Genomic DNA, 114388 nt, shown 5'->3' on the forward strand with positions numbered 1-114388 from the left:
TCCAGCGACTGCGCGTACACGCCATTGCTCTGAACCGGGGTCAGGATGTCATCGTTGGTCATGCCGTAACGCTTGCACGTCACGAAGTCGTCTTCGCCGTACGCCGGAGCGGAGTGGACCACGCCCGTGCCCGCGCCCAGCTCGACGTAGTCAGCCAGGTAAACCGGAGACAGACGGTCATAGAACGGATGACGGAAGTTGATCAGCTCCAGCGCCGCGCCCGGCGCAGTGGCCAGCACTGTGCCTTCGAGGTTCCAGCGTTTGAGGCTGGCTTCAACCAACTCTTCGGCCAGCACGAGCAGACGCTCGCCGGTGTCGACCAGCGAGTAAGTGAATTCAGGGTGAACGTTGAGCGCCTGGTTCGCCGGAATGGTCCACGGGGTGGTGGTCCAGATCACGATAGCGGCAGGTTTGCTCAGGCTCGACAGGCCGAAGGCGGCAGCGAGCTTGTCAGCATCGGCGGCCGGAAAGGCCACGTCGATGGTCGACGACTTTTTGTCCTGGTATTCAACTTCCGCTTCAGCCAGCGCCGAACCGCAATCGAAGCACCAGTTCACGGGCTTGAGCCCCTTGAACACGAAACCGTTCTTGACCATTTCAGCCAGCGCACGGATTTCTCCGGCTTCGTTGGCGAAGTCCATGGTGCGATAAGGGTTGGCCCAATCGCCCAGCACGCCCAGACGAATGAACTCGGCTTTCTGGCCTTCGATCTGCTCGGCAGCGTAGGCACGGCACAGTTCGCGGGTCTTGTCTGCGGGCAGGTTCTTGCCGTGGGTGACTTCGACCTTGTGTTCGATCGGCAGGCCGTGGCAGTCCCAGCCCGGAACGTAAGGCGCGTCAAAGCCCGAGAGCGTCTTCGAACGGACGATCATGTCCTTGAGAATCTTGTTGACCGCATGACCGATGTGAATATTGCCGTTGGCATACGGAGGACCGTCGTGCAGTACGAACTTTGGACGATCCTTGCCAATTTCACGCAGCTTCTGGTACAGGCCAATGCTGTCCCAGCGCTGCAGAGTTTGCGGCTCGCGCTGGGGCAGGCCGGCCTTCATCGGGAAGGCGGTGTCCGGAAGATTAAGCGTGGCTTTGTAATCGGTCATTTCAGGCTCTAGGTTAGCGGTTGACCATGCCCCAATGGGCACGGGCGGCAGCGACGTCCGCATTGATCGCCGTCTTAAGCGCCTCAAGCGAGGCGAAACGCTGCTCATCACGCAGCTTTTGGTGGAAGACCACCGTCAGGCGCCGGCCATAGATATCACCGGCAAAATCCAGAAGATGTATTTCAAGGTGAGGGCGTCCATCCCCCGCCACGGTTGGCCGCACGCCAATATTGGCAACACCCGGCCAGACCTTGCCGTCGATGTGCGCACTGACCAGGTAAACCCCGGTCAACGGCACGCGGCGGCGTTTGAGCTGCACGTTGGCAGTGGGCGTACCCAACTGACGCGCCAGCTTCTGGCCATGCAGGACACGGCCGGTGATCTCGAATGGACGACCAAGCAAACGTTCGGCAAGGGCAAAGTCGCCGACAGCCAGGGCATTACGCACCTTGGTGCTGCTGACGCGTTCGCCTTCGATCTCTACCGTCTGCGCCGCTTCGACCGTGAAGCCTTTTTCGGCACCGACCTTTTGCAGGAACGCGAAATCGCCTACCCGGTCGCAGCCAAACCGGAAATCGTCACCGACCTCCAGATGCTTGACGTTCAGACCGCCGATCAACACGGTGTCGACAAACTCGGCAGCGCTCAATTTGCTCAGCCGCTGGTTGAATGGCAGACAAAGCACCAGGTCAACGCCCTCGGCTGCCAGCAGATCAAGCTTGTCTCGTAGACGAGCCAGGCGCGCGGGGGCCGTCTCCGGCGCGAAGAACTCACGCGGCTGCGGCTCGAAAATCACGACGCAACTGGGCAGGCTCAATTCCACGGCGCGCTCGCGCAGTCGCGCCAGGATAGCCTGGTGACCACGATGAACGCCGTCGAAATTGCCAATGGTGGCGACGCAGCCCCGATGCTGGGGGCGCAAGTTGTGAAGGCCTCGAACCAGCTGCATAACGCGCTTCTTGCTCATAAAGTGGCCGATTATAACCACACACTGCCGTCAACGACAGGCGACACATTCAGCCAAACAGCAACAATCGGCGTTAACCGGCAAAAACCGACGATTGATCCTACATGATCGCCTTGCGGGCGAAATCCTTGAGGCGAAAACCCAACAGCAGCAACATCCCGAAATAAGCGACGACACCGGCTGCAACCAGCCCGCCCAACCGGATGAAACGTTCGAGCATCTGCCCGTCGGACCACGACGGCATGACCTGCATCAGGCCCAGCAGGACCGCAGACATCACGGAAACCGCCACGGCTAGCTTGACCAGAAACACCGGCCAGCCTGGCTGCGGCTGATACAAATCCTGTTTGCGCAGCTGCCAATAAAGAAGCAGCGCGTTCAGACACGCTCCCATGCTGATCGCCAGCGCCAGTCCCGCATGGGCCAAGTGCACGCCGTAGACGAACAAAACGTTGAACGCCTGAGTCACTATGAGGGTGAAGACAGCGATTTTCACCGGCGTGCGAATATTTTGTTGAGCGTAGAAGCCGGGGGCCAGCACTTTGATCACGATGATGCCAAGCAGCCCGACGGCGTAACCGATCAGCGCACGCTGAGTCATTGCGGCATCGTGGCCATCGAATTTGCCGTACTGGAACAACGAGATGGTCAACGGCTCGGACAGCAGCCCCAGCGCCAGGGTGCAAGGCAGTACCAGCACGAAACACAGGCGCAGGCCCCAGTCCAGAATGCGCGAATACTCTTGACGGTCCCGGCTGGCGTACGTCTTGGAAAGAATCGGCAGCAGGATCGTCCCCAACGCCACACCCAACACGCCCGAGGGCAACTCCATCAGGCGGTCGGCGTAGTACATCCACGAGACCGAACCGGCGGCCAGAAACGACGCGAAAATAGTGTTGATGATCAGGGAAATCTGACTGACCGACACACCCAGCATCGCCGGCAGCATCTGTTTCATCACGCGCCAGACGCCTGCGTCCTTCAGGTTCAGTCTTGGCAGTACCAGCATGCCGATCTTCTTGAGGTGCGGCAGTTGATACAGCAGCTGCAGCAAGCCGCCCGCCAGCACGGCCCATCCTAAGGCCATGACCGGCGGATGAAAATACGGGGTCAGGAACAGTGCGAAGAAGATCATCGCCAGGTTAAGCAGCGTCGGCACGAAGGCCGGAACGGAGAACCGGTTCCAGGTGTTGAGGATGGCCCCCGCCAGCGACGACAGCGAGATCAGCAATATATAAGGAAAGGTCACCCGCAGCAGATCGGAGGTCAGCTGGAATTTTTCCGGCGTGTCGGCAAAGCCCGGCGCAGTCGCCCAGATCACCCAAGGTGCGAATAGGATGCCCAGCACCGTTACCAAAGCCAGTGCCAGGGTCAGCAATCCCGTGACATAAGCGACAAATGTGCGGGTCGCCTCCTCTCCCTGCTGACTTTTATATTCCGCAAGGATCGGGACGAACGCTTGAGAGAACGCACCCTCGGCGAAAATCCGGCGCAGAAGGTTGGGCAACTTGAAGGCGATGAAGAAGGCATCTGTTGCCATTCCTGCCCCAAAAGCTCGGGCAATAATGGTGTCGCGGATAAAACCCAGAACCCGCGAAAGCATTGTGATAGAGCTTACGGCGGCGAGTGACTTGAGTAGATTCATCGAAAGGTTGTGCGCCCGACCAAAGGAAGCGCCATAGCGCGTTCCATTTATGCGATACTCCGCGCCGCAAAACAGCACTGAGCCAAAACCCGCGAGTTTACAGGTCGCACGCCGGAAAGAAATCACCTCGGCATCACACGGCGACCACTCAGCGGAACGCATCAACTGCCCTTGACAAGCATCAAACTCATCGGCATGATTCGCGGCCTATTTTGTTAGCTATTTCCCAAGTCTTTCGAGGAGCTCGACGGTGGCCAACACACCTTCCGCCAAAAAACGTGCAAAACAGGCTGAGAAGCGTCGCAGCCACAACGCCAGCCTGCGTTCAATGGTTCGTACCTACATCAAGAACGTAGTGAAAGCCATCGACGCCAAAGACGCTGCTAAAGCGCAAGCTGCTTATGTTCTGGCCGTGCCAGTTATCGACCGTATGGCCGATAAAGGCATCATCCACAAGAACAAAGCTGCTCGCCATAAGAGCCGCCTGAACGGTCACGTCAAGGCTCTGAACCAAGCTGCAGCCTAAGCGACTGTTTGTTAAAAAACCGACCTCAGGGTCGGTTTTTTATTGCCTGCGATTTGACAGCACGCCCTCTCCAAAACCACGGTAGGCGCAATCCCCTCAGGGTGCAGGCGCGGGCGCCCAGGGCAGGATCGGAATCGCGGTCACCGCATTCTGGGGGCTGCCCTCAATCACACGATCGCTATAGACCAGATACACCAGCGTATTCCGCTTCTTGTCGAGGAAACGCACGACTTGCATGGTCTTGAACACCAGCGATGTGCGCTCCTTGAACACCTCATCGCCATCCTTGAGCTCACCCTTGAAGTGGATAGGCCCAACCTGGCGACAGGCAATCGACGCTTCCGCGCGGTCCTCTGCCAACCCTAACCCACCCTTCAGCCCACCCGTCTTGGCGCGCGACAGATAGCAGGTCACGCCATCGACCTTGGGATCGTCAAACGCCTCGACCACAATCCGGTCATTGGGGCCGACGAATTTGAACACCGTCGAAACCTGACCAATCTCTTCAGCCGACGCCAGCACGGGCAACATCAGCAGCGCACCCAGCATTCCTTTTACGAATCCCATTGCAGCTTCCTGTTCAGAGAGCCTGACTCACACCAGAATCAGGTTGTCGCGATGAACCAACTCAGGCTCAGCTATATAACCCAACTCCTTCACGATGGAGTCGGAGGACAGACCGATAATCTTCTGCGCTTCAAGCGCGCTGTAGTTGCTCAGCCCGCGAGCGACTTCGCGACCGTCCGCCGCAACACACACGACCATCTCGCCACGGCGGAAACTGCCCTGCACCACCTTCACCCCTACAGGCAGCAGGCTCTTGTGGCTTTCAGTGAGGGCCTTGACCGCTCCATCATCCAGCACCAGCGTGCCGCGAGTCTGCAAATGCCCCGCCAGCCACTGCTTGCGCGCCGCCAACATCTCCCGCTCGGGCGACAGCAGCGTACCCAACCGCTCGCCCGCCTTGAGGCGTGCCAGCACGCGCTCGATGCGGCCACCGACGATCACCGTGTGCGCACCCGAACGCGCCGCCAGACGCGCCGCACGCAGCTTCGTCTGCATGCCACCGCGCCCCAGCGCCCCGCCCGTACCGCCCGCTACGGCATCCAGCGCCGGATCATCGGCACGGGCTTCGTAGATCAATTGGGCTTCAGGGTTATTGCGCGGGTCGGCGTCGAACATGCCGTCACGATCCGTGAGAATGACCAGCAGATCGGCTTCGACGAGGTTGGCCACCAGCGCCGCCAGCGTGTCGTTGTCACCGAAGCGGATTTCGTCGGTCACGACCGTGTCGTTTTCGTTGATGACCGGCACAACACCCAGTTCGACCAGCGTGCGCAGGGTGCTCCGCGCATTAAGGTAGCGCTTGCGGTCGGACAGGTCGTCATGGGTCAGCAGAATTTGCGCGGTATGACGGTCATGCTCAGCGAAGCTCGATTCCCAGGCCTGTACCAGACCCATCTGACCAATCGCCGCCGCCGCTTGAAGCTCATGCATGGCACTCGGTCGCGCAGCCCAGCCCAGTCGACTCATCCCGGCCGCTACCGCGCCAGACGAAACCAGAACCAGCTCGACGCCCGCTTCATGCAGCGCCACCATCTGCTCGACCCAAACACCCATCGCGTTGCGATCAAGACCCTTGCCGTCCGCCGTCAGCAGCGCACTTCCGATCTTCACAACCCAACGCTGGGCACCTGTCACCTTGCTCCGCATGATCTTTCAACCTTAAGCCAGAGAGTACAAATCCAAGATACTAAAACGCCGCTGATTTCAGCGGCGTTGTAGTTTACTTCAGTCGATCACTCACGGACGTAAATGATTTCCGGACCGTCTTCATCGTCCTCGAAATCTTCATCCCAATCATCATCGCCCATATCATGCACGCTTTTGACGCCACTGCGGCGCAGTGCACGCTTGTCGTCCAGCGCCTGCAACTGTGCGCGGGCCTCGTCTTCAATGCGCTGATCCAGCTCTGCCAGCTCTTCGGCATAGGCCGGGTCATTGGCCAGACGATCAGCGCGATCCTCCAGATAACGCATGATGTCGTGACTCAGACGCTCGGTACCCTGCTTGGCAATCGCCGCGATCATGTACACCGGGCCGGTCCAGTTCAGACGCTCGACGATCTGCGCCTTGACCGCTTCATGCTGATCTTCCGACAGCATGTCGCACTTGTTCAGCACCAGCCAGCGATCGCGATCCGACAGCGCCGGGCTGAACTTGACCAGTTCGTTGACGATCACTTCCGCCGCATCGGCAGGATCACTTTCATCCAGCGGCGCCATGTCGACGAGGTGCAGCAGCAGGCGAGTACGCGCCAAGTGCTTGAGGAAGCGAATGCCAAGACCCGCGCCATCGGATGCGCCTTCGATCAGGCCCGGGATGTCGGCGACGACGAAGCTCTTCCAGCGGTCAACACTGACCACGCCCAGGTTCGGCACCAGCGTGGTGAAGGGGTAGTCGGCGACTTTCGGCTTGGCAGCCGATACCGAACGAATGAAGGTGCTCTTGCCCGCGTTCGGCAAGCCCAGCAGACCGACGTCCGCCAGCACTTTCATTTCCAGCTTCAGGTCACGCTGCTCACCCGGCTTGCCCGGCGTCGTTTGACGCGGTGCACGGTTGGTACTGGATTTGAAGCGGGTGTTGCCCAGACCGTGCCAGCCGCCATGAGCCACCAACAGGCGCTGACCGGCTTTGGTCAAGTCACCGATGATTTCCTGGGTGCTGGCGTCGATCACAGTGGTGCCGACCGGAACGCGCAGGACCAGATCTTCACCCTTGCGGCCGGTGCAATCCGTGCTGCCGCCGTTCGAACCACGCTCGGCATCAAAATGACGGGTATAGCGATAGTCGACCAGGGTGTTGAGGTTTTCGTCGGCGATCATGTAGATCGAGCCGCCATCACCGCCATCACCACCGTTGGGACCACCGTTTTCGATGAATTTTTCGCGACGGAAGCTCATGCAACCGTTGCCGCCGTCACCGGCCTTCACCCGAATGGATACTTCATCAACAAATTTCATAACGCACGCCTCCCGTCACAAAGACGAGCAAACAACATAAATTCATAAGGCTCTTGCAAAGATGAGCGTTGCGATACCGATCAAAAACCAGCGACTTCACACCACAACGGCCCACACAAACAGCTTTGCAAGAGACTCACCAAAAACCAAAGCTTCTACAAACGAAAAAGCCCTGTCATCGACAGGGCTTTTTTGCTCGGATAGCGTGAGCGCGAGAACGCACCCGAACCACCCGAGACTGCAAGATTATGCCGCGGCTTGAGCCTTAGGCACGATGCTTACATAGCGACGACCGAAGGCGCCTTTGACTTCGAACTTGATCACGCCTTCGACTTTAGCGAACAGAGTGTGATCTTTGCCCATGCCAACGCCGTAACCAGCGTGGAATTGGGTGCCGCGCTGACGCACGATGATGTTGCCCGGAATGATTACCTGGCCACCGTACATCTTGACGCCAAGACGTTTGGCTTCTGAGTCGCGACCGTTACGGGTACTACCACCAGCTTTTTTGTGTGCCATGAGTTCAATACTCCTATTAGGGTATCAGGCTGAAATTCAGGCCTGGATACCGGTGATTTTGATCTCGGTGAACCACTGGCGGTGGCCCATACGCTTCATGTGGTGCTTACGGCGACGGAACTTGATGATGCGGACTTTATCGTGACGACCTTGGGAGATCACTTCAGCCACAACGGTAGCACCGGCAACAACTGGAGCACCGATATTGACGTCGTCACCGTTGGCAACCAGCAGAACGCGGTCGAAGGTCACGGTTTCGCCAGTAGCGACTTCCAGCTTTTCAATTTTCAGGTATTCACCTGGGGCGACTTTGTACTGCTTGCCACCGGTAACGATTACTGCGTACGACATGGTATTTCTCCGAAAATCCTGCTCACCCAGCGCTTTATAAGAAGAGTATCGGCTGGCATGGCTGCATGGGGCTGGAAAGGCTCGTCATGCAATTGCGTAAGGCAGGTGCTGCCCAGGAAAGTTAGGGTGCGCGATTGTACGCAAGCCGCGAACGCCTTGCAAGCGGCGTTACGTCACGCCTTGACAGGGTGGGGCCTGCGACCTAGCATGCCGCGCAACCCTTCTGGAGCACGTCTCGCTGATGCAACCCCAAGCCTTCTACCGCGCTGTGGCGGACGACTTTACAGCCGTCGACCACATTATCAAGAAGCAGCTGACATCGCGCGTGCCGCTGGTCTCGAAAATCGGCGACTACATTACCTCAGCTGGCGGCAAACGTCTGCGTCCGTTGTTGGTGCTCCTGTGCGGCAAGGCGCTCGGCAGCGGTGGCGACAACCTGCGCCTGCTGGCGGCGACCATCGAATTCCTGCACACCGCGACCCTGTTGCACGACGACGTCGTTGACATGTCCGGCATGCGCCGTGGCCGTTCGACCGCCAACGCCATGTGGGGCAACGCACCCAGCGTTCTGGTCGGCGACTTCCTTTATTCCCGCTCGTTCGAAATGATGGTCGAGCTGGGTTCGATGCCGGTCATGAAGATCCTTTCGAAAGCCACTCGCGTCATTGCGGAAGGCGAAGTGTTGCAACTGTCCAAGGTTCGGGACGCCAGCACCACCGAAGAAACCTACATGGAAGTGATTCGCGGCAAGACGGCCATGTTGTTCGAAGCCTCGACCCACAGCGCCGCCGCCCTGGCCAATGCAAACCATGACCAGAGTGAAGCGTTGCGCACATTCGGTGATCATCTGGGCATCGCGTTCCAGTTGGTCGACGACCTGCTCGACTACCGCGGCGACGCCGAGACTATGGGCAAGAACATTGGTGACGACCTGGCAGAAGGCAAACCGACCCTGCCCCTGATCTACACCATGCGCGAAGGCACGCCCGAGCAAGCAGCATTGGTGCGCAAGGCGATTCAGAAAGGCGGCCTGGAAGACCTGGACGCCATTCGTGAAGCGGTCGAGAAGTCCGGCTCGCTGGACTACACCGCGCAACTGGCCCGCGATTACGTCGCCCGTGCCATCGCTTGCCTGGACGTGCTGCCTGCCAGCGATTACCGCGATGCGCTGATCGAACTGAGCGAATTCGCCGTCGCCCGCACGCACTGACACGCGCACCGCCTCACCAGAAGCCCGTCCTCGTGACGGGCTTTTTCATGCCCGGTAGAGATCCCTGTAGGAGTGAGCTTGCTCGCGATAGGGAATGCCAATCACGTATTCATCAACGGACTCAGCGCCATCGCGAGCAAGCTCACTCCTACAGATTTCCCGCTCGCCGGAAAGAATGCCCTGAATCCACCCGCCACCAAAATGGGAATTAATCTCAAATAGATCCTTGCTATTCTTCAGATAAGAATTATTCTCATTGAAACATTTCAAGGAGAACGGACATGACCTATCTGATCGACGCATGGCTCGATCGGCCACACCCTTACCTGCGCATCCTGCATCGCGAAACCGGAGAGGTTTGTGCCCTGCTGGAGGAAGACGCGCTGGATGAACTGCGGGATCAAGGGGATCTGGACGTGAACAGCCTCAGCTCATGCGAACCGGGGATTCAAAAGGAGATGGTGCGCAGCCTGTTCCTGTTCTGCTATGCCCGAGCGTTGCGCCCGGCATGCGAACTTCACTGATCAGCTGCAAGTGGCAAGCGACAAGCCGCAAGCTTTTCGTCGTCGACTGTACGATCAGGGCCAGTCAACGACGCACTGCTTTTAACGTGAAGCTCAACACTTGCAGCTTGCCGCTGTTTTAGAGGACGTCGAGCAGTTCGACGTCGAACACCAGCACGCTGTGCGGCGGGATGCTGCCAACGCCTTGAGCGCCGTAAGCCAGTTCGCTCGGCACGTGCAGGCGCCATTTGCTGCCGGCTTTCATCAGTTGCAGGGCTTCGGTCCAGCCAGCGATCACGCCGCCAACCGGGAATTCGGCCGGCTCGCCACGATCGTAGGAGCTGTCGAAGACGGTGCCGTCGATCAGCATGCCGTGGTAATGAGTACGCACGTTGCTTTCGCGGGTTGGCTGAGCGCCATCGCCTTGGGTGATCACTTCGAACTGCAAACCGGAATCCAGCGTAGTGACGCCTTCACGCTTGGCGTTTTCGGCCAGGTATTCCTTGCCAGCGCCTGCAGCGGCTTCGGCTTTTGCGGCGGCTTCAGCTTGCATGATTTCACGAATGACTTTGAAGCTGGCCGCCATTTCTTCCTGGCTGACACGGCTTGGCTGACCAGCGAACGCATCGGTCAGACCGGCCAGGATGGCGTCCAGATTGACGCCCGGTGGCGGGTTGTCACGCAGTTGGTCGCCCAGTTGGCGGCCAATGCCGTAGCTGACGCGGGTTTCGTCGGTGGACAGATTGACTTCGGACATGCTGCTGCTCCGCTTGATGAACGCCCGCAGGCGCCCTGAACTAAAAGGCCGAGCAGCCTAGCACATCTGCCCTCCGCACCCTAGGCAGCCAACCCGCCGCTACCAGGCCGAGCGAATAGAGATGGGAACGCGCACGACCTGTTCCTCGGTGTCGCGGATGCCACACATCTCGTCGTGAACCACGGCGTGCACCAGATTGAATGGCATACGCGAGACCGATTGCAGCACGTCCCTGGCGTGTTCGACCGAGCGCAGGTGCAGGGTTTTTCCCTGGGCATCGTTCAGCGGATGCGCAGCGCCATGCATGCGCGCTTCGAGCAGGTAAATGCCGCCTTCCATGGAGATAAGGTTGAGTTCGTCGATGTGGCCGGCACTGGCGTGAGCCGTGAGTTCCTGAAGATTCATGAGAGAGTCCTCGTTGATTCAGGCGTTGAGTGAGCGAAAAAGAAGTCTTGCCCAGTCTGGCTGAAGTACAAGGAACACAAGGCGCCGCTGGTCATTTTCTGTTCAAAGCGCCCACACCCACTGTAGGAGCCAGCTTGCTGGCGAAGGCGTCGTATCAGACGGCTCGTTCGCCACTGCCCCACCGTCTTCGCCAGCAAGCCGGCTCCTACAAGGATTCACTCAGCCCCACCGCCGGCATGCGGTGCTGCTAGGGCGTAATAAGCTATCCGACCATCAATGCTTGGTCAGCTTGTCCAGATAGCCCATCGCAAACGCCGATACCACGAAGGTCATGTGAATGATCACGTACCACATCAGGTATTGGGTTTCGATGTTTTTGGCGTCCATGAAAACCCGCAGCAGATGAATGGAAGAGATCGCGACGATGGACGCGGCGACTTTCATCTTCAGGGAAGACGAGTCCATTTTGCCGAGCCAGTTGAGCTTTTCCTTGTCTTCGTCGATGTCGAGCTGGGACACGAAGTTCTCGTAACCCGAGATCATCACCATGACCAGCAGACCGCCCACCAGCGCCATGTCGATCAGCGACAGCAGCACCAGAATCAGGTCGGACTCCGCCAGGGAAAACACATTGGGGATAACGTGAAAGATTTCCTGAAAGAACTTGAGCGCCAGCGCCAAAAGTCCCAGAGACAGGCCAAAGTAGATCGGCGCCAACAACCAGCGCGACGCGTACATGGCATTTTCGATAAACCGTTCCATTGAAGCTCACAGGTAATTGAAAGCCCGCGAGTATAGGGTCAAGGTTTGTCGACACAAGCGTTGAGGACAAGAAATGAAACAATTAACTGGAGTGACTGTGCGCCAGTAGCCATCGGCGAACTCCACGCTACAACCCTGATGATCAGGCCTACCACGGGGCGTTCGTCGATGTGTCGGAGCGTGTCAGTTAACCGGAGAGGTTCGCTGACCGTGAGCAGTGTCACCGTTGATCCGTCGTAACTCACCCTGCAGATGAAGACTCCAGATCGGTATTTCTTCCGCGGTCTGATAACCATGAAGGGTCAGGCTTTCGGCAATCGCGTCCAATACGGACTCGGCGGCGACCGGGCCATGAAACGGACCCTGAGCCTTTAACGCGGAAGGTTGTTCTCCGGACATCCCGGCGGCGAACAGCAAAGTCCACATACCGTTATCGCCGGACAGAGGGCGAACCACACATTCGATACGGGTCTCAAGACCCAGACATTGGCGAGTAAGACAGAGGCTGCGCGGCATGGCGAGCTCCTCATTGATTGCAGTATTCATTCCCTTGGAACAGCGAAGGAAACGCGTCAGTCCCTTTGACAACTGCTGCAACACGACAATATCGAAGAAATACCCCACAGGAAAAGCGTAAAAACAAAAAGGGCGCCGAATGGTCATTTTGCCATCAAACGCCCTGTTTCATTGACGTCAAACCGTCAACTTTTCAGTTCGGGTTGTAATTGTGGCGCCTCTTTTTCGAGCTCTTTCAGGTCTTCTTCGCTGAGCATATCTGCGATATCGCGCAGACGATCCACCACCCGGCCATTGACCGAATTTTCCGGGAACTGCCCCTCTTCATCCGCCTCGCCCACCTCTTCTCCGACAAGCAGGCTCAGCGCCTCGTCCACCTGACGCACGGCATAGACATGGAACTGCCCCGCACGCACGGCTTGCAGCACACGCTCGTCGAGCATCAGCGTGGCGACGTTGGCCTGCGGGATGATTGCGCCTTGATCGCCTGTCAGACCCCGGGCTTCACAGAGTCGGAAAAAGCCTTCGATCTTCTCGTTGACGCCGCCCACGGCCTGCACTTCACCGAATTGGTTGATGGAGCCGGTAATCGCGAAACATTGCTTGAGCGGCGTTTTCGACAACGCCGAGATCAGCGTGCAGACCTCGCCCAGCGAAGCGCTGTCGCCATCCACGTAACCGTAGGACTGTTCGAGGGCGATGCTCGCGGAAATCGCCAGCGGGAATTCCTGCGCATAACGGCTGCCCAGATACCCGGTGAGAATCATCACACCCTTGGAGTGAATCGGCTGACCGAGGTTGACCTCACGCTCGATGTCGACGATGCCGCTGCCGCCCGGATAGACCGTCGCGGAAATACGCGCTGGCACACCGAAGGCCGAGTCGCCGACTTCCAGTACGGTCAACCCGTTGCATTTGCCGACCGCTGCGCCTGTGGTGTCGATCAGGATGATCCCGGCAAGCATGTCGTCGAGAATCCGTGCCGAGACGCGACCGGTGCGTGTGGCTTTGGCCTTGAGTGCGCGCTCGATATGGCCCGCATCCGTGCGCTCGTCGTTGGCCAGGCTGCGAATGAAATCCGCCTCGCTGACCAACTGAAACAGATCACCGATACGCGCCGACAAACGCCCCTGATGCTCCGCCAGCCGAGCGCTGTAGGTCGCCAGACGGGCGACGGCATCGGCGGTCAACGGCGCCATACCCTCTTCCGAGGTGCGCGTTTTCAGCAACTGCGCGAACTGCTCCAGACTCTCGTCGACCATCGGGATGTCTTCGTCGAAATCCACCAGCACCCGGAACATCTCCTGGAAGTCCGGATCGAGGTCTTGCAGCGTGTAATACAGTGAGCGGGCGCCAATGATGATGACTTTGACCTGCAATGGAATGGTCTGCGGCGTCAGGGTCACGGTCGCGATACGGCCCAGCTCGCCCAGCGGCGATTCCATCTTGAGCTTGCGCGATTGCAGCGAGCGTTTGAGGGCGTCCCACACGAACGGCTCGCTGAGCATTTTCTCGGCTTCGAGAATCAGGAAACCGCCGTTGGCCCGGTGAAAAGCCCCCGGACGCAGTTGGCGATACGTGGTGTACAGCGCGCCTTGGTCGGTGCTGTATTCGATACGCCCGAACAGGTTGTCGTAGGTCGGGTGCGGCTCGAACACCACAGGCGCCCCGCCGCTGGCTGAATGACCGACCACCAGGCTCGGGCAGTATTGCTCTTCCAGCAGCTTGCGCGCCTGAGCGTCGGTCTTGCTGTCGTCGACCAGTTGCTCGACCACCGTTTTCAGCAGGTTGACCTGCACAGCCTGCAGGTACGCGCAAACGGCGGCATTCTCGGCGTACTGCTCCGAGAGCGGCGCCAGCAGCGGTTGCAGGGCCAGAATGATCGTCTCTTCATTTAGCTGACGCATCTGGTTGTTGGACTCGCGCTTCCACTGCGGCAGGCTGGCGAGCTCTTCATTCAAACGTTCTTCCAGCGCCGAAATATCGGTGTGAAAACGCTCGCGCTCGGCTTCCGGCAATTGTGAAAACTCGGCCTCGTCCAACGCCTTGCCTTCCAGCATGGGCGTGAAGGCGATGTTGGTGCTGTCGCGATACAGCGCGATGTCCTTCTCCAGCGCCAAGCGCTCGATCACGTCCAGTGCCTTGTCGTAGCGCTGATTGAAGGCACGGTCGATGGCGCTTTTCTTTTGCTGGTAAGACGGGTGCTCAAAGACTGCAGGAAAAGTCGACAGCAGGTTGTCGATCAGTCCGTTTATGTCGGCGATGAACGAACTGGCGCTGCCCGGTGGCAGTTCCACGGCGCGAGGCTCGCGCGGTTCATCGAAGTTGTTGACGTAGACCCAGTCCGACGGGGTCTGCATGCGCTTGCCCTCGGCCTTGAGGTAGCGCTTGACGAACGAGAAGCGGCCGGTGCCGGGCTCACCCATGACGAATACGTTGTAGCCGGGGCGCGGCATGGCGACCCCGAATTGCAAGGCCTCGACTGCTCGCTCCTGGCCGAGTACGCCGCGAAAGGGTTCCAGATCGTTGGTTGTCGTGAAGCTGAACTGTTCAGCGGAAAAGGGGCGGGTCAGCGCCTCGGGCGCAAGTCGCAGGCTGGCAGCTACAGAATCGGGCATCGGACATCCTTACATCAGGCGGGGCAGATGGGGGCATTCTGGCGCTCGCCGCACCAGACTGGCAAGGCAAGAACTCGCGCAATCGTTTTCTTGTTGAGGAAGCGACCTACAAGCCCCAAAGGCCGGGGGCTACAGACAACAAACTGCAATAAACCACGGAACGTTCATATCGTGCCTAAACTCCAAGCTGCGCGGTCGGTAACAAATCGAATAGCCGGCCCGACCTGACGCCCGTATCGGTCAGGACTCCGACCCTTGGTTGAAACAACAGAGACTAACGCTATGAAACGGATTCTTCTTGGTACTCTCCTCGCCGCTGCATCCCTGAACGCCATGGCTCAAGCCCCGGGTGGCCCAGATTGCGGCTGGGGCAACATGCTGTTCGAAGGTCAACGCGGCACCCCGGCCCACTTCCTGGCTTCCACCACCAACGGCACCTCCGGTAACGCCACCTTCGGCATGACCTCGGGCACCAACGGCTGCTCCACCAACAGCGCGCTGACGTACGGCGGCAAATCCTGGTTTGCCATGAACGGCATGATGGACGAGCTCTCCAAAGACATGGCGATGGGCCAAGGCGAAGCACTGACCACCTACGCGGTCGTGCTGGGCGTTGCACCGGAAGACCGTGCGCATTTCGCCGCCGTCACCCACGAGCACTACACCCAAATCTTCAACAAGGCAGACGCCACCGCTGAAGACGTGCACACCAACACCATCGACGTCCTGAAAAACGATCCGACTCTGGCCAAATACGCAACCCAAGCCTAAAGTCGTGCCACCTGCCTCCCTGTCGGGAGGCAGGCTTTTAATGCCTTCCGCCTCTTTTTGATTAGTTGCCACTCTATGCTCAAACGCCTTGCCTGGCTGGTGCTCTGTGTCTGCGCCCCGCTGTCCGCCGCGCCTCACGTCGATAACGAACGTTTGCAGCAACTGGCCGATTCCCGGTTCTGGATCGCGATCGGCCACTATGAATCCGGCAAGCTGGGTGGCTGGCGCAGTTATGTCGATGACCCCAAATTCTTCCTGGCCACCCATGGTGCCCATGACCCTAAAGCCGAGCTGGCCGCGACCCTCGAAGCGATCTATCGCCCGGTCGTGCAAGGCAAGGAAGACCTGCACCCGCAATGCGTCTATCCCTCGCGCACGCGTTTTCTGCGGGACGAGCTGAAGCTCACTGACCTGCCCGCCGTGGACTGCAAAGAATTCAACAAGTGGTTCTCCGATGTGGCGCCGGACAGCACGGTCATGATCTTCCCCGCCGCATACCTCAATAGCCCGTCGTCGATGTTCGGCCACACGCTGCTGCGTATCGACCAGGCCAATGTGCAGGCAAACAAAACGGCGTTGCTCAGCTATGCGATCAACTTCGGCGCCTACATCGAAGGCTCCGACAACAGCATTCTCTACGCCTGGAAAGGCCTGATGGGCGGCTACCCCGGCCTGTTCGCGCTCGTGCCGTATCAGGAAAAACTCTCCGAGTACCGTAGTCTCGAAAACCGCGACCTGTGGGAATACCGCCTGAACCTGACGCCGGAAGAAACGCGGCGCATGGTCGAGCACGTGTGGGAACTCAAGCAGATTCGCTTCGGCTATTTCTTCTTCGACGAAAACTGTTCGTACCGGCTGCTGGAGCTGTTGCAGGTCGCGCGCCCGAGCCTGAACCTGACACCGCAATTTCAGCTCACGGCCATTCCCACCGACACTGTGCGGGCTGTTAAAGAAGCCGGTTTGGTCGAGAAAATCGACTATCGCCCCTCCAAGGAACGCGAACTGCTGAGCCGCGCCGAACCGTTGAATCACGATGAGAAACAGTGGGTGCTGAAGGTGAGCGCCGACCAGAAGCAAATGCAGACGCCGGAATACCTTGCGGTGCCGAAAGAACGCCGGGCGTTGATTCAGGACGCAGCCTATCGATTGGAGCGTTACCGCGCCAATGGTGAGGAGCGTGACGCTGCAAGGTCGCAACGCAGCTACGACCTGCTGCGGGCGATCAGCACCAACCCGCCGCCTGCGCTTGATATCGAGCGTCCGGGTTTGCCTGAAGACGGCCACGAATCGCGCACCTGGCAGTTGGGCGCAGGCACGCGTGACGATAAGGCCTTCGCGGAATATGGGTTGCGCATGGCTTATCACGACCTGAACGACAACGCTTACGGCTTCCCGCTCGGCGCGCAGATCGAGATTCTTCAGTTAAAGCTGCGCCAGTACGAGAACAACAAGTGGCAGGTGCAGCAACTGGACCTTGCGACCATCCGCTCACTGACGCCACGCAACGAACTCTTGCAGCCTTGGTCGTGGCAGGTCGCAGGCGGTCTGGAGCGCGTGTTGGGTAAGCATGGCGACGAAAATCTGGTGAGCCACGTGAACGGTGGCGCGGGCGGGACATGGAAGCTGGGGGATGACGTGCTGGGCTTTGCGCTGGGCACGGTGCGCATCGAGCACAACAATGATTTCGACGCGCTCGTTTCGCCTGCTGCGGGCTTTGACAGCGGGGTACTGTGGCGCAATCCGCTGGGCAATTTGAGTCTTGAGGGCAAGGGCGATTACTTCACCAACGGCGAAGTGCGACGCACGATCAGTCTGAACCAACAGTGGGAATTGTCGCGAAACCTGGGCTTGCGGTTGAGCGCCCAACGCGAGTTCAGCGAGCTGACGTCGCCGGTGAATGAGGTGATGCTGGAGTTAAAGTGGTATCACTATTGAGGCGAGAGGCCTTACCCATTGCTATCGCAGTGTGTCTGACACGCCTCGGTCGCCCGGTTTTGCTGCCGCTTCGCGCCAGATCGCAGGCAAGCCAGCTCCCACGCCTTGCAGAAGCAAAAGCAAAAGCAAAAGCAAAAGCAAGCAGACAGGCGGGCGGGCGACGCGATTCGGGCTCTTGATTCTGGCCGAAGGCCGTGGGAGTTGGCTTGCCTACGATCTGCTGCGAAGCAGCAGTAGAACCTGACAACGCGATCTACCTGACCCGCCACGCGTGCCGGGTTTGCTATCACTGCGCAATGGATCGCAGGCAAGGTAGAGCCCCACCCCGGCAGCTCTTACGCCTTCGGCAGAAGCAAGAGCAGACTGGCCGCGCACTCACGCCACCTTCGCGGTATACCCCTCCTCCACAATCAACCCGATGATCTGATCGGCCGGCAGTTGGCTTTGCACGACCATCTCACCTTTGGCCAGGTCGATCTGCACGTCGGCACTCGGGTCTTCGCCTTTGATCGCGTTGGTGACGGCGCGCACGCAGTGGCCGCAGGTCATACCTTGAACGTTGAAGGTTTGCATGTCGTGACTCCTCGATTGAGTGAAACCCGCTGAATGTCGGCATGTTCGACCTTCCCATCGGGGCAAGGTCAAGTTTTGATTGAATCTGCCGGGCTGGTATTCGGTCGTGCTCTGAGCCAAAGTGTTTCATCAACGTACATCAGGAGAATCGGCCATGGGCGGGTCTGCCTTTCGCATCGCAGGTTTTATCGGTCTGCTGGCCTCCGCATCCTGGGCTCAGGCGGACGAAGATTATGGCGTGCTCATCATTTCCCGCGAACGGCTGGAAGTCGCCACGTCCTGTGAAATTGGCATTTATATGCAGGATCAACTCGTCGGCCGCCTGTTCCAGGAAGAGTCCCGCTCGTTCAACCTGCCCGCCGGTAACATCTCTGTGCGCCTGCGTGTGCTGCCCGGCCAGATGCCCGGTTGCTCACCCGGCATTGAAGCGCAGAACAACACCGCCCTGCACATCAACGCTGGCGACGTTCTGAAGTACCGTATCGCGTCGGGGCCGAACGGCATGTACCTCAAGCGCGCCGAGTTGAATTACTAAGCCTGAAAAAGCACACCCTCCTTCGCTCAAAAATCGAGACTTGACCTTGCCCACGTGGCAAGGTTGATCCTTGTCGGCAATTGCCTTCAAGGAGTCCTCAGGATGTCCATTCCCGATACGTTCGACCTGCCCATCACCGGCATGACCTGCGCCAGTTGCGCGGGACGTGTCGAGCGGGCGCTGCGCAAAGTCCCTGGCGTGAAGAACGCCACCGTCAACCTCGCCAACGAACGCGCCCACGTCGAAGTCCTCGACAAGATCGACCCTGCGAACCTGATCGCGGCGGTGGATAAAGCCGGTTACGGCGCCAGCCTTGAGCAGAATCCTGGTGTTCAGGAAGCCGAGCAGCTGAAACGTCATGACAGCGAACGTTGGCACCTGATTCTGGCCATCGTGCTCGCTCTGCCGCTGGTGCTTCCGATGCTGCTGCAGCCATTTGGCGTGCATTGGATGCTCCCCGCCTGGGTCCAGCTTCTGCTGGCCACACCTGTGCAATTCTTCCTTGGCGCGCGCTTCTACGTCGCAGCGTTCAAGGCCGTGCGGGCGATGGCGGGGAACATGGACCTGCTGGTCGCACTCGGCACCAGCGCAGGTTACGGGCTGAGCGTTTATCAATGGCTCATCACGCCAACAGGGGCCATGCCGCACCTGTATTTCGAAGCCTCAGCCGTGGTCATCGCCTTAGTGTTGCTGGGCAAATATTTGGAGAGCAGCGCCAAGCGACAGACCTCCAGCGCGATTCGGGCACTGGAAGCCATGCGACCCGAACGGGCGATTCGGGTCGTCGACGGGCAAGAAGCCGAGGTGGCGATCAGCGCATTGAAAGTAGGCGATCTTGTGCGCGTCAAACCCGGCGAGCGTTTTCCGGTAGACGGTGAAGTCGTCGAGGGTCAAAGCCATGCAGACGAAGCGCTGATCAGCGGTGAAAGCCTGCCGGTCGCCAAACAGCCCGGCGACAGGGTCACAGGCGGCGCGATCAATGGCGAAGGCCGCCTGCTGGTCAGCACTCAGGCGCTGGGGGCCGAAACCGTTCTTGCACGCATCATTCGACTGGTGGAAGACGCGCAGTCCGCCAAAGCGCCCATTCAAAAGCTGGTCGACAAAGTGAGCCAGGTGTTCGTGCCTGTCGTCCTACTCTTGGCGTTTGGGACCCTGATTGGCTGGCTGCTGAACGGTGCTTCGGCTGAAACGGCACTGATCAATGCCGTCGCGGTGCTGGTCATCGCTTGCCCCTGTGCGCTGGGCCTCGCGACCCCCACTGCGATCATGGCCGGAACCGGCGTCGCGGCGCGCTTCGGCATTCTGATCAAGGACGCCGAAGCGCTGGAACGCGCCCACGAAGTCACTACCGTCGTGTTCGACAAGACCGGAACGCTAACCTCCGGCACACCGCGCATTGCCCACATGATCGCCGTTGATGGCGACGTGAGCGCATTGCTGCAACAGGCCGGTGCGCTCCAGCAAGGTAGTGAGCATCCGCTGGCCAACGCCGTCCTGGACGCCGCACGCGAACAGGGCCTGGTTCTGGAAGACATCACCCAGAGCCGTTCCCTCGCCGGGCGCGGCATCGCGGGTACCTTGCAAGGTCGTGAGCTGGCGCTGGGCAATCGGCGTCTGCTGGACGAAAGCGATCTCACGCCCGACGCCCTCGCCGAAACCGCGCAAGCCTGGGAAGCGGAGGGTCGAACATTGTCCTGGCTCATCGAACTGAGCCCGCAACGCCGGGTGCTTGGCCTGTTCGCTTTCGGTGACACCCTCAAACCGGGCGCCGCGCACGCCGTTAAGGCGTTGAGTGAACGAAACATCAGCAGCCATTTGTTGACGGGCGACAATCGAGGCAGCGCCAAAGTGGTGGCCGACGCTCTGGGCATCTCGGATGTGCACGCCGAAGTGCTGCCTGCGGACAAAGCCGCCACCGTGATCGAACTCAAAAAGACCGGCGTCGTGGCCATGGTCGGCGACGGCATCAACGACGCCCCGGCCCTCGCCGCCGCAGATATCGGCATCGCCATGGGCGGCGGCACCGATGTCGCCATGCACGCGTCGGGCATCACCTTGATGCGCGGCGATCCTCGGTTGATCCCTGCTGCACTCGACATCAGTCGCAGGACCTACGCGAAGATCCGGCAAAACCTGTTCTGGGCTTTCGTTTACAACCTCATCGGTATTCCACTGGCCGCGTTCGGCCTGCTCAATCCCGTGCTGGCGGGGGCCGCCATGGCGCTGTCCAGCGTCAGCGTCGTAAGCAACGCCCTGCTGTTGAAAACCTGGAACCCCGACGTTGAAGGAGACGCATCATGAACATCGGCCAAGCCGCCAAGAGCAGCGGCCTCAGCGCCAAGATGATTCGCTACTACGAATCCATCGGCCTGCTCCAGGCCGCCCACCGCACCGACAGCGGCTATCGGTTGTACGGCAAGGACGACTTGCACACCCTGGCCTTCATCAAACGCTCGCGGGATCTGGGGTTTTCGCTGGAAGAGGTCGGCAAACTGCTGACACTGTGGCAGGACCGGGGCCGCGCCAGCGCGGATGTCAAAGCCGTCGCGCGGCAGCACATCGCCGAGTTGAACCAGAAGATCGCCGAGTTGGCGGGCTTGCGCGATACGCTGCAGGATCTGGTGGAGCACTGTCAGGGCGATAACCGGCCGGACTGCCCAATTCTCAAGGATCTGGAATCGGGCGGGTGTTGCGGGTCAGGGCAAAGGTTTGACTAACGCACCTCTTCACCACAAGACGCAAGTGGCAGGTCAATAGACCGGATACTCGCCGATGAAAGGCGTCATTGCATCCAGGTAATGCCCCCTACAAGTACTTCATAAGTACTTGTATTATCTTCAACAACAAGGGAGAGACTCGTCACCTGCCCGGGGTAGGCGAACTCTTGGATACCCTCATCTCCTTCCCCTTCAAACTGTTTCGAGTGCACGACCGTTGAACCTTCATAGGCTTTCACAACGAACTTCGCTGGAGGATCAATCAAAACATCCAAAATTCGCATATTAATGTGCGAAACAGTGCGTTCGAATTTAAACTCCACTTTTCTGAAACCTTTAATTATGAGAATGTATCCATAAGCATTCGTGAACCTGCTGTGAATCATCGGAGACGCGATCGGCTCCGACCAATCTACCACAAGCCCACTTGCAGACATCCGATGAGTCCCCTCTTGGAGACTAAAAAACTCTTCAGTCCATGTCTCCTCATTCCGCTCCCACTCTCGCACCATGACCTGCCATGCGCCTGAGATCACAGAGCCGGTTTTAGCTGTCAGTGTGTGAACACCTACACTAAGAGACGGCGGAACAGTAAACGACCAAGCACCATTGTTGACCCTGACGAGCCCTAATGATTTGCCATCATCAAATATCTCAACGGGTGGTTCTTCAGCAGCGTTGAACGCGGGCTGTATTGAAAGTGAATCGACCATTAACCACTCCTCGCATGAATCCACCTGCGCCTCAAACTATCAATAATACAGGGGTCGGATAATTTCAGCAGTGCGCCCACAACAGCACACTCATAACTGTATAGAAGAAGATTTGGAACTTTTCTACCCCGCAGGTGAAGTCATTCAGAATCATTCGAAATAACCAATATTGTTCTAACTTCGAAATCTATCGGTGGATAGAGCAGGGCCGGCACGGACATCAAAACCCTACGCGGCAGCACATCGCGGAGCTGAACCAGAAGATCGCCGAGTTGGCGGGCTTGCGCGATACGCTGCAGGATCTAGTGGAGCACTGTCAGGGCGATGACCGGCCGGACTGCCCGATTCTCAAGGATCTGGAATCGGGCGGGTGTTGCGGGTCAGGGCAGAGGTTTGACTAACGCACCTCTTCGCCATAAGACCGCAAGCGGCAGATCAGTTGACCTGACACTTACCGATGAAAGGCATCACGGCGTCCATGTAATGCCCCCTACTAATACTTGGAAAACACTTGGGTCACCTTCAACAATCAGAGAGAGACTCGTCACCTGCCCGGAGTAGGTGAACTCTTGGATATTATCCTCTCCTTGCCCTTCGAACTGTTTCGAGTGTACGACCGTTGAACCTTCATAGGCTTTCACAACGAATTTCGCTGGAGGATCAATCAAAACATTCAAAATTCGCATATTAATGTGCGAAACAGTGCGCCCGACTTTAAGGTCAACTTTTTTAAAGTCGACAATATTTAGAAAGTAGCCTAGATCATTCGCATATCGGGTATTAACGTAAGAATTTGCTCCGAACGATCCGGAAAAATCTACCACAAGCCCACTTGTAGGCATGGTAGCACTCCCCGGGGAGGTGCGATAAAGCGGTTTCCAATCCTCAAAGCCGTTCGTTTCGCCAGATGCCAGCGGATGGTAATCTTCGATGTACTGCAATCTTTTATCTGAACGATTCATCATATCTTCCCTTTATGATTGGCTTGCATCCCACACTTCCAAAAATGTAGAGGCCGGATAATTTCAGCAGTGCGCCCACAACAGCACACTCATTAATTTATAGAAAAAGCTTTGAATCTTTTCCACCCCGCAAGCGAATTCATTTAGAAGCATTCGAAATAACCAATATTTTTTTAACTTCGAAACTTATGTATGGATAGCGCACCCCACTCCGAGGCCAGCGAAATATTCAATTAATGCAGCCCCACTGCACCCAAAGCACGACATCGTGACGAAGGAGAGACAGATTCAGCGACACTGCCACGGCGATGACCGATTCGACTGTCCGATTCTTAAGTATCTTGAATAGGGCGGGTGTGTATGTGAGGTTTCAACGGGGCCTTCAAATTAATTCGCGATAACGCATAAAGCGAAACGAACCTAGAGAAACTAATCACTTACAAATCATCACGTTGAGCCGCCTATCTATCATCATTAGGTAATAGCGCTGTCAATTGTGACAGTACACAATGCACTGCTGATGGTTGAGTCTGGTATGGCAATGTAACGATTGCACCACTAAATCAAATTGATGAATAGGTGAGTACGATGAGTGAACTCAAACGCACGAGCCAGGCAACCCCAAGGACCGTCGAACTTGTGGTAGACGGACAACCTCGAACAGTGCCTGTGAATGAAGATGGTCACTGGACAACGGCAATAGAAAATCTAGCAGCTTCGAATCATACGATTGTTGCCAAGGCCGGCGCCGTGGAGTCAGGAGTTTTTTCCTTCACGAGAGAAGCCGGGCCGGTTACTGAGAATTTCAATGTTCAAACAACCGTCGACTTAGCTCGAGAAGAAACCTGGACTTCTCCCGAGACCCAATTACTCGTACGGGCTAAAGGAAAATTTCTTCACATTCATAAAAACACATGCTACGTAGCTCAAGGAAATCTAGCCGAATTCGTGCTCCCCAAGCCAAGCAGAAGCGTTCACTTTGTTGTACGAATCGACGGTGGGTGTTCGAGCACAGGTTCCGATTCGCGGGCAGTTTTTTATGAGAAGGAGGGGCAGGTGGGTCAGGTACATGTCGTTTCCTTATACCTCCAAAAAGGAACATACACCGTTAGGTACGATGGCAACACACCGATCACTTCTTTTACAACGTTCGTCAAAGAGTTGAACAATCAGTGCGCCATAGGTCAATGGATAAACTCGATCACATGGGTCCCTGGCTCATAGAAGCCGGAATTAATATCTATCAATGATCAAAAATTAATTTATCACGCGAGGAAGAGCCGAACACCTGAATAGCCTGCGCCCTCCTGAGTATCAATCAGCAAAAACCCGACTTGAGGTCGGGTCTTTAATTCAACGCGTTATTGCATCCAAGGCGGAGGCGGTTCTTCGGCTTTGTTCGGCGGTGCATCATCGGCAGCTCTCGCCGCTTGACGTCGCGCTTCATCACGCTGCGCCGCTTCGATTTCGCGCAGCACACTGCCAACGTCAGCCTCTTCGTCCGGGTCGTCGAACTCGCCGGTCAGCACAGTCGCTGGCGACAAAGTGCCCGCCTGATAGTAGGCCCACATCTCTTTGGCGAATCGGGTTTTCTTCAGCTCCGGTGCGAAGCGTCCGAAGTACGAAGCCATGTTGCCCACGTCGCGTTCGAGCATGCTGAACGCATGGTTATTGCCCGCCGCATCCACCGCCTGGGGCAAGTCGATGATGACCGGGCCGTCCGGTGACAGCAGCACGTTGAACTCGGAGAGGTCACCGTGCACCAGACCGGTACACAACATCAGCACGATCTGTTGGATCAGGAACGCGTGATACTCGCGGGCCTGATCGGGTTCGAGGGTGACGTCGTTCAGACGCGGCGCCGCATCGCCGTATTCGTCCGAGACCATCTCCATCAGCAACACGCCATCGAGGAAGTCGTACGGCTTGGGCACTCTGACGCCCGCGCCAGCCAGACGAAACAGCGCCGCCACTTCGGCGTTCTGCCAGGCGTCCTCGGTTTCCTTGCGCCCGAACTTGGAGCCCTTGGCCATCGCCCGGGCATCCCGGCTGTTGCGGACCTTGCGGCCTTCCTGATATTCCGCCGCCTGACGGAAACTGCGTTTGTTCGCCTCCTTGTAAACCTTCGCGCAGCGCAATTCTTTGCCGCAGCGCACCACATAAACAGCTGCCTCTTTACCGCTCATCAGCGGGCGCAGCACCTCGTCTACCAGACCGTCTTCGATCAGGGGTTCAATGCGTTTTGGAGTCTTCATCAGCTTTTATTGTGGGTCCTTCGTTGCCAAACACGCGATTGTTGCTCGTTATACGGCAATCCTCTGCCAGCGAGTAGGGGCATGTGGATTGAGTCATGGATTCAATTGCCAACCATACGTTCCCTGAATCATGGCAAGCAGCTTTCATGCCGGGTATACGGGAGCACATGGGGGGCAGCGTGAAATCCAATGATGCGATAAACAGGTCATGGATGCCTTGTCACAACGCAGCTCACTGTTTGAAAAGATCTCCGGGGGTGAAGCCAAACAGGCCCTTGAACGCCGCGATGAACGCCGACGTTGAGTCATACCCGCAATTGAGGGCGGTGCTGGTCACGCTGTCGCCCTCTTCCAATGCATTGAGCGAGGCAAGCAACCGCGCTCGTTGTCGCCACCCTCTGAAACTCAAACCGGTCTCGCGCTGGAACAGGCGCATCAGGGTCTTTTCCGACATGTTCAGGCGCGCGGCCCAATCGGTCAGTGTGATGTTCTGGCTGGGGTCTTCGACCAGTTCATTGCACAGCGCCAGCAAGCGAGGATGACGGGGCAAGGGCAGGGAAAAGCCGACCTCGGGCAACTGCGCCAGTTGGTCGAGCAGCACCTGCACCAGCCGGGACTCGTGGCTGTCGCGTTCGGGGTAATCCGGGGGAAACAGGCAGAAGGCTTTGATCAGCTCACGGGCCAAAGGCGTCACTTCCAGCACCCGACAGCGATCCGTCGCCCATAGGGAATCCTGAGTGCGAACGTAGAGGCTACGCATTTCAGCGCGGGTCGAGGTGACTACTTCATGGCCCAATCCCGCCGGAATCCAAACACCCCACTGCGGAGGCGCGAAAAAACTGCCCTGCTCGGTGTGAACGCCGAGAACGCCGCTGATGGCGTAGGAAAACTGCACCCAATCGTGGCGATGTGTCGGCGTCCATGAACCCGCACTCAGGCTCTCGGCGCGGGCATAAACGGGCCGAGGCAGATCGGTCAGGGCGGGGATCTGCCGCAGCGTGTCGGGGCTGCGAGAGGGTGAATGTCCTTTGCTCGGCATGGGCGCGCCTTCTGACGTGAAGCGGGCAGTGTAAAGCCTCTCGATTCAGGCGCCACGTCTGTGAGAGCGAATTCAGTCGCGAAATGGCGGAACGGTCAATGCATCCGAGTTGGCCGATCGATTATTCGCGAATGAATTCGCGCCCACAGTCAGCGCTTTGGTGCCGTGAATCACCGCTCGAGGATCGCCGTTACGCCCTGCCCGCCCGCTGCACAAATCGAGATCAGACCTCGCCCTTGCCCCGCCACGCTGAGCAGTTTCGCGAGGTTGGCAACGATGCGCCCGCCGGTCGCGGCGAAGGGGTGTCCTGCTGCCAGCGAGCTGCCTTTCACGTTGAGCTTGCTACGGTCGATGGAGCCCAACGGCGCATCGAGGTCCAGACGGTTTTTGCAGTATTCCGGGTCTTCCCAGGCCTTGAGCGTGCACAGCACCTGCGCCGCGAACGCTTCGTGGATTTCGTAGTAATCAAAATCCTGCAACGTCAAACCATTGCGGGCCAGCAAGCGGGGCACGGCGTACACCGGCGCCATCAACAAGCCCTCTTCGCCCCGCACGAAATCCACCGCTGCCGCCTCACCATCCCGCCAATAGGCCAACACCGGCAGGCCGCGTTCTTTGGCCCATTCCTCACTGGCCAGCAACACCACCGACGCGCCATCGGTGAGCGGTGTTGAGTTACCAGCCGTCAACGTGCCACGAGGGCTGCGCTCGTAGGCCGGTTTGAGCGATGCCATTTTTTCAAGGCTGGCGTCGGCGCGCAGATTGTTGTCCCGGGTCAGGTTTCGAAACGGTGTCAGCAGGTCATCCTGCCAACCCGATGCATAGGCAGCCGCCATTTTCTGATGGCTCTCCAGCGCCAGTTGATCCTGGGCCTCCCGGGGAATCTGCCAGGTCTGCGCCATCAGCTCGCAGTGCTGCCCCATCGACAGCCCGGTGCGCGGCTCGCCGTTACGGGGCAGTTCGGGCTTGAGGTTGTGCGGCCTCAGTTGGGTCAGCACCTTGAGTTTGTCGCCCGTGCTCTTGGCGCGGTTGACCTGCAACAGGATGCGTCGCAAGTCTTCGTTCACCCCGATCGGCGCATCGGATGCTGTGTCCACGCCGCCCGCGATGCCGCACTCGATCTGTCCCAGCGCGATCTTGTTGGCGACCAGCAGCGCTGCTTCCAGCCCCGTGCCGCAGGCCTGCTGAATGTCGTACGCGGGTGTTTGCGGAGACAGTCGCGAGCCCAGCACACATTCGCGGGTCAGGTTGAAATCCCGTGAGTGCTTGAGAACCGCCCCGGCCACCACTTCCCCCATGCGCAAGCCGTGCAGGTTGAAGCGCTCGATCAAGCCCTCCAGTGCGGCAGTGAGCATCTCCTGATTGTTGGCCGTGGCGTAGGCGCCGTTGGAGCGGGCGAACGGAATGCGATTGCCTCCGACGATGGCGACGCGGCGTATCTGGTTCATTGAAATCTCCCTGTCCTGTGTGCGCTGATCAGCCCGAAAGCGTAGGACTTATTAGCCATTGATGTGGTCCACTTCTTTGAACCCCGACTCAAGGAGAGTGTTCCATGGCATCTGATCGCTACATTGACTTCGCCAACTCGGACATCGGTCGCCGACTGGTCGGAGCCGTGGGCCTTCCCGCGCCAGCGCGACTGGAACGCTGGCAGGCCGGGCGCCTGCGTCCGGTGGAAGGTGCGCTGCTGTTGAGCGGCGGCCCGTTGGCGGAGCGCGTCAGCGAGTTTGCCCCGCGCATGACCGACTTGCTGTTCAGCTTCGCGAGTGACTTCAGCGGCGCGCATCCGTGGACACCCGATCAAGGCTCGAAAATCAAGGCCGTCGTGTTCGACGCCAGCCGCCTTTTACATACCTCCCAACTCTCTGGGCTGCGCGACTTCTTCCAGCCGGTGATCCGCCATCTGGAAAACAGCGCGCACATCGTGATCCTCGCCCGCGCACCCGATGCCCAAATCGACGCACTGGCCGCCAGCACCCAGCAGGCCATTGAAGGTTTCAGCCGCTCGCTGGCGAAAGAAATGCGCAACGGCGGCACGGTTCAGCTGCTGCAAGTCGAAGACGGCGCGGAAGATCAACTGGAAGGCGCCTTGCGTTTTTTCCTGTCGCCAAAGAGCGCGTTCATCTCCGGCCAGGTCATTCGAATCAGCGCCTCCACAGCCCACGTGCAGGACTGGAGTCGCCCACTGGCCGGACGCAAGGCATTGGTGACCGGCGCAGCTCGCGGCATCGGTGCGGCTATCGCGGAAACCCTGGCCCGCGATGGCGCAGACGTTGTGTTACTGGATGTGCCACAAGCCAAGTCCGACCTTGAAGCCTTGGCCGCGCGGCTTGGCGGTCAACCGCTGGTGCTGGATATCTGCGCACCGGATGCCGCCGCCCAGTTGATCGAACACCTGCCCGACGGACTCGACATTCTCGTGCACAACGCGGGCATCACTCGCGATAAAACCCTTGCCAACATGACGGCCGACTTCTGGGATTCGGTGCTCAACGTCAACCTCAATGCGCCCCAAGTGCTAACCCAGGCGCTGATCGACGCGGGCACCCTGCGCGACAATGGCAGCGTGATTCTGATGGCCTCGATCAGCGGGCTTGCCGGCAATCGTGGGCAAACCAACTACACCACCAGTAAAGCCGGGCTGATCGGACTGGCGCGTGCACTGGCGCCTTCGCTGAAAGAGCGCGGCATTAGCATCAACGCCGTGGCACCGGGCTTTATCGAAACCAACATGACCGCGCACATGCCCTTCGCTTTGCGTGAAGCAGGCCGACGCATGAGTTCGCTCGGCCAGGGCGGCTTGCCTCAGGATGTCGCGGAAGCGGTGGCATGGCTGGGCCAGCCGGGTAGCGCTTCAGTCAGCGGGCAGGTGTTGCGTGTGTGCGGACAAAGCGTGATTGGGGCTTAACGAGTACGGGAGAGAATCGATGAGTGCACATTGGCGCTATCTGGACACCCCTCCGTCGCTGCCGGGCTTGTTCTTGCAGGCGGCGTTGCGGCGCAAGATCAGCGGCTCACAGCTGCCGGATCAGGGGCTGCGCTGCTGGGTCTCGGTAGACCCGGACAAGGTCAACGCCTTCTCCAAGGTCTGCGGGTTCATACCCGGCAGCCTGTTGCCGCCCACGTATCCCCACGTACTGGCGTTCCCGCTGCAAATGAAGCTGCTGACAGACAAGGACTTCCCGTTTCCGCTGTTGGGGCTGGTGCATTTGCATAACCGCATCAGCATTCGCCGCCCGCTCGGCAGTGTGATCAAGGCGCAAGTCAGCGTGCGCGTCGCTAACCTCAAACCCCACGCAAAAGGCGCGACGTTCAGCCTGATCACGCAGTTCGAAGACGCGTTGGGGCTGCTGTGGGAAGAAGAGAGCACCATGCTGTGCAAAGGCGCGAAGATCGAAGGTGAAATTGAAGGCGCCTACGAACCGGCACCGCTGCCGATGACCGAATTGGCGACGTGGTACGTCCCCTCCGATATCGGTCGGCAATACGCGAAAGTCAGCGGCGATTACAACCCGATCCACCTGAGCGACAGCAGCGCCAAGCTGTTTGGCTTCCCCACGGCCATCGCCCACGGCCTGTGGATGAAAAGCCGGACGCTGGCGGCGCTTGACGATCATTTGCCTGCATCAAATGTGGATATCTCGGTGGAGTTTCAGAAGCCCGTTCGCCTGCCGAGCGAGGTGACGCTGTCCGCCAGCGCGGCGGGGTCTCATGGTCAATTGAAGGTCGAGGGCAAAGAAGGGATCGTGCACATGATCGGGACGTGGCAGCCTGCGGCGGAGTGACTACAGCTTCAGATTCCACCTCTCACCCTTGTAGGAGTGAGCTTGCTCGCGATGACGGTCTGTCAGTCACCATTTCCGAATCTGGCACGCCGCCATCGCGAGCAAGCTCACTCCTACAGTGACTAACGCACCGAATTCCCATCGGCTTCACTTGATTCCGCCCCGCATCCCCCTGAAGCTACCCACCTTCAGGAGACCCGCCCCATGAACCTCGACGAACTCACCCAACGCCTGCATCGCATCCGCGATACCAATGACTGGCGGCAATTTCACAGCCCTAAAAATCTCGCCATGGCCGCCAGTGTGGAAATGGCCGAGCTGGTGGAGATTTTTCAGTGGAAAACCGAGGACCAGTCACGTCAGCTGCCCGCCGATGAACTCGCCCACGCGGGTCAGGAAGTGGGTGACATCGTGCTGTATCTGCTGCTGATGTGCAGCGAATTGGGGCTGGACATGAACGAAGTGGTGCGCGCCAAGCTGGCCGACAGCGAGCGGCGGTTCAGCAAATGAGCGACCGTCATTTTGACCAGTTGGCCACGCGCTTCGCCGAGAAGATCTACGGCGGCGCCAAGGGCGCGATCCGTCTGGCGGTGTTGCAGGCAGACCTGACAGAAAGCCTGCCGAACCGCCCCCTGCGCGTCCTTGACATCGGCGCCGGGCTGGGCCACATGTCGCTCTGGCTCGCTGAACAGGGGCATGACGTCACTTTGGCCGAGCCTGCTGAACCGATGCTGGAAGGCGCGCGCCAGCGTTTCGCAGACGCCGGACAAACGGGCACCTTCATTCAAGCCCCGTGGCAGGCGCTCCCTGAGCAACTGAGCGAGCCGTACGATCTGGTGATTTGCCACGCCGTGCTTGAATGGCTTGCCGAACCCTTCACCATCCTGCCGGTGTTGCGCCAGCTCACCAAAGCCGATGGCTGGCTGTCATTGGCGTTCTACAACCGTGATGCGTTGATTTATCGCAATCTGCTCAAGGGCCATTTCCGCAAAATGCGTCGAAATACGCTGGCCGGTGAAAAGCAGAGCCTAACCCCGCAAGAACCCCTTGATCCGCGCGAATTAGCGGCGCAACTTGAGGGTCTGTGGCGAGTCGAAACCCAGAGTGGCGTCCGGGTATTCCACGATTACATGCCGGTCGAATTCCAGGCGAAAGCCGAGCTGACCGACCTGCTGGAAATGGAGCTCGCCCACCGTCGCCACCCGAGCTTTGCCGGACTGGGACGTTATCTGCACTGGATGTGCCGACCCGTTTGAGGCTACCTGCGGAGACCATCATGAAACGCCTCGCTTTGCTGCCCCTCTTCCTGACTTTGGCCGCGTGTCAGAGCCCCAACCCGTACACGGCCGTTTCCGCCGCCATTCCGCCTGCTCCGCCCCAGGCGGCCAACGCCATCGACATGAGCGCCTACCCCGCTGCGCCCCGTGATTTCGGGCGTTATCGCAACTGGACGTGGCTCAACGGTCAGTTGCCGCCGGGGACGCAATGGGCGGAGTCGGCGCAGGTCGCAGAAGCGGTGAGCAACGGTCTCGACCAGCGGGGCTTGCGGCCTTCGCAGAACCCGCAGACTGCTGATTTGCGCGTCGCGGCCGACACCCACACGGAAACCCGTATTCGTCAGGTGCGTGACGATTATTACGACCCGTACTACGGCGGTGGTTATTACAACGGGTACCGCAACGGCTATGGCGGCTACGCCACGGTGCCGGTCGTGCGAACCTATCAAGAGCAGGTCGTGGTGGTGCGCATCAGCCTGTTCGACGGTCGCAGCGGTCAGCCCGTTTGGAGCGCCAGCGCCGAAACCGGCAGCGGCGGCGATCAGTCGGCGCGGGCCAAGGCATTGCGTCAGGCCGTGCAACACGCGCTGACCGCTTATCCGCCGTCTTAATCTTTCCATTTGCCTTTCCGGAGAACTGTCATGTTCCGCTGCATCGCTGTCGTGTGTGTTGCCCTGCTGCTCGCCGCGTGCCAGACCGATCGGGTCAATCGTGACTTCGACGCACAGCGGGATTTCGGTGGGTATCGAACTTGGGCCTGGAAGGAGCCGGGCCTGCAATATCAGCCCAATGACCCTCGCATCAAAAGCGACCTGACCGAACAACGCATTCGCCAGTCGGTTGGTGAACAGCTCGACCAGCGCGGCCTGCGCATGGCGGCGCCGGGGGTGAAAGCCGACGTCCAAGTGCAGGCCTGGCTGATCGTCGAAGACCGCCAACAACTGGTCACCACCAACTACGGCGGTGGCGGCTATTGGGGCAACCCGTGGGGCGGTTACTGGGGCGGCCCGATCGGCAGTGAGACGCGCAGCGTCGACTACAAGGTCTCGACCCTGCAAATCGACATGCTCGACGGCAAGGACGGCAAACTGGTCTGGCGCGGCAGCACCGAACAGGTGGTGAACGACAACAACGCCAACCCGGCCGCGCGGGAATTGGCGCTGCGCCAGACCGTGCAGAAAATCCTCCAGCAGTACCCACCAAGGTAAACAGCCACGAGCTGTGAGCTACAAGCTGCAAGCAGTGCGCGGTGTCTGACATCACGCGCTCGGCTTTTAGCTTGCCGCTTGTAGCTCGAAGCTCGCCCCTCGCCCCCTCGCCGCTTGCAACTGCTCCTCCGGCAACTAGACTCCCCCCATCTCGGGTGAGTAGCGACGGCTTTGCCGAAGGAGTGCTGGATGTCTCCCCTGATGTACCCCTACGCACGCCGGGACCGGCAGCGTGGCGCCATAGGATTGATGGCCGCGCTGACCCTGGCTCTGGCCCTGCTGTGCACCCTGGTGGTGGTCGACAGCGGGCGACTCTACATGGAAAAACGCTCGTTGCAGCGCGTGGCGGATGTGGCAGCGCTGGAGGCTGCCAGTCGCGGCGGCGATTGCACCGGCAGCAACACCGCCAGCACGTACGCCACGCAAAGCGCGACCCGCAACGGTTTCACGGTTTCCGACAACACCCGTACCCTGGCCACGCGCTGCGGCATCCTGATCGTCGGCACTGACAGTCGACGCACCTTCGCGGTCGACGCCACCCGTTCTGACGCCATTCAGGTCACGGTCAGCCACAGCGTGCCACGGAGCATCGCGGCCGGTGTCAGTGCGATGTTCGACACCACGCCGTCGCCGCCGGACGTTCAACTGAGTGCGGTGGCGGTGGCTGCCGGGGTGCCGCCCGTGGCAGCCCTGACCATCCGCAACACCACGCTGCAATTGAATACCGCCAACGCGAGCATCCTCAATCCGCTGATCGGCGGTTTTCTGGGCAGCAGTGTCAATCTGGATGTCGCAGGTTGGCAGGGGCTGGCCAACAGCAACATCAGCCTGCTCGGCTACCTGGATCAGTTGAAGAGCGACATCAAACTGTCGGCCCTCGATTACACGCAACTGTTGAGCAGCAACATTGCGGTCAGCCAACTCCTGCAATCGGCAATCAACGTGCTCGACCCCAACGGCACCCTCGGCGCCACTGCAACCGTGCTCGGGTTGAAGGCGCTCAAGGTGGCGGCAGGCTCGACGCAAGTGGTGCTGGGTAATCTCCTTCAGGTTCAGGGCGGGACCGACATCGCCGCGCTCAACACCAAGGTCAATCTGATGGACCTCGTGGAAGGCTTCGCCCAGTTGGCGAACAAACAGAATGGCCTGGTGGCCAACTTTCCGATCAATCTCGCAGGGCTGGCTCAGGTCAACGCTCGCGTACAAGTGATTGAACCTGGCCAGCTGTCGGCCATTGGCAACCCTAAACTCGCGATAAAAGACCCCAATCCCAGAACCGGCCCCAACCGCATTTACGTGCGCACCGCGCAGGTCAAGACACTGCTGAACGTGAAACTGCCGGCGCTGGATGGGATCGCCTCCCTGGCCAATGCCGCCACCAACCTCATCGCCCCACTGACGCCGACGGTCAGCAGCCTGCTGCACCTGGATCTTGTGGGCGTCGTCAACTCAGTGACGTGCCTCTTGGGTGCCGGGTGCCAGACCCTCGATCTTAAATGGCTCTCTGACAGCAGCAACAGCGTCAGCCTCGACATCGCGCTCACCGCCACCAGCGCCGAGAGCTATGTGACCGGGTACACCTGCACCACCAATACCAATAAATCCCTGACCACTCAGACCCAGTCCGCCATCGTGGATTTGAAAGTGGGCAAGATTGACCCGGCTGCGGCATTTCCTGCGAGCACCAATCCGGCCACGATGGTTCCCGGCCCCTTGCCAGTGCTGGATATCGGCATCAAGACCTGCCATCTGGTTCTGGGCATCGGCACGTGCGGCGCGCGAACCGCGTTTGCGGGGGGCGGCATCGGTGTGAGCCTGAATACCTCGCTGGGCGTCACGGGCACGCCGTTTACGTACATCTCACCCAACCTGCCGGAGATCAATCAGGCGGCCTATTTTCCTCCCTCCCCGGTCCTGACGACGCCGACCAGCGCCTTGTTGTCGAATGCGCTGTCGGGGATTCAGGTCAACATGTACAAACCCACCGTCAGCAATGGGCTGGGGGATTTGCTTAGCAATCTGGGAACAGTACTCAGCGGGATAACGACGGCCCTTGACCAGGTGCTGGCCAGCACGCTGACCCCGCTGATCAGCGGCCTGATCGACCCCTTGCTCAAGGGCCTCGGCGTCAACCTCAACGCCGTGGACGTCGGCGCCAACCTCAGCTGCAATCTGGGGCAGGCGAAGTTGGTGATTTGACCGAGCCAGGGATCACCCTATATCAGTCGCCTGACACACCGCTTTCGCGGCCGCCGCACAGCTCCGGCTGCTCCCACAGGGTCAGCGCCAGGCGCGAATCCTCCACACACCGCAACATCTGTGGGAGACGCCGGAGGTTACGACGGCAGCGAACGCGCTGGGTCAGGCGCACATCAGCCGCTAGACATACCGCATTCGCGGCCGTCGCACAGCTCCGGCTGCTCCCACAGGGTCAGCGCCAGGCGCGAATCCTCCACGCACCGCAACATCTGTGGGAGACGCCGGAGGTTACGACGGCAGCGAACGCGCTGGATCAGTCACAGATCATTCGCCTGAAACACCGCTTTCGCGGCCGTCGCACAGCTCCGGCTGCTCCCACAGGGTCAGCGCCAGGCGCGAATCCTCCACGCACCGCAACATCTGTGGGAGACGCCGGAGGTTACGACGGCAGCGAACGCGCTGGATCAGTCACAGATCATTCGTCTGACCCACCGCTTTCGCGGCCGTCGCACAGCTCCGGCTGCTCCCACTGGGTCAGCGCCAGGCGCGAATCCTCCACACACCGCAACATCTGTGGGAGACGCCGGAGGTTACGACGGCAGCGAACGCGCTGGGTCAGGCGCACATCAGCCGCTAGACACCCCGGTTTCGCGCCTCTTGCACAGGTACGCCGCCCCTACTCCCGCACAATCGGCAACGCAATCCGGAAGCACGCGCCCTCGCTAGAGTTGCTGACACTCAGGCGGCCGCCCATCTGCTCGACGATCCCGTAACTCACCGACAGCCCCAGCCCCGTTCCCACGCCCACGGGTTTGGTGGTGAAGAACGGTTCGAAAATCCGCTCCAGCAGACGCGGGTCGATGCCGCCGCCGTTGTCTTCGACGATCAACCAAAGCGTCTGCTCGTCCTGTTCGACATGCAGGGCGATCCAGGGCTCGAAATCGCGGTCTTTTTCGCGTTTGGAAAGCAGCGCATCCCGGGCGTTGACCATTAGATTGATCAGCACTTGCTCCAGTTGATCGACGTGCCCTCGCACTCTCACCCGCGCTCCTGGTTCACCGATGCGCAGGTCGACGCCTTTGCCCTTCATGCCCTCGCTGAGCATATTCAGCGTGCCGTCCACCGCATCGATCGGGTCGAACAGTTGCTGCTCGATTTCCGAGCGCCGGCCGAACACCCGCATGTGGTTGACCACCCGCGCTGCACGTTGCACCTGGGTGTCGATGCGATTGAGCTTGTCGGTCAGGTAATCGATTTCCACTTCGCCGTTGCTCAAGCGCTTGAGGACGTTGACCACGGCCATGCGCATCACATTGAGCGGTTGGTTGATCTCATGCGCGAGCCCCGTGGCCATCTCGCCAAGGGTCGCCATTTTGGCGCTTTGGTTGAGTTGCATTCGGGTGCGACGGATTTCGGTGTTGTCGCGGCCCACCGCCTGAATCTCGATCAGCTTGCCGCTGTCGTCGAACACGCCCCGGTCGGCCCAGACCCACCACGCGTGCTCGCGCCCCGGCAGCTCCAGACAGATTTCCGACGTGCTCATGGGTGATTCCGGGGTCAGCTCTTCGATGCGCTTCACGAACGCTTCTTTCTGCTCGGCCGAAAACCATTCCCCGAGGTTCACACCCGGCAACTGCGCAGGGGTGCATTCGAGGTAATCCGCCAATGGCCGGTTGCCGAAATTCAGCACCAGGTCCGGCGTGTAGCGACAGATCATCGCAGGAGAATCTTCCACCAGAATCCGGTAACGCTCTTCGCTTTCCCGAACGCGTTCGGTGGCCTGTGTCGCTTCCGTGACGTCCAGCCAAAGCCCGACCGCCTCCACCGGCATGCCCAAGTCATCGCGCAGTAACCGCGCCTCATCCAGCAGCCAGTGGTACTCGCCTTTTTTGTCCCGCAGGCGATACCGACAGCTGACCACACCCTCCCGCAGCAACTGGCGTGTGCGCTGAAACCAGACGTCGCGGTCGTCGGGGTGAATGTATTGCGTGAGCAAGCCGTCGCTGCATTCCGCCTGGGTCCAGCCCAACACCGGCGTCAGGCTGGCGCTGAAGAACGTCGGTTCAAGGCTGCCCCGGTCGTAGCTCAGCACGTAGATCACCGCGGGCGAGCTGGCGATGAGGTTGTCCAGCCGGGCGTGAGCAGCCGCAGCCTGGGTTTCCTGGTTCTTGATATCGCTGACGTCGAGCATGAAGCCCAGCACGCGGCGCGCCTGCCCGCTGACCAGTTCCTGCCCCTGAATCCGCAGCCAGACCGGCGGGTGAGCGCCCTCGTCGTCACGTAACCGGACGCAGGACAACATCGGCGTCCCATGCTCGCGCAACCCGCCAAGGCGGCTTTCCAGCTCATGACGGTCGGCGGGGTGGATCAGTTGTAGCCACTGGCCAAGGGGCAGCACGTCGCTGGTCTCCGGCAGGCCCAGCGTTCTCGCCAACTGAGGCGCGAGCTGCACTTCGTCGGTATCGGGTAGCAACTCCCACCAGCCAGTGCCCAGCAGGTCCTGCAACACCGCCAGCCGTTCCAGTTGATGGCGGTGCGCCTGATCGGCATGGCGATAGAGGATGGGCCCGGCAAGTGCCGAACAGAGGTTCATCCACTCCCGATCCCCCAGCTCAGGCGCCTGTTGCGCGGCATCGTAGAACCCGAACAACATCCACGCTTTTACAGAGCCCTCTTTGTGGTGGGGCAACAGAAACCCCTCGGCGTTGCCAAACGCGCTTTGCAGATGCACGAGATGGCTGGGAGCGTCGAAGTCGATCTGGTGCGTGACCGTGCCGTTCAGTGAATCGAGGTCGGTGCCCAGGCGCTGTCCGTCTTGCCACAGCTGCGGCGCAGTGTGAGCGTTGTAATGGGCAAAGATGCGCCAGCCCGGACCGCTGGGCTCCGAGAGCGCAAGCGCCAGGCAGGGCACCCGATAATTCTGCGCCAGCTCTTCCAGTTGCTCGGCGGTCACCGCTTGCAACCGGTCGATGTGGCACCCCCGGACTTTCTCTGCGATCTGCCCGGCCACCCGCAGGCACTGCTGACGGCTTTGCGCGACGTTGGCTTCTTCCATCAGGTCGCCAATGTCGAGCAATTGCAGCAACCAACTGCCGGGCAGGTTCGTTGACTGTGCCTGGACCCAGCCGCGCGTGTGCAACACCTGGCCGCCCGGTCGTTTGAAATCCAGATCGAGCATGTGCCCCAGCCACTCCTGCGGCGAACCTTCCACCACCAGCGCGCTGCTCGGCATCAGATAGCTCAACAAACGCTGTGGCGGCGCCGTCGACGCCCCCAACCCCAACGCGCTGCGCAACAGCTTGCTGATGCTGGTGACATGCCCGTCCTGATCCAGCTGCATGTGCCAGTCCGCACTGATTGAAGTGGGCTCGACACTCAGGGATTCCGGTTCGCGCCCGGAAGGTGAATCGCCGCGCCCGAGCCAACGGTTGAGGATTTCATTTTTAAGGGGCAAGTTGCAGGCTCGCTTCAGCAGAAAGGTAGGTCGGCAGATTCGGCACGTCACCGATTCCGGGTAGCGTCAGCACCGGCATGACCTGAGTCAGCTTGCTTTTGGGGTAATCGATCCGGACTTTGAGCAATTTGCCGTCGAAGCTGACAGTGGCATCCGAGGTGGGATTGAAGCCGAGCGCCGACGGAATCCAGGCCAATTGTGTCGTCAATGCCGACTTGGCCTGAGTCGTGACCAAGGTGGCGTAAGCGGCGGGTGTAGTGGCGCTGCCGGGGCTGATGGCCACGCTCTGGCGCACCGCTTCGGCGGTGGCGTTGTTGAACGATTGCATCATCAGCAAGGGCAGGCTGTAGGTCACCAACGCGTAGAAAATCGCGAAGAAAATCACGAACACGAGGGCAAATTCGATGGCGGCGGCGCCACGTTGCCTGATGGGGGAAAAATTGCGAGCGATCCTGCGCATGCCGACGTCTACCCTGACAGTGCTACCGTGCTTGGAGCATAGATTCTTTACGGAAAACAGGACGTTTTTTACCCAATGAATTTACTTTTCCTACTGGTGTGGTTTGCCGTATGCGCAGATCAGGACGCTCGCGCCAGGCGGGTTTCCAACGTTCTGACCTTCGGGGCCGGGCTTATCGCGGTGTTCTATCTGGTGATGAACGGTGAAAGCTGGCTGGGTGCACCGTCGCCGCAGCCTTGGTGGGCGTTGCTGATGACGTTGCTGCTGACGTTGCCGGGGTACGCGCTGGGCAGGCTCGGCGCAGGGGATGTGAAACTGTTGATTGCCCTGGCAGTCGCCAGCGGCCCGGTGCTGGTGCTGGGCACATTCATCGGTGCGGGCGTGACCAGCGTGGCCTGGTTGCTCGTGCGCCAGAGAATATGGCGCCAGGTGGGTCAACGGGTCAGGACGCGTTATCCACAGCTGTCGCCCGAAACGTCAACAAAGCAGCCTTTCGTGCCTTTCCTGTTTTTGGGGTGCATCGCTACCCTCATTTGGGTCCACTAGTCGAATTGCCATCACACGCTATGTACATAGTCCGAAAGTGAGTCTAGGTTTGTTCCTACGTCCGGGCAGAGAACTGTCCTACAGTGGTTGCCATAAAGGATAGGCAAGGCACCGGGCCTGGTTCAGCCGTAGTCGCAGCAGGGAGTAGCGCGTGAACAAGCAATCGGCAATAAAGGTTCTAGTGGTCGACGATCAACCGCTCATCGTCGATGAGATCAGCGAGTTTCTGGAGGGTAGCGGTTACCGTTGCGTGCCGTGTTACTCCAGCCGTGAGGCGCTGGAACGGTTCCGCGACGACAGCGCCATCGCCATCGTGCTGTGCGATCTGGACATGCCGGGGCTTAATGGCATCGAACTGGTGGAGGCCCTGAAATTGCTGGCGGGCAAGAAGCGCATCTTCGAGTCCATCATGCTCACGGGCCGCGCCGAGAAACAGGACGTCATCAAGGCCCTGCGTGCGGGGATTGCCGATTACTACCAAAAACCCGTCGACCTGAACGAGCTGCTCGAAGGCGTACGGCGGCAGGAAGATTCGCTGGAAGAACGGGTCAAGAACGTCCAGCACCTGGGCCATCTCAACGACAAGTTGCAGTTCCTCGCCGCGTCCATCGACGACCTCTGCCAGGACCTCGACAAATCCCGCCAGATCGCCCAGCCCGCACAGGCTGTTAGCGACGGCGACTTCGAGATGCCCGCCATCTTCGAACAACTGTCCCCCCGCCAGCTCGACGTCGCAAGGCTGGTGAGCAAAGGCCAGACCAACTATCAGATCGCCTGCGAACTGGGCATCACCGAAAACACGGTGAAGCTCTATGTCTCGCAAGTGCTGCGTCTGACCCACATGCACAACCGCACCCAACTGGCCCTGGCCCTGTCACCCAGTGCCGCGCGCGGGCGGGTGACGGCGCATTGAGCGTCCAAGCGTCTGATATCTGGACTTGGCGCCGGATTGTAGGAGTGAGCTTGCTCGCGATGGCGTTATGTCAGTCGCCCTGGATGTAACTGTTCGTACGCCTCGCGAGCAAGCTCACTCCTACAGGTCTGCGTCAGATTCGGGGTCAGCGCGCTACCGCTCAATTACTCCCCGAACTGCTCCCCGCCACACTCCCCCCCTTCTTCTGGTCATAAAAATCCGGGATCGGATGCTGGTAGGTGTTGAGCCAGCGCTGCATCGTCAGGTCGCGTTCGATGGGGGCTTGGGGTTGGGGAATGGGGGACGCGGCCCTGCCGCTGGCCTGGAGTTGCAGCCAGTCCTCGGTCTGTTTTTGCGAAGCCGAGGACGGGCCGGGTTCGATGGCGAAGGCGGTGCCGCTGAGCGTCAGCATGCACAAACCTGTCAACAATAGGCGTCTCATGGTTGTCTCCCTGCGACCGTCGGAGCGTCGATGACGGCGGCGACTTTGTCGGACTTGAGTGGCGTGCCTGCCGGGGTGTTTTTGAGTGTCTCGGCGCGTGCCTGGGCGTCGTTCACCTGCTCAGGTGTCAACCCGGTGCGCGACACCAGCTCCGCCGCTTGCGTCCAGTCATCCTGATAAATCAGCAACGTGACCATGTTCAGTGCCGCAAGCGTGTCGGGCTGTTTCAGCTCCATCGCCGTGAGGAACTGAAAGCGTGCCAGGTCGAGCTTGCGCTGATTGAGGTAGACGACACCCAGGTCGTTGCGGATTTTTTCGTCAGTGGGCGACAGTTTCACTGCCGCCTGCAAATACATCAGCGCCTGATTGTTATCGCCCCGCGCTACCGCGAGCTGGCCAAGTCCATGCTCGCCCTCCGCAGCCCGACAGGTGCCGATCAGACTCTTATACAGCGGCTCGGCCTCGTTGCTGCCCAACAGACGCAGCACCCGGGCCTTGCGCAGCCGCACATCCGGCAACGTCGGCGGCAGGCTTTCCAGATGGGCCAGGCTCGCGTGCAAGCGGCCTTCATCGGCCATGTCCTGCGCCATGTTCAACGCCAGCTCCTGATCCGACGTCGGCTTCGCGCAACTGCCAGCGGTGGCCTGCGCCAGCCAGGGTGCCGTGCCGTCAGCGGCGCAACCACTGAGCAACGCCAGGCCTATTACTGCGATGAGCGCTTTCATTCGATCTCCTAATGCGAACCCAATGCCTTGCCAATGGCGACGAAGCCTGGCCCGGCCAATACGATCAACAACGCGGGAAACAGAAACACCATCATCACGATCGACATCTTCGCCGACAGCTTGGAAATGTATTCCTGTAACCGCGTCAAACGGCGGTCATCGATCAGCTGCTTGAGCGCCAGCAGCGACTTCATCGCCCCGCCGCCCTGATGAATCAACTGATTGAGAATGACGCAGGTGTCGCTGAACTCATCCACCGCCAGCACGGCGGCCATCTTGTTCAGCTCATCACCCAGTTCCAGACCTGAGTCGACGCGCACCAGCATCACCCGAAGCTCCGAAGACAGCACCGGCAGCAGGCTTCGCCCCTCGTTGCTCAACACCCGCAGTGCCTGCTCCACCGCCATGCCTGATTCGAACAGGATGCGAAGCAGTGGAATGAATGTGGCGATCTCCGCGACCGCCTGTTTTTGCCGGCGCATGGCCGCCGCGGCCAGAATGCGCTTGGGCGCGAGGTAGCCCAGACCCAACGCGAACATCGGCGCCAGCAGCGGGTATTCGACGTCACTGAAGAACAGCGTCTGCACCAGCATCACGATGCACACCGCCACAATGGGCGTGCCGACCTGGCAGGCCGCGAACAACGAACGCTGGCTCGCCCGCCGCCAGCCGATGCGGTTCAACAGGATCTGAGTTTCGCTGTCGAGGGTGACCGAACGCTGGCCGAATCGGCTGTCACCCAGCAAGCGCAATAACGTGCTGACACGACTGTCGCGGGCGACCACCCCTTGCAGTCGCGACATCACCAGGCGTTCATTGCGGCGCTGGCGGGCCACGGTCAGCAGCAGGAAGAAGCCGGCGATGAAGAACATCAATGCGCTGAGCAACAAGGCCATTTCACACGCTCCGCAACATGCGCCACAGCGCCAGACAGCCCGCCGTCTGCATGCCAAACGCGACCATCAGCATGGTCTTCCCCGAACCGTCGTTCCACATGTGCAGCAGGTAGTTCGGGTTCACTGCCAGGAAGTACGCCACCATGCCCACCGGCAGCAGCGCCAGCACCACGGCGGTCATGCGGGTTTCGCCGGTCATCGCCCGCAACTGCCGTGCACCCTGTTCGCGCTCACGGATCAAGCGAATCAGGTTGTCGAGCAATTCGCTGGCATTGCCGCCGTAACGGTGATTGACCCGCAGGCCCATGGCGAACAGCTGGAACTCATCGCGCTCGTACAGCTCAGCAAAGTCTTGCACTGCGTCTGGTAATGAAACGCCCATCTGCACGTTGCGCTTGATGCGCGACATGGCGTCGTTCAGGGGATAACTCGCCGAGTCGATGCTGTGCAGAATGGCATCACCCAACGTGCGGCCGGATTTCAGGCTGCGCACGGCGTGATCGAGCAACTGCGGCAATTGCTCGATCATGCGCCGCACCCGACGCCGATAGCGAAAGCTGACGTAGAAACGCAACACGATGACCGGCAGCAAAATGCCCAGCATCAGACCAAACCCGTCGTGCAGCAGATAGCCCAGCAACATCGCCATCACCCAGACGGTGAGGGCCAGCGGCAAGCGCTCGGTGGGCCGCCCCAACCCTGCCCGCAGAAAGGCGCGTTCTATTCGCGCCAGACCCGGTTTCGCGGCTTCGGGTTCAGGCTGCCCCAATGACAGGCGCGCCATGACGCGGTCATGAGCGCCCTGATTCAGCCCGCGATAAAACAGGTAGAACGACAGCAGCATCAGCAACATGAAGACGAGCCCGAGGATAATCGCGCCTTTCACCTGAACCTCCCTGGCCCCTGCCTAATAGTCCATCTGCCGCAGCTTGTCCCCGGCGGGGTTCATGGCCTCGCGCAAGAAACCGAAGCCGGTCCGCCGATCCAGGCGGAACAACGTATTGGTGACGTACACGTCGTCCCGCACGCCCACCACTTCCACCACCTCGCTGACGCAGCGTCGCCCATCGGGCATGCGCGTCAGTTGGATGATCACGTCCAGCGCCGCGCAGATCATCTGCCGCAAGGTCTTCTCGGCGATTTGCCGGCCCGTCAACCCCACCAGCGTCTCCAGCCGCAGCAAGGCATCCTGCGCGTTGTTGGCGTGCACGGTGCTCATGGAGCCGTCGTGGCCGGTGTTCATCGCGGTGAGCACGTCGAGCACTTCAACGCCTCGAATCTCGCCGAGGATGATCCGGTCGGGGCGCATCCGCAGGGCGTTGCGAATCAGGTCGCTGGCGCGCACCTCACCGTGGCCCTCGGCGTTGGGGGGGCGGGTTTCGAGGCGCACGACGTGGGGGTGGCCAAGCTGCAATTCGGCGACGTCTTCGATGGTCACCAGCCGCTGCTGGGTCTGGATCATCTGACTCATGACGTTGAGCATGGTGGTCTTGCCGGTGCCCGTACCGCCGCTGATGAGGATGTTGCAGCGCTTGCTCACGGCGGTTTCAAGAAAGTCGTAGATCGACTGGTCGATGGTCTGCATCGCCACGAGGTCGGCGCTCTTGAGCATGTCCTTGCGGAATTTCCGGATCGACACGCACGGCCCGTCCAGCGCAATGGGCGGAATGATCGCGTTGACCCGGCTGCCGTCCGGCAAACGCGCATCGACCATCGGCGAAGACTCGTCCAGACGACGCCCCAGCGGCGCGAGAATCCGCTGGATCACACGCTCGACGTGGTGGGAATCGATGAAGCGCAGGTCCGAATGGTGCAACACGCCTTCGCGCTCGATGAACACTTTGTTCGGGCCGTTGACCAGAATTTCCGTCACTGACTTGTCCCGCAGCAGCACCTCCAGCGGACCGAAACCGGTGAGTTCATCCACCAGCTCTTCCGCAAGCCGCTCCATCTCGTAACGGGAAATCGCCAGCCGCAGCCGCGCCACGTATTCGGCCACTTTGTCGGTGACGAACTGGGCCAGCGCCGGGCGCGTGCCTTCCAGCAGGTTGCGTCCGCTTTCTTCGATGGCATCGATGATGTAGCGGTGCAGGACCAGCTTCAGACCCTGACCGTCGCCGCCCGCATCCTGAGGACGCGACGACACGCCGAACAGTTTTTCGCCTTTCATTTACGCGCTCCCAGTAAACGTCCGAGCCAGCCGTCACGGGGTTTCTCCGGCGTCTGGTTCTGACTGGCCATCCGCTCGCCCAGGTTTTTCAAGCCGGTGCTCAAGGACTCTCGGGGCGACAGTTCAAACAGCGACAGGCCCTGATTTTTCGCGTTCAGGCGCAGCTCGGGGCTGAGCGGCAAAACCGCCATGGCTGGCAGCCCGAAGGTCTTTTCCAGCGCCTCGGCATTGGGTGTGACCTGGCGCAGGTACTTGTCCACCAGCAACCCGCCCTGTTGCAACTTCAGGCCTTTTTCGCGCCACAGATTGAGGATCGCCAGGTTGCGACGGCATTCGATGACGTTCTGATCGACGTACCACAGCAGTTGATCGCAATGGGTGACGAACGTCCGCAGCGACTCGCTGTCCGGCTGGCCCACCAGATTCACCACGACATGCTGAAAGTGCTGGCGCAACGCACTGAGCAACATGTACAGCTCGGCGGCGCTGGTGTGCTCCAGCGACATGTCGTCCTCGCCGTACGCGAGAATGCGCAGTTGAGTCGGGTGGACCGTGAAGGCGCTGTCGATCAGGGTGGAGTCAAGACGACGCAAATGGCGCACGGCATCGCCAAAATTGAACGAGGATTCGAGGCTCAACATGGCCAGGCTGTCGCCGCGAGGCATGCCCAAATCCAACAGCAAGGTGCGCTGTTCCTTCTGTTGCGCGACGAGTGCCAGATGCGCCGACACCAGCGCGCCATCGCCATCGCATTGGGCGCCGTAGATCACGGTCAGGCCACCCATGTTGGGGTTCGGCGCCACGGGCGGCAGGCGTTTGCTCAGGCGCCGCACCAGACCGGCCACCTCACTGGAACGCGAACCGTAGGCCACGAAATCCCGCGCCCCGGCGCGCATGGCATTGAGCACGAGCTGGTTGTCCATGCCGTCACCCAACGCGACGATGGCCAGCATCGGCTTGGCCTCCAGTGCGCCTTCGATCAACGCGCTCTGGTTCATCAAATGCTCGCGGTCGAGGCCGACGAACACGACGCTGGCGAAGGTCACATCCACCAGCGCCAGCAGTTCATCGAGGCTGCCGGTGCCCGCGCTCACTACCTGACCCAACGGGGCCAGCGCACCCTGCAGCCATTCGAGGTCGGTGCTGTTGCGGGTGATGGCCAGAAAGGTCTGGCTGAGGCTCGGTCCCTGGCTCATTGCGATAACCCACTGCGGCGATCAAAGCTGCCGTTTTCGAGGAAGTACATCTTGAGGAAACTCGGGTCGTAATTGCGCAGCCCTTCACCCGGCAGAGACGGCAACGGCGCGTTCACTGCCATCGGCTGAACCAGGTGCGGGGTGACGATCATCAGCAGCTCACGCTCGTCGCGGTTGATCTGCGAACTGCGAAACAGCGCGCCGAGGATCGGGATGTCACCGAGCCCCGGAAACTTGTCCACCGAGGCGATGTTGCTGGTGTTGATCAGGCCACTGATCACGAAGCTCTCGCCGTCAGCCAGCGACACGCTGGTGTCGGTGCGGCGAACGTTCAGCGCCGGTACGGTGGTGCCCGCGATGGTCACGCCCGCCGTGAAATCCAGCTCGCTGACTTCGGGTGCGACTTTCAGCGATATGCGGTTGCGGCCCACCACGGTCGGGGTCAGCGTCAAGCGCACGCCGTACTCTTTATATTCGATGGAAATGCCGTTGCCTTCGCCGTTGGGTACCGGCACCGGGAATTCGCCACCGGCCAGGAAGCTCGCGCTCTGCCCGCTCAATGCCACCAGGCTTGGCCGGGCGAGGGTGTAGGCGAAACCGCTGGTTTCCATGGCATTGAGCATGCCCAGCACTTTGCTGCTGCCGCCGCCCCAGACGATGTTGAAGTTGTTGTTGCTGAGCGGGATCGCCGGTCGCGTGCCGCCCACGGTGCCTGGCGTCACGGTCACGCCCGGCACGGTGCCGGGGGAGCCGAAGAGAAAATTGTTCGAGCCTCTGCCGAAAATCGAGGTGCTGGCTTCTTTCAACTTGGTACGGCTGACCTCGACGAAACGGATGTCGGTTTGCACCTGACTGGGCAGCAGCGGGTCTTCGGAAGGTGGCAGCAGGGTGTCAGTCATCGCCGTCTTCGCGGTGCCACGCACGAACACCATGCTCTGCCGGGGCGAGGTGGAACACGCCGTCCAGATCATCAGGCTGGTGGTGCCCGGTCCCACACCGGTCAGCAGGAAGCCGCCGTTGTCGTCGCCGTTCACATGAACATCCGCAATCTTCGGATCGCCTACTGCCAGACGCGTAATGGCGACAGGCGAGCGGATAGCTTGCTGCACGCCCTGGCCGATCTCGGTGGCCGCTGGCATGGCCGCGAGTCCCGAACACCCGGTCGGCGCGGCCACCGCGATGCCCTGATACAGACCGAGAGACATAAAGGCCAACACGATACGGTTCAACACCGGTTTGTAACGGCTGCTCATCAAGTGCAATCCTTGCTCGAATCAGGGGGTTTGCTGCGTGATCTGATTGCCACGAATGACTTCCACCGGCCGCGGTCCGCGCGGGGCACCCCCGCTGGCGCGAACCGCAACGTTGGACTGCAGACTCAGCTGGTTGAAGTGGGTGACGTTGCGATTCGCGGTGTCCAGCTGCAGGGCTATGTCGCTGTCCCCCGCCCAGTACCGCTCAAGGTTTTTCTCGTCAGCGCTGCGCACAGCCAAACGCAGAGGGCCGGCTTGCGAGGCCAGCATCAAACGGTTGAGCAGCTTTTCCGGCACCGCGACGACCACGCTCCGTGCATTGACCCTGCCTTTTTGCTGTTGGGCGCGCTCGTCGCGGCTGATGCCTTGATCGTCCTGGCCCTGATTCACCGGCCCCATCAACGCCCCCACACTGAGCACGCGTAACGCTGGAACGACGGTTTGCGCGCTGCGGTCGTTATTGGTCTGGTCCGGCGGCAGGTAGAGCAGAACATCCACGTAATCACCGGGGCTCAACTGCCCTCCGGCGCCGATGATTTCGTCAATGGACAGCGCCAGTGCTCGCTCCCCGGGCCGGATCATTCGAGCCAATGAGCCACCGGCTTCGAAGCTGCTGTCGGTCAGCCAGGTACCTGCGGTGAGGGGGCGCCACGACAGGCGGCCGATGGCCTCATCCGGTTTGCTGAAGCTTCCGGCGGGCGCGACCTTGAGGCGTTCGACAATCAGGTCGTCAGCCTTGATGGGCTCATAGGCAGGAAGATCGCGCGCCAGCACCAGCACGGATTGGCGGGTCGGGTCTTCAGAGGGTTTTTCTTCGACAACGGGGGCGGCGACCGGGGTAACGGTCTGTGCGACAGGCGCTTGAGGTGCAGGCGCGGGTTGGCGGCTCAATACCAATCCCCAATACCCGGCAAACAGCGCACCCAGCAGAAAAAGTACAGCGAGCCCTAGTGTGACGCGACTGCTCATGACGGCCCTCCTGTGCCTTACCGCTCTGCGGATCACTTCGAAAACGGTTCGAGACAACTGATCAGTCAGTTGGCTGTGAACATTCTTCCTTTTCGCCTTATGAAGGTAGACGAGGTCATTCAAAACGCCATCATTCGTCGGAAATTTCGCACGACTTCATCCGTTCGGAGGGGCCGAGTCACGGCCTGTCGGCCGCTTGGCATTATCACTTTCGGATTAATGCTTTCTTGCGATTGTGGAGTGTGGAAATGGGGTCAATGCTGTGGGTACGAAGGATTGGCAAACGCTTTTTGCGTGCAGTAACGCGCTTCATGCGCTGAGGAGAAGTGAGATGTACCTGATGTATTTTTCTGCACTGTTGCGTAAATTCGTCAAGAACGAAGAAGCGGCCTCGGGGATTGAATATGCGATTGTCGCCGCGATGGTGGCTGTGGTGCTGATTGCTTTTATTACCCCGATCGGAGGTTCGGTAGAGGCGATTTTCACAAAGCTGAAGACCGAATTGGTCAAGCACGAATAGGAGCGATTCGTTCGGTCCATTTTGATGGATGACACGATGGCCATCGCAAGCTCAATCCGCTGGCAAATCTGCCGCCAGAGATTTACATAACGGAATCCATTAATGCCCGTGCCGACACGCCAACAATTATTACTGGTTGACGACGAAGAGGACGCCAACGAAGAGCTGGCCGAGTTGCTCGAAGGCGAGGGGTTTTGCTGCTTCACGGCGCCCTCTGTCAAGGTGGCGCTGAAGCTGCTGACCGAGCACCCGGACATCGCCTTGGTGATCACTGATCTGCGGATGCCGGAGGAAAGCGGCATCTCGCTGATCAAACGCCTGCGCGAGCATACGTCGCGCCAACACCTGCCGGTCATCGTCACCTCAGGCCACGCTGACATGGAAGACGTCAGCGACCTGCTGCGCCTGCACGTGCTGGACCTGTTCCGCAAACCCATCTACCACGTCCGCCTGCTGGAAACCCTCGACAACCTGTTCCCGAAACCGAAGGTGTATCAGGTCGGGCAGTAACCTGCTTCAAACGCGACTCACAGGTCACTGTAGGAGCCGGCTTGCTGGCGAAAGCGGCGTCTCAGCCGCCCACTCTGTAACTGACACCCCGCCTTCGCCAGCAATCCGGCTCCCACACGTTTTACGTCGATCACATCTCCTCAGCACACTCCCTAGCCCGTGGGAGACGCCGGAGGTTACGACGGCAGCGAAGGCGGTGTATCAGGCCCACATCAGAGCCCAACACACCGCCCTCCTCTCTCAAAGCTGATAACTGAAACTCAACGTGAACCTGGGATTGCGGTTGAAACTGTCCAGCCCGACATCGGACATCGGCTTGGCCGCTTCCAGCGCGATGTTGTAATAACGGCCATCGCCAAACCTGAGTCCACCCGCCGCTGAGGACAGTTTCGAATCCTTGACCGGCAGTTCGTTGAACCACGTCCGCGCTGCGTCAAACACCACATACGGTTGCAGCACTTTCACCCAGTTGCCGTCACGGGTGAAGCTGTAGTTGACCTCATACGCCACGCCCCAGCCCTTGTCGCCCGACGCCTGATCCGTCGGATAGCCCCGACCGAAATTCTGCCCGCCAAACTGCGCCCGCTCACTGTCGGGCAAGGTGTCGTCGCTCCAGTACAACGCCGCGGAAAACACCCCCTGCCAATGCTCGCAAAACTTGTCGCTCTGCACCCCCGACAACCGCGCCCGAAAGAAGTCCAGGTCGTACGTGCTGTCGTCGGTCTTCGCGCCCATGCCGTCGATGCCCTGGTACACCCCGGCGCTGAGAATCCGCAGTTGCCGGTCGGTCGATTTACGCCAATCGCCTTCCACCGCCACAGCGCGGATGTCGGTGCGACTTTGCACGCTCAAGGGAAAGCCAATCACGTCGTAACGCGTCTTGTCATTCACCGCGTACAGCCGCGCCCCTGCGCTCAGCCATTCGTTCTGAGCCGCGATCAGCGGATGGGTGAAGCCGATGGAAAACCGGTCGTTGTCGCGCCGTTGCTTCAACTCCAACCCATTGTCCAACGCCACGTTGGTGCCCGGCTCGCTGCGGTAGTGAGACGCCGAGAGATTCAGCTGGGTGCCCTCGGTATTAAGGTACTGGCTGTAATCCAGACGGTAGTAATGCTCTTTGTCGTCTCCGGGCGGGAACAGGCCGCTGAAGGTCAGTTGCTCGGCCATGGCGGTCTGCGCGTTGCTGCTCAAACCGAGCAACGCTTGCAGGCCATCGCGGTTATCGTCCGTGGTGCTCAGGGTGCTGGTGAAGGGTTTGCGCGAGGCTTGGGCGATCAACGTGGTCGCGCCGTCCGTGGTGCCCGGTGGCGGCACTTGAGCCTGCAAGGTCACGCCCGGCACCCGGCTCATCAGCGAGGTGTAGCGCTCGAACGTCTTGCGGGTCAGCGGACGCTCCTGCTTGATCTTGTCGACGAGCTTTTGCAGGTACGCCGACACGTTGCCAATGTCACCTTCAAGCCGATAATCCCGCACGTAACCTTCCACCAGCACCACGCGCACCAGCCCCTGATCGAAGTTTTGCGGCGGCAGGAACGCGTAGGACAACAGATAGCCGTCATCCTGATAACGCCGGGTGATGCCGCGCGTGGCCTCGATCAATTCGGCGAGTGTGGCGTCGCGGCCGATCAAGGGTTCATACGCAGCGCCGAGCTGTTCCAGCGGGTACACCGTGCCGCCTTCGATACGAATTTTGCGCACGCCGACCTTGGTGCTCATCATCAAGGGCGTGGCGTCGGACGGCGGTGCAGGCACCTGCAGGGCGGGCGTCGCAGGACGGTAGGCATCAGCGGGAAGGTTAGGCACCGGGAGCGTGCGCTCGCGGTCGTTGCTGTTGAGGAAGCTGGGAAGCGGTTCAGCGTTCGCGAAGAAAGGAGAGACAGAAACACCCAGCACGAAGACAGGGATACAAGCACGCATAAGGACACTCCATTGACCAACAGCAGCGGTGCACGGGCAAAAAAAGACAGGGGATCTTCCGACTCCCCTGTCTGAAACAAGCGTAGGCGTTGTGGGAGAAGTCGCTAGCGAAGCAAGCTGGAGAAAGAACACTGCATCGCGGACAACGGACTCGCGAACGTTCTCACACTGCCCAGCACTTCTTACTTACGCGTAGCCAACCCACCGCCGAGGACGCTTGTAACCCCGTTGAGCAACCCGCCGACACCGCCATTCGACGCGTTGCCATTTGCATTCACCAGACCACCCACCTGAGCGACCGTATTGCCCAGTGTCGAGACCGTGCCGCCAACCGCCGTGGTGACCGGGTTGGCGTTGGTCGCGGCAATCTGGCTACCCAGATTGCTGACTGCGCCACCCGCTTGCGTGAGCAGGCCGTTGACCGGTGCGCCGATGCCCGTGGCCCCGCCGATGTTCTGCGTGACGCTGGCGACGTTGGTCACGACGGGCGTGATCGCAGCGCCCACGTTGTTAGTGAGGGCTGCGACCGGCGCGCCGAGTGCTGTATTGGCGACCCCATTGCCACCGAGGATCGGACCAAGGGACGCGACCGTCGTGCCGACGCCGGTGCCATTCAGACCTGCGGCGCCCAGCAGGCCGCCGCCGGAACCTGCGGTCAGCCCCGAACCTGCGGCGGCGACCACGCCACCGACGTTTTCAAGCAAGCCGCCGTTCAAGCCCGGAACACTGGGCAGCCCCGGCAGGCCAGGCAACGTGGTGCCGCCACCCGTGCCGGCATTGGCTTGCAGGTAACCGGCTGCCGTGCCCGCCACATCACCCAGGCCGCCGAGCGAGCCGCCCAGCCCTGCAGTGAGCGGATTGTTCTGCGCGCCGTTTTGCAGGCTGCCGCCCACGTTGTTGAGCGTGCCTTTAACGTTCTGCAGGAGGCCATTCACCGGCTGACCCAGCCCTGTCGCGCTGCCGACTTTGTTGGTGGTCGATTCGAGCATCGCCACCACCGGCACCAGTTTGTCGCCGATGGCATGCGTGGCCGAGCCGAGCGGGCCACTGGTGGTGGCGGCGCTGAGGGTGTCACCGAGCATGGTGACTTTCTGGCCTACGCCGTCGACAAGATCGCCTGCGCCGCCGACCACGGTACCCACCAACGGCACCTGTTCGATGGCCGGGGAACGGGCGAATTTCGACACGCCAGTGCCGAGGGAAGAGACGCCAGCGCCGAGGTCGCCGGTCGCCGTGCCGACGCTGGAAAGCGTCATGCCGAGGGAATTGCTGTCAGTGCCAAGCGTGCCGAGGCCATCGACCAAACCGCCGCTGACGCTGTTCGCCGCGAAGCCAAGGGATGAAACCAGGCCACCCGCGCCGGAGGTCAGATCGGTGTTGCCAGCAATCGGCACCGACGACACGGCATCACCCACGCCCACGACCGCATCGCCCACCTGACCGAGGACGCTGCCGAGATCGACGCTGGTCTGTGCGGTCGTGCTGCGTGTCCGGATCACCGGAGTGCCACCACCGGTTCCGCCGGTTCCACCATCAGTGCCACCTGTACCGCCTGTTCCACCTGTTCCGCCCGTGCCTCCGGTGCCGCCGTCAACCACGCCACCACCGGCTCCGCCTGTTCCGCCTGTGCCACCCGTTCCGGTATCGCCTGTGCCTCCTGTCCCGCCCGTATTACCGGTGCCGCCCGAACCGCTGCCATCGGTGGTTCCGCCGCTGGCTGACCCTCCCGATGTACCCGCTGTGGATGAGGAACCATCTACGTGACTTTTCGAACCGCCACCGCCACTGCTGCACCCACCCAAGCTGACTGCCAGAACAAGTGCCAATGCCGATGATGCGAAAAACATCTGGGTTTTCATGGGGAGAATCCTTCCAAAACACGATTGTTTTATTGGCCTCCCGGCTTGAGCCGAAAAGCACTTGTCCATGACGCCATGACAGGCTTTGGAAGGGGATTGGGCAACTCACAACTTGGTATTAACGCCTTATATACCTGCGAGAAAGGGTGACTGAAGGTGTGAAAATCGTGTTTTAAATCAGGGCATTAGTAGCGACATAAATAACCGTCACAGCCCGCGCAGACGAAAGTTATATAGTCGTAATTGACAGGTCCGAGGCGCTCAAAAAATCTCGCGTCCGGCCGAGGCGGAGAATCAGAAACGCATGTGCTGTCTGGCACACCGCGTTCGCTGCCGTCGTAACCTCTGCGTCTCCCACAGGGCCTTCAGCGTGCCGATTTTTGAGGTCAGCCCATTAGAGATGGCGGCGAAACCGGGAGTTGGGTTCAACACCGGACCTGTGGGAGCGAATTCATTCGCGATGCGATCGCACATTCGCTGCGGCATTAGCGAATGCACGCTCTAATCCACCACACTGAACTCCACCCGCGCCGTCTGCCCGCTTTCGTCCAGCACGCTCAGTTGATAGCGCCCCAAGCGGTTGAAGGTGTGGGTGTAGCTGTCCTGATTGGCGGTATCCCCCACCGGCGCGCCGTCGATGAACCACCAGCGCCGACCGTTGCCGCCCAATGCCGACAGCTTCAATCGCAACTGCTGCTGGCTGCCGGTGGGCAAACGCAGTTGATCGCCTTCGCGCACGCCCACGATTGAAATCGGCGCGGCCAGGCTCAAGCCCTGAGGCGGGCATGAGGGATCGACGGCAGGCAAGCGCGCCTCACGCCGCTCACTTTTCGGCAACCACGGTTCCAATGGCGCAGGCCAGAGCGCGATGTCACGGGGTTCAGCGTGCGGACAACTGGCGCCGACGCGCAGGCCTTTGTCGTTGATCCAGACTTTCTCCAGCAGCCCCAAGCCCAACGGCTGATCGGTGGCTTGCAAGGTCGGCGGCGTGGTGCCGTCCAGCGTCCAGGCGAAGCGCTGACGTCGGCAGTTGGAGTCGCTCTTGTTCATGGTCTGCCCGAGCGGCCAGCAGATCGCGGCCACGCCTACGCTGAGCGGCACCGGTTGCACGGGCGGCAGGATGTTGCGCTGGGCATCGCGGTTCACCAACAGGTCGTGTACCTGCAACATCAGCGGCGCCGCCGAGGCCAGACCGAACTGCCCCGGTACGGGCGTCCCGTCGGGCCTGCCGATCCACACGCCTATCAGGAATCGTGGCCCCACCCCAATCGACCAGGCATCGCGAAAGCCATAACTGGTGCCGGTTTTCCACGCCAGTTGCGGGCGCTGCACCAGATCAGCGTGAAGGTCGAGATCGGGGCGCGACTGGCCGCTCAGAATCCGCCGGATGATCCACGCCGCGCCAGGGGACATCATTGGCCGATCACGCAGACGATCCTCCGGCTGCAGACGAATGTCGGCGCTGCGCCCTCCCCGTGCGAACGCGCTGTAGCCGCCCACCAGATCTTCCAACCGACTGCCCGCGCCACCGAGGATCAGCGCCAGGTTCGGTTCAGCCAACGGAGGCAAGGTCAACGGCACCCCGCCATTGCGCAGTTCGGCAGCAAAGCGTTTCGGGCCGTAAGCCTCCAGCAGTTGCACGGCGGGCAGATTGAGCGACATCGACAATGCAGAACTCGCCGCCACCGCGCCATTGAAACCGGACGAGAAGTTCCCCGGACGGTAATCGCCGTAACGACGTGGCACGTCCTGCATCAGCGATTCGGAATGGATCAGCCCTGCGTCCATTGCCTTGCCGTACAAAAAGGGTTTCAGCGTCGAACCCGGAGAGCGCAACGCATTGACCATGTCGACGTGGCCGAAGCGTTTGTCGTCGCCGATATCGACTGAGCCAACATAGGCGCGGGTCGCCATGTTCTCGGCCTCGACCACCAGAATCGCCGCTGACGTGCGCTCGGGTAAACGCGCGCGCCAGCCCAGCAGAAGGTCTTCAAGGCGACGCTGCAAACCGGCGTCCAGTGTCGTGCGAATCAACGGCGGGCTGTTCGGTCGATTCAAGCGCCGCGCCAAGAGTGGCGCGAGGGTCGGTTCCTGACGCGGGGCGAGCAGCAGCGGTTCTTCCAGCGCTTCGTTGACCGACTGCTGCGGCCATTCGCCCAACTCGGCCAGGCGCCTGAGCACCTTGTCGCGAGCGGCCTGAGCGCGTTGCGGATGACGATCCGGACGCAAGCGGCTCGGCGCCTGCGGTAATACCGCCAGCAATGCAGCGTCGGCGCGGGTCAGTTGTTGCGGCGACTTGCCGAGGTACGCCCAACTCGCCGCCGCCACACCTTGCAACGTGCCACCGAAGGGCGCGCGATTGAGGTACAAACCGAGGATTTCCTGCTTGGACAGATGCCACTCCAGTTGCATCGTTCGCCACAACTGGCGCAACTTGCCGGGCAAGGTTCGGGCGTGAGGATCGAGCAACCGGGCGACCTGCATCGACAGCGTGCTGCCCCCCGAGACCACGTGCCCGCCGCTGAGGTTTTGCCACGTGGCCCGGACCAGCGCCATCGGGTTCACGCCAGGATGCTGGTAGAACCAGCGGTCTTCGTACGTCAGCAGCGCTTCTAGGTAATAAGGTGAGACCTGATCCACCGTGACCGGGTAGCGCCACACGCCGTTGGCATCGGCGAAGCGCCAGAGCGGCGTGCCGTCTTCGGCCAGCACCACGCGGGCCAGATCGTCCTTGGGCAGGGGCAACGGCCAGACTCGGTCGGCGAGCCAGAGCAGCAAGCACAGGCTCAAAGCGCCGACCATGAATCCGCGCAACAGGCGCAAGGCAAGTTTTCCGCGCCTCATGCCAAAGAGCCTTTATGCTCTAGGGAACTCGCCCCGCCCATCCGTAGCCAAAGCGAACACGCCCTTTTCCGTTTCACCCCTTTCATCAGGAAGCAGACATGCAGGTAGAAAGCGTTTTCGAATGGCTGGGCCAGGTCATCGGGGCGGTGATCCGCTTCGTCGTCGACGGGTTAAGCTGGTTGTTCAACATGTTCACTCATGCCGGTGGCAATTTCGTCGACGGATTGTCGCGCACGCTGGGGATGGACACTTCACTGATCAGCATCATCGCCCTGATCATTGGCCTGATGTTCCTGTACTCCGCGATCCGGGCCTTCATGCGCGCCTCGATCATCCTCGGGATCATCTGGCTGTTTCTGGGGTTGTGGTTGTTGAGCTGGATTATTCATTGATCGGCATGTGATCGGACGCATTCACAGACTTCATCTGACACATCGCAATCCCTGACACACCGCAACACCCCCTGTGGGAGCGAATTTATTCGCGAGACGTAGGTGCAGCCGACACGTTGTCATCGGCTGTACCACCGCTTCGCGAATGAATTCGCTCCTACAGTTAAACCGCCTACATCAGGTCAACCGCGACCGGATGACGATCGCGGCCTCTCCTTACTTCTTCCCTTTCACCACCAACTGAGCAGGCGCGTCGCCCAATGCCTGCCAGTTCGGCCGGTACATCGATTCCACTTGCGGCGGCGGGACGCGATAAGTACCCGGTGTCACCGCACGCGCCAGGTACAGCAGGTGCACGGTGTTAAAGCCCTGCAAATCCACTGCCGCCACATAACGGTCACCCCGGAATTCCTGATGTTTCAGCCCGGCGTTTTCCATCGACTCGCGCCACTGCTTCACCGACTCGCTGGCGTCTTCCAGACTCGCCGCACTTTGCGCCAGGTTCTGGTTTTCGATCTCAAGACCGGCTGGCAGCAGGTCCACCACCAATGCATCCGGCACGCGCTCCTTGGATTTCAGTTCCAGGTGTACCAGCACCAGCTCGCCGCTTTTCAAAGCGTTGAGGTTCAGGGCCTCGCCATCCATGCCGAGGTATTCGCGACGAATCGCCAGGTTCTCGCCCCCCGCCACTGGTGGCTGCGACGGGTACCCGGAAATGGTCATCTGCTGATACAGCGTCTCACCATTCGTGCTCTGGACCGTCAGTGGCGACGCCAACACCGAGCTGTCGAGCTTCACGCCCGGCTGGTCGTTGCTCAGCTCCCGGTTGTTGCTGCCGCTGTACAACGTCGCTGCCCACTTGGCCTCAGGTTTGCCGAGCAAATCACGTCCGGCAAGGAACAGTGAGTTGCGCTCTTGCGTCGAAAGATAACGGCTGGCCGCGACCTGATCCGACAGCGCAAACAGCCGCTCTTCGACCTTGTCCGACGCCAGCTTGTTCTCTTCCAGCAACGACAGAATCAGCGCCTGATCGCGCAACGGGCTGCCGTAATCCGCCAGCCAGTCGTTGGCTTTGCGACTTGCAGCAAGTCCTGCCAGCAACGCCTGATCGGCACGCGGCTTGTCGCCCATTTTCTCCAGCGCGATGGACAACTGCACCAGCGGCAGACCCGAACGCGCATCGGTGCGACGGTCGAACAGGCTGCGCAACGCCCCCAACGGCGCCTGCTGGCTGCGCGACAACACCAGCCCCGCATAGGCCTGCACCGCAAAGCGGGTGTGCTCGGCGTTTTCGCTGTAATTGACCTCGATCTGATTGCGCTCCTGCAGGTAACGCAGCAAACGCTCGTTGGCCTTTTTCAGCGCATCCGGCGGCACGGCAAAACCCTGATCGCGGGCGCGCAGCAGGAAGTCGGTGACGTACGCCGTCAGCCAATACTCTTCCTCGCCGTCCGCACCCCACAGGCCGAAGCTGCCGTTGTAGCGCTGCATGCCCAGCAGACGCTCGATGCCAATCTCGATCTTGCGTTTGCGCTCCGCGTCCGACTCACCTTCCAGACCCAGACGCTTAAGGGTCGCAGCGTCGGCGTAGAGCGACGGGTACAACCCGCTGGTGGTCTGCTCCAGGCAACCATACGGGTAGGCTTTGAGCGCGCGAATCTGCTCGCCAAGGTTCAATGGCGGACGGCTCGACACCGCCAGCAACGCTTCCCGCCCCGCCGGTTCGAAGGCGTCGAGCGCGCCATCTGGCAGGCTCCAGGCCTGATCCTTGAGCACAGCGCGGTACTGACGCAGCATCGCCGGGTAGGCGGGGCGCACGCCGATGGTCCACTCGCGGCTGAACGCCGGCAGGTTCTCGCCCGGCAAGTCCAGACCGTTGACGGTGACGCGGATCACGCCTTTGCCAAAACCGCCCTGAGCCTTCACCGGAATCTGCAACGTGGTGCGCTGGCCCTGATTCAGGCTGACGGCTTTGCTGCCATCGCCTTCACCCAGGCTCAATTGCCCGTCGGCCGTGACCTGCACGTTGAGCTTCTGCGGCTTGCCGGAGAGGTTCGACAGGTCCAGCGCCACTTTGGTCTGGTCGCCACCGGCCAGGAAGCGCGGCGCGGACAGCTCGGCAATCAGCGGCGCGGCCACGACGGTTTTCGCTTCGGCCATGCCGTAGCGCTCGTCGGTCCAGGCCTGCGCCATGATCCGCAGCTCGCCGTTGAAGTCCGGAATGTCGACGCTGACTTCGGCGTCGCCTTGCTCGTTCAGCGTCACCGGCGCGCTTTGCAGGGCAACGATGGTCACGCTGGTTTCAGGGCGTTTGCCGCCCTTGGCCAACGCCGCGTCACCGCCGAAGGCGAGGCTGGCCAGACGATTACGTCCGGCTTCGATCAACTGCCCATAGATGTCGAGCTGATCGGCACCGTATTCCTTGCGACCGAACAGGCTGGCGAACGGGTCTGGCGTGGGGTATTCGGTGATATTGAGGATGCCCACGTCCACCGCCGCGACCAGCACGTGCACGTCTTTCGGGATCGAGCCGTCGGCGTTCTTGGCGTTGACCTTGAGTTTGAGTGGCTGCTTGGGACGCATCTTCTCCGGCGCCGTAACAGTCAATGCCAGCTTGCGCTGCGAGCGGTCCAGTGGCAGGTGCAGCACACCGACCGCGCGTTTCGGCGTGACGTTGGCCTTGCGCTCACCGGGACGGATCACCAGCGCGCTGACGTACAGATCGTGACGCGCCCACTTCTTGTCCACCGGCACGTCGAAGGTCTTGCCCTCGGCAGGCACGTCGATCTCTTGCCACCACAGCGGCCCTTCGCTGGATTCCACCAGCAGATAACCCTTGCCCGCTGACGGCGGCGTCACCGTGACCTTGGCCGTGTCGCCATCGGCGTAGGCCTTTTTGTCCAGCGCCAGCTTGACCTGATCGGGACGCACGGCGCCGCCCTCGGCGTTATCCTGCCAGCGGTAACCGGCCCAGAAACGCACGCTGCTGACGATGCCGGTGGCCGGGTCTTCGACCTCTACACGATACGGACCCCACTCCACCGGGAAGCTGACCTTGGCGGTGGAATCCTTCTTCACGCTAACGGTTTCTTCGGACAGGTTCAGGTACTTCTCGTTGTAGTGATAGCTCCAGCCGTCGCTGTCCGAGTAGTTCCAGTAGTAGTCGCGACGCTCACGAATCAGCCGCACCTTGAGGTTGTCGGCGGCCAGCTTGTGGCCTTCGGCGTCGGCCATCAGCACTTCGAATTCGACCGGGCCATCGCCATCGGTGGCTTCTCCGTCGAACAGGCCACGCAGGCCCGGCATCGTATCCGCAGGCCAGACCGGCTGGGTCAGACGGCGGGTAATCGGACGTCCACCCGACTCTTGCAGGCTGGCTTGCAGCACCAATTGCAGCGGCGAACGGGCCTTGGCCCATTGGCTGTCGATGCTCAGATCAAGCTGACCGTTGGCGTCGAGTGTGCTGTCTTCGATTTCCAGGTCCTGCTTGAGGTCTTCTTCGGTGACCGAACCGAATTGATACCCCGGCAGCCCCGGCACCGCTTCACGCAGCGGACGCACATAGAGCTGACCCGTCAGGCGGTTGCCCGACGCAGGAGCACCGTAGAGGTAGCGGCCATTGATGGAAATATCGAACGCCGCATCAGGCGCCAGTGGCGTATCGCTGCCTTTGAGTTCGAGGGCCATGCGCTCGGGCAGGAAATCCTCGACCTGAAATTCATAGAGCTGCGGCTTGCCGTCGCCCAGGTCGAACACCAGTTGCCAGCGCCCGGTCGGGGCCTCGTCCGACAGCTGCAATTGATACTGATACAGCCCGGTTGCGTCAGCGTCCCACACGAATTTGCGACTGACCTGCTCGTCCGGACGGCGCACTTCCACGGTGATCGGCTGAGCTTTCACACGCTTGCCGTCGTTGTCCCGCAGCAGACCGTTGAGCAGCACGACTTCGCCAGGGCGATACAGGTCGCGCGGGCCGAAGATGAAGAATTGCAACGGATGCGCCTGGGGACCGGTGATGTCGAACTCGGCCAGGTCCAGCGCGGCGCTGTTGAGGCGCAGCATGCTGGTCTGTTCGGCCTGCTTGGCCAGCAGCACCTCGGCCTTGGCGGGCAACGGCAGTTCGGCGTGACCGGCGTTATCGGTCTTGCCTTGGCCGACCACGCGGCCCTTGTCGTCATACAGTTCCAGATCGACGCCGCTCAGGGCCTTGCCGCCTTCAAGCGCTTGGGTGAAGACGTCCAGACGATTGCTGTAGCGGTGCACAGAAAGACCGATGTCGCTGAGGGTGAACAGCGTTGCCGGTTGCGAATAGTTGTAGGTGCCGGAGGCGCGCATGACGGCCAGGTACACGCCCGGCTGTTGCAGCTGCTTGAGGCCTGCAATCGGCAGCAGCACGGTTTCCCGAGTGTTGCGCGCAGGGTTCAGGTCGAAACGGCCGCCGTAGACCAGATCGGCCATGGGCAGCAGCTCTTTGGATTCATAGCTTTGCAGGCTGGACGCGCCTTCCCACGAACTGAGGAACGCGGGCAGCGAGTCGGGCTTGATGCGAAAGAATTCGACATCGACTTTGTCGACGTTCAGCGCGATCACCGGCAGGCCTTCGGCCAGACGCGTCGGCAACAGGCTGCCTCGGCTGGCGAAGCCCACTGTGGCTTGCAGGTCGGAGGTTTCCAGACGGGCCGAATATTCCGCCGCCAGCGTGTTGCTGTTCACTGCCACGAGGCCAGAGTCGATGGTCAAGACCAGCTTGCGCTTGGGCTCAAGGTGGCGCAGGCGCAGTTCCATGAGGTTGTCCGACAGCTCCCATGCGCCATCGACCTTGCCATTCACGCTGTCGACCACATGCACTTTTTCGGCGAACTTCTGGTCGGGATTCAGCGGGACGGAAAAGCTCAGCGACAGCGTGCTGGCGCCGTCGAGCTGGATTTCCGACACGTCCACCACCGTCAGCTCACGCCCGGCGTAACGCTTGCTCAGCGCAGGCAGGTCCACCGCAGGTTTGGGCTTGGCCGTGTCCACCGCCGCCGCTTGAGGCGCGGCAGGTTGCGCGGGGGCTGGAGCGGGTTTGTCGGAGGTGGAGGAATCGCAGGCACTGAGCAGTACCAGCGCGCAGGCCAGGAACAATCCTTTGTTAAGCATGAGGCACTCATTGGCAGCAGTTGGTGTGGGGAGCAGCAGTTATAGCACCGCAATCGTGAACGTACAGCGCGGCGCCGAGATAGACCGTGGGTTTGTGCGTTTGTTCGCATCGGCGCGGCGCTGGTCACAATCTCCTTACGCACGCAACACCTGTAGGAGTGAGCTTGCTCGCGAGAGCGGCGTGCCAGACAACTCTGCAGCGACGGACCGAACGCAATCGCGAGCAAGCTCACTCCTACAAGTGCCCGGTACCCGCTACAATGCCGCCCTTCCCCGGGAGCCTTATGTCCAATTTCTTTGCAGACTGGCGTCAGCGCGTCACCCATCGACAGGTGTGGGCGCTGGCTGCGCCGATGATTCTGTCGAACCTCTCTGTGCCGCTGGTTTCGCTGGTGGACAGCACGGTGATTGGCCATTTGCCCCATGCCCATCAGCTCGGCGCGGTGGCGGTCGGTGGCACGCTGTACAGTTTTCTGGCCTGGGCGATGAGCTTTCTGCGCATGGGCACCACGGGATTCGCTGCGCAGGCGGCGGGGCGCAATGACGGCTCGGCGTTGCGTCAGGTGCTGCTTCAGGGCCTCTTGCTGGCGCTCGGGTTTTCGGTGTTGCTAGGGCTGATCGGCCTGCCGTTCCAGCATCTCGCGTTGCAGATCATGCAGCCCTCCCCCGACCTCAACGACCTGACGCAAGACTTCTTCCACACCCGACTGCTGGGGCTGCCTGCCGCGTTGGCGAGCTACGCACTGGTAGGCTGGTTTCTCGGTCTGCAAAACGCCCGGGCGCCGCTGGCGATTCTGCTGACGACCAATCTTGTGAACGTCGCGCTCAACCTGTGGTTCGTGCTCGGACTCGACTGGGGCGTCGTTGGCTGCGCCCGCGCGTCGGTCATCGCGGAATGGGTCGGCGCGCTGCTGGGGTTGGCGCTGACTCGCAAAGGGCTTCGTGATTATCCCGGCCAATTGATCGTGTCGGCGCTCAGGCGCTGGCACAACTGGCGGCCGCTGCTCGGGGTCAACCGCGACATCTTCATTCGCAGCCTGGTGCTGCAATCGGTGTTTTTCTTTATCACGGTGCAAGGCGCACGGTTGGGGGATGCAACGGTGGCCGCCAACGCGCTGTTGCTCAACGGCTTGCTGCTGACCGCCAACGCACTGGACGGTCTGGCTCATGCCGTGGAAGCGTTGTGCGGCCATGCGATTGGTGCTCGGGACCGCGAAGCCCTGCGTCGCTCGTTGAATGTGGCGACAGGCTGGTCTTTGATCTGCAGCGTGGCGTTTGCGGTGTTTTTTCTGTTGGCCGGGCATCTGTTCGTCGAGATGCAGACTGACATCGTGGAAGTCCGCGAGATTGCCTTCGTTTACTTGCCCTACCTCGCCGTGCTGCCGCTGGTAGCGGTCTGGAGCTACTTGCTCGATGGCCTGTTCATCGGCGCGACCCGCGCAACCGAAATGCGCAACGCGATGGTCGTGACCGCGCTGATCTCCGCGCCCTTTGCATGGCTGGCCCATGGTTTTGGCAACCATGGGCTGTGGGTGGCGTTTCTGCTGTTCATGGCGTTGCGGGCGGTGACGTTGGGCGTCATTGCGCGGCGGTTGAATCGCACGGGTGGGTGGTTTGTGTAGCTGGCATGCAATACCCACTGTGGGTACGTAGTTTGTATAGCCGCCCCCCCTGTGGGAGCCGGCTTGCTGGCGAAGCGTCCGTTCAGCCAACCCTTTCGCGTCCGACACACCGCTTTCGCCAGCAAGCCGGCTCCCACAGGGGTCTATTGATCCCGCCGGTGAACAAACCGAACCACCTCATCCAGCACCGGCGCCAGCCCGCGCATTGGCCGTGAAAACGCGGCCACTAACGTCGCATGCCCCGGCTTGGAGAAGTACAGCTCACGCACCGGCACCCCCAGTTCCCGCAATCGTTTGGCCATGCCTCCGGTGTTGCGCTCGGGATTGACGAGAGTGTCGTCTTTCGCCGCGATCAACAACGCAGGCGGTGATGAAGCGCTGACGTGGTTAATGGGCTGCGAGTCCGGTGGCGAATTCGGAAAATAAAACACCGGCTTCACCTCAGGGTTCTCAATCGGCAGGAAATCATAGGGCCCCGCCAAGCCGATCCAACCGCTGAGCATCGACGGTTTCATGCCCACCGTCGCCAACCATTTCGGGTCCAATGCCAGCATCGCCGCGTTGTACCCCCCCGCGCTGTGCCCCATCACGTAAAGCCGATCTGGATCGCCGCCATATTCGCGAATGTGTTGGCGAGTCCAGCCCACCGCTCGCGCGCTGTCATCGAGAAAGCCTTGGTAATGCACCTGTGGATAAAGCCGGTAATCCGCCAGCACTGCCACGATGCCCCTCGAAGCCAGCGCCTCTCCGACAAAGCTGTAATCGGTGCGCGAACCGCTGTTCCAGCTGCCGCCATAAAAAAACACCACCACCGGCGCATCGGCGGGTGCATCGACCGGCGTGTAGATATCCAGCCGATTGCGCGGGTCACTGCCGTAGCCAAGGTCCGCCGTCCTGGTGAACGTGCCCCCTGGCGTGAATGCGTTGAGAACCTTCAGCGGCGAACAGCCTATCAACAGGCCTAACAATCCGCCCGCGAGCAACAGTCGACATGCAATTCTGATCATTGAGGCTTGCCAGGGCGTGAGACATAGAGTCGGTACAGCTTACGACTCCGCCCCGCCCGCTGAATTCAGCACATGTGTGCCTCCACCCTCACCTTCCTTTTCGATTTCCGCTTCGGCCTCAGCCTCGGCAATGGAAGACAGCATCACTTTCAGCCCGCTCAATGAAATGCTTTTCGAATCGATGGTCACGAGACTCGTGCCCACCCTGAAATGCATTTCATGGTGCGCCGCCAGCCGCATGACCAGTTGATCGTCGACAGAGAATTGCCGGGAGTCGTCGAGAAACGCCGACGTGTCGATCCGGGTAGTCAACACCCGGCGAGTCAGCGAGGCGGGGTCCGGACGGGCACGCGGGTTAATGTCCGGGTCCCATAACCGGTCGCTGATATAAGGCAAGTTGGGGTTCCCATCACGAAAATTCACTACCACTTCCATGCCCCCCCACCAAGGCTGATCACGCTGGTTCAGCGCCGGATCGACGGGAATCCAGCAATCGTTGAATCGAGCGCCATCCCCTTGATTGCTCCACTCAAACCGCACCTGAATCCGGCCTCGGTCGTCACGCCGGGCGGGCTCGAACAATCCACCGACGACGCAGGCCTGCTGCATACACATCTTGGGTGCCAAGGGCGGTATCCGTGCTTGCAGGCTGTGACTGGGCTCCTGGACAACCCATTCGGGTGGCTGAAGGCTCACGCCTTCCGGGAGGTCTTCGGAAAAGACGACGACATGCCCGGTCCGAGCATGCAGGAAGTGGTAGTGCATGTTTTCTTCTTCGCACAATCGCTGTACCAGTTGCAGGTCGGTCTCGCAGTACTGGGCACAATAATCGCGTGTCACACACGGTTGTTTGCGACGCCAGAAGAAACCCGAGTCATCGATCCCGTGCTCACTCAGCACCTGCGTAATGATCTGCTCGGCGCACATCCCCTGGAAGATCCGTTGGTTGTGACGATAAGCCATCAGACCGAGCCGTGGGCCCACGGTGATCAAGTAACGCGAGGGCGTGCGCTGGTTGAGGTCACTGGAGGCGCGTTCGCTGCTGCTACTGCGCATGATGCTCTGGACATGGCCGTGAATACCCGACCTCGATCCCGCCGGATACAGAAAGCAGGCACCGAACAGCAGTTCATGGGCATCCACCGCGCCGTTCGGGCTGAGAATTTCAAGTTGAAAGCTATAGGGCTGGTCGGCGAATTCGTGCCCTTCGCAGGTCAACACCTCGAATGAGCGTTTGTGGCGACTGATGTCCAGACGCAGGTGGGGTATGTCGTTAAACGGGTGCATGGCGCGGGATGTCCTCGGCGAGCGGTTTCAGGCGGCCGGGGATTCTGTAACAGAAGATGCGTCAAGTAGAGGGGGTAAACGCAGAACAGGAAATGGCCTACAGGCAGGGACAGCAGGCGATTGAGAATCTGTAGGAGCGAAGGATTTTGAAGGTATTTATCGCGTCAAGAAACGCCTTGAAAGGGGGCACGCATCTCTGTACAGCGCGACTTGCCGGTGGTGGCGGTGTTGAAATCGCCACCGTCGACAAGCTGTGCTGTACAGGTTTACGTCATCGAACGTACCGGCGCATGCCTTACGACGACAGGTACGAAGACCGCGTCAGGCCCAGGCGCAGCGCGTCCAGAAACTGCGTGCGCTCGCGCGGGGTGATGCGCGCACCGGCGACCTTGTCGCGGTAGTGCGTCATCAGCTCTTCGGGCGACAAGTGCACGTAACGCAGCATGTCTTCGATGGTGTCGTGGGTTTCGATACCCGCTGAGTACGCGCTGCCGTCCTGATTCTGGTAAATGTTCACCGAGTCGGTGTCACCGAACAGGTTGTGCATGTCGCCCAGGATTTCCTGATACGCGCCGACCAGAAATACGCCCAGCAGATAGTCCTCGCCTTCGTTCAGGGCATGGACCGGCAGGCTGGTTTCAATGCTCTGCTCGTCGACGTACTGGTTGATCTTGCCGTCGGAGTCGCAGGTCAGGTCTTGCAATACGGCACGACGGTTCGGCTCTTCGTCCAGACGGTGCAACGGGATGATCGGCAACACTTGGTCAATCGCCCAGGTGTCCGGCAGGCTCTGGAACACCGAGAAGTTGCAGATGTACTTGTCGGCCAGCTTGTCGTTGAGTTCGTCCAGCACTTGGCGATGAGAACGCTGACGCGCTTTCAACGAGTTGTGCAGGCGGCGGCACACGGCGAAATAGCACTGCTCACCCAAGGCTTTCTGGGCCAGGGTGATCTTGCCGTCCGAATACTGGGTAGCGATGTCGCTCATGTAGTGCGTGGCGCGCCAGTAAGTTTCGGTGACCATCTCGATGTCGGTCGGGCCGAGCAGGTCGATCAGCCATTGCAGGGTTTCCGGCAGGCTTTCCTTGTCGTCGATCACCGGCACTTCGTCGTTGTGACGCTCGACGTCGGTGACCTGAATCACCAGCATCGCGTGGTGCGCGGTCAGGGAACGGCCGCTTTCCGAGAAGATGTGCGGATGCGGCAGGCTTTGCGCATCGCAGAATTCCTTGAGCATGCCGACCACGACACCGGCGTAATCGTCCATGTCGTAGTTGATGGAGCTGGCGTTGCGGGAATGCGTACCGTCGTAATCGACGCCCAGACCGCCGCCGACGTCGATGTGGTCGACCGGCAGGCCGAGGTTGCGCAGCTCGCCGTAGTAACGAATCGCTTCTTTGAAGCCGTGCTGGTAATCAGCCAGGTTGGCGATCTGCGAGCCCATGTGGAAGTGCAGCAGGCGGATGCCTTGATCCAGACCGGCCTTGGTGAAACGCTCGACCACCGACAGCAATTGCGCGGCAGACAGACCGAACTTGGACTTCTCGCCCCCGGTGTCGGCCCATTTGCTCGACGCCAGCGACGACAGACGAACCCGCAGGCCCACCTGCGGCGCGACTTTCAGCTCGGCGGCTTCTTCGATGACCAGTTCGACTTCGGACTCTTTCTCGATGACGATGAAGACGTTATGGCCGAGCTTCTGGCCCATCAGCGCCAGTCGAATGAATTCGCGGTCCTTGTAACCGTTGCAGACGATGGTGCCGCCTTTCGGGGCCAACGCCAGCACGGCCATCAGCTCAGGCTTGGAGCCAGCTTCCAGACCGATGGAGACGTTTTGCGTGGCGATGATGTTCTCCACCACCGCTTCCTGCTGGTTCACCTTGATCGGGTACAGCGCGGTGTATTGGCTCTGGTATTCCAGGCGCGCGATGTTCTCGTCGAAGGCGCCCGTCAGCTGGCGCACGCGGTCTTGCAGAATGTCGGGGAAACGCACCAGCAACGGCAAGGACAAGCCGCTCTTGCGCAGCTGGTCGACTTGCTCATAAAGGTCGATGGGCGAACTGCCCGGCCCATTGGGGCGGACTTCAACACGGCCGGCTTCGTTGATTGCAAAATAACCAGCCCCCCAATGACGAATCCCGTAGACACTGCGGCTGTCCGCCACGGTCCATTGGCTGCCATCGTCTTTGCGTGTGCGTCGTACGGACATCGAAGTCCCCTATATAAAAGTCATAAAGCCCCGGCCTGACCGGCTGGGCGCAGTGTATAGAGTGGAAATGACGGTTTGGCGCCAGCCCGCATGGCTCTGTAGACCCATGACACGAACCAGAGTTTGTTTTTTGAAAACAGACGCCCGACCGAAAACGAAACCAGAGACGATCCGACAGGACGGTTCAACCGCCTGACTTTTTCGCCTTGAAGCCTTGCTTGACCAGTTCCGCCAGCAGTGTCTCGACGTGATCACCCTGAATTTCGATCACGCCATCCTTGAGCGCACCACCGGTTCCGCAACGACGTTTGAGCGTAGTCGCCAGTTCCTTGAGTGCATCCTCGGCCAGCGGCACACCGGTGATGGTGGTCACGGTTTTACCGCCCCGGCCTTTGCTTTCGCGGCGCACACGGGCAATGCCATCACCTTCGGGGATAACGGATTTCTTGCAGATACAGGCATCGACGGGCTGACGGCAGTCTGGACAGTGGCGTCCAGCGTCGGTCGAAAACACCAGGCCACCGAGGGCAGCGAAGGATGCGGCTTTTTTGGCCACCGGGAATCCTCTTCTTGAGGACCAAAGTCTGGTCGGGCAGAACGGTTAAACCCCAGTCTGCGGAACCGACCGCGAAGCCCCACTCAGGCAGGGGCAGCGCAACCGGACCGTGATGCCAGTCCGGCGTGAAAAGTCGCGCAGTGTAACGGCAAAAAGCGCAGATGCTAAGTGCAAATATGCGCCAATTTACGGGACATTTGCGACGTCGCCCAAATAGCGCTTCAACGCCGCCAGAGAGTCCGGGCAATAAGGCTTTTCGGTGGTTTCGCGCAGCACCTGTTCGATGCCGATGAAACGCGCTTCGAGCACTTCTTCCGGTTGCAGTTTCAGCGGCCCGTCCCAGACCGCCGAGAACACGGCACACCAGAGTCGGTTACCCGGCTGATCGAAAAAAAACTCTTCATGAGCGGTCAGCTCGACGCCCGCCACACCCAACTCTTCTTCCAGCTCTCTGGCAGCCGATTCGACGTAGCTCTCGTCCGCCTGAACCATGCCCCCTGCCGCGACATCCCAGAATCCGGGATAGATCGCTTTGCTGAGGGTGCGGCGGTGCACGCAGAGTTCGCCTGATGAGTTGAACAGCAGAATGTAGGTGCCGCGACCGATCAGGCCACGCTCGCGCAGCTCGGCGCGAGGCAAGGAACCCAGCAGCCGATCCTGACGGTCGACCCAGGCAATGAGTTCGGCGTCGGAAGCCGCGCGGTGCGCGACTTCGTTTTCAGAGACTGACACCGATCAACCCTGAGACAGCAGCTGACGCAGGTCGATGACCGCTGCGTTGGCCCGCGACAAATAGTTGGCCATGACCAGCGAGTGGTTGGCGAACACGCCGAACGGGCTGCCGTTGAGAATGACCGGGCTCCACATCGGCTCTTGCGAGGCTTCCAGCTCGCGAATGATCTGACGCACGCTTACGGTTGCGTTTTTCTTGGCCAGTACGTCTGCGAAGTCGACTTCGATGGCGCGCAGCAGGTGGGACAGCGCCCACGCCTGACCACGGGCCTCGTAGAACACGTTGTCGATCTGCATCCACGGGGTTTCGACGATTTCTTCATCGACCTGCGGCACTTCGCCCGGCTTCACGGTCACGGTGGACTGCGCTTCGGTTTTCAATGTGCTATTGAGCTTCACGCGACCAACGCTGGCGGACAGGCGCTGGGACAGCGAGCCCAGACGGGTGCCGACGTCGCCCAGCCAGTTGTTGAGGTTGTCAGCGCGGGTGTAAAACAGCGCGCCCTTCTGATTCGGGTCGGACAGGCGCGCCTGATAACGGCTCAGCGCGGCGATGCCTTCACGGTACTGGGACTCGCTGGACGGAAGAATCCAGCTCTTGTTGTCGAAGTTGAACAGCGGCTCGGCGCGGGCCAGATCGCCATCTTCAGCCGACTGGGACTGCGAGCGGGCGAAGTCTTTACGCAGTGCACGGCTCAGGTCGCGGACCTGGACCAGCACGCCGTATTCCCAGCTCGGGGTGTTATCCAGCCAAAGGCCTGGCGGGAAACGGTCGTTGGAAAGGTAGCCGCCGGGTTTGTCGAGCAGGGTCGACGCGACGGTCTTGAGAGTTTCAACGGTGGTGTAGCCGATCACCATCTGCTTGCCTTCACGCTCGGCAGCAGCCTGCGCCTGTTGCTGGACCGGAAACAGTGGGGGCTCGCTGCTCCACCAGATACCGAGCGCCACGGTAACGACCAGGTAAATGCAGACCACCGCGCCCACGGCACGGCTGAGCAGCAATCCACTCAAGTACCCACGAGGCGCGCGCGATTCTTTGCCTACTGGCTTTTCCTCAACACGCTCACTCCCGCCCGCAGCGCCCGAGCGCTTCTTCCAATCCAGCATGGCCTTGTCCTTTCAATCACGGAATTCAGTGCTTCTGACCGCAACCTTACAGCAAGGTGCGTTTGGCAGGAACGTGAAGGATGGCTCAAATGCGTAATCGACGGGTCCGTGTGCGTCATGCGAGGCGCTGTCGGGATTTGCGGGCCAGGACGGCCGGAGACGGTAGTCGCTATCAGGTTTCAGCCTGGAAACGTGAATTGCCATGCAACAAATCTGCTCACGACTGTCACATGCAACGCGCCTGGATGCCTCATCCATTCCCCTACACAAAGCCAGTAGCCTTGGCACGCATTTGGCTTACAAAGACAGAAAGTTGACGTGAATAAATGACAACAAAATGACTTACGGCGCACTTGTGTGGGAAAAGTAGTGCTAGCATAGCGCCAGCATCCGTATCAGGGTTTCCCCTAGAAGTAGTCAGGACATGACCGAAGCAGAAGATCCGAGCCGAGACCGTCTCAAGCACCATTTCGCCCAGCGCGTCATTCACCAGGCCCGTCAGATCCTGGAGGTCTGGCAACGCCTGCAACAAAGCGAATGGACGGCTGCGGATCTGGAAGAACTCAGCGACTCCAACCAGCGCCTACTGCGGTTCGCCGAGCGCTTCGAACAGGAAGAACACGCGCATCTGGCGCGTGGCATCGCCCAATCCTTGCTGGAAGTGGAAGCCAATCGCGGCCGCTTGAGCAGCGCGTTGATCACCGACTTGAACCGCCTGATGCAGCGCCTTTCCCGCACGGGCTTGCGTCATGGCGATCGGCTGGAACACACGTCACTGCCACCGCTGCGCAAACCAATTTACGTGATGCTGCAAGATCTCGAACGCGCTGAACGCCTGGCGAAACAGCTGGAATTTTTCGGTCTGAGCGCGCAGTCCATGGAAAGTCCGCAGGCCTTTCACGCCACCCTGGCCGAGCGCTTGCCTGCCGCCGTGGTGATGGACGTGGATTTCGGTGGCGTGGGCGAAGGGTTGAAGCTCGCTGCCAAAATGCAGGAAGGTCTGGAACAGAAACTGCCCCTGCTGTTTTTCAGCCATCACGAAACCGACACGCCCACGCGGCTGGCCGCCGTGCGTGCCGGTGGCGAAGAGTTTTTGACCGGCACGCTGGAGGCCTCAAGCCTGCTGGAAAAAATCGAGATCCTGACGCGGGTCGCGCAGTACGAGCCGTATAAAGTGCTGATCATCGACGACTCTCGCGCCCAGGCCACGCACACCGAACGGCTGTTGAACAATGCCGGCATCGTGACGCGCACATTGTTCGACCCGATTCAGACGATGGCTGAGCTGGCTGACTTTCAGCCGGACCTGATCATTCTCGATATGTACATGCCCGGCTGCACCGGCACCGAGCTGGCGAAGGTCATTCGCCACAACGACCGTTACGTCAGTGTGCCGATCATTTACCTGTCCGCCGAAGACGACCTGGACAAACAGCTGGACGCGATGAGCGAGGGCGGCGACGACTTCCTGACCAAGCCGATCAAGCCGCGCCATCTGATCACGACGGTGCGCAACCGCGCCGCTCGGGCGCGAAACCTCAAGGCCCGGATGGTCCGGGACAGCCTGACCGGCCTGTACAACCACACGCACATCCTGCAACTGCTGGAAGATTGCAGCTTCCGCGCGCGCCGGGAAAACAAGCCGCTGAGCTTCGTGATGCTGGACATCGACCACTTCAAGAAGGTCAACGACGGCCACGGCCACCCCATGGGCGACCGCGTGATCAAGAGCCTCGCGCTGTTCCTCAAGCAACGCCTGCGCAAGACCGATTACATTGGCCGCTACGGTGGTGAGGAGTTCGCAGTGGTCATGCCTGACACCGACCTCAAATCGGCCTTCGGCGTGCTGGACGAGATTCGTCGCCGATTCGCGGAAATTCATTACCCGGCGCAACCGGTGGACCTGTTCTGCACCTTCAGTGCGGGCGTAGTGGAACTGGAAGAAGGCGATGATGCGCTAATGCTGGCGTCTCAGGCGGATGACGCGTTGTACCGCGCTAAAAAAGCCGGACGCAATCAGGTCCACACGCTGCGTGAAGACATCATGCAGGCCAAAAAGCACTCGCCGCTGGACGTCGTGAACTGACGAGGATCGTCAACGAGACAATTCCTCGGTGGTTTGAAGAAACGTCATGATGGCGCTGACGACGCTCTCCGGTTGCTCCTGCTGAACCCAGTGCCCTGCACCCGGTATCGACTCGATGAACCGCATGTCGGTGCACGCCGTGTTTTGCATCGTTTCCAGCGCGCCAGGGGCTTGAAAGGCCCCCCAATCTTTCTCGCCATAGATGAAACATGAAGGCACGTTGATCGTGCGCCCCGCAAACACGCTCAACTCATGATCGTGATCGGCCAAGAAGCTGCATCGATACCAGTTGAGCCCGCCTTGAAAGCCAGTCCGTTGAAATTCCCCGGTGAAGAACGCAAGGTCCGATCCAGTCAACCACTCGCACCGTTTGGCCTCCGTGGCATCCGGCGCATCGCCATCGATAGCGGCGGGCATGCTGTCATCCAGCCCCATGATGTAGTACGGCGGCATCTTCACGAGCTCATCGGCTGACCATGCGAGTAACGGAAAAGGCGAATTGCCTGACCAGTCGCCGCTTTTGACGTGGAAATACGTTCGTAAAAAACGAGCGAGCCCCCCTTCCGGCTCGGTCATGTCGCGATTGGCGCTCCGGGTGCAGTAATAGCGCTGGTAGTGTTTTTTCGGCGGAGTCAAAGCTGCAAGCAGCTCGCTCATGTCGGGCCCATCGACGGCGCTCGCCAACGGCGGAGGCCCACTGAACGGCGCGCTCATCAACACGACAGCGCGAAAGATATCCGGCCTGACCAACGCGCAATAGGCCGCGACGGGTGAGCCGAAGTCGTGCCCTACTACGACGGCAACGGAGTCACGCCCCATGGCCGCCAGCAACGCAATAGCATCGCGTACCAGATTCAACATGAAAAAAGGCCGCAGGTCCGTCTCGTACTCCGCGTCCCATCCTGTCGTTCGGCCATAACCTCGCTGGTCGGGCGCGATGACGTGATATCCCCGTCGCGACAATCCGAGCAGAATATTTCGCCAGCTGTACGCCAGCTCCGGAAAGCCATGAAGCAGCAGGATGCAAGGCCGCTCAGGATTGGAATACCCGGCCTCCAGCACATGCATGCACAGGCCGTTTACGCCCTCGATCTGGCGGGAGCGGATGCCCTCCGGCAGCGGCATCTCGTCGAGATACTCCGTGTCAGTCATCGCGTACAACCTTCAGGCGAAAGAACAGATCAGCCAGGATCGTCATCCATTCATGACACAACGGGCAACGTCAGTTGCCTGAATCCTAGCCAGCGTCGGATGGGCCGAATGAATAAGCGTAACTAATGCATGCACGGTTTTACGCGTCCACTCATGAGTCATTCCCAAGGGTGGGAATCCATTGAACGATCCCGGGCGGCCTCTTCGTGCAGCCAGGCGATGAACTCGTGGATGTGTGGGCGCTTGATCGCGGCGGGCGGGTAGATCACGTAATAAGCAGAGTTCGTTTCGACGGTGTGCTCGAACGGCTTGATCAGACGGCCTGCCGCCAGATGCCCGGCAACCAGCGCGAGCCCGCACAACGCCACGCCTTGCCCGTCGATGGCGGCTTGCGTCACCACGTTGGTGTCATCGATGACCACACCACTTTCCGGCTTCACGCCTTCGGCACCGGCACTGGCCAGCCACTCGCGCCAGCCTTCACGGTCGTAATCATGGAGCAGTGTGTGGTGAGTCAGATCCGACGGGGTGCGCAGCGGAGATGATCCCGTCAATAGAGCGGGACTGCACACGGGCGCAAACGCAAGCCCCATCAAACGCTCGGCCGTTAGACCCGGCCAGTCATCGCTCCCCCAGCGCACGGCCAAATCCAGCTCTTCGTGGGCGAATAGCGTTCTTTGCACCGAATGGTGCAAGCGTAAATCGACACCCGGATGGCGTGCCCAAAAACGCCCAAGCCGAGGGGACATCCAGCTCGCACCAAACGAAGGCTCCAGGCCCACTGTCAGGGAGTGAGTGCCCTGGCTTGCGCGAAGCGTGGTGACGGCTTCTCCGATTTGCTCGAACGCGGTTTGCACGACGGGCAACAGCAGCCGTCCCTCGTCCGTCAAACGGAGCTTGCGAATCATCCGATGAAACAGCGGAACGCCAAGGTGCTCTTCCAGTTGCTTGATCTGGTGGCTGATGGCGGCTTGCGTGATATGCAACTCATCCGCCGCCCGCGTGAAGCTCAGGTGCCGCGCAGACGCCTCGAAGCCTCGCAGAAGATTCAACGGTGGAAGACGCGACTGCATGGATTGACCTCATGGATTATGTGCATTGATGCATCGCGTGAGCATTGGTTGTTTGTCACGCCCCACGAACCGGGATAAAAATTGATCCATCGGGGCAAGTCAAGTGATAGCAATGGCGATCCCCATGACGTGGGCCTTATCACCGAAAGGATGAGTTCGACATGCAGCACACTCTTCATCAGGATCGCCCGGCACCTGCTTTTACGAGCTTCACTGAATCAACGGCCGAGGATTGGAAGCACATCGAACACCTGTGCGACGTCTATGAGCGTGGCTTGGCAGACCGCGTGCTGAAAAACCTCGAAACGCTGAAAGGCAGCACACTGGGTTTCCCGGTCGACCGCTACGAGCATTCGCTGCAAGCCGCGACCCGCGCCGTGCGCGACGGGGCCGATGAGGAAACCGTGGTGTGCGTCTTGCTGCACGACATCGGCGATGACATCGCGCCCTACAACCACGGCGAGTTGGTCGCGGCGATCCTCAAGCCCTACATCTCGGCCGACAACCACTGGATGCTGTCCAAACACGCGATTTTTCAGGGTTACTACTACTTCCATCACATTGGCCGTGATCGCAACGAACGCGATAAATACCGAGACCACCCGGCCTTCGAGCGCTCGGCTATGTTCTGCGAACGCTGGGACCAGACCGCGTTCGATCCCGATTACGACACCCTGCCACTGGAGTATTTCGAACCGATGGTGCGACGGGTTTTCGCGCGTCCGGCGTTTGGGGGTGAGAAGGCGTTTGCGTGAGGGATCGATTGAGGATGCCTGATTATCTGGAATGATCAGGCATCCATGACATTCAGGATCCACATCGCCGCCATCGAAGCAGCCCCGATTGATAATGGCAGAACAGCCAACAGCCTTAACCCCGTAGGAAACTCGACCAGATCAGCGGGTTCAAGCAACCCTCGCTTTATGTATAGCCGTGGGTGCAGCAGACATCCGGCAATCATCCCCAAGCGAATCTGCCGTCCAAACAACCCTGTGCCTGAGACGCGATAATTTACGTCGTGCATGATTCGACTTCTGCTCAAATAACCTTCCATTGTTTCGAGCTTGCCGAACATGGCATAGGCCATAAATCCAACGGCAACCAGAAACACCCCAGCACAAACCAAGTAAACCCCATCAATCACTTCCAGGGTCATTGTTCGAACCACGAAAAAAGATGTTGTCCCGTCACCGCACCCATCGGGCTACCCAGCTCTCCGCCGCCAATAGCGCCCGCCACACCAAACACGACAGCGCAGCCAATCAGCACGGTCCCAGCTGACGGAAGACCCAGAGCTGCGCAAACACTTCCTGACATCGACAGGCGGACATTCCTGGCCAGCAGCATCAGCTCGTTTTCTTCGGGGGTACACAGGTGCGAAGGCCCATCCGTCATCACCAGGACCTGGCCGGGCAGAATCGGATGGGGGCGAAGATGGGCGTTGAGCTGGTCAAACTTCGCGCGAGCGCTGGCGGGAACCTTCAGCGTGTAATCCCGGAACTGGTAATAGTCTCGGACTTCGTCATTGATGAACGCATAGGGCCTGGACAATAGACTCCCTCTCAGGTGCAGGTATGAGGGAAGAACATTGGTTCGGAATGAACGCGCTGTCAGTAAACAGCGCGTTGAATTTGCACTGACTACAGTGTTTTCAGAAAGAACCTACAGCCTCCTCGCCCGTCTCTGCATCCCCTCCCACCCTGCGTTATCATGCGGCGACTTTTGTGATGCGAGACCGCCATGCGCCGCCTGCTTTGTCTGATTTTGCTGACCCTCGCCCTGCCCGCCTTCAGCGCGAGCCTGTTGGACAGTCGGCCCAGTTCAGGGCTAGGCAGTCCGACGCTGGGCAGCAGCTCGGCACTGGGCAGCTCCAGCATCGACAACAGCAAGGACTTCCTGCCCGTTCGCCAGGCGTTTCAGCTGAACCTCATCGACGCCTCCCCGGCGTCGATCAAGCTGCAATTCGTCGCCGCCGAAGGTTATTACCTGTATCGCCACCGCTTCCAGTTCCGCACTGAGCCTGCGGATGTCTTGGGCGCGGCACAACTGCCCGACGGTGAGAAGAAACACGATGAATACTTCGGCGACGTCGAGGTGTATCACGGGATTCTCGACATCAACCTGCCGCGCAAAGCGGGCGACACGCGGCCCTTCACGCTGATCGTGACGTATCAAGGCTGCGCGGATAAAGGCCTCTGCTATCCCCCTGAAACCCAGCGCCTGAGCATCGGCGACACGGCCTCCGTCGCTGATGATTCGACACCGACCACCACCTCAAGCCAGACGTCTTTCAGCTGGAAGCAACTGGCGCTGTTCTTCCTCGCGGGGATTGGCCTGACGTTCACGCCGTGCGTACTGCCGATGCTGCCGATCCTCTCCGGCGTCGTGCTGCGTGGGCAGATCGGTGGACTGCGCGGTTTCTCTCTGTCCCTTGCCTATGTGCTGCCGATGGCGATCTGTTTCGCGATGCTCGGCGCACTGATGGGGATGTTCGGCGCCAGCCTCAATCTCCAGGCCCGGCTGCAATCGGCCTGGGTGCTGGTGCCGTTCGCGCTGTTTTTCGTGGTGTTTGCCATCGCGATGTTCGGGGTGTTCGAACTTCGCTTGCCTCGCGCCTTGAATGAGCGGCTTGACCGCATCGCTGGCAACACCGAAGGCGGATCGCTGTGGGGCGCTGCCGTCCTGGGCGTTGTATCAAGCCTGCTGGTGTCGCCCTGCGTATCAGCGCCTTTGGCCGGTGCCCTTCTTTATATAAGCGCCAGCGGAGACACCGTGGGCGGCGCACTTAAACTCTTCGCCCTCGGACTGGGCATGGGCGCGCCACTGGTGCTTGTGGCGACGGGGGGCGCGGCATGGTTGCCGAAGAGCGGACCGTGGCTGATCACCGTCAAGAATGCGATTGGCGTGTTGCTGCTGGCGTTGGCCATTGGCCTGCTGAGTCGGGTGATCCCTGGGGAAGCCACGTTGCTGCTGATCGGACTGCTGTGGGCAGGGGTCGCGGTGTTTCTCGGCGCACTGGAGTTCACCGTCAAAACCACCCGGGGCCGCCTCGCTCAGCTACTCGGGGTTTTCCTGTTGGTCTACGCTCTCTGCTGCTGGTACGGGGCCTTCAGCGGCCAGACCGATCCACTGCGGCCATTGGGCCGTGTATCTACCACGCAAATCTCGGGAGAAAGCAGCGGCGCGCAGCAATGGCAGACCGTCACCGAAGTGTCGACGCTTAAGCAGATTCTTGCGGAGGCGAAAAGCGCCGAAAAACCGGTGCTGGTGGATTGGTACGCGGACTGGTGCATCAGCTGTAAGGTCATCGAGCATGAAGTGTTGCCCGATCCGAAAATTGTCAGCCAACTCAAAGGCTTTCGTCTGATTCGCTTCGACATGACCGACAGCAATGTCGAACAGCGCACGCTGCTCGATACTTACAAACTGTTTGGCCCGCCTGCTCTGTTGTTTTTCGGAAAAGACGGGAACGAGCTGACAAATGTGCGCGTCGTCGGCGAAATCGACGTGGAAGCCTTCTTCGAGCGGCTTTCTAGAGCAAATGACCAAATTTAGCCTCTTAGTCACAAATTTTGCGCGAACATCGGTCATCGTGCTGAACATTGTCGATATCTGGGTCGGTAACTGGACAGTCCAATACGCTTTCCGGCATAGTCGCTCCGCATCAATGGCTCGCACCTGCGGTGAGCGTCGAAAAAGCACCCAACAAGGAACACACGATGGCGACCTTTCTGGTTCTTCACGGACCTAACCTGAACTTGCTGGGCACCCGTGAACCGGGTATCTACGGCTCGATCACGTTGGCCGACATCAACCAGGATCTGGAAAAGCGCGCGCGCGAAGCCGGCCACCATCTGATGTACCTGCAAAGCAATGCCGAGTATGAATTGATCGACCGCATTCACGCTGCCCGCGATGAAGGCGTGGATTTCATTCTGATCAATCCGGCTGCTTTCACTCACACAAGTGTCGCAATACGTGACGCATTGCTGGGAGTGAGCATCCCATTCATCGAAGTGCACCTCTCGAACGTGCACAAACGCGAACCTTTCCGCCATCACTCCTACTTTTCAGATGTTGCTGTAGGTGTGATCTGCGGCCTTGGCGCCAGCGGATACCGACTGGCCCTGGAGGCCGCCCTGGAACAACTGGCCACCCGTTCGAAAGCATGACCGGCGCAGTTTCGCACTGAGCCCCATGACCTGAACCGGCCACCAAATACCCCTGACCGACCCTTGGGAGTTGATGATTAATGGATATCCGTAAAGTCAAGAAACTGATCGAATTGCTGGAAGAGTCCGGCATCGACGAATTGGAAATCCGTGAAGGCGAAGAGTCCGTACGAATCAGCCGTCACAGCAAGACTCCAGCACAGCAGTACTACGCGCCAGCCCCGGTTGCCGCGCCTGCCGCAGCACCTGCACCTGTTGCCGCTCCGGCCGCAGCAGAAGCGCCATCGGCACCCAAACTGAACGGCACCGTTGCCCGTTCGCCAATGGTCGGTACCTTCTACCGCAAAGCTTCGCCAACCTCGCCAGCCTTCGCTGAAGTCGGCCAGACCGTGAAGAAAGGCGACACCCTGTGCATCGTCGAAGCGATGAAAATGATGAACCACATCGAAGCCGAAACCAGCGGCGTGATCGAGTCCATCCTCGTCGAAGACGGCCAGCCGGTTGAGTACGACCAGCCGCTGTTCACCATCGTTTGAACCGCGGAGTGCCTTTGATGACGAATCCTGCGAAGTTGGAAAAAGTGCTGATCGCCAACCGCGGTGAAATCGCTCTGCGGATTCTGCGGGCTTGCAAAGAGCTGGACATCAAGACCGTCGCCGTTTACTCCAAGGCCGACAAGGAACTGATGCATCTGGGTCTGGCCGACGAATCCGTCTGCATCGGTCCGGCATCGGCCTCTCAGTCTTACCTGCACATCCCGGCGATCATCGCGGCAGCCGAAGTGACTGGCGCCACGGCCATCCACCCAGGTTATGGCTTTCTGGCGGAAAACGCCGATTTCGCCGAGCAGGTCGAGAAATCCGGTTTTGCCTTCATCGGCCCGAACGCTGACACCATTCGCCTGATGGGCGACAAAGTGTCGGCCAAGGACGCGATGATCCAGGCCGGCGTTCCGACTGTACCGGGTTCCGATGGCCCGCTGCCCGAAGACGAAGAAGAAGCGCTGCGCATCGGCCGTCAGGTCGGTTACCCGGTGATCATCAAGGCCGCTGGCGGCGGCGGTGGTCGCGGCATGCGCGTCGTGCACAAGGAAGAGGACCTGATTTCCTCGGCCAAACTGACACGTTCGGAAGCGGGTGCCGCCTTCGGCAACCCGATGGTGTACCTGGAGAAGTTCCTGACCAACCCGCGTCACGTGGAGGTTCAGGTGCTGTCCGACGGTCAAGGCCAGGCGATCCACCTGGGCGACCGCGACTGCTCGCTGCAACGCCGTCACCAGAAGGTGCTTGAAGAAGCGCCGGCCCCTGGCATCGACGAGAAAGCCCGCGCCGAAGTGCTGGCCCGCTGCGTCAAGGCGTGCATCGACATCGGTTATCGCGGTGCCGGTACGTTCGAATTCCTGTACGAAAACGGTGCGTTCTATTTCATCGAAATGAACACCCGCGTGCAGGTCGAGCACCCGGTTTCGGAAATGGTCACTGGCATCGACATCGTCAAGGAGATGCTGAGCATCGCCGCTGGCAACAAATTGTCGTACACCCAGGACGACGTGAAAATTCACGGTCACGCCCTTGAGTGCCGGATCAACGCCGAAGACCCGAAAACCTTCATGCCGAGCCCTGGCACGGTCAAGCATTTCCACGCCCCGGGCGGCAACGGCGTTCGCGTCGATTCGCACCTGTACAGTGGTTATGCCGTTCCGCCGAACTACGACTCACTGATCGGCAAGCTGATCACCTGGGGCGCGACCCGCGAAGAAGCCATGGCTCGCATGCGCAACGCTCTGGACGAGATCGTGGTCGACGGGATCAAGACCAACATCCCGCTGCACCGTGATCTGACCCGCGATGAAGGTTTCTGCAAAGGCGGCGTCAACATCCACTACCTGGAACACAAACTGGCCGCCGAGAAACACTGACCGGTCAGATTGTGCGACAGAACGACAAAGCCGCTTTCGAGCGGCTTTGTTGTTTCTCCCGGATCAAACGCTGCAAATTCTGTAGGAGTGAGCTTGCTCGCGATCGCTATCGGCCTGTAAACGCTATAGGGACTGACCGGACGCGATCGCGAGCAAGCTCACTCCTACAGAGACATGGACAAGTCTGCTCTTTGTTGTTTCCTCCCGAACCCCGTAAACTTGCCGGTCTTTCGCGGCGCTGAGTCGCTCTGTCAATTTTCAATTCGAAGGTAATCCGCCATGCCTTGGCTGCAAGTCCGTCTCGCCATCAGCCCAGAACAAGCCGAAACCTACGAAGACGCGCTTCTTGAAGTCGGTGCCGTGTCCGTGACGTTCATGGACGCTGAAGATCAGCCCATCTTCGAACCTGAACTGAACACCACGCCGCTGTGGTCCCACACGCATTTGCTCGCACTGTTCGAGGCCGACACCAACGCCGACCAGGTCCTCGCTCACCTGACGCTGCTGACCGGCGCACCGCTGCCTGAACACACCCACGAAGTCATCGAAGACCAGGATTGGGAACGCAGCTGGATGGACAACTTCCAGCCCATGCGTTTCGGGCAGCGCCTGTGGATCGTGCCAAGCTGGCACACCGCGCCTGAGCCGAACGCCGTCAATCTGCTGCTCGATCCGGGTCTGGCGTTCGGCACCGGCACCCACCCGACCACCGCCCTGTGCCTGGAGTGGCTGGATGGCCAGGACCTGACCGACGCCAATGTGCTGGACTTCGGGTGCGGCTCGGGCATCCTTGCCATCGCTGCCCTGCTGTTAGGCGCGAAACATGCAGTGGGTACAGACATCGACGTGCAGGCCCTGGAAGCCTCGCGCGACAACGCCGGTCGCAACCACGTACCGGCGGAGAAATTTCCGTTGTACCTGCCGGAAGACCTGCCAAAAGAGCCAGCCGACGTATTGGTGGCTAATATTCTGGCTGGGCCGTTGGTTTCTCTGGCACCTCAGCTGGCGAGCCTGGTCAAACCCGGTGGCCGACTGGCGTTGTCCGGCATTTTGGCCGAACAAGGCGAAGATGTTGCTGCTGCGTACGCTGACACGTTCGAGCTGGACCCGATCGCCAACCGCGACGGCTGGGTCCGGATCACCGGTCGCCGTCGCTGACAGCCATTGATCACAACCCTTTAGGCGCTCGTTTACCCCGGATACCCGCATGACCGACAGTTTCGTCACCCAGTGCCCTCACTGCCAGACCAGTTTCCGCGTCAGCCACGCTCAACTGAGCGTCGCCCGAGGCATGGTGCGTTGCGGCTCTTGCCTGCAAGTGTTCAATGCCGCGAAACAACTGTTGGAAAAAAGCGCCGAGGCACGGGCCGCCGCTCAAGCCGCAGCCCAGCCCCTGGAATCAGAGCAGCCCGTTCCAGCGCCGGTCGTCGAAGTCCTCGCGCCTCAGTCCGTGGCCGTCGCTCAGCCTGCACCTTTGCCGGTGCCGTCCGAACGTCGTTCAGTGGACCTGGACAGCCTTGACCTCGATGACCTGGATGTCGAACTTGCCCGGTTGGAACAACGGGAAATCCAGCTGCCGGAATCTTTCGGTCACGCGCGCGGCCATCGCGATCACGACGAAGTGGAATCCTTCAGCGCCCGTCGCGATGAGCCTGAGGTCGCCAGCGAGGCGTGGGATCAGGGCCTGAGCCACGACGACGTGAGCCAGTTACCGGAACTGCGCGCCGAGGTCATCGAAGAAACTGAGGTTCACCACGAACCGGATTCGCTGATCGAACCCCTCGACCGCGACGAAATCGGGCACGATGACCACCGCACCGAGCCGTCCTTCTCTTCGGCTCCCGCCGATCTGGACGACGAGCCGCACGCCGAAAACCGCATACACGCCGAAGCAGAACCCGAGGAGCATTCGTCATCCGAACGTTTCTCGGCACTGGACGGTGACGACGCCCATGATCGTCGCCATCCGAATGAGCTCGACGACGAAGACGACCTTCCCCCGACGAAAGGGAAGCGCGGGCGCAACGAACCCGGTTTACGGGATCCGGCACTGCTCGACCTCACCGATGACCCGCTGCAACTCGCCTGGCAAAAACCCAAGCCACGCTGGGGACGCCGCGTGCTTTGGCTGCTGTTGGCATTGATTGCCTTACTGGGGCTGGCAGGGCAGTACGTCTGGTATCACTTTGATGAACTGGCGCGTCAAGACCAGTACCGCTCCTGGTTTCAGGACATCTGCCCGCAAGTCGGCTGCAAATTGCCGTCGAAGGTCGACATCAAGCTCCTGAAAAGCAGCAATCTCGTCGTGCGCAGTCATCCCGAATTTCAGGGCGCACTGGTGGTCGACGCGATCATCTACAACCGTGCCTCGTTCTCCCAACCGTTCCCACTCCTGGAATTGCGCTTCGCCGATACCAGTGGTCAGCTGATTGCCAGTCGTCGGTTCAAGCCGGGCGAATACCTGAGCGGCGAACTCGCCGGAAAGGACGAAATGCCGCCGCAGACGCCTATTCACATCGCCTTGGACATTCTCGATCCGGGACCCAAGGCCGTGAATTACAGTTTGAGTTTTCGCTCGCCGGAGTAAACTCACCTTCCTGACAGGCCACGCGCACCGCGCTATCCAGCGCGTGCTGTAGCACTGAAATGCGGCACGCCCTCATCAGAAAGCTGACGACGGTTTTATGACAATGCGAACCAATACCTAACCGTTCGCGATAAGAAAGCAACTGTTCAGATTTTATCCAATTCAGCCTTTATCCAGTCATCGAGAGCGGGTATCATGCCCACCCTTTTTCATACTCTGGGTCCCGTCTGAATGGTTGCGAAAGCACTTTTCGGACCAGGCTTCGTGATACGGCCCCACAACAGGTCACCCTATGTCGGCGGTACGCATCGGCCCCTATACATTGCAGAACGGCTTGATCCTCGCCCCCATGGCGGGCGTCACCGACCAGCCCTTCCGACAGCTCTGTCGCCAACTCGGCGCAGGCCTGGTGGTCTCGGAAATGGTCACCAGTGACATGAGCCTGTGGAACAGCCGCAAGTCGCGGTTGCGCATGATTCATGAAGGTGATCCCGAGCCGCGCTCGGTACAGATCGCCGGTGGAGATCCGCAGATGCTTGCGGATGCGGCACGCGCCAACGTCGAACTTGGCGCACAGATCATCGACATCAACATGGGTTGTCCGGCCAAGAAAGTCTGTAACAAGGCTGCCGGTTCCGCGCTGTTGAAAGATGAGCAGTTGGTGACCGAAATCCTGCATGCGGTGGTCGCGGCAGTCGAGGTACCGGTCACCCTGAAGATTCGCACCGGCTGGGACCGGGAGAACAAGAACGGTCTGACCGTCGCCAAAATCGCCGAGCAAGCGGGCATTCAGGCGCTCGCGGTGCACGGCAGAACCCGGGCGGACCTTTACACCGGCGAAGCCGAATACGACACGATTGCCGCGATAAAACAGGCGGTGTCGATCCCGGTGTTTGCCAATGGCGACATCGTTTCACCGGAGAAAGCACGGCACGTCCTGGACGCGACCGGTGCCGACGGGTTGTTGATTGGCCGGGCCGCCCAAGGGCGCCCATGGATTTTTCGCGAGATAGAACACTACCTGCGCACCGGGGAAAAACTCCCCGCCCTGGCGCTGGGAGAAGTGGAACGCATTCTGCTAGAGCATCTGGCCGCGCTTCACGCGTTCTATGGCGACGTGATGGGCGTGCGGATCGCCCGGAAACACGTCGGCTGGTACCTCGCAACCTTGCCGGGCGCCAAGGAGTTTCGCGCCCTTTTCAATCGTTTGGAAGATACGGAAGCACAGTGCGCCAACGTTCGGGATTTTTTTGCCGAACGCATAAAAAGCCCGCAGTCAGGGACCGAACAAGAGGTGGCCGCATGACGATGATGACAGAGACTTTAGTGAGTGGAACAACACCCGTGAGCGACAACGTCAATTTGAAACAGCACCTCAACACGCCGAGCGAAGAGGGTCAGACCCTGCGCGGAAGCGTCGAAAAGGCGCTGCACAATTATTTCGCTCACCTGGAAGGTGCTGCCGTCACTGATGTCTACAACCTGGTGCTCTCGGAAGTCGAGGCACCGTTGCTTGAGTGCGTGATGAATTACGTCAAGGGCAACCAGACCAAGGCCTCCGAACTGCTCGGTCTGAACCGTGGCACGCTGCGCAAGAAACTCAAGCAGTACGACTTGCTGTAAGCCTCCAAAACAGAAAAACGACCCACGTTGATGCGGTCGTTTTTTTTGCTGAATTCTTTTGCTTTTGATGGAAGTTGAGATGACCGACCAGACGACCCGCCTGCCGATCCGCCGCGCCTTGATCAGCGTTTCCGACAAGACCGGTATCCTTGAGTTCGCCCGTGAACTCGAAGCCCTTGGCGTCGAGATTCTGTCCACCGGCGGTACGTTCAAGCTGCTCAAGGACAACGGCGTCGCAGCGGTAGAAGTCGCGGATTACACCGGCTTCGCAGAAATGATGGACGGCCGGGTCAAGACCCTGCACCCGAAAATCCACGGCGGCATCCTGGGCCGTCGCGGCACCGACGATGCGATCATGGCCGAACACGGCATCAAGCCGATCGACCTGGTGGCCGTGAACCTGTACCCCTTCGAGGCCACGGTTTCCAAGCCTGGCTGCGACCTGCCGACCGCCATCGAGAACATCGACATCGGCGGCCCGACCATGGTCCGTTCGGCCGCGAAAAACCACAAAGACGTGACCATCGTGGTCAACGCCAGCGACTACGGCCAAGTGCTGGAAAGCCTCAAGGCCGGTGGCCTGACCTACGCCCAGCGCTTCGACCTGATGCTCAAGGCGTTCGAACACACCGCAGCCTACGACGGCATGATCGCCAACTACCTGGGCAGCGTCGATCAGAGCGCCGAAACGCTTTCGACTGAAGGCCGCAGCCAATTCCCGCGCACCTTCAACACGCAGTTCATCAAGGCGCAGGAAATGCGCTACGGCGAGAACCCGCACCAGAGCGCGGCGTTCTACGTGGAAGCCAAGCCTGCCGAAGTGGGCATCGCCACCGCGACCCAACTGCAGGGCAAAGAACTGTCCTACAACAACGTGGCCGACACCGACGCCGCGCTGGAATGTGTGAAGAGCTTCGTCAAACCGGCCTGCGTCATCGTCAAGCACGCCAACCCGTGTGGCGTTGCTGTCAGCCCGGACGCCGAAGGCGGCATTCGCCAGGCGTACGAACTGGCCTACGCCACCGACAGCGAATCCGCTTTTGGCGGCATTATCGCGTTCAACCGTGAGCTGGATGCTGAGACCGCCAAAGCGATCGTCGAGCGTCAGTTCGTCGAGGTAATCATTGCCCCGAGCGTCAGTGCCGAAGCCCAGGCCATCGTCGCCAGCAAAGCCAACGTACGCCTGCTGACCAGCGGCCAGTGGGATGCGGAACGTGCACCGGCGTGGGACTACAAACGCGTCAACGGAGGCCTGCTGGTGCAGAGCCGTGACATCGGCATGATCAGCGCCGACGACCTGAAAGTCGTGACCAAACGCGCACCGACCGAGCAGGAAATCCACGACCTGATCTTCGCCTGGAAAGTCGCCAAGTACGTCAAATCCAACGCCATCGTCTACGCCAAGAACCGTCAGACCATCGGTGTCGGCGCCGGCCAGATGAGCCGCGTGAACTCTGCCCGTATTGCTGCCATCAAGGCTGAACACGCTGGCCTGCAGGTCGCCGGTTCGGTGATGGCATCGGACGCGTTCTTCCCGTTCCGCGACGGTCTGGACAACGCCGCCAAGGTCGGTATCACTGCGGTGATCCAGCCGGGTGGCTCGATGCGTGATGCAGAAGTCATTGCTGCTGCCGATGAAGCAGGTATCGCGATGGTGTTCACCGGCATGCGCCACTTTAGGCATTGATACGACGTCAGCTGCGTTAATACACGCGGCTGCCGGATTGCACGCCATCTCCTGTAGGAGTGAGCTTGCTCGCGATGCGATGTTCCTGACGCTGGAATCACGTCGGCTGTACCGTCCAATCGCGAGCAAGCTCACTCCTACAGGATCTGCGAACCGCAGATACCAGGCGACACCCACAGCATTAGCGTCATCGAGGTTTTTAAAATGAACGTACTCATCATCGGCAGCGGTGGCCGTGAACACGCGCTGGCCTGGAAGGTCGCGCAGGACCCTCGCGTGCAGAAGGTCTTCGTCGCGCCGGGTAACGCCGGGACCGCCATCGAAGCCAAGTGCGAGAACGTTGCCATCGACGTGCTGGCCCTGGAACAACTGGCCGATTTCGCCGAGAAGAACGTTTCGCTGACCATCGTCGGCCCTGAAGTCCCGCTGGTCGCCGGTGTCGTGGACCTGTTCCGCTCCCGTGGCCTGGACTGTTTCGGTCCGACCAAAGGTGCCGCCCAACTGGAAGGCTCCAAGGCCTTCACCAAGGATTTTCTGGCACGCCATAAAATCCCGACGGCCGATTACCAGAACTTCACCGAGATCGAGCCTGCGCTGACGTACCTGCGCGAGAAAGGCGCGCCGATCGTGATCAAGGCTGACGGCCTGGCCGCCGGTAAAGGCGTGATCGTCGCGATGACGCTGGAAGAGGCTGAAGAGGCTGTCCGAGACATGCTCGCGGGCAATGCCTTCGGTGATGCCGGTTCCCGCGTCGTGATCGAAGAATTCCTGGACGGCGAAGAAGCGAGCTTCATCGTCATGGTTGACGGCAAGAACGTGTTGCCGATGGCCACCAGCCAGGACCACAAACGCGTCGGCGACGGCGACAGCGGCCCGAACACCGGTGGCATGGGTGCGTACTCCCCTGCTCCCGTCGTGACCGCTGACGTGCATCAGCGCGTGATGGATCAGGTCATATGGCCGACCGTCCGAGGCATGGCGGACGAAGGTAACGTTTACACCGGCTTCCTCTATGCTGGTCTCATGATCGACAAGGCAGGCAATCCGAAGGTCATCGAATTCAACTGCCGCTTCGGCGACCCGGAAACCCAACCGGTGATGCTGCGTCTGCAATCGAGCCTGGTCTTGCTGGTCGAGGCCGCTTTGGCGCAAGCTCTGGACAAAGTGGAAGCTCAGTGGGACCCACGTCCGAGTCTGGGCATCGTACTGGCCGCAGGCGGATACCCTGGCGATTACGCCAAGGGCGCCGCGATCAACGGCCTGGACGCTGCTGCGACATTGCCGGGCAAAGTGTTCCACGCGGGCACTGCGTTGAAAGACGGTCAGGTCGTGACCTCCGGTGGCCGCGTCCTGTGTGCCACTGCACTGGGCGACACCGTTGGCGACGCGCAAAAGCAGGCGTATGAACTGGCTGCAAAGATTGACTGGGAAGGCTGTTTCTACCGCAAGGACATTGGCTACCGCGCCATTGCCCGGGAACGCGGCGAACACCTGGAGTAAGCCCGAGGCCGGACAGTCGCCTGAAACCAGGCGACTGTCCGATCATTCTGGGCCGCACCAGGGTAACTGGCTTCATTCACGAAGGGATTTCGCCGTGCGCTGGCTCAGGATTGCCGCTTGTTCGATCATCGCGATGATGACCCTCCTCTGTGTGCCCACGGCTTCGGCCGAGGTCAGCGCAGGATGGTCAACGCTTGTCGACGATCAGGCGAATCTCCAACTCAGCGACATTCGCTCTCCCCATTACGACACCCAATTCAGCCCCGTTGAACTCGACCAGGTTCGCGCCATCAGCCGTGAAGCTGCGTTGTGGCTGCACTATCGCCTCCCCCCGACCGATCACGAGCAACTCGTGCGCATCTTCGCGCCCGATCTGGCCACCGTTGACATGTACGTCATCGACGGCGAAGCCCTGATCGATCACTCGCGCTCCGGAAACAAAGTCCCACGGGCGGCACAACCGTTGCCCTCTATCGACTTTCTGCTCCCCGTGCCGCAAAGCGACAGGCCGCTGGACCTTTATCTGCGCCTGAAATCCGAGCAAGAGCTGCGCCCGAACATTTCGCTGGAATCCGCCGTAGCCAGCGCGGCCGACGAGCGCCGTCCACTGTTGCTCGGGCTGTTCTTCGGTTCGCTGATCATGCTGATCGTGCAGAACATCACCCGCTACGCTCAATCGCGCTCGGTGAGCAGCCTGTGGCTGGCGGCGTGCGAAGGTTTTCTGGGGCTCAGCGCGCTGTTGCTGCTGAACCTGCAAGCGTCGTGGCTGCCCCATTGGCACCTCGCACAAACCCCGAGCGCTCACCTCGCCTTGCTGATGGCGGCTGCCACGGGACTGATGTACGCCTACTGTTTCTTCATTCAGCGAGGCGCTGAAACACTCAATCGCCTGCTGATGAGCGTACTGCTGATCGTCGGCTTCGGTGGTCTCCTGGTGCTGTTCGTCGATACCCTGCCGCTGAACATCATGACGTTCTTGCTGGTAGCGCTGACCACGCTGACCATCACGCTGGTGTCGATCTATCACCTGCAAAAAGGCTACCGACCGGCACGACCGTTCGTGATCGCGATGATCGTGTTCAACCTCGGCAATCTGGTCGTTCTGCCTGCGATGCTGTGGCTCACGACCATCGCTGCGCAGACCCTGATCATCGCCGTCCTGGGCATGTTCTGCCTGTGCGGCCTGCTGATGAGCATTGCCCTGAGCGAGCGCCATCGCAGCATCACCGAAGACAACTTCAGCATCAGCCGGGAACTTGCGGCCAGCACGGCCGAAATCAACGCCAAGGCTGAATTCCTGGCGAAGATCAGCCATGAAATCCGCACGCCCATGAACGGCGTGCTGGGCATGACCGAGCTGCTGCTGGGCACCCCGCTGTCCGTCAAACAGCGCGATTACGTGCAGACCATTCACAGCGCGGGCAATGAGCTGCTGACGCTGATCAACGAGATTCTCGACATCACCAAACTGGAATCCGGGCAGATCGAGTTGGACGATGTGCAATTCGACCTCAACGCCATGATCGAGGACTGCCTGAGTATTTTTCGGGCGAAAGCCGAACAGCAAAGCGTCGAGCTGATCAGCTTCATTCAGCCGCAGGTTCCCCGCGTGATCAGCGGCGACCCGACCCGCTTGCGCCAAACCCTGCTGAGCCTGCTGGAAAACGCCCTCAAGAAAACTGACGAGGGCGAAATTCTGTTGGTCGTCGCGCTCGACTCTCGGGGCGGCAAACCGCGGCTGCGCATCGCCGTTCAGGACAGCGGCACGCCGCTGACCGCCAAGGAACGCGACGCCCTGCTCCACGCGGAACTGCACAGCAAGAATTTCCTCGCGGCCAGCAAAGTCGGCGGCCATTTGGGGTTGGTGATTGCCCGCCAGCTGATCTTGTTGATGAACGGGGAATTCGGCATTCAGAGCGGCAGCAACCAAGGCAGCACGTTGTGGCTGAGCCTGCCGCTGGACCCGGAACGTCTGGAGCAACCACCGGCTGACCTCGACAGCCCGCTCAAAGGTGCGCGAGTGCTGGTGGTGGACGACAACGACACCTGCCGCAAAGTGCTGGTGCAACAGTGCAGCGCCTGGGGGCTAAACGTCAGCGCCGTACCGTCTGGCAAAGAGGCATTGGCCTTGCTGCGCACCAAGGCCCACCTGCGTGATTACTTCGACATCGTGCTGCTGGACCAGAACATGCCTGGCATGACCGGCATGCAGCTGGCCGCCAAGATCAAAGAAGACCCGAGCCTCAACCACGACATCCTGTTGATCATGCTGACCGGCATCAGCAACGCTCCGAGTAAAGTCATTGCACGCAACGCGGGGGTCAAGCGCATCCTCGCCAAGCCCGTCGCGGGTTACACGCTCAAGACCACGCTGGCGGACGAATTGAATCAACGCAACAAGGGCCAGGCGCCTTACCCTCCTTCCCCAGCCGTCCTCGGCGAAGTGGACGTGCCCAGCGACTTCCGGATTCTGGTGGCCGAAGACAACAGCATTTCCACGAAGGTGATTCGTGGCATGCTCGGCAAGCTTAACCTGCAACCGGATACGGCCAGCAACGGCGAAGAAGCCCTGCAAGCCATGAAAGCCCAGCGCTACGACCTGGTGCTGATGGATTGCGAAATGCCGATCCTCGACGGTTTCTCTGCCACCCAGCAGTTGCGCGCCTGGGAGCTGGGTAACCAGCGGCTCCGCACCCCCGTGGTGGCATTGACCGCGCACATTCTGACCGAGCACAAAGACCGCGCCCGCCAGTCCGGCATGGACGGCCACATGTCCAAACCGGTAGAGCTCTCGCAGCTGCGGGAACTGGTGGAACACTGGGTCGAGCAAAGGGCGCGCCGTCAGAGTGGCGACGACACTGACGATCAAGACCGCTATCAGCAAAACTGACCCGCCTCCTCGCTCAACGCCTGATAGACTTCCTCCCGTCCGAGTCTGCCGCCACGAGCTCAAACCATGCTTCATGTGCTGTTCAGCGTTTATCTGAAGATGCTGGTGCTTTACAGCCCGTTCTTCGTCCTGTCGTGCTTTATCAGTCTGAGCCGCGGTTATTCGCGTAAAGAGCGTCGCTATCTGGCGTGGAAAATTGCCTTTGCTACGTTGGTGTCCAGCGTGTTGCTGTACCTGTTCGGTCGGGTGATCTTCGGGGTGTTCGGCATCACCGCCGACGCCTTCCGTATCGGCGCCGGCAGCGTGCTGTTCATTTCGGCGTTGGGCATGGCGCAAGGCAAGTCCGGCGTGCAGACCGACAACGTGCAGCAGGACGTTGCCATCGTCCCCCTGACCATCCCTATCACCGTCGGTCCTGGCACCATCGGCGCATTGCTGGTGATGGGCGTCAGCCAGCCCCACTGGGACGACAAACTCACCGCGATCGTGAGCATTGCGCTGGCGAGCTTCACGGTGGGTGTGGTGCTTTATCTCTCCCACAGCATCGAACGTATTCTGGGTGATCAGGGCCTGCAGATCGTCAGCCGCTTGATGGGGCTGTTCGTTTGCGCGCTGGCGGCTCAGATCATTTTCACGGGCATCAAGGGCTATCTGGTGCCGTGACGGTCAGATGGGGAACTCCTTGATCGCCCGGTCGGAGCTGCCAATCAGTTGTGTGCGGACGTCCTCCCGGTATTTCTCGTAAACCGCCCGATCAAAGCGGTACACCCCGCCACTGATGCGCAGGAGCATTTCACGGCGGGTTTCGGTCCAGAACTCGAAGTCGCGGATGTCAACCGAGCCGGTGAGTCGGATGGCGCAGATCAACATCAAAACCGTCCCGTCGGCATCGCTCATGCACGGCACCATTTGAAAGCGGGCCAGTTCACCATCCTGTGAGCTTCGGCTGAAAAAATGATCCGCATGACGATTGATCCTTGTCGATCGCCATGTGGCCTGCGCCAGATCCGCGAGTGCCCTCGCCCCCGTCGAGTCGATGACGTGGAACGTGGCCGCATCAAGGTCCGCAGCTCGAAAAATGACGTGAGGCGTGTGCCTGATCGGGTTTTCCAGCACCCAGCCTCGGGTTTCCAACCGTCTGCGGTAGCGAAACAGCCAGTTGGAATAGTCCTTTCTCTGGTCGTGAAAACGGCTTGCGAACACATCGGCATACAGCAGGCAGTCAAAGATATCTTCGCGGTCTTGCGCGTCGATCCCGTTGTACAGCGAAACCATGCTGGAGCCGACGATTGCACCCTTCGCCCCCTTCATGGCTCCACCCCCTGGATGGCGTGCGACAACCCAGCGCGCTTGCCCGCGAGGGCCGCGTCCACCCGCTCCCGAAATTGCGCATAGCGCAGGTCATCCAGCGTACCGACGAAACCAAACGACCTGACTTCTCCCACCAACCGGCTCTTCGTCAAGCGCTGTGCGAATGGGTTGGCCGCGACGGGTTCCAGGGTTTCGAATGCCACACAGAGCAAGACCTTTTGTCGCGAAGGCAGCACAAAGGCGACCTGGAGTACGACAGACGATACGGGTTCAGCACACGACGCGTTTCCGGCTTTAGAGCCTGACGGGCTTGCTGCTACCTGAGCGTCTTGCGCCACCATCACCTGGGCAATCTTGCTGGCGTGGGTGACGCAAAGAGACGCTAAAAAAGTGTCCAGCTTCTTCCCGCGCAAAAAGGCAAACGAATCGGGCAATAGCTCCCGAAGCCTTTCGGCTACCACAAACGTCTCGTCCGTGATCCCGTGTTTGTCCGAGAGGTCCAGCCGCAACCAGCCGAATGTCGTCATGGCTTTTAAAAGCGTCGTCTGCCACTCGCGATAATGTGTGAATCTGTCGTGCTGCTTGCTCGCGGCCAATTGCGCGTACAGGCTGGAATCCATCGCATCGCGCTTGAAAGCCTGATCCACGGGTGCGGCAAACATCATCAGCACGCCATCATTCAAATACGTTTCCACGATGTCCTGAGTCATCATGCTCACTCCTGTGAAAGAAGGCCGCGGAAAACTCCACGGCCTCGTCCCTTAGATCGGGAATTCCATGAACGCCGCGTCGGACGCTTCGAGCAGCTTTTGACGAACGAGCTCACGACGGTGGGCGTACAGCGACTGATTGAAGATAAAGACGTCGGCGCTTTTGTTCAGGTCGACAGCCACCGAGTTCCAGTTGACGAACAGAACGTTAGTGACGTTGATCCGGGTTTTCGCCTCGACTGCGCCCACGGCCAGCGTGATGACACCGTCTGCGCTTTCGTTGCATCCGCCCACCATGAAACGGGCGCCACCCGGTTTTTTGGTGCGGCTGTTGAACAGACGGACCGGCTCATCCCCTTGTTTCAGCGCCTCGACAGCGTCACCGGCGATTTGCAGCATCAGCGGTCCTGCCGCCCCACCAGTGCCGACAGCGGCGATGGAAGAAGCGATGAGGTCCAGACCGATCTTGTCCATGGTCAGGACACGTTCACGGCTGGAGTGGCTGACGAACGCGATGTCTTGAGGCGCCCAGTTCAACGCGCGGGTCATGGCTGAACGGAAGGTCTTGTACCACTCGCCATTGTCGCTCACGACGTTGTAACGCTTGTCCGCCGCCAGGGTGGCGTAGGTGAAGGTGTCCAGCACGTCCTCACGTGCTTGCTGGCTCATGCCTGCGACGAAGCCGAGAACCGCCTGACCTACCACAGCGCCGCTGGCGGGCTCGATCAGGTCGGTGCGTGCCGTGCGCGCAGTGATGGCAGGAGGAATGGAATCCAGGGAAGGCACGGAGGCCAGGTGATCCAGAAACTCTTGGTTGTTCATTGCTAAGTCCTTTTAAGAAAAGTTGTCCGTCGTGGACGTGATCACCCTAGCGCCAAATGGAGGGTCGGAACGCTGTACCACTCGTTACATGCGTTCACGATTTCGCATCAAAATAAACGTGAGCAAATGCGCACCACGACCTGAAGCGCCCGCACGCCGGGAGCTTCTGACCATAGAGTGATCGGACTGACAATGAGGGGTTAACACCGTGGAAAAGATGCGCGCTCGGCTGGATGCTTTTTCCAGACATCAGGGACGGATTTTTCCCATCGCAGAAACGCTCTTTCCTACGCAGATACGGAGGGATTCCGAAGTCTCCCTCCTTCACATCTACAACTTAATGAGAGGGCTTGGCGCCATACCAACGTGGGGTGTACACCCACTGAGTGCCATCGACGCGTGGAAAGGTGCAGGTCAGCGATGAGCCGACCAGCACCATGGTCCGCATGTCGACTTGTTCGGGGGTGAGCTCGCCCAGTGTAATCACGCGCAGAGTCTGGCCCGGTCGGCCAATGTCACGCCCCAAGGTCACCGGCGTTTCTGGCGTGCGATGTTGACGGACAATCTCCAACGCACGCCCCAATTGCCACGGTCGGGAGCGGGAGATCGGGTTGTAGAACGCCAGCGCCAGGTCTGCCTGACAGGCGAGGTCCAGACGCTTTTCGATGATTTCCCACGATTTGAGGTTGTCCGACAGGGACATCACGCAGAAGTCATGCCCCAGTGGCGCGCCGGCTTGAGCGGCCGTGGCCAGTGAAGCTGAAACCCCTGGCAGGATCTCCAGATCCACCGAATGCCACAGTGGATCATCGGACTCATGCAATGCTTCCAGCACCGCCGCCGCCATGGCGAACACGCCCGGATCACCCGATGATACGACCACCACCGAGCGCCCTTGGGCGGCCAGTTCGAAGGCGTGGCGAGCGCGCTGCATTTCCTCCCGATTATCGGTGCAATGCAGCACTTGATCGGTCCGAAACGGCCCAGCCATGCGCACGTAGGTTTCGTAACCCAGCACATCGTTGGCCCGCGCCAGCTCAGCCTTGACGGCAGGAATCATGAACTCGGCAGCCCCGGGGCCAAGGCCGATGACGGCGAGCCGACCACGTCCGCGACCGATCTTTTCGATGTCCAGCGGTTGCGGTGCGACGGCAATGGCGAGGCCGTCAATGGGCGTGACCGGGGGCAGTAACTGGGGCAAGACCTGCTGTGCCATGTCGCTCGGCGACGCTGTCGAAGTAAAGCGCACGGGTACACCCAAGGCATCGGCGGCGGCATGCAATTGCGGGCGAGCCATGTCGCTTTCACCCGCCAGCAAGCAGGCAAGCGATTGCAGCGCGATGCGCGATTCGTGCAGCGTGGCCTTCACAACGTCGGCGATGTTCTCGACCGATGCCTCGACCGCCACCAACACATTGCGCGGGTAGATCAGCAGTTCGTTGGCCAACGGCTCACGCTCGGCGTACCCGACATGAATCGCCAGGTGCGCGTGATCGTCCTCCGGCAATTGCGCTTGCGCCAGCCAAGGCGCCGCACCTTCAATGCGCACGCTTTCACCGGAGAGCAAATCTGAGACGAAACGCTTGCCCAACTCCAGGTCGGCCAGCGCGTAGCCGGAGGGTGGATTGAGCAGGCAGGTGCCGAAACGCAGCTCGCCGCTGGTGGTGATCGCGGCAGCTGTGTTCAAGCCCGCAGCAATCTCGCGGGCCATGACGTTGACGCCACCCAGTCCACCCAAGAGCGGCACCACCGCGCTGCCGTCTTCGGCAACGGCAAGAACGGGCGGCTCGGCGCCCTTCTCCAGCAACACCGGCGCGAGGGTGCGAATGACAATACCCGCCGCACACAGGGCGATGATCGGTGTGTCCTGTTGATACAGCTGACGAAGCGTCGCGCCAAAATCGGCATAGCTTCGGTCAACCCCTTCAACGCGCTCGATCAACCCGTGAATCAACGCGTCCGGGTACAACTGTTGAATACGCCGCGCCGTGTTCAGCGCGCCCTTGCCCAAGATGACGATGGCCGGGGCTTTCTGACTGGAAGCGCCCATCAGCCTTGCCACCTTTCGCCGGGTACGATGATCAGCGAGAAATACGGCGACGACATCGGATCGACCTCGGCCAACGGCACGATTTTCTGATTGCTCATGGTGGCGCGCTCGACATACAGCGCGCGTTCCGCCAAGCCCGTTTCCACCAATACCTGGCGCACTTTCGGCAGGTTGCGGCCCAGCTTCATGATGACCGCCGCGTCGGCGTCCACCAGCTTGCGTTTGAGCTCATCGGCGGACAACACGCCCGACAGCACCGACAGGCTCTGATTGCGATACACCAGGGGCGCACCCAAAACGGAGGCGCCGCCGAGCATCGAGCAGACACCCGGCACCACTTCAGCTTCGTAGCGCTCAGCCAAGCGGTCGTGCAGGTACATGTAGGAGCCGTAGAAGAACGGGTCACCCTCACAGATGACCGCCACGTCGCGACCGGCATCCAGATGCGCGGCAACGTCGAGGCTGGCGGTGTCGTAGAAATCGCTGATGATCTGCTCGTAGGACATCGGCTCGGGCAGCACTTCGGTGGTCACCGGATACACCAGTGGCATCAGCGTTTGAGCGTCTTGCAGATGCGCTTCGATGATGCCGAAGGCATTGCCCTTCTTGCCCTTGGCGACGAAATACGCCACCACCGGCGACTCGCGCAACAGGCGAAGCGCCTTGACGGTGATCAGCTCAGGATCACCGGGCCCCACGCCCAGACCAATCAGACGACCGCGAGCCTGCATCATTCGACCTCCGTGGCGAGGGCGTTAACCGCAGCGGCAGCCATGGCACTGCCGCCACGACGGCCCTGCATGATCACGTACGGCACGCCTCGGCTGTCAGCGGCGAGCATGTCCTTGGATTCCGCAGCCCCGACGAAGCCGACCGGAAATCCGAGGATCAGCGCGGGTTTCGGAGCGCCAGCGTCGATCATCTCCAGCAGGTAAAACAACGCGGTCGGTGCGTTGCCGATGACCACGACCGCGCCTTCCAGATGTGGGCGCCACAATTCCAGCGCAGCGGCGGAACGGGTGTTGCCCAGCTCACGGGCCAGTTCGGGCACACCTTCGTTTTTCAGGGTGCAGATGACCTGATTGTTCGCGGTCAAACGGGCGCGGGTCACGCCTTCAGCCACCATGTGCGCATCACACAAAATCGGCGCGCCTGCCGCCAGGGCTTGACGCCCTGCCGTGCCAGCGCCGGGCGAGAAGCGCAGCCCTTCGACCGCATCGACCATGCCGCACGCGTGGATCACGCGCACAGCGAGCTTTTCCAGGTCGGCCGGAATGGTGTCGAGCCGGGCTTCGGCGCGAATGATCGCGAAGGAGTTGCGATAAATCTTCTGGCCGTCGCGGATGTAATCAATCATCGGTGTTGCTCCGTGAGTCGGCGGTCAACAACGCACCGACTGCTTCTATAGTGAGGTCACGCCCTCGCAGCTCGCCAAAACCCGGCTGTTCTGCGTGGCGAAAATACAGGTCGTAACGGCCAGCGGACACCGCCAGCAACGTAATCGGCGCGACATGAGCGGCGGCGCAGGACCGGTCGCAACCCGACAGGTGCACAGCCTGGCTGACACCCTCGCGTTGCAGGCAGGCCGCCAGTTGCCGCGCATCGGCCTTGGTGTCTGCCAGCCCTTTGCCGCAGGCGGCGGAGCCGGTGCAGGCAATCATCTGCGACAGGGCTTGATCGGCGTCGCACAGCAGGCCCGCCTTACGTAAACCGTCGACAGCACGCGAACCGTTTTCAGTGCGGACATTGCGCAACATCAGGCTCTGCCATGGGGTCATTGCCAGGGTGCCGTCACCCAGCTCAACGGCGAGCGTCGCAGCGCTGCGCAACATGGACGGATTCAAGCGCCCTAAAGGCACGACAGCACCCACCGAGGTGAAATCCGGATGGCGCTGTGGATAAAACCCGATGTGCGCATTGAGTCTGATCGGCGTGCGACGCCACGTGGTTATTTTTTGATCAACCCGCACGGAATACGGCAAACGCTCCAAGAGCTGTGCGAGGAACTGATCGGCAGGCATGTCGGCCAGCAGATGGCGCATGCGGGCCTGATCGGGACGCGCGTGTTCGAGGAACAACTCCAGAACCGCCACCACCAGATCATGCCCGGCATCCAGCGACACCGCCGCCAGCGGCGAGTCGGTCGCAGGACAACCCGCCAGGCCAAAGCCCAGCAGCGTCTCGTCCTCCACGCTCAGCGCTGACAGCCACAGATCGTGAGGGTGTTCGAGCATCGCCACGCCTTCGCCCGCGTCCAGCGACACGGCGAACTTCGGCGACAGCTCGTGAAAGCGGGGATGGGTTTCCAGCGTGTGCAGGAGCTTCGCAGCCAGCGGACGCACGTCGAACAGTTGCTCGGGATCGACACCCGCCGTGGGGCTCAGCATGAGATTGCGCACGTCATCGCTGGCGGGATTTTTTGGGCCGAGGCCCGCATCCAGCAACGTCGTGATCAAACCCTCGTGATCGGCACCGATGCCACGAATCTGCACGTTGCCGCGATTCGTCGCCTCAATTACCCCGCCCGCGAAGTGCTCGGCAGCATCAGCCACGGCGAACGCCTGCCCAGCCGTGATCACGCCGCCGGGCAGCTTGATCCGACAGATACCTCCATCCAGCGCCGGGACGATACGCAACAACCCCGGACAAGCCGAGGGGCGTAGGGGCGCAACGGGAATACGAGCAGACAGCGGCTCGGCCAAAGGGTCACCTGACGTGATCGGGTCGGGAAGTGCAGATCGCGGGATCTGTGAGGGCGGTATTATGCCTGCTTTGGCGGCAGGCATGAAAAGGCGGTCTGTCGGATGGGAAGTGTGCGTTACCAGAATGCGCCGAGGAGGGCCCCGACTATGAACACGCCACAGCTACCCACTCCTGTAAACCGCACAGGAAGGTACACCCATCGCCGGTGTCGAAGGGAAAGGCTGTTCACTTGCTCAACATCGATCAAGCCTTTCCGTTCAAGAAGCCGAGAGGACGTCAACACCAGCCTGAGCATTGAATACCGGTACATTTTCCCGGCATGACTGTACGGCCCCCAGAATTTCTTGGCATCCGTGACCAGTTTGCAGCTGTACAAATGCCGTTCAATCTCGGGGAGGATGAAATAGGCGGCGTAGAGCATGAAGAGAAAACCGATGAGCTGCACTACCGCAGCCGTAATGCCCGTCCACATCAATAGCGTTACCAAAGTTTGCCCAGCAGCGCCAAAGCAATCATCCCAACGACGAAACCTCCCAGCCCGATCGTGTCAGGTATGCAAATCCACCGCCTCAGGTGAGAGGGCACCTGCTTGACCTCGCCGACATCCACCAGCCCATTCTCAAATAGAAGCTCGGTGGATGTCAGCGCAAGGTTGACTGCCACCAATCTGTGTCGTCTACCTACGAAGCCACTGCCGCTCCACAGCAAGCGTGCGTCTTCGACGATTTTGCAACTTTTTAGTTGGGCTTCAACTTTTTCCAATACGAAGTATTTGACGTAGACATCCATGCAAAAACTCACAACCACAATCACGCCTGATATCAAAGCGATCCATTCCAAAAAACGGTCACTCATCGCCAATCAACTCGTAGAGCATCGCTCCACCCGCCTCAGTTATAACCGCCGCAGACCTACGGAATGAGCCGTATAAGACGCTAGCCAAAAGTTACGAGCCAGCTCCGCCTATGAACACAGTGAGGGCTACCAAAGCCGTCCTGTAAGCGCCAGCGCCGTCAACATTGTGATAAGGCCGATGCCTCCGATCCTCGACGGAATGCTTATCCAACGTCGATGCTTTACAGAAAGGCTGCGCACTTGTTCGAGATCAATCAGGCCATGCTTGTGCAAAAGCCGGGGAGACGTCAGTACCAAGCTGAGCATCGAGTAGCGATACATCCTTCCCGGATGGCTGTACGGGCCCCAAAATCTAATGGCATCTGTAACGATTTTGCAGTTGTACAACCGTCGTTCAATCTCAGGGAGGACACGGTACGCGGCATAGAGCGCAAGGCAATGTCCAATGAGTAAAAAACCGGCTGAGATAAGAGCAACCCACAATAAGAAAAGATCATTCACCTTCAATGACCTCATACAACATCGTACTTAACACCTCTCCAGCAACCGAACCGCCCTTGCCAGCCCCCCAGCCAGCCAGCGCACCTCCCGCGATCCCGCATACGACAACACTCGCGCCACGAGACGGTCCCGCCATCCTCAGACACAGTTGGGCTGCAGCGGGGCCCGCGACAGCTCCACCTTTCCACGCCACCGGAATCCCAAGCATCATCTTCCCCACCTCCACAAACTTCGCCTTCGTGCATTGCTGTTCGCGCCCCGTCGAGCAGGCCTCCTTGATTTCCAATCCACCGGCGCCAACGTCCAGCATCACGCCCACCACCGTTCCCGAGCTCAAATGACGTGCCACGTTGCCCATGCGTTTGATGTTCTTCGCATAGCTGGCGATCTCGCCGGTGTGCAGGTATCGCTTGCTGGAGATCCCCAGCATTTTCTTGATCGACGAGTTGTTCTTGAGCCCAGTTCCCCAGCGTCCGATCCCGCGTAGCTGGCCGTCGAGCGTGCTGAAAAGCGCCTTTCGCTGTGCGAGAAACTGATCCTTGGTGAACACCCCGAAGCGCCATTTCTGATACGCCGTACCGATGTCTTTCAGCGTGTCCTGCACCTGATTCAGGTGCGTTGCCCACGCCGAGGTGGCACTGCCGACGCCGATGGAGCCGTAGGTCATGATGCTTTGCAGCAAGTCGTAATTGTGGGTCTGCAGGTGTGCGCTGGCGTTGTTGCTGCCCAAGAGGGTCTGATGGACGTTTCGAGCATGGAACATGAGCATTTCCTCGTCCGGTGTGCACATCTCCGTTGAGTCGTCACCCACGATGATCAACTCTCCCGGCTTGCCCATGCCCCCCAAGCCGAGGTGAGCGTTGACCCGGTCGAATTTCTGGTGGGCGCGCCCACCCATCACGAGACCCTCTCGATACCAGGAGAGGCTGCGTTTTCCGTCATTGATGAGCGCGTAAGGCGTGGACATGCAGGGATCGTCCTGATCGTTTGAAGAAGGCGAGGACGATAGGGGTCGGTTTTGGGGGTTGTCAGTAGATGCCGCGGGGATTTGGGCATGACTACGGAAGTTTCAGAAATGCCCTACTTCCGATCTTCAAATGCCTGACAAACGCATGGGCGCAGGCAGATCATTCAGCCACATCCGAATGAATGCCGGGCCCGGAATCTGTAGGAGCGAATTTATTCGCGAAGCGGCCTCACATTCGATACATCTTTTTCGCCCATGAAGACGTCTCGCGAATGAATTCGCTCCCACAGAGGATTGCGCTCATCTTTGCGACAGGCCCATGGACGACGAGGCCCTGCCAGCGCGGTATCATGCCCACCTTTATCCACAGGCCTTTCAAATCGGTCTGTCGCAAGCATTGGGTCTGAGGGCAATACATGTCGCCGTGGCTGACAGTCGTGGGAATCGGTGAGGACGGCTACAAGGGGCTGGGCAAGAATGCGCGGCATGCGCTATTGCAGGCGCGTCAGGTGTTCGGCAGCTCGCGCCAGCTGGACCTGTTGCCGCCGTGTATCCAGGCCGAACGCCGTCAGTGGCCGAGTCCGTTTTCCCTGCAGCCCGTGCTGGAGCAGCGCGGTGAGCCGGTCTGTGTGATTGCCAGCGGCGACCCGATGCTGTTTGGCGTCGGCGTCAGCCTGACACGCCAGGTGCCTGTCGAGCAGATGCGCGTGATCCCCGCCCCTTCCTCCTACTCGCTGGCTGCCGCCCGCTTGGGCTGGGCGTTGCAGGATGTGGTGACACTGTCGGTGGTCGCTCGCCCCTTGGCGGCATTGAACGCGCAACTGCATCACGGTTTGCGCCTGCTGGTGCTGAGCAATGACGGACACAGCCCCGCCGCGATGGCGGCCTTGCTGCGCGAGCGGGGTTTCGGGCCCAGCCACATGACCGTCCTCGAACACTTGGGCGGCCCGGCGGAACGCCGTGTGGACGGCACCGCTCAGGACTGGTCGGACCCAGACATCGCGCCCCTGAATCTGGTGGCCATCGACTGCCGCGCCGCGCCGAATACCCTGCGACTGTCGCCCCTCGGCGGACTCCCCGATGACGCGTTTCGTCACGACGGCCAGTTGACCAAGCGCGATGTGCGCGCGATTACCCTCGCCCGTCTGGCGCCTGTGCCTGGCGAGCTGCTGTGGGACGTCGGCGCTGGGTGCGGCTCCATCGGCATTGAGTGGATGCGCGCCCATCCCACCTGCCGCGCCATCGCCATTGAGTCCAATGAAGATCGCCATCAACTGATCGAATTCAACCGCGACGCGCTTGGGGTTCCCGGTCTGCAATTGGTGCGCGGCCGCGCGCCCGACGCGCTTGAAGGGCTGGAACGCCCCGACGCGATTTTCATTGGCGGCGGCGTGACACGAACCGGCGTGCTGGACGGCTGCTGGGAGCAATTGCGTTCAGGTGGCCGTTTGATCGCCAACGCCGTCACGCTGCAAAGCGAAGCGATGCTGGTGAACTGGCGTGAACGGCATGGCGGCGAACTGACGCGCATTCACATCGCGCACTCGAAGCCGCTGGGCAAATTCGACACGTGGCGTCAGGCACTGCCCATCACCCTGCTCGAAGCGATCAAGCCCTGATGCGCGACGAAACCGCCGAGCAACCCGCCCCTCTGCGCAGCGGCCTGACCACCGGCAGCTGCGCCACGGCGACCTCCCTCGCGGCGGCGCGATTGCTGTTGGCGGGTGAGGTGAACGACGCCATCGACATCACGCTGCCCAAGGGCAAGCAGGTGCAGATGCGGCTGGAGTTTTGCCGGGCCATCGAAGGTGGCGCGGAAGCGGGCACGATCAAGGACGCGGGTGATGACCCCGACGTCACCCACGGTGCGTTGTTGTACTCGCAGGTGCGGCTGATGTCCGAACCCGGTGTGAGATTCGTCGCAGGCCCCGGCGTCGGCACCGTGACCCGCCCAGGCCTGGTGCTGGGCGTCGGCGAGCCGGCCATCAACCCCGTGCCCCGGCGCATGATGACCGAGCACCTGACTCAGTTGGCGGCTGACCTGAGTTATGCCGGTGGCTTCGAAGTCACGGTCTGCGTGGAAAAGGGCAGCGAGCTGGCGCTCAAAACCATGAACCCGCGCCTGGGCATTCTGGGCGGGCTGTCGATTCTCGGCACCAGCGGCATCGTCCGGCCGTTTTCCTGCGCGGCCTACATCGCGTCGATTCATCAAGGCATCGACGTCGCCAAGACCAACGGCTACCAACACATCGCCGCCTGCACCGGCAACGCCAGCGAAGACACCATGCGCCGGGTCTATGACCTGCCCGACATCGCACTGATCGAGATGGGCGATTTCGTCGGCGCTGTCCTCAAGCATCTGCGCAAGGTCCCTGTGGATAAACTCAGCCTGTGCGGCGGCTTCGGCAAGATCAGCAAGCTCGCCGCCGGACACATGGACCTGCACAGCCGCCACTCCAGCATCAATCTGGACCAACTGGCGCAATGGGCCGCCGACGTCGGCGCTGACGCCCAATTGCAGCAGCGGATTCGCGAAGCCAACACCAGCCAACAGGCGCTGGCCATGGCGTCGGCAGTCGGTGTGACATTGGGGGATGCGGTGTGTCAGCACGCGCTGGATTTCGCCCGCAGCGTGGTGCCTTCGCAGGTGCAGGTCGAGGTGTTTGCCATTGATCGGCAAGGTGGCATCGTAGGTCACGCGGGGGCCTTCACGTGACGCGCATCCTGCTGCTGGGCGGCGTGACGGAAGCATTGGCCATCGCCCGAATGCTGGGGCCGCACCACATCTATAGCCTTGCGGGCGTGGGCCGCGTGCCAAGCGACTTGCAATGCCAAGTGCGGGTCGGCGGTTACGGCGGCGCGGAAGGCCTGGCGCAATTCGTACGCGATGAAGGGATTGGTCTGATCCTCGATGCGACCCATCCTTACGCCGCGCAGATCAGTCGGAACGCCGCCACTGCCGCCACCTTGACAGGCATTCCCTGCTGGGGCTTGCGTCGCCCCGCCTGGCAGGCCAGCCCCGACGACAATTGGCGAGAGGTCTCGGACTGGGCAGAACTCATCACGGCACTGGCCCCCTTCAAGCGCCCACTCTTCACGCTGGGTCGCGAGCCGCTGCAACACCTGCACGAAATCCCCGACCACCAGTTCTGGACCCTCCGCGCCCTCGACGTCTGCCCTGGCAACGCTTGCTGCGAAGTCATCGGTGCGCGCGGGCCGTTTCACCTTGAGGACGAGCGAGAGTTGTTCGAGCGTCGCCAGATCGATGTGCTGATCAGCAAGAACAGCGGGAGCAGCGCGACAGAGCCCAAGCTGGAAGTGGCGCGGGAGCGTGGGGTGCCAGTGTTGGTGCTGAAACGGCCGAAGTTGGCGGAGGTTGATCGGGAGTTTTTTGACGTGAGAACGCTATCGCAGGCGCTAGGCGAGCTTTTGGCGTACCCATAAATATGTAACGCACTCCACCGCCTCGTCAGGGGGACAATGCACGTCTCAACAACTGATGGCATCAATGGTAACGCTAGAGTTACCATCACCCTCCAATGATCACCGTTCAAGAATATTTAACCGAAGATCAGAAAAGCCCCTTCAACACATGGTTTACCACCTTACCGGCCGCAGCGGCTTGGAAAGTCAGCACGGCGCTGGCAAGGATGGAGTCCGGTAACACCTCGAATATCAAGTGGTTCGACGGTTTGGGGGAGTACCGAATCAACTGGGGACCGGGGTACCGGATCTATCTGGTTCAAGAAGGCGGAAAGTTGATCATCCTGTTTGGTGGCGGCACCAAATCAGGCCAGACAGCAGACATCAAGCGGGCCAGAACGCTGATCGCCGACTACAAAGCCCAGAAGAAGCAAAGACATGAGCGAGGCGCCTGATGGCACTTACCCGCAGCTACAAACATACGATCACCGAGCGAATACAAAATGATCCCGCGTTTGCGCAGGGGTTGCTGGATGAGGCTGCCACTGTGTTTCTCAATGGCGAGCCAGAGGTTGCTCGTATCATTCTTCGAGACCTGATTAATGCAACCATTGGATTTGAAACGTTATCGCGAGAGACAGATAAACCCAGCAAAAGCCTGCATCGAATGCTGTCAGCACACGGCAATCCCAGCATGGACAATCTGGCGGCCATTTTCAGCGCCATGCGGGTTTGGCTAAAGGTAGACATTCAGGTGACGGCTGTTCCAGTTCATTGATCGCGCCCCGCGACACATCGCCGCACCCACACTTTTTACATCTCGCGCCCATTCAGGCTAAATGGCCGACATGAAAAAACAAGAACGTACCCTCATCAGCCTCAAGCGGCGCCGGGCCTTTGCCTGGGTTGCGTGCTTTGCGCTGCTGTTCGGCATGTTGGCGATGCCCATGACGCCGACGATGCCGCGTACGCAAGGCGAGCGGGTGGTATGGGGCAGTTTCTGTACCGGCAGCGGCATGCGCTTGGTGGCGACAGTCATTTCGTCTGCCGATCAAAGCAGCCCGGAGCGTAATGACCACGCCCTGATGGAGCATTGCCCGTGCTGCTCCGGCGTTCTGTCGATGGTGGCGATTCCGGCCGACAATCAGCCAGGTTTCATCGTGTTCGTCCAGCCTGTCCGCCTGCCGGATGCCATTCTGGTGTTCCACGCGCCACCTCGGGTGTTATGGCCCAACCTCAATCCCCGGGCCTCTCCGCGCGTCTGATCGTTCGTTCACGCTTTACATCGCGTATCTGAATGACCTGAAGAGGCCTGCCCCATGTTGAAAAAAGTTCTGCTGCTGGCAGCGTTGCTGCTGTCCACCTGCGTGGTGGATGCTCACGAATATGAAAAAGGCCCACTGTCCATCGCTCACCCGTGGTCAATGGAGCTGCCACCGAACTCGCCCACCGTTGCCGCCTACTTTGTGATCAAAAATGGCGGTTCGGACGCCGATCGCCTGGTCAGCGTCGACAGCCCCATCGCGGGCACGGCTCAATTGCACCAGCATGTGCATCAGGACGGCCTGATGAAGATGCAGCAGGTCGAGTCGGTAGACATTCCGGCAGGTGGCACGGTGACCTTCGCCCCAATGGCCTACCACGTCATGCTGCTGGACCTGAAGGACCGCTCGAAGCTGACGACTGGCCAGCGCTTCCCGTTGACCCTTCACTTCGAAAAGGCCGGAGACCTGGCGGTCGAGGTGGTGGTGCAAAAGGACGCGCCTGACGATTCGGCGCCTGCCCATGCCCATTAATCGCCCCTGATCATCGAAGCTTAACGCCCTTGAGCCGCTTGTCCGCGATCCGCAGTCGTCACGCTCACGCACCCCGCAAAATATCGGGTGCGTGGCTGAGCCTGTTCGCGATGCTGATGATTTTCGTCGGCCCGCTGATCTCGCAGTCGATGCCGATGGAGCATCACGCGGGCATGGCGATGTCCGGCCCGATGACCGCCGACATGGACATGCCCATGCCGATGGACATGTCGTCTGCCGATCACAGCGGACACCACGCAAAGACGGCTGACCTGGCAGGCGTGGATCATGTGATCTGGGCCAAGTGCGGCTATTGCACCCTGCTGTTCAGTTGCCCCGCACTGACCCAGACGTTGGCGGTCATTGCGCCTGTACCGCCGAAACCTGCCGACTTCTACAACGCGACCCCGCAACAGGGGCACGCTCAGCGGCATGTCTTCCCCAACGCACGCAGTCGCGCTCCGCCCTTCGCTTCCGTCGCTTGATCATTCAGAACATTCGGACCCGCTGACGGCCATGCCGCCGTCAGCGGGCTGCGCCGTGCTTATCCCTGACGGGAGCGTTTTACCGTGTCCAGACCCAACGTGTCTTTCTACAACCTGGCGTGGCGCTGGCATTTTTATGCCGGGCTGTTCGTAGCGCCGTTCATGATCCTGCTGTCGCTGACCGGGATGGTTTATCTGTTCAAACCGCAGCTGGACTCGTTGATGTACAGCGACCTGCTGACGGTCAAACCGGCCCATCACCTGCTGAGCGCCGACGAGCAGCAACAGCGTGTGCTCGCGGCCTACCCCAACGTGTTGATCAGCAAATACCTGCCGCCTGTGAACGCGGAGAGCAGCGCGCAGTTCGTGGTGAAACAAGACGGCCGCGACGTGAACCTGTTTATCGATCCCTATAACGGCCAGATCCTCGGCACCCAGGATGCGAAGAGCAACCTGCAAGCGATGGCCCGCGAGCTGCACGGCGAACTGATGATTGGCACGGTCGGCGATCGTCTTGTCGAGCTCGCAGCGGGTTGGGGCATCGTGCTAGTGGTGTCCGGCCTTTATCTGTGGTGGCCGCGAGGGCGTTCATCGGCAGGCGTGCTGTGGCCGCGGATCAGCGCCAAAGGCCGAGTGCTGTGGCGCGACCTGCATGCGGTGACCGGCTTTTGGGGTTCGGTGGCGTTGCTGTTCATGCTCTTGAGCGGCATGACGTGGACGGGGATGTGGGGCAAGGTCTACGCCGATGTCTGGAACACGTTTCCTGCGGCGATGTGGAATGACGTGCCGAAGTCCGATAAACAGGCGGGCGACCTGAACACGGCCGCCGTGCAGACCGTGCCGTGGGCGCTGGAAAACACACCCATGCCGGTGTCGTCCGGCGATCACGCGGCGCACATGAATCACAGCGCCATGTCCAGCGCACCTGCCGCGCCCAAGATCACGTTGCAACGGGTCGTGGACATCGCCAAGGAGCGGAAGATCGAACCTGGCTACAGCATCACGTCACCCAAAACCGCCGACGGTGTGTTCACAGTGTCGGTGTTTGCAGACGATCCTCACAACGACGCCACACTGCATGTCGATCAGTACAGCGGCAAGGTGCTGGCGGACGTCCGCTACGCCGATTACAGCGTGGTGTCGCGAGCCACCGAGTTGGGCGTGATGCTGCACGAAGGCAAGATGTTCGGCTGGATCAATCAGCTGATCATCCTGTTCATCTGCCTGATGGTGCTGCTCAGTTCGGTGAGCGGGATTGTGATCTGGTGGAAACGTCGGCCGCAAAACGGCTGGGGTGTTCCGCCGCTGCGTCATGACTTGCCGCGCTGGAAAATGGCGACAGTGGTGATGATTGCGCTGGGTGTTGCCTTTCCGCTCGTCGGGATTTCCATGGTGGCAATATGGTTACTCGATCGGATAGCCCTTTCGCGCTTTGCCAAATCGGCGACAACAGCTTAGATTGCGTCCTGCGGGGCCTGGAACCTTTTTTGGGTGGTTTAGTGATGAATTCCTCCTCATTTCCGGTTTCAGGCCCCGTCTTCTTTTTCCTTTCCTGTGCATCGTCTATTTCCACTGTAGGAGCCGGCTTGCTGGCGAATGCGGTTTGACGTCTACGAAGGTATTGACTGACCCACCGCTATCGCCAGCGAGCCGGCTCCTACAGATTCCGCGCGCGACACATTTCGCGTAAAACCTGTCGGGCACGTCAGTTTTTCGCACCACATCAGCGCACCTACTGCACCACGGCTCACGCGCCATCCCACAATGGTGCGCCCCCTCCCCCGCTCGCGACGCTTTCATTCGATTCTGCGACGTTTTCGGCGTTGGCCCAGCCTTTGCTAAAGCCTAAGCAGACACAACCTCTGCACCGCCAACAGCCTTTCCTAAAAAAATCAAAGAATGGAGCTAGCCAATGAAGCGTCGTAGTTTGCTTAAAGCGTTCACCTTGTCCGCATCGATCGCCGCTATGGGTTTGACCTGGACCGCCCAGGCCGCTGACACCATCAAGGTCGGCATTCTTCATTCTTTGTCCGGGACCATGGCCATCTCCGAAACGTCGCTCAAAGACATGGCGCTGATGACCATCGACGAAATCAACGCCAAGGGCGGCGTGAACGGCAAGAAGCTGGAAGCCGTGGTTGTTGACCCTGCGTCCAACTGGCCGCTGTTCGCTGAAAAGGCGCGTCAATTGATCACCCAGGACAAAGTGTCCGTGGTGTTCGGTTGCTGGACCTCGGTGTCGCGTAAATCGGTGTTGCCGGTCTTCGAAGAGCTGAACGGCCTGCTGTTCTACCCGGTGCAATACGAAGGCGAAGAGATGTCGCCGAACGTGTTCTACACCGGCGCTGCACCTAACCAGCAGGCGATTCCTGCGGTCGAGTACCTGATGAGCGAAGACGGCGGCGCGGCCAAGCGTTTCTTCCTGCTGGGGACCGACTACGTTTACCCACGCACCACCAACAAGATTCTGCGTTCGTTCCTGCACTCCAAAGGCGTGAAGGACAGCGACATCGAAGAGGTCTACACCCCGTTCGGTCACAGCGATTACCAAACCATCGTGGCCAACATCAAGAAATTCTCCGCTGGCGGCAAGACTGCTGTGATCTCCACCGTCAACGGCGACTCCAACGTGCCGTTCTACAAGGAACTGGGCAACCAGGGCCTGAAGGCTACGGACGTACCGGTCGTAGCGTTCTCGGTGGGCGAAGAAGAACTGCGTGGCGTCGACACCAAACCGCTGGTGGGCAACCTGGCCGCCTGGAACTACTTCGAGTCGGTGAAGAACCCGGTCAACACCAAGTTCGTCGCGGACTGGAAAGCCTACGCCAAGGCGCACAACCTGCCGAACGCCGACAAGGCCGTGACCAACGACCCGATGGAAGCCACCTACGTGGGCATCCACATGTGGGCGCAGGCGGTCGAGAAAGCCAAGTCCACCGATGTGGATAAAGTCCGCGAAGCCATGGCCGGCCAGACATTCGCCGCGCCGTCGGGCTTCACCCTGACCATGGACAAGACCAACCACCACCTGCACAAGCCAGTGATGATCGGCGAGATCAAGGCCGACGGTCAGTTCAACGTGGTCTGGAAAACCAAGGAGCCGATCCGTGCTCAGCCTTGGAGTCCGTTCATTCCGGGCAACGACAAGAAGCCTGATTATGCGGTGAAGAGTAACTAAGCAGGCTCAGGGGATGGCCAGAAAAGACCGTCCCTGTAGGAGTGAGCTTGCTCGCGATGGCGGTGTGTCGGACGGCGCAAAGGCCACAGACAAACCGCGATCGCGAGCAAGCGAAGGCCTACAGTTGATCGCGATCTTCTGTGGGAGCGAATTCATTCGCGAAATGCCTCAACGCGGTTTCTCTGCTGTACGCCGACACCAAGGCCAAACGATATGCCCAGATCTCTCTACCGCCTCATTCTCGCCCTGAGCCTGTTGCTGCCCTTTGCAGCCCATGCCAGCGATGCCGGTGACTTTGTCGCGGCCGAATCCTCCGAACGCGCTGAATTGCTGGAAGCCTGGGCCGCCAAGCCCGATCCGGCGCGCGTCGAATTGCTGGTTGCCCTGCAGGAAGGCCGGGTGGCCGCCGACAGCAGCAACCGCGCCTTCATCCAGAACGGCGACACCTACACCGCCGTAGACCCGAATGCTCCGGCCTCAGCCGACGCACCCAATCCTGACGAGCCCCAGGCCATCAGCCTGAACAACCGTTTGCGCGGTCTGGTGGAAACAGCGCTGGCCAGTCACCAATTACTCGCCGCCGACGCCAAATTGCGTCTGGCCGCCGCGCTGACCCTGCAGAAAAGCGCCCGCCCTGCGCAACTGCAACTGCTGATGCAGCAAGTTGCCAGCGAGAAAGACGACACCGTTCACGCGGCCCTGAGCCTGGCGCTGGCCAACTTGCAATTGGTCGACACCAGCCCGACGGTGCGCCTCGCCGCTGTGCGTCTGCTGGGTGAAACCGGCGATCCGCTGGCCCGTACCCGCCTTGAAAACCTGCTTGAACCCAACGTCGAAACCGACCCTACCGTGCGCCTTGCCGCCGAAACCAGCCTGGCGCAAGTCAAACGCAAGCTGATGATCGGCGAAGTGATCGGCCAGGTGTTCAGCGGTATTTCACTGGGGTCGATCCTGCTGCTGGCGGCACTGGGGCTGGCGATCACCTTCGGCCTGTTGGGCGTGATCAACATGGCCCACGGCGAGATGCTGATGCTCGGCGCCTACGCGACGTACGTTGTGCAGATCATGTTCCAGCGCTACGCACCCGGCGCCATCGAGTTGTATCCGCTTGTGGCGCTGCCGGTGGCGTTCTTCGTCACCGCCTGCATCGGCATGGCGCTGGAGCGCACCGTGATTCGCCACCTCTACGGTCGCCCGCTGGAAACCCTGCTCGCGACCTGGGGCATCAGCCTGATGCTGATCCAGCTGATCCGCGTGGTGTTCGGCGCGCAGAACGTCGAAGTGGCCAACCCTGAATGGCTGTCTGGTGGCATCCAAGTGCTGCCAAACCTAGTGCTGCCGTACAACCGGATCATCATCATTGGCTTCGCGCTGTTCGTGGTGGTGCTGACCTGGCTGCTGCTGAACAAGACCCGCCTGGGCCTGAACGTGCGTGCCGTGACCCAGAACCGCAACATGGCCGCTTGCTGCGGCGTGCCCACCGGGCGCATCGACATGATGGCCTTCGGGCTCGGCTCCGGCATTGCCGGGCTGGGCGGCGTGGCGCTGAGCCAGATCGGCAACGTCGGCCCTGACCTGGGGCAGAGCTACATCATCGACTCATTCCTGGTGGTGGTGCTCGGCGGCGTCGGGCAATTGGCCGGCAGTGTCACGGCGGCCTTCGGTCTGGGCATCGCCAACAAGATTCTCGAACCGCAAATCGGCGCAGTGCTGGGCAAGATTCTGATCCTGGCGCTGATCATTCTGTTTATCCAGAAACGTCCGCAAGGGCTGTTCGCGCTCAAAGGACGGGTGATCGACTGATGAACCAGCCATTGATGGTTACCGCCGCGCAACGCGCTGGCACCAAAGTCACGCTCGCAGTGGGCGTGGTCATCCTCGCCCTGCTGATCGCCCTGCCGTTGCTCTCGCTGCTGCCCGAAAGCAACAGCCTGCAAGTGTCGGCCTACACCCTGACGCTGGTGGGCAAGATCCTCTGTTACGCCATCGTCGCGTTGGCGCTGGATCTGGTCTGGGGTTACGCGGGCCTGTTGTCCCTGGGCCATGGCCTGTTCTTCGCGCTGGGCGGTTACGCGATGGGCATGTACCTGATGCGCGAAGCCTCGGGCGACAGCCTGCCCGCGTTCATGACTTTCCTGTCGTGGACCGAGCTGCCGTGGTACTGGGTCGGCACGCAGCACTTCCTCTGGGCGATGTGTCTGGTGGTCTTGGCGCCGGGTCTGTTGGCGCTGGTGTTCGGCTTTTTCGCCTTCCGTTCACGGATCAAGGGCGTGTATTTCTCGATCATGACCCAGGCCCTGACGTTCGCCGGGATGCTGCTGTTCTTTCGCAACGAAACCGGCTTCGGTGGGAACAACGGCTTCACCAACTTCCGCAGCATTCTGGGCTTCAGCATCACGTCTCAAGGCACACGGGCGGTGCTGTTTTTGCTCACCGTGACCTTGCTGGTTGGCAGCCTGTTCGTGGGCTGGCGTCTGGCGCGCAGCAAGTTCGGCCGGGTGCTGACCGCCGTGCGTGATGCCGAAAACCGCCTGATGTTCTGTGGCTACGACCCGCGCGGTTTCAAGCTGTTCGTCTGGGTGCTGAGCGCTGTTTTGTGTGGCTTGGCGGGCGCGCTGTACGTGCCGCAAGTGGGCATCATCAACCCCAGCGAAATGTCGCCGACCAACTCTATCGAGGCCGCCGTGTGGGTCGCGTTGGGCGGTCGTGGCACGCTGATCGGCCCGCTGCTGGGTGCCGGTCTGGTCAACGGCATGAAGAGCTGGTTCACCGTGGCCTTCCCGGAATACTGGCTGTTCTTCCTCGGCGCGCTGTTCATCGTGGTGACGCTGTACCTGCCCAAAGGCGTGATTGGCCTGATGAAAAAAAGGGGCGAACAATGAAAAGCACGCCGACTCCCGCATTCGATCCCGTGCTGGACCCGAACAGCGACGCAGGCACCAGCCGCGACGCCATCGGCTTGGGCCAAATCGCCGGCAAAGGGCTCAATACCCGACACGGCACCATTCTCACGCTGGAAAGCATCAGCGTCAGCTTCGACGGTTTCAAGGCGCTGAACGATCTGAATCTGTACATCGGCGTGGGCGAGCTGCGTTGCATCATCGGCCCCAACGGCGCGGGCAAGACCACGCTGATGGACGTGATCACCGGCAAGACCCGTCCCAGCCACGGCACCGCCTGGTTCGGCGAGACGCTGGACTTGACCAAGATGAGCGAAGTGCAGATCGCTCAGGCCGGGATCGGGCGCAAATTCCAGAAGCCCACCGTGTTCGAAGCGTTGAGCGTGTTCGAGAACCTGGAGCTGGCGCAGAAGACCGACAAATCGGTCTGGGCCAGCCTGCGGGCGAAGCTCAACGGCGAGCAGCGCGATCGCATCAGCGAAGTGCTGGAGACCATTCGCCTGACGTCATCGATGGCGCGGCCTGCGGGTTTGCTGTCCCACGGGCAGAAGCAGTTTCTGGAGATCGGCATGTTGCTGGTTCAGGACCCGCAGCTACTGCTACTCGACGAGCCGGTGGCGGGGATGACCGACGCCGAAACCGAATTCACCGCCGAACTGTTCAAGAGCCTCGCGGGCAAGCACTCGCTGATGGTGGTCGAGCACGACATGGGCTTCGTCGGCACCATCGCCGACCACGTCACCGTGCTGCACCAAGGGAGTGTGCTGGCGGAGGGGTCGCTGGAAGAAGTGCAGGCGGATGAGCGGGTGATTGAGGTTTACCTCGGCAGATAACGCCGACCCTGTAGGAGTGAGCTTGCTCGCGATTGCGATTCTGAAGTCGGCATCTCATCGCCTGACACTCTGCTATCGCGAGCAAGCTCACTCCTACAGGTCCTGCCTAAATATTTGGGAAATGACGCCATGCTCCAGATTGAAAAGCTTCATCAGTTCTACGGCGGCAGCCACATCCTGCGCGGCCTGTCTTTTGACGTGAAGATCGGCGAAGTCACGTGCCTGTTGGGCCGTAACGGCGTGGGCAAGACCACCCTGCTAAAAGTCCTGATGGGCCTGCTGCCCGCCAAAGAAGGCGTGGTGCAGTGGGAAGGCAAGCCGATCACCGGCTTCAAGCCGCACCAACGCGTGCATTCCGGCATCGCTTACGTGCCCCAGGGCCGTGAGATTTTCGGGCGTCTGACAGTGGAAGAAAACCTGCTGATGGGCCTGTCCCGTTTCCCCGGCTCCGAGGCCAAGGAAGTGCCCGCCTTCATCTACGAGCTGTTCCCCGTGCTGCTGCAAATGAAGCATCGCCGTGGCGGCGACCTGTCCGGCGGGCAACAGCAACAACTGGCCATCGGCCGCGCCCTGGCAAGCCGCCCTCGCCTGCTGATTCTGGACGAGCCCACCGAAGGCATTCAGCCCTCGGTGATCAAGGAAATCGGTGCGGTGATCAAGAAACTCGCCGCCCGTGGCGACATGGCGATTCTGCTGGTCGAGCAGTTCTACGACTTCGCTGCGGAGCTGGCGGATCAGTACATCGTCATGTCCCGTGGCGAGATCGTTCAGCAAGGTCGCGGCGAAAACATGGAGGCCGAAGGCGTACGTGGTCTGGTCACCATTTGATGCACCGATCGGCTAAGGTAGACGCCTTCAAAGAAAGACACCGAACACTATGAACCTGCCCGCCCACACCGCCCTGTTCACTCCCAGCTGGCACGCCGAGCTGGAGCTGGGCTATGGGCGCTTCGACGACACCACGCGCCCGACCCAACGCCGCCACAAAGGTCCGTTGCGGGTGCAAAAGCACCTGTACCCCGAAGGCCCGGAAGTCTGTCAGCACATTATCGTTCACCCACCGGGCGGGATTGCGGGCGGGGATCGGCTGGACATCAACGCCAGCGTGGGTCCCCATGCCTGGGCACAGTTGACCAGCCCCGGCGCCGCCAAGTGGTATCGCGCAGCTGGCCCCGCTTATCAACAGCTTGAGTTGAAGGTCGCGGCGGGCGCTACGCTGGAATGGCTGCCGCAGGAGACGATTGTCTTCAGCGAGGCCAAGGCCGAATTAACCACGCGCGTTGAGCTGGAAGGTGATGCACGGCTGTTCTACTGGGACGTCGTGGCACTGGGGCGTCCGGCCAGTGGCGAGCGTTTCGATCAGGGGCATTTTCAGGCGCATCTGGACATTCGTCGCGACGGCAAACTGCTGTGGCATGAGCGCCAGCGCATCACGGGGAATGACGGGCTGCTGGATTCGCCGGTGGGCCTGTGCGGCAAACCGGTGTTCGCGACGCTGATCGTGACGGGAGAGATTGACGCGGCACTGATGGAACGTTGCCGCGAGCTGGCTGAACAGTCGCCGGTGCGC

General features: G+C 60.4%; 103 protein-coding genes and 1 pseudogene (2 of these 104 running past the window's edge). 52 read left to right on the forward strand and 52 right to left on the reverse strand.

From position 1 onward, the window contains the following. Both ileS and ribF read right to left on the reverse strand, forming a co-directional pair. Positions 1–1100, reverse strand: partial view of an isoleucine--tRNA ligase gene (gene ileS / locus AAEO81_RS27065; RefSeq protein WP_341960093.1) — the beginning only. The gene continues 1732 nt to the left of window position 1, outside the view; only the first 1100 of its 2832 coding nucleotides appear in the window; it begins with the start codon at positions 1098–1100; the stop codon falls past the left edge of the window. A gap of 13 nt (positions 1101–1113) precedes the next feature. Continuing rightward, positions 1114–2049, reverse strand: a complete 936-nt coding sequence (gene ribF / locus AAEO81_RS27070) for a bifunctional riboflavin kinase/FAD synthetase (RefSeq protein WP_341960095.1) — start codon at positions 2047–2049, stop codon at positions 1114–1116. Between ribF and AAEO81_RS27075 the strand changes: the two genes are divergently transcribed. Next, positions 1957–2175 (forward strand): hypothetical protein, encoded by a 219-nt coding sequence (locus AAEO81_RS27075; RefSeq protein ID WP_166598341.1) that lies wholly within the window; start codon positions 1957–1959, stop codon positions 2173–2175. The genes ribF and AAEO81_RS27075 overlap by 93 nt on opposite strands. Here the strand turns inward: AAEO81_RS27075 and murJ are convergent. After that, a complete protein-coding gene (gene murJ, locus AAEO81_RS27080) occupies positions 2168–3712 on the reverse strand; it encodes a murein biosynthesis integral membrane protein MurJ (RefSeq protein WP_341960097.1) in 1545 nt (514 codons plus the stop codon). The genes AAEO81_RS27075 and murJ overlap by 8 nt on opposite strands. 250 nt (positions 3713–3962) lie before the next feature. Here murJ and rpsT point away from each other — a divergent pair, with 250 nt between their 5' ends. After that, positions 3963–4238 carry a 30S ribosomal protein S20 gene (gene rpsT, locus AAEO81_RS27085; RefSeq protein WP_166598376.1) on the forward strand — a complete coding sequence of 92 codons (276 nt, stop codon included), beginning with the start codon at positions 3963–3965 and terminating at the stop codon, positions 4236–4238. 96 nt (positions 4239–4334) lie between these two features. On the opposite strand, the gene AAEO81_RS27090 is transcribed toward rpsT, so the two are convergent. From AAEO81_RS27090 to rplU, 5 genes are all read right to left on the reverse strand, one after another. Beyond that, positions 4335–4805, reverse strand: coding sequence for a CreA family protein (locus AAEO81_RS27090; RefSeq protein WP_341960099.1), 471 nt, complete (start codon positions 4803–4805; stop codon positions 4335–4337). 27 nt (positions 4806–4832) lie between these two features. Next, positions 4833–5951, reverse strand: coding sequence for a glutamate 5-kinase (gene proB, locus AAEO81_RS27095; RefSeq protein WP_166598374.1), 1119 nt, complete (start codon positions 5949–5951; stop codon positions 4833–4835). Between the two features lie 86 nt (positions 5952–6037). Next, entirely contained in the window at positions 6038–7261 is a 1224-nt protein-coding gene (gene cgtA / locus AAEO81_RS27100; RefSeq protein WP_166598373.1) for an Obg family GTPase CgtA, read from the reverse strand. A 246-nt stretch (positions 7262–7507) separates the two neighbouring features. Continuing rightward, positions 7508–7780 carry a 50S ribosomal protein L27 gene (rpmA, locus tag AAEO81_RS27105; protein WP_166598372.1) on the reverse strand — a complete coding sequence of 91 codons (273 nt, stop codon included), beginning with the start codon at positions 7778–7780 and terminating at the stop codon, positions 7508–7510. 36 nt (positions 7781–7816) lie between these two features. Continuing rightward, a complete protein-coding gene (gene rplU, locus AAEO81_RS27110) occupies positions 7817–8131 on the reverse strand; it encodes a 50S ribosomal protein L21 (RefSeq protein WP_093464734.1) in 315 nt (104 codons plus the stop codon). Positions 8132–8372: 241 nt separating this feature from the next. Between rplU and AAEO81_RS27115 the strand changes: the two genes are divergently transcribed. Continuing rightward, positions 8373–9341, forward strand: a complete 969-nt coding sequence (locus AAEO81_RS27115) for a polyprenyl synthetase family protein (RefSeq protein ID WP_341960103.1) — start codon at positions 8373–8375, stop codon at positions 9339–9341. Positions 9342–9622: 281 nt separating this feature from the next. Further along, a complete protein-coding gene (locus tag AAEO81_RS27120; protein WP_341960105.1) occupies positions 9623–9865 on the forward strand; it encodes a hypothetical protein in 243 nt (80 codons plus the stop codon). Positions 9866–9983: 118 nt separating this feature from the next. Here AAEO81_RS27120 and AAEO81_RS27125 read toward each other — a convergent pair whose 3' ends face one another. The 5 genes from AAEO81_RS27125 to AAEO81_RS27145 form a co-directional block, all read right to left on the reverse strand. Continuing rightward, entirely contained in the window at positions 9984–10601 is a 618-nt protein-coding gene (locus AAEO81_RS27125) for an FKBP-type peptidyl-prolyl cis-trans isomerase (protein WP_166598369.1), read from the reverse strand. A gap of 99 nt (positions 10602–10700) precedes the next feature. Next, positions 10701–11006, reverse strand: coding sequence for a DUF6482 family protein (locus tag AAEO81_RS27130; protein ID WP_341960106.1), 306 nt, complete (start codon positions 11004–11006; stop codon positions 10701–10703). 273 nt (positions 11007–11279) lie between these two features. After that, complete coding sequence (locus tag AAEO81_RS27135; protein ID WP_166598367.1) at positions 11280–11768, reverse strand: TIGR00645 family protein; 489 nt, start codon at positions 11766–11768, stop codon at positions 11280–11282. Between the two features lie 183 nt (positions 11769–11951). Further along, a complete protein-coding gene (locus AAEO81_RS27140; protein WP_166598388.1) occupies positions 11952–12284 on the reverse strand; it encodes a hypothetical protein in 333 nt (110 codons plus the stop codon). 185 nt (positions 12285–12469) lie between these two features. Further along, the gene (locus tag AAEO81_RS27145; RefSeq protein WP_341960107.1) at positions 12470–14902 is read right to left on the reverse strand and encodes an AAA family ATPase; all 2433 of its coding nucleotides are present in this window, start codon (positions 14900–14902) and stop codon (positions 12470–12472) included. A gap of 282 nt (positions 14903–15184) precedes the next feature. Between AAEO81_RS27145 and AAEO81_RS27150 the strand changes: the two genes are divergently transcribed. Continuing rightward, the gene (locus AAEO81_RS27150) at positions 15185–15673 is read left to right on the forward strand and encodes a DUF3015 domain-containing protein (RefSeq protein WP_166598365.1); all 489 of its coding nucleotides are present in this window, start codon (positions 15185–15187) and stop codon (positions 15671–15673) included. Between the two features lie 75 nt (positions 15674–15748). Continuing rightward, complete coding sequence (locus tag AAEO81_RS27155) at positions 15749–17608, forward strand: DUF4105 domain-containing protein (RefSeq protein WP_341960109.1); 1860 nt, start codon at positions 15749–15751, stop codon at positions 17606–17608. A 375-nt stretch (positions 17609–17983) separates the two neighbouring features. Here AAEO81_RS27155 and AAEO81_RS27160 read toward each other — a convergent pair whose 3' ends face one another. Further along, positions 17984–18181 (reverse strand): heavy-metal-associated domain-containing protein, encoded by a 198-nt coding sequence (locus AAEO81_RS27160; RefSeq protein ID WP_341960111.1) that lies wholly within the window; start codon positions 18179–18181, stop codon positions 17984–17986. Positions 18182–18335: 154 nt separating this feature from the next. Between AAEO81_RS27160 and AAEO81_RS27165 the strand changes: the two genes are divergently transcribed. From AAEO81_RS27165 to cueR, 3 genes are all read left to right on the forward strand, one after another. Further along, entirely contained in the window at positions 18336–18716 is a 381-nt protein-coding gene (locus tag AAEO81_RS27165) for a hypothetical protein (RefSeq protein ID WP_341960113.1), read from the forward strand. A gap of 102 nt (positions 18717–18818) precedes the next feature. Then, the gene (locus tag AAEO81_RS27170) at positions 18819–21017 is read left to right on the forward strand and encodes a heavy metal translocating P-type ATPase (protein ID WP_341960114.1); all 2199 of its coding nucleotides are present in this window, start codon (positions 18819–18821) and stop codon (positions 21015–21017) included. After that, entirely contained in the window at positions 21014–21433 is a 420-nt protein-coding gene (gene cueR / locus AAEO81_RS27175; RefSeq protein ID WP_341960117.1) for a Cu(I)-responsive transcriptional regulator, read from the forward strand. The genes AAEO81_RS27170 and cueR overlap by 4 nt, the downstream gene beginning before the upstream one ends. Positions 21434–21498: 65 nt before the next feature. Here cueR and AAEO81_RS27180 read toward each other — a convergent pair whose 3' ends face one another. After that, positions 21499–22146 (reverse strand): hypothetical protein, encoded by a 648-nt coding sequence (locus tag AAEO81_RS27180; RefSeq protein WP_341960119.1) that lies wholly within the window; start codon positions 22144–22146, stop codon positions 21499–21501. A 204-nt stretch (positions 22147–22350) separates the two neighbouring features. Here AAEO81_RS27180 and AAEO81_RS27185 point away from each other — a divergent pair. Further along, a pseudogene (locus AAEO81_RS27185) lies at positions 22351–22547 on the forward strand (MerR family DNA-binding protein); the annotation flags it as partial. A 66-nt stretch (positions 22548–22613) separates the two neighbouring features. On the opposite strand, the gene AAEO81_RS27190 reads toward AAEO81_RS27185, so the two are convergent. From AAEO81_RS27190 to AAEO81_RS27205, 4 genes are all read right to left on the reverse strand, one after another. Further along, positions 22614–23108, reverse strand: coding sequence for a hypothetical protein (locus AAEO81_RS27190; protein WP_341960121.1), 495 nt, complete (start codon positions 23106–23108; stop codon positions 22614–22616). Between the two features lie 1361 nt (positions 23109–24469). Beyond that, a complete protein-coding gene (locus AAEO81_RS27195) occupies positions 24470–25363 on the reverse strand; it encodes a PA4780 family RIO1-like protein kinase (protein WP_341960123.1) in 894 nt (297 codons plus the stop codon). A 232-nt stretch (positions 25364–25595) separates the two neighbouring features. Next, the gene (locus AAEO81_RS27200; protein ID WP_341960124.1) at positions 25596–26402 is read right to left on the reverse strand and encodes a helix-turn-helix transcriptional regulator; all 807 of its coding nucleotides are present in this window, start codon (positions 26400–26402) and stop codon (positions 25596–25598) included. 170 nt (positions 26403–26572) lie between these two features. Continuing rightward, on the reverse strand, positions 26573–27850 hold the full coding sequence (locus AAEO81_RS27205; RefSeq protein WP_341960126.1) for an acetyl-CoA C-acetyltransferase: 1278 nt from the start codon (positions 27848–27850) through the stop codon (positions 26573–26575). Positions 27851–27954: 104 nt separating this feature from the next. Between AAEO81_RS27205 and AAEO81_RS27210 the strand changes: the two genes are divergently transcribed. The 7 genes from AAEO81_RS27210 (at position 27955) to AAEO81_RS27240 (ending at position 34871) form a co-directional block, all read left to right on the forward strand. Then, positions 27955–29310, forward strand: a complete 1356-nt coding sequence (locus tag AAEO81_RS27210) for a 3-oxoacyl-ACP reductase (protein ID WP_341960128.1) — start codon at positions 27955–27957, stop codon at positions 29308–29310. Positions 29311–29329: 19 nt separating this feature from the next. After that, positions 29330–30187 carry a MaoC/PaaZ C-terminal domain-containing protein gene (locus AAEO81_RS27215; RefSeq protein ID WP_341960130.1) on the forward strand — a complete coding sequence of 286 codons (858 nt, stop codon included), beginning with the start codon at positions 29330–29332 and terminating at the stop codon, positions 30185–30187. A gap of 204 nt (positions 30188–30391) precedes the next feature. After that, positions 30392–30697 (forward strand): nucleotide pyrophosphohydrolase, encoded by a 306-nt coding sequence (locus tag AAEO81_RS27220; protein WP_341960132.1) that lies wholly within the window; start codon positions 30392–30394, stop codon positions 30695–30697. After that, on the forward strand, positions 30694–31443 hold the full coding sequence (locus tag AAEO81_RS27225; RefSeq protein ID WP_341960133.1) for a methyltransferase: 750 nt from the start codon (positions 30694–30696) through the stop codon (positions 31441–31443). Before AAEO81_RS27220 ends, AAEO81_RS27225 begins: the two co-directional genes overlap by 4 nt. A 20-nt stretch (positions 31444–31463) precedes the next feature. Further along, positions 31464–32075 carry a DUF4136 domain-containing protein gene (locus AAEO81_RS27230; RefSeq protein WP_341960135.1) on the forward strand — a complete coding sequence of 204 codons (612 nt, stop codon included), beginning with the start codon at positions 31464–31466 and terminating at the stop codon, positions 32073–32075. Between the two features lie 30 nt (positions 32076–32105). Next, positions 32106–32672 (forward strand): DUF4136 domain-containing protein, encoded by a 567-nt coding sequence (locus AAEO81_RS27235; RefSeq protein ID WP_341960137.1) that lies wholly within the window; start codon positions 32106–32108, stop codon positions 32670–32672. A gap of 189 nt (positions 32673–32861) precedes the next feature. Next, positions 32862–34871, forward strand: coding sequence for a pilus assembly protein TadG-related protein (locus AAEO81_RS27240; RefSeq protein WP_341960139.1), 2010 nt, complete (start codon positions 32862–32864; stop codon positions 34869–34871). 676 nt (positions 34872–35547) lie between these two features. On the opposite strand, the gene AAEO81_RS27245 is transcribed toward AAEO81_RS27240, so the two are convergent. Both AAEO81_RS27245 and AAEO81_RS27250 read right to left on the reverse strand, forming a co-directional pair. Next, positions 35548–38325: an ATP-binding protein gene (locus tag AAEO81_RS27245; RefSeq protein WP_341960140.1), complete on the reverse strand. Its 2778-nt coding sequence runs from the start codon at positions 38323–38325 to the stop codon at positions 35548–35550. Then, positions 38315–38785 carry a TadE/TadG family type IV pilus assembly protein gene (locus tag AAEO81_RS27250; RefSeq protein ID WP_166598345.1) on the reverse strand — a complete coding sequence of 157 codons (471 nt, stop codon included), beginning with the start codon at positions 38783–38785 and terminating at the stop codon, positions 38315–38317. The genes AAEO81_RS27245 and AAEO81_RS27250 overlap by 11 nt, the downstream gene beginning before the upstream one ends. Before the next feature lie 75 nt (positions 38786–38860). On the opposite strand from AAEO81_RS27250, the gene AAEO81_RS27255 reads away from it, so the two are divergent. Next, positions 38861–39331: a prepilin peptidase gene (locus AAEO81_RS27255; RefSeq protein ID WP_341960143.1), complete on the forward strand. Its 471-nt coding sequence runs from the start codon at positions 38861–38863 to the stop codon at positions 39329–39331. A 151-nt stretch (positions 39332–39482) separates the two neighbouring features. Then, the gene (locus AAEO81_RS27260) at positions 39483–40244 is read left to right on the forward strand and encodes a response regulator transcription factor (RefSeq protein ID WP_341960145.1); all 762 of its coding nucleotides are present in this window, start codon (positions 39483–39485) and stop codon (positions 40242–40244) included. A gap of 160 nt (positions 40245–40404) precedes the next feature. Here AAEO81_RS27260 and AAEO81_RS27265 read toward each other — a convergent pair whose 3' ends face one another. The 8 genes from AAEO81_RS27265 to cpaB form a co-directional block, all read right to left on the reverse strand. Continuing rightward, entirely contained in the window at positions 40405–40686 is a 282-nt protein-coding gene (locus AAEO81_RS27265; RefSeq protein ID WP_341960148.1) for a DUF3613 domain-containing protein, read from the reverse strand. Next, positions 40683–41411, reverse strand: coding sequence for a tetratricopeptide repeat protein (locus AAEO81_RS27270; RefSeq protein WP_341960149.1), 729 nt, complete (start codon positions 41409–41411; stop codon positions 40683–40685). The genes AAEO81_RS27265 and AAEO81_RS27270 overlap by 4 nt, the downstream gene beginning before the upstream one ends. A gap of 8 nt (positions 41412–41419) precedes the next feature. Next, positions 41420–42307, reverse strand: a complete 888-nt coding sequence (locus tag AAEO81_RS27275) for a type II secretion system F family protein (protein ID WP_341960150.1) — start codon at positions 42305–42307, stop codon at positions 41420–41422. Between the two features lies 1 nt (position 42308). Beyond that, positions 42309–43193, reverse strand: coding sequence for a type II secretion system F family protein (locus tag AAEO81_RS27280; protein WP_341960153.1), 885 nt, complete (start codon positions 43191–43193; stop codon positions 42309–42311). 21 nt (positions 43194–43214) lie between these two features. Continuing rightward, on the reverse strand, positions 43215–44477 hold the full coding sequence (locus tag AAEO81_RS27285) for a CpaF family protein (RefSeq protein WP_166595909.1): 1263 nt from the start codon (positions 44475–44477) through the stop codon (positions 43215–43217). Next, the gene (locus tag AAEO81_RS27290; protein WP_341960156.1) at positions 44474–45673 is read right to left on the reverse strand and encodes a pilus assembly protein; all 1200 of its coding nucleotides are present in this window, start codon (positions 45671–45673) and stop codon (positions 44474–44476) included. The genes AAEO81_RS27285 and AAEO81_RS27290 overlap by 4 nt, the downstream gene beginning before the upstream one ends. Next, on the reverse strand, positions 45670–46878 hold the full coding sequence (locus tag AAEO81_RS27295) for a type II and III secretion system protein family protein (protein WP_256665235.1): 1209 nt from the start codon (positions 46876–46878) through the stop codon (positions 45670–45672). Before AAEO81_RS27295 ends, AAEO81_RS27290 begins: the two co-directional genes overlap by 4 nt. A gap of 69 nt (positions 46879–46947) precedes the next feature. Next, positions 46948–47895, reverse strand: a complete 948-nt coding sequence (cpaB, locus tag AAEO81_RS27300) for a Flp pilus assembly protein CpaB (RefSeq protein ID WP_341960158.1) — start codon at positions 47893–47895, stop codon at positions 46948–46950. Positions 47896–48226: 331 nt separating this feature from the next. Here cpaB and AAEO81_RS27305 point away from each other — a divergent pair, with 331 nt between their 5' ends. Beyond that, the gene (locus AAEO81_RS27305; RefSeq protein WP_341960159.1) at positions 48227–48415 is read left to right on the forward strand and encodes a Flp family type IVb pilin; all 189 of its coding nucleotides are present in this window, start codon (positions 48227–48229) and stop codon (positions 48413–48415) included. 102 nt (positions 48416–48517) lie between these two features. Further along, positions 48518–48925, forward strand: a complete 408-nt coding sequence (locus tag AAEO81_RS27310) for a response regulator (protein ID WP_341960161.1) — start codon at positions 48518–48520, stop codon at positions 48923–48925. Between the two features lie 240 nt (positions 48926–49165). Here AAEO81_RS27310 and AAEO81_RS27315 read toward each other — a convergent pair whose 3' ends face one another. The 3 genes from AAEO81_RS27315 to pbpC form a co-directional block, all read right to left on the reverse strand. Further along, a complete protein-coding gene (locus tag AAEO81_RS27315; protein WP_341960163.1) occupies positions 49166–50842 on the reverse strand; it encodes a POTRA domain-containing protein in 1677 nt (558 codons plus the stop codon). Between the two features lie 182 nt (positions 50843–51024). Further along, positions 51025–52341 carry a collagen-like triple helix repeat-containing protein gene (locus AAEO81_RS27320; protein WP_341960165.1) on the reverse strand — a complete coding sequence of 439 codons (1317 nt, stop codon included), beginning with the start codon at positions 52339–52341 and terminating at the stop codon, positions 51025–51027. An 861-nt stretch (positions 52342–53202) separates the two neighbouring features. After that, positions 53203–55503 (reverse strand): peptidoglycan glycosyltransferase PbpC, encoded by a 2301-nt coding sequence (gene pbpC, locus AAEO81_RS27325; protein WP_341964634.1) that lies wholly within the window; start codon positions 55501–55503, stop codon positions 53203–53205. 140 nt (positions 55504–55643) lie between these two features. Between pbpC and AAEO81_RS27330 the strand changes: the two genes are divergently transcribed. Then, the gene (locus AAEO81_RS27330) at positions 55644–55937 is read left to right on the forward strand and encodes a hypothetical protein (RefSeq protein WP_166595917.1); all 294 of its coding nucleotides are present in this window, start codon (positions 55644–55646) and stop codon (positions 55935–55937) included. A gap of 216 nt (positions 55938–56153) precedes the next feature. Here AAEO81_RS27330 and AAEO81_RS27335 read toward each other — a convergent pair whose 3' ends face one another. Beyond that, the gene (locus AAEO81_RS27335; protein WP_341960168.1) at positions 56154–61076 is read right to left on the reverse strand and encodes an alpha-2-macroglobulin; all 4923 of its coding nucleotides are present in this window, start codon (positions 61074–61076) and stop codon (positions 56154–56156) included. A 284-nt stretch (positions 61077–61360) separates the two neighbouring features. Here AAEO81_RS27335 and AAEO81_RS27340 point away from each other — a divergent pair, with 284 nt between their 5' ends. Next, positions 61361–62698 (forward strand): MATE family efflux transporter, encoded by a 1338-nt coding sequence (locus AAEO81_RS27340; RefSeq protein WP_341960169.1) that lies wholly within the window; start codon positions 61361–61363, stop codon positions 62696–62698. A gap of 143 nt (positions 62699–62841) precedes the next feature. On the opposite strand, the gene AAEO81_RS27345 is transcribed toward AAEO81_RS27340, so the two are convergent. The 6 genes from AAEO81_RS27345 to AAEO81_RS27370 all read right to left on the reverse strand — a co-directional run bounded on the left by AAEO81_RS27345 (position 62842) and on the right by AAEO81_RS27370 (position 69596). Continuing rightward, on the reverse strand, positions 62842–63705 hold the full coding sequence (locus AAEO81_RS27345) for an alpha/beta hydrolase (protein WP_341960171.1): 864 nt from the start codon (positions 63703–63705) through the stop codon (positions 62842–62844). A 39-nt stretch (positions 63706–63744) separates the two neighbouring features. Beyond that, entirely contained in the window at positions 63745–64992 is a 1248-nt protein-coding gene (locus AAEO81_RS27350) for a contractile injection system protein, VgrG/Pvc8 family (protein WP_341960173.1), read from the reverse strand. 295 nt (positions 64993–65287) lie between these two features. Further along, positions 65288–67201, reverse strand: coding sequence for an arginine decarboxylase (gene speA / locus AAEO81_RS27355; RefSeq protein WP_166595922.1), 1914 nt, complete (start codon positions 67199–67201; stop codon positions 65288–65290). A 184-nt stretch (positions 67202–67385) separates the two neighbouring features. Further along, entirely contained in the window at positions 67386–67757 is a 372-nt protein-coding gene (locus AAEO81_RS27360) for a translation initiation factor Sui1 (RefSeq protein WP_092407562.1), read from the reverse strand. A 186-nt stretch (positions 67758–67943) separates the two neighbouring features. Continuing rightward, positions 67944–68489, reverse strand: coding sequence for an NUDIX hydrolase (locus AAEO81_RS27365; protein ID WP_166595923.1), 546 nt, complete (start codon positions 68487–68489; stop codon positions 67944–67946). 3 nt (positions 68490–68492) lie between these two features. Further along, positions 68493–69596, reverse strand: coding sequence for a DUF2333 family protein (locus AAEO81_RS27370; RefSeq protein WP_341960177.1), 1104 nt, complete (start codon positions 69594–69596; stop codon positions 68493–68495). A 424-nt stretch (positions 69597–70020) separates the two neighbouring features. Here AAEO81_RS27370 and AAEO81_RS27375 point away from each other — a divergent pair, with 424 nt between their 5' ends. Beyond that, complete coding sequence (locus AAEO81_RS27375; protein WP_341960179.1) at positions 70021–71682, forward strand: PleD family two-component system response regulator; 1662 nt, start codon at positions 70021–70023, stop codon at positions 71680–71682. A 9-nt stretch (positions 71683–71691) separates the two neighbouring features. Here the strand turns inward: AAEO81_RS27375 and AAEO81_RS27380 are convergent, their stop codons facing one another. Beyond that, on the reverse strand, positions 71692–72834 hold the full coding sequence (locus AAEO81_RS27380; protein WP_341960181.1) for an alpha/beta hydrolase: 1143 nt from the start codon (positions 72832–72834) through the stop codon (positions 71692–71694). Between the two features lie 158 nt (positions 72835–72992). Then, on the reverse strand, positions 72993–73907 hold the full coding sequence (gene gcvA / locus AAEO81_RS27385) for a transcriptional regulator GcvA (RefSeq protein WP_341960183.1): 915 nt from the start codon (positions 73905–73907) through the stop codon (positions 72993–72995). A 161-nt stretch (positions 73908–74068) separates the two neighbouring features. On the opposite strand from gcvA, the gene AAEO81_RS27390 reads away from it, so the two are divergent. Beyond that, positions 74069–74662, forward strand: a complete 594-nt coding sequence (locus tag AAEO81_RS27390) for an HD domain-containing protein (protein WP_341960185.1) — start codon at positions 74069–74071, stop codon at positions 74660–74662. A gap of 35 nt (positions 74663–74697) precedes the next feature. Here AAEO81_RS27390 and AAEO81_RS27395 read toward each other — a convergent pair whose 3' ends face one another. Together AAEO81_RS27395 and AAEO81_RS27400 are read right to left on the reverse strand one after the other, a co-directional pair. Beyond that, positions 74698–75063, reverse strand: a complete 366-nt coding sequence (locus AAEO81_RS27395) for a hypothetical protein (protein ID WP_341960187.1) — start codon at positions 75061–75063, stop codon at positions 74698–74700. Beyond that, complete coding sequence (locus AAEO81_RS27400; RefSeq protein WP_341960189.1) at positions 75060–75458, reverse strand: hypothetical protein; 399 nt, start codon at positions 75456–75458, stop codon at positions 75060–75062. The genes AAEO81_RS27395 and AAEO81_RS27400 overlap by 4 nt, the downstream gene beginning before the upstream one ends. A 189-nt stretch (positions 75459–75647) precedes the next feature. Here AAEO81_RS27400 and AAEO81_RS27405 point away from each other — a divergent pair, with 189 nt between their 5' ends. The 12 genes from AAEO81_RS27405 to AAEO81_RS27460 all read left to right on the forward strand — a co-directional run bounded on the left by AAEO81_RS27405 (position 75648) and on the right by AAEO81_RS27460 (position 90947). Beyond that, the gene (locus AAEO81_RS27405) at positions 75648–77462 is read left to right on the forward strand and encodes a protein-disulfide reductase DsbD (protein ID WP_341960191.1); all 1815 of its coding nucleotides are present in this window, start codon (positions 75648–75650) and stop codon (positions 77460–77462) included. 164 nt (positions 77463–77626) lie between these two features. Next, the gene (gene aroQ, locus AAEO81_RS27410; protein WP_074751988.1) at positions 77627–78079 is read left to right on the forward strand and encodes a type II 3-dehydroquinate dehydratase; all 453 of its coding nucleotides are present in this window, start codon (positions 77627–77629) and stop codon (positions 78077–78079) included. 80 nt (positions 78080–78159) lie between these two features. Beyond that, on the forward strand, positions 78160–78615 hold the full coding sequence (accB, locus tag AAEO81_RS27415) for an acetyl-CoA carboxylase biotin carboxyl carrier protein (RefSeq protein ID WP_166595933.1): 456 nt from the start codon (positions 78160–78162) through the stop codon (positions 78613–78615). Positions 78616–78632: 17 nt separating this feature from the next. Next, positions 78633–79997, forward strand: a complete 1365-nt coding sequence (accC, locus tag AAEO81_RS27420; protein WP_166595934.1) for an acetyl-CoA carboxylase biotin carboxylase subunit — start codon at positions 78633–78635, stop codon at positions 79995–79997. Positions 79998–80276: 279 nt separating this feature from the next. Further along, positions 80277–81155, forward strand: coding sequence for a 50S ribosomal protein L11 methyltransferase (prmA, locus tag AAEO81_RS27425; protein WP_341960194.1), 879 nt, complete (start codon positions 80277–80279; stop codon positions 81153–81155). Positions 81156–81204: 49 nt separating this feature from the next. Then, positions 81205–82584 (forward strand): DUF3426 domain-containing protein, encoded by a 1380-nt coding sequence (locus AAEO81_RS27430; protein WP_341960195.1) that lies wholly within the window; start codon positions 81205–81207, stop codon positions 82582–82584. A gap of 292 nt (positions 82585–82876) precedes the next feature. Beyond that, a complete protein-coding gene (dusB, locus tag AAEO81_RS27435) occupies positions 82877–83890 on the forward strand; it encodes a tRNA dihydrouridine synthase DusB (protein ID WP_341960197.1) in 1014 nt (337 codons plus the stop codon). Next, positions 83887–84207 (forward strand): DNA-binding transcriptional regulator Fis, encoded by a 321-nt coding sequence (gene fis / locus AAEO81_RS27440; protein WP_007907419.1) that lies wholly within the window; start codon positions 83887–83889, stop codon positions 84205–84207. The genes dusB and fis overlap by 4 nt, the downstream gene beginning before the upstream one ends. Before the next feature lie 79 nt (positions 84208–84286). Then, positions 84287–85894, forward strand: coding sequence for a bifunctional phosphoribosylaminoimidazolecarboxamide formyltransferase/IMP cyclohydrolase (purH, locus tag AAEO81_RS27445; protein WP_341960207.1), 1608 nt, complete (start codon positions 84287–84289; stop codon positions 85892–85894). Between the two features lie 204 nt (positions 85895–86098). After that, positions 86099–87394, forward strand: a complete 1296-nt coding sequence (purD, locus tag AAEO81_RS27450; RefSeq protein ID WP_341960208.1) for a phosphoribosylamine--glycine ligase — start codon at positions 86099–86101, stop codon at positions 87392–87394. Positions 87395–87488: 94 nt separating this feature from the next. Beyond that, positions 87489–90284, forward strand: coding sequence for a response regulator (locus AAEO81_RS27455; RefSeq protein WP_341960209.1), 2796 nt, complete (start codon positions 87489–87491; stop codon positions 90282–90284). Between the two features lie 66 nt (positions 90285–90350). Further along, positions 90351–90947, forward strand: coding sequence for a MarC family protein (locus tag AAEO81_RS27460; protein WP_166595941.1), 597 nt, complete (start codon positions 90351–90353; stop codon positions 90945–90947). A gap of 3 nt (positions 90948–90950) precedes the next feature. Here the strand turns inward: AAEO81_RS27460 and AAEO81_RS27465 are convergent, their stop codons facing one another. The 9 genes from AAEO81_RS27465 to AAEO81_RS27505 all read right to left on the reverse strand — a co-directional run bounded on the left by AAEO81_RS27465 (position 90951) and on the right by AAEO81_RS27505 (position 100203). Then, positions 90951–91595 carry a hypothetical protein gene (locus tag AAEO81_RS27465; protein WP_341960212.1) on the reverse strand — a complete coding sequence of 215 codons (645 nt, stop codon included), beginning with the start codon at positions 91593–91595 and terminating at the stop codon, positions 90951–90953. Continuing rightward, positions 91592–92308, reverse strand: a complete 717-nt coding sequence (locus tag AAEO81_RS27470) for a hypothetical protein (RefSeq protein WP_341960214.1) — start codon at positions 92306–92308, stop codon at positions 91592–91594. Before AAEO81_RS27470 ends, AAEO81_RS27465 begins: the two co-directional genes overlap by 4 nt. A 48-nt stretch (positions 92309–92356) precedes the next feature. Beyond that, a complete protein-coding gene (locus AAEO81_RS27475; protein WP_341960216.1) occupies positions 92357–93127 on the reverse strand; it encodes a hypothetical protein in 771 nt (256 codons plus the stop codon). Between the two features lie 337 nt (positions 93128–93464). Continuing rightward, the gene (cobJ, locus tag AAEO81_RS27480; protein ID WP_341960218.1) at positions 93465–95177 is read right to left on the reverse strand and encodes a precorrin-3B C(17)-methyltransferase; all 1713 of its coding nucleotides are present in this window, start codon (positions 95175–95177) and stop codon (positions 93465–93467) included. Then, a complete protein-coding gene (locus AAEO81_RS27485; RefSeq protein ID WP_341964635.1) occupies positions 95177–95908 on the reverse strand; it encodes a precorrin-2 C(20)-methyltransferase in 732 nt (243 codons plus the stop codon). The genes cobJ and AAEO81_RS27485 overlap by 1 nt, the downstream gene beginning before the upstream one ends. After that, positions 95908–96534 carry a precorrin-8X methylmutase gene (locus AAEO81_RS27490; protein ID WP_341960220.1) on the reverse strand — a complete coding sequence of 209 codons (627 nt, stop codon included), beginning with the start codon at positions 96532–96534 and terminating at the stop codon, positions 95908–95910. The genes AAEO81_RS27485 and AAEO81_RS27490 overlap by 1 nt, the downstream gene beginning before the upstream one ends. Continuing rightward, entirely contained in the window at positions 96527–97879 is a 1353-nt protein-coding gene (gene cobG / locus AAEO81_RS27495; protein WP_341960222.1) for a precorrin-3B synthase, read from the reverse strand. Before cobG ends, AAEO81_RS27490 begins: the two co-directional genes overlap by 8 nt. 481 nt (positions 97880–98360) lie before the next feature. Next, positions 98361–98735: a hypothetical protein gene (locus tag AAEO81_RS27500; RefSeq protein WP_341960224.1), complete on the reverse strand. Its 375-nt coding sequence runs from the start codon at positions 98733–98735 to the stop codon at positions 98361–98363. 493 nt (positions 98736–99228) lie between these two features. Next, positions 99229–100203, reverse strand: a complete 975-nt coding sequence (locus AAEO81_RS27505; RefSeq protein ID WP_341960226.1) for a hypothetical protein — start codon at positions 100201–100203, stop codon at positions 99229–99231. A 416-nt stretch (positions 100204–100619) separates the two neighbouring features. On the opposite strand from AAEO81_RS27505, the gene cbiE reads away from it, so the two are divergent. The 15 genes from cbiE to AAEO81_RS27580 all read left to right on the forward strand — a co-directional run. Continuing rightward, positions 100620–101822, forward strand: coding sequence for a precorrin-6y C5,15-methyltransferase (decarboxylating) subunit CbiE (gene cbiE / locus AAEO81_RS27510; protein ID WP_341960227.1), 1203 nt, complete (start codon positions 100620–100622; stop codon positions 101820–101822). Further along, the gene (locus AAEO81_RS27515; RefSeq protein WP_341960228.1) at positions 101822–102919 is read left to right on the forward strand and encodes a cobalt-precorrin-5B (C(1))-methyltransferase; all 1098 of its coding nucleotides are present in this window, start codon (positions 101822–101824) and stop codon (positions 102917–102919) included. Before cbiE ends, AAEO81_RS27515 begins: the two co-directional genes overlap by 1 nt. Then, positions 102916–103647 (forward strand): cobalt-precorrin-6A reductase, encoded by a 732-nt coding sequence (locus tag AAEO81_RS27520; protein WP_341960229.1) that lies wholly within the window; start codon positions 102916–102918, stop codon positions 103645–103647. The genes AAEO81_RS27515 and AAEO81_RS27520 overlap by 4 nt, the downstream gene beginning before the upstream one ends. A gap of 95 nt (positions 103648–103742) precedes the next feature. Further along, entirely contained in the window at positions 103743–104081 is a 339-nt protein-coding gene (locus tag AAEO81_RS27525) for a type II toxin-antitoxin system RelE/ParE family toxin (RefSeq protein WP_341960231.1), read from the forward strand. Next, positions 104081–104404: a transcriptional regulator gene (locus AAEO81_RS27530; protein WP_341960233.1), complete on the forward strand. Its 324-nt coding sequence runs from the start codon at positions 104081–104083 to the stop codon at positions 104402–104404. The genes AAEO81_RS27525 and AAEO81_RS27530 overlap by 1 nt, the downstream gene beginning before the upstream one ends. A gap of 70 nt (positions 104405–104474) precedes the next feature. Further along, positions 104475–104891: a DUF2946 domain-containing protein gene (locus tag AAEO81_RS27535; RefSeq protein WP_341960235.1), complete on the forward strand. Its 417-nt coding sequence runs from the start codon at positions 104475–104477 to the stop codon at positions 104889–104891. A gap of 54 nt (positions 104892–104945) precedes the next feature. After that, the gene (locus tag AAEO81_RS27540) at positions 104946–105422 is read left to right on the forward strand and encodes a copper chaperone PCu(A)C (protein WP_341960239.1); all 477 of its coding nucleotides are present in this window, start codon (positions 104946–104948) and stop codon (positions 105420–105422) included. An 80-nt stretch (positions 105423–105502) separates the two neighbouring features. Beyond that, positions 105503–105907 (forward strand): DUF2946 domain-containing protein, encoded by a 405-nt coding sequence (locus AAEO81_RS27545; protein WP_341964636.1) that lies wholly within the window; start codon positions 105503–105505, stop codon positions 105905–105907. Between the two features lie 84 nt (positions 105908–105991). Next, a complete protein-coding gene (locus tag AAEO81_RS27550) occupies positions 105992–107365 on the forward strand; it encodes a PepSY domain-containing protein (RefSeq protein WP_341960240.1) in 1374 nt (457 codons plus the stop codon). Positions 107366–107819: 454 nt separating this feature from the next. Beyond that, on the forward strand, positions 107820–109085 hold the full coding sequence (gene urtA / locus AAEO81_RS27555) for an urea ABC transporter substrate-binding protein (protein ID WP_166595959.1): 1266 nt from the start codon (positions 107820–107822) through the stop codon (positions 109083–109085). Positions 109086–109298: 213 nt separating this feature from the next. After that, the gene (gene urtB / locus AAEO81_RS27560) at positions 109299–110888 is read left to right on the forward strand and encodes an urea ABC transporter permease subunit UrtB (RefSeq protein WP_341960242.1); all 1590 of its coding nucleotides are present in this window, start codon (positions 109299–109301) and stop codon (positions 110886–110888) included. Then, entirely contained in the window at positions 110888–111967 is a 1080-nt protein-coding gene (gene urtC / locus AAEO81_RS27565) for an urea ABC transporter permease subunit UrtC (protein ID WP_341960244.1), read from the forward strand. The genes urtB and urtC overlap by 1 nt, the downstream gene beginning before the upstream one ends. Continuing rightward, on the forward strand, positions 111964–112818 hold the full coding sequence (urtD, locus tag AAEO81_RS27570; RefSeq protein WP_341960246.1) for an urea ABC transporter ATP-binding protein UrtD: 855 nt from the start codon (positions 111964–111966) through the stop codon (positions 112816–112818). Before urtC ends, urtD begins: the two co-directional genes overlap by 4 nt. A gap of 129 nt (positions 112819–112947) precedes the next feature. Then, the gene (gene urtE / locus AAEO81_RS27575) at positions 112948–113646 is read left to right on the forward strand and encodes an urea ABC transporter ATP-binding subunit UrtE (RefSeq protein WP_341960248.1); all 699 of its coding nucleotides are present in this window, start codon (positions 112948–112950) and stop codon (positions 113644–113646) included. A gap of 49 nt (positions 113647–113695) precedes the next feature. After that, positions 113696–114388, forward strand: partial view of an urease accessory protein UreD gene (locus tag AAEO81_RS27580; protein ID WP_341960250.1) — the 5' portion only. The gene runs 153 nt beyond the window's last position; 693 of the gene's 846 nt are visible here — the first part of the coding sequence; it begins with the start codon at positions 113696–113698; its stop codon lies beyond the right edge, outside the window.

Origin of the sequence: Pseudomonas sp. RC10, assembly GCF_038397775.1 — a bacterium.
In the GTDB taxonomy this organism is placed as follows: Bacteria; Pseudomonadota; Gammaproteobacteria; order Pseudomonadales; family Pseudomonadaceae; genus Aquipseudomonas; species Aquipseudomonas bambusae.

What these genes read in the sequence shown, in the direction of transcription:
- AAEO81_RS27525 (WP_341960231.1), top strand. Translation starts at nt 103,743, where the DNA reads ATGATCACCGTTCAAGAATATTTAACCGAAGATCAGAAAAGCCCCTTC.
- urtC (WP_341960244.1), top strand. Translation starts at nt 110,888, where the DNA reads ATGAACCAGCCATTGATGGTTACCGCCGCGCAACGCGCTGGCACCAAA.
- AAEO81_RS27470 (WP_341960214.1), bottom strand. Translation starts at nt 92,308, where the DNA reads ATGATGACTCAGGACATCGTGGAAACGTATTTGAATGATGGCGTGCTG.
- AAEO81_RS27350 (WP_341960173.1), bottom strand. Translation starts at nt 64,992, where the DNA reads ATGCACCCGTTTAACGACATACCCCACCTGCGTCTGGACATCAGTCGC.
- ribF (WP_341960095.1), bottom strand. Translation starts at nt 2,049, where the DNA reads ATGCAGCTGGTTCGAGGCCTTCACAACTTGCGCCCCCAGCATCGGGGC.
- AAEO81_RS27115 (WP_341960103.1), top strand. Translation starts at nt 8,373, where the DNA reads ATGCAACCCCAAGCCTTCTACCGCGCTGTGGCGGACGACTTTACAGCC.
- AAEO81_RS27250 (WP_166598345.1), bottom strand. Translation starts at nt 38,785, where the DNA reads ATGCGCAGGATCGCTCGCAATTTTTCCCCCATCAGGCAACGTGGCGCC.
- AAEO81_RS27125 (WP_166598369.1), bottom strand. Translation starts at nt 10,601, where the DNA reads ATGTCCGAAGTCAATCTGTCCACCGACGAAACCCGCGTCAGCTACGGC.
- cueR (WP_341960117.1), top strand. Translation starts at nt 21,014, where the DNA reads ATGAACATCGGCCAAGCCGCCAAGAGCAGCGGCCTCAGCGCCAAGATG.
- AAEO81_RS27165 (WP_341960113.1), top strand. Translation starts at nt 18,336, where the DNA reads ATGGGCGGGTCTGCCTTTCGCATCGCAGGTTTTATCGGTCTGCTGGCC.
- AAEO81_RS27345 (WP_341960171.1), bottom strand. Translation starts at nt 63,705, where the DNA reads ATGATCAGAATTGCATGTCGACTGTTGCTCGCGGGCGGATTGTTAGGC.
- AAEO81_RS27530 (WP_341960233.1), top strand. Translation starts at nt 104,081, where the DNA reads ATGGCACTTACCCGCAGCTACAAACATACGATCACCGAGCGAATACAA.
- rpmA (WP_166598372.1), bottom strand. Translation starts at nt 7,780, where the DNA reads ATGGCACACAAAAAAGCTGGTGGTAGTACCCGTAACGGTCGCGACTCA.
- aroQ (WP_074751988.1), top strand. Translation starts at nt 77,627, where the DNA reads ATGGCGACCTTTCTGGTTCTTCACGGACCTAACCTGAACTTGCTGGGC.
- AAEO81_RS27395 (WP_341960187.1), bottom strand. Translation starts at nt 75,063, where the DNA reads ATGACCCTGGAAGTGATTGATGGGGTTTACTTGGTTTGTGCTGGGGTG.
- AAEO81_RS27335 (WP_341960168.1), bottom strand. Translation starts at nt 61,076, where the DNA reads ATGCTTAACAAAGGATTGTTCCTGGCCTGCGCGCTGGTACTGCTCAGT.
- AAEO81_RS27475 (WP_341960216.1), bottom strand. Translation starts at nt 93,127, where the DNA reads ATGAACAACCAAGAGTTTCTGGATCACCTGGCCTCCGTGCCTTCCCTG.
- AAEO81_RS27200 (WP_341960124.1), bottom strand. Translation starts at nt 26,402, where the DNA reads ATGCCGAGCAAAGGACATTCACCCTCTCGCAGCCCCGACACGCTGCGG.
- AAEO81_RS27370 (WP_341960177.1), bottom strand. Translation starts at nt 69,596, where the DNA reads ATGCTGGATTGGAAGAAGCGCTCGGGCGCTGCGGGCGGGAGTGAGCGT.
- AAEO81_RS27145 (WP_341960107.1), bottom strand. Translation starts at nt 14,902, where the DNA reads ATGCCCGATTCTGTAGCTGCCAGCCTGCGACTTGCGCCCGAGGCGCTG.
- AAEO81_RS27150 (WP_166598365.1), top strand. Translation starts at nt 15,185, where the DNA reads ATGAAACGGATTCTTCTTGGTACTCTCCTCGCCGCTGCATCCCTGAAC.
- AAEO81_RS27195 (WP_341960123.1), bottom strand. Translation starts at nt 25,363, where the DNA reads ATGAAGACTCCAAAACGCATTGAACCCCTGATCGAAGACGGTCTGGTA.
- AAEO81_RS27430 (WP_341960195.1), top strand. Translation starts at nt 81,205, where the DNA reads ATGACCGACAGTTTCGTCACCCAGTGCCCTCACTGCCAGACCAGTTTC.
- murJ (WP_341960097.1), bottom strand. Translation starts at nt 3,712, where the DNA reads ATGAATCTACTCAAGTCACTCGCCGCCGTAAGCTCTATCACAATGCTT.
- AAEO81_RS27170 (WP_341960114.1), top strand. Translation starts at nt 18,819, where the DNA reads ATGTCCATTCCCGATACGTTCGACCTGCCCATCACCGGCATGACCTGC.
- AAEO81_RS27140 (WP_166598388.1), bottom strand. Translation starts at nt 12,284, where the DNA reads ATGCCGCGCAGCCTCTGTCTTACTCGCCAATGTCTGGGTCTTGAGACC.
- urtA (WP_166595959.1), top strand. Translation starts at nt 107,820, where the DNA reads ATGAAGCGTCGTAGTTTGCTTAAAGCGTTCACCTTGTCCGCATCGATC.
- cobJ (WP_341960218.1), bottom strand. Translation starts at nt 95,177, where the DNA reads ATGGGCGCTTCCAGTCAGAAAGCCCCGGCCATCGTCATCTTGGGCAAG.
- cpaB (WP_341960158.1), bottom strand. Translation starts at nt 47,895, where the DNA reads ATGAGCAGTCGCGTCACACTAGGGCTCGCTGTACTTTTTCTGCTGGGT.
- accC (WP_166595934.1), top strand. Translation starts at nt 78,633, where the DNA reads ATGACGAATCCTGCGAAGTTGGAAAAAGTGCTGATCGCCAACCGCGGT.
- prmA (WP_341960194.1), top strand. Translation starts at nt 80,277, where the DNA reads ATGCCTTGGCTGCAAGTCCGTCTCGCCATCAGCCCAGAACAAGCCGAA.
- AAEO81_RS27340 (WP_341960169.1), top strand. Translation starts at nt 61,361, where the DNA reads ATGTCCAATTTCTTTGCAGACTGGCGTCAGCGCGTCACCCATCGACAG.
- AAEO81_RS27315 (WP_341960163.1), bottom strand. Translation starts at nt 50,842, where the DNA reads ATGCGTGCTTGTATCCCTGTCTTCGTGCTGGGTGTTTCTGTCTCTCCT.
- AAEO81_RS27390 (WP_341960185.1), top strand. Translation starts at nt 74,069, where the DNA reads ATGCAGCACACTCTTCATCAGGATCGCCCGGCACCTGCTTTTACGAGC.
- AAEO81_RS27535 (WP_341960235.1), top strand. Translation starts at nt 104,475, where the DNA reads ATGAAAAAACAAGAACGTACCCTCATCAGCCTCAAGCGGCGCCGGGCC.
- AAEO81_RS27465 (WP_341960212.1), bottom strand. Translation starts at nt 91,595, where the DNA reads ATGAAGGGGGCGAAGGGTGCAATCGTCGGCTCCAGCATGGTTTCGCTG.
- AAEO81_RS27270 (WP_341960149.1), bottom strand. Translation starts at nt 41,411, where the DNA reads ATGAAAGCGCTCATCGCAGTAATAGGCCTGGCGTTGCTCAGTGGTTGC.
- AAEO81_RS27235 (WP_341960137.1), top strand. Translation starts at nt 32,106, where the DNA reads ATGTTCCGCTGCATCGCTGTCGTGTGTGTTGCCCTGCTGCTCGCCGCG.
- AAEO81_RS27130 (WP_341960106.1), bottom strand. Translation starts at nt 11,006, where the DNA reads ATGAATCTTCAGGAACTCACGGCTCACGCCAGTGCCGGCCACATCGAC.
- AAEO81_RS27405 (WP_341960191.1), top strand. Translation starts at nt 75,648, where the DNA reads ATGCGCCGCCTGCTTTGTCTGATTTTGCTGACCCTCGCCCTGCCCGCC.
- AAEO81_RS27240 (WP_341960139.1), top strand. Translation starts at nt 32,862, where the DNA reads ATGTCTCCCCTGATGTACCCCTACGCACGCCGGGACCGGCAGCGTGGC.
- urtD (WP_341960246.1), top strand. Translation starts at nt 111,964, where the DNA reads ATGAAAAGCACGCCGACTCCCGCATTCGATCCCGTGCTGGACCCGAAC.
- speA (WP_166595922.1), bottom strand. Translation starts at nt 67,201, where the DNA reads ATGTCCGTACGACGCACACGCAAAGACGATGGCAGCCAATGGACCGTG.
- AAEO81_RS27460 (WP_166595941.1), top strand. Translation starts at nt 90,351, where the DNA reads ATGCTTCATGTGCTGTTCAGCGTTTATCTGAAGATGCTGGTGCTTTAC.
- proB (WP_166598374.1), bottom strand. Translation starts at nt 5,951, where the DNA reads ATGCGGAGCAAGGTGACAGGTGCCCAGCGTTGGGTTGTGAAGATCGGA.
- AAEO81_RS27120 (WP_341960105.1), top strand. Translation starts at nt 9,623, where the DNA reads ATGACCTATCTGATCGACGCATGGCTCGATCGGCCACACCCTTACCTG.
- AAEO81_RS27290 (WP_341960156.1), bottom strand. Translation starts at nt 45,673, where the DNA reads ATGAGCCAGGGACCGAGCCTCAGCCAGACCTTTCTGGCCATCACCCGC.
- urtB (WP_341960242.1), top strand. Translation starts at nt 109,299, where the DNA reads ATGCCCAGATCTCTCTACCGCCTCATTCTCGCCCTGAGCCTGTTGCTG.
- AAEO81_RS27515 (WP_341960228.1), top strand. Translation starts at nt 101,822, where the DNA reads ATGCGCGACGAAACCGCCGAGCAACCCGCCCCTCTGCGCAGCGGCCTG.
- AAEO81_RS27380 (WP_341960181.1), bottom strand. Translation starts at nt 72,834, where the DNA reads ATGACTGACACGGAGTATCTCGACGAGATGCCGCTGCCGGAGGGCATC.
- pbpC (WP_341964634.1), bottom strand. Translation starts at nt 55,503, where the DNA reads ATGGTCGGCGCTTTGAGCCTGTGCTTGCTGCTCTGGCTCGCCGACCGA.
- AAEO81_RS27190 (WP_341960121.1), bottom strand. Translation starts at nt 23,108, where the DNA reads ATGAATCGTTCAGATAAAAGATTGCAGTACATCGAAGATTACCATCCG.
- accB (WP_166595933.1), top strand. Translation starts at nt 78,160, where the DNA reads ATGGATATCCGTAAAGTCAAGAAACTGATCGAATTGCTGGAAGAGTCC.
- cgtA (WP_166598373.1), bottom strand. Translation starts at nt 7,261, where the DNA reads ATGAAATTTGTTGATGAAGTATCCATTCGGGTGAAGGCCGGTGACGGC.
- AAEO81_RS27180 (WP_341960119.1), bottom strand. Translation starts at nt 22,146, where the DNA reads ATGGTCGATTCACTTTCAATACAGCCCGCGTTCAACGCTGCTGAAGAA.
- AAEO81_RS27255 (WP_341960143.1), top strand. Translation starts at nt 38,861, where the DNA reads ATGAATTTACTTTTCCTACTGGTGTGGTTTGCCGTATGCGCAGATCAG.
- AAEO81_RS27285 (WP_166595909.1), bottom strand. Translation starts at nt 44,477, where the DNA reads ATGAAAGGCGAAAAACTGTTCGGCGTGTCGTCGCGTCCTCAGGATGCG.
- AAEO81_RS27375 (WP_341960179.1), top strand. Translation starts at nt 70,021, where the DNA reads ATGACCGAAGCAGAAGATCCGAGCCGAGACCGTCTCAAGCACCATTTC.
- AAEO81_RS27490 (WP_341960220.1), bottom strand. Translation starts at nt 96,534, where the DNA reads ATGATTGATTACATCCGCGACGGCCAGAAGATTTATCGCAACTCCTTC.
- AAEO81_RS27275 (WP_341960150.1), bottom strand. Translation starts at nt 42,307, where the DNA reads ATGGCCTTGTTGCTCAGCGCATTGATGTTCTTCATCGCCGGCTTCTTC.
- urtE (WP_341960248.1), top strand. Translation starts at nt 112,948, where the DNA reads ATGCTCCAGATTGAAAAGCTTCATCAGTTCTACGGCGGCAGCCACATC.
- gcvA (WP_341960183.1), bottom strand. Translation starts at nt 73,907, where the DNA reads ATGCAGTCGCGTCTTCCACCGTTGAATCTTCTGCGAGGCTTCGAGGCG.
- fis (WP_007907419.1), top strand. Translation starts at nt 83,887, where the DNA reads ATGACGATGATGACAGAGACTTTAGTGAGTGGAACAACACCCGTGAGC.
- AAEO81_RS27215 (WP_341960130.1), top strand. Translation starts at nt 29,330, where the DNA reads ATGAGTGCACATTGGCGCTATCTGGACACCCCTCCGTCGCTGCCGGGC.
- AAEO81_RS27230 (WP_341960135.1), top strand. Translation starts at nt 31,464, where the DNA reads ATGAAACGCCTCGCTTTGCTGCCCCTCTTCCTGACTTTGGCCGCGTGT.
- AAEO81_RS27160 (WP_341960111.1), bottom strand. Translation starts at nt 18,181, where the DNA reads ATGCAAACCTTCAACGTTCAAGGTATGACCTGCGGCCACTGCGTGCGC.
- AAEO81_RS27155 (WP_341960109.1), top strand. Translation starts at nt 15,749, where the DNA reads ATGCTCAAACGCCTTGCCTGGCTGGTGCTCTGTGTCTGCGCCCCGCTG.
- AAEO81_RS27295 (WP_256665235.1), bottom strand. Translation starts at nt 46,878, where the DNA reads ATGTCTCTCGGTCTGTATCAGGGCATCGCGGTGGCCGCGCCGACCGGG.
- AAEO81_RS27225 (WP_341960133.1), top strand. Translation starts at nt 30,694, where the DNA reads ATGAGCGACCGTCATTTTGACCAGTTGGCCACGCGCTTCGCCGAGAAG.
- AAEO81_RS27205 (WP_341960126.1), bottom strand. Translation starts at nt 27,850, where the DNA reads ATGAACCAGATACGCCGCGTCGCCATCGTCGGAGGCAATCGCATTCCG.
- AAEO81_RS27500 (WP_341960224.1), bottom strand. Translation starts at nt 98,735, where the DNA reads ATGAGTGACCGTTTTTTGGAATGGATCGCTTTGATATCAGGCGTGATT.
- AAEO81_RS27485 (WP_341964635.1), bottom strand. Translation starts at nt 95,908, where the DNA reads ATGCAGGCTCGCGGTCGTCTGATTGGTCTGGGCGTGGGGCCCGGTGAT.
- AAEO81_RS27090 (WP_341960099.1), bottom strand. Translation starts at nt 4,805, where the DNA reads ATGGGATTCGTAAAAGGAATGCTGGGTGCGCTGCTGATGTTGCCCGTG.
- AAEO81_RS27540 (WP_341960239.1), top strand. Translation starts at nt 104,946, where the DNA reads ATGTTGAAAAAAGTTCTGCTGCTGGCAGCGTTGCTGCTGTCCACCTGC.
- AAEO81_RS27305 (WP_341960159.1), top strand. Translation starts at nt 48,227, where the DNA reads ATGTACCTGATGTATTTTTCTGCACTGTTGCGTAAATTCGTCAAGAAC.
- AAEO81_RS27505 (WP_341960226.1), bottom strand. Translation starts at nt 100,203, where the DNA reads ATGTCCACGCCTTACGCGCTCATCAATGACGGAAAACGCAGCCTCTCC.
- AAEO81_RS27265 (WP_341960148.1), bottom strand. Translation starts at nt 40,686, where the DNA reads ATGAGACGCCTATTGTTGACAGGTTTGTGCATGCTGACGCTCAGCGGC.
- AAEO81_RS27210 (WP_341960128.1), top strand. Translation starts at nt 27,955, where the DNA reads ATGGCATCTGATCGCTACATTGACTTCGCCAACTCGGACATCGGTCGC.
- purH (WP_341960207.1), top strand. Translation starts at nt 84,287, where the DNA reads ATGACCGACCAGACGACCCGCCTGCCGATCCGCCGCGCCTTGATCAGC.
- AAEO81_RS27310 (WP_341960161.1), top strand. Translation starts at nt 48,518, where the DNA reads ATGCCCGTGCCGACACGCCAACAATTATTACTGGTTGACGACGAAGAG.
- AAEO81_RS27220 (WP_341960132.1), top strand. Translation starts at nt 30,392, where the DNA reads ATGAACCTCGACGAACTCACCCAACGCCTGCATCGCATCCGCGATACC.
- purD (WP_341960208.1), top strand. Translation starts at nt 86,099, where the DNA reads ATGAACGTACTCATCATCGGCAGCGGTGGCCGTGAACACGCGCTGGCC.
- AAEO81_RS27135 (WP_166598367.1), bottom strand. Translation starts at nt 11,768, where the DNA reads ATGGAACGGTTTATCGAAAATGCCATGTACGCGTCGCGCTGGTTGTTG.
- AAEO81_RS27330 (WP_166595917.1), top strand. Translation starts at nt 55,644, where the DNA reads ATGCAGGTAGAAAGCGTTTTCGAATGGCTGGGCCAGGTCATCGGGGCG.
- rplU (WP_093464734.1), bottom strand. Translation starts at nt 8,131, where the DNA reads ATGTCGTACGCAGTAATCGTTACCGGTGGCAAGCAGTACAAAGTCGCC.
- cbiE (WP_341960227.1), top strand. Translation starts at nt 100,620, where the DNA reads ATGTCGCCGTGGCTGACAGTCGTGGGAATCGGTGAGGACGGCTACAAG.
- dusB (WP_341960197.1), top strand. Translation starts at nt 82,877, where the DNA reads ATGTCGGCGGTACGCATCGGCCCCTATACATTGCAGAACGGCTTGATC.